77 protein-coding genes and 2 riboswitches (1 of these 79 cut by a window edge) are annotated in these 82,156 nt (G+C 72.8%); of the genes, 39 read left to right on the forward strand and 38 right to left on the reverse strand.

Translation table 11 applies throughout. The annotated features are described in order from the left end of the window. Nucleotides 1–819: the end of an AMP-dependent synthetase/ligase gene (locus tag ACIGG8_RS13060; protein WP_396547657.1), read on the forward strand. It extends 975 nt beyond the left edge of the window; 819 of the gene's 1,794 nt are visible here — the last part of the coding sequence; its start codon lies off the left edge, out of view; the stop codon is at nucleotides 817–819. A 55-nt stretch (nucleotides 820–874) separates the two neighbouring features. Here the strand turns inward: ACIGG8_RS13060 and ACIGG8_RS13065 are convergent, their stop codons facing one another. Further along, nucleotides 875–2,011, reverse strand: coding sequence for a glycosyltransferase family 4 protein (locus ACIGG8_RS13065; protein WP_396547659.1), 1,137 nt, complete (start codon nucleotides 2,009–2,011; stop codon nucleotides 875–877). Nucleotides 2,012–2,225: 214 nt separating this feature from the next. Here ACIGG8_RS13065 and ACIGG8_RS13070 point away from each other — a divergent pair, with 214 nt between their 5' ends. Further along, nucleotides 2,226–3,596, forward strand: coding sequence for a glycosyltransferase 87 family protein (locus ACIGG8_RS13070; RefSeq protein WP_396547661.1), 1,371 nt, complete (start codon nucleotides 2,226–2,228; stop codon nucleotides 3,594–3,596). Nucleotides 3,597–3,617: 21 nt separating this feature from the next. Here the strand turns inward: ACIGG8_RS13070 and ACIGG8_RS13075 are convergent, their stop codons facing one another. From ACIGG8_RS13075 to ACIGG8_RS13100, 6 genes are all read right to left on the reverse strand, one after another. Next, nucleotides 3,618–4,640, reverse strand: coding sequence for a hypothetical protein (locus ACIGG8_RS13075; protein ID WP_396547662.1), 1,023 nt, complete (start codon nucleotides 4,638–4,640; stop codon nucleotides 3,618–3,620). 179 nt (nucleotides 4,641–4,819) lie between these two features. After that, entirely contained in the window at nucleotides 4,820–5,866 is a 1,047-nt protein-coding gene (locus ACIGG8_RS13080; protein ID WP_396547664.1) for an NlpC/P60 family protein, read from the reverse strand. A gap of 222 nt (nucleotides 5,867–6,088) precedes the next feature. Continuing rightward, nucleotides 6,089–7,210: an NlpC/P60 family protein gene (locus ACIGG8_RS13085; protein WP_350522537.1), complete on the reverse strand. Its 1,122-nt coding sequence runs from the start codon at nucleotides 7,208–7,210 to the stop codon at nucleotides 6,089–6,091. A gap of 10 nt (nucleotides 7,211–7,220) precedes the next feature. Then, nucleotides 7,221–7,374, reverse strand: a riboswitch (cyclic di-AMP (ydaO/yuaA leader). A 337-nt stretch (nucleotides 7,375–7,711) separates the two neighbouring features. Further along, entirely contained in the window at nucleotides 7,712–8,749 is a 1,038-nt protein-coding gene (locus tag ACIGG8_RS13090) for an NlpC/P60 family protein (protein ID WP_396547665.1), read from the reverse strand. Nucleotides 8,750–8,949: 200 nt separating this feature from the next. Then, nucleotides 8,950–10,332 carry an NYN domain-containing protein gene (locus tag ACIGG8_RS13095; RefSeq protein WP_396547760.1) on the reverse strand — a complete coding sequence of 461 codons (1,383 nt, stop codon included), beginning with the start codon at nucleotides 10,330–10,332 and terminating at the stop codon, nucleotides 8,950–8,952. Between the two features lie 310 nt (nucleotides 10,333–10,642). Beyond that, nucleotides 10,643–10,906 carry a hypothetical protein gene (locus ACIGG8_RS13100; RefSeq protein WP_350522539.1) on the reverse strand — a complete coding sequence of 88 codons (264 nt, stop codon included), beginning with the start codon at nucleotides 10,904–10,906 and terminating at the stop codon, nucleotides 10,643–10,645. 201 nt (nucleotides 10,907–11,107) lie between these two features. Here ACIGG8_RS13100 and ACIGG8_RS13105 point away from each other — a divergent pair, with 201 nt between their 5' ends. Both ACIGG8_RS13105 and ACIGG8_RS13110 read left to right on the forward strand, forming a co-directional pair. Beyond that, entirely contained in the window at nucleotides 11,108–11,890 is a 783-nt protein-coding gene (locus tag ACIGG8_RS13105) for a rhomboid family intramembrane serine protease (RefSeq protein ID WP_396547667.1), read from the forward strand. A gap of 41 nt (nucleotides 11,891–11,931) precedes the next feature. After that, nucleotides 11,932–12,213 carry an Lrp/AsnC family transcriptional regulator gene (locus tag ACIGG8_RS13110; RefSeq protein ID WP_189915153.1) on the forward strand — a complete coding sequence of 94 codons (282 nt, stop codon included), beginning with the start codon at nucleotides 11,932–11,934 and terminating at the stop codon, nucleotides 12,211–12,213. A gap of 36 nt (nucleotides 12,214–12,249) precedes the next feature. Here ACIGG8_RS13110 and ACIGG8_RS13115 read toward each other — a convergent pair whose 3' ends face one another. The 3 genes from ACIGG8_RS13115 to ACIGG8_RS13125 all read right to left on the reverse strand — a co-directional run bounded on the left by ACIGG8_RS13115 (nucleotide 12,250) and on the right by ACIGG8_RS13125 (nucleotide 15,521). Beyond that, nucleotides 12,250–13,620 carry an aminotransferase class V-fold PLP-dependent enzyme gene (locus ACIGG8_RS13115; RefSeq protein WP_396547669.1) on the reverse strand — a complete coding sequence of 457 codons (1,371 nt, stop codon included), beginning with the start codon at nucleotides 13,618–13,620 and terminating at the stop codon, nucleotides 12,250–12,252. A 51-nt stretch (nucleotides 13,621–13,671) separates the two neighbouring features. Continuing rightward, nucleotides 13,672–13,790: riboswitch (SAM riboswitch) on the reverse strand. A 109-nt stretch (nucleotides 13,791–13,899) separates the two neighbouring features. Next, a complete protein-coding gene (gene trpD / locus ACIGG8_RS13120) occupies nucleotides 13,900–14,976 on the reverse strand; it encodes an anthranilate phosphoribosyltransferase (protein WP_350522542.1) in 1,077 nt (358 codons plus the stop codon). A gap of 119 nt (nucleotides 14,977–15,095) precedes the next feature. Beyond that, a complete protein-coding gene (locus ACIGG8_RS13125; protein WP_396547671.1) occupies nucleotides 15,096–15,521 on the reverse strand; it encodes a hypothetical protein in 426 nt (141 codons plus the stop codon). A gap of 396 nt (nucleotides 15,522–15,917) precedes the next feature. On the opposite strand from ACIGG8_RS13125, the gene ACIGG8_RS13130 reads away from it, so the two are divergent. From ACIGG8_RS13130 to ACIGG8_RS13150, 5 genes are all read left to right on the forward strand, one after another. Further along, nucleotides 15,918–16,538, forward strand: coding sequence for a heme-copper oxidase subunit III (locus tag ACIGG8_RS13130; protein ID WP_350522544.1), 621 nt, complete (start codon nucleotides 15,918–15,920; stop codon nucleotides 16,536–16,538). A 187-nt stretch (nucleotides 16,539–16,725) separates the two neighbouring features. Beyond that, nucleotides 16,726–17,535, forward strand: a complete 810-nt coding sequence (locus tag ACIGG8_RS13135) for a c-type cytochrome (RefSeq protein ID WP_396547673.1) — start codon at nucleotides 16,726–16,728, stop codon at nucleotides 17,533–17,535. Between the two features lie 8 nt (nucleotides 17,536–17,543). Continuing rightward, complete coding sequence (locus tag ACIGG8_RS13140; RefSeq protein WP_396547675.1) at nucleotides 17,544–18,596, forward strand: Rieske 2Fe-2S domain-containing protein; 1,053 nt, start codon at nucleotides 17,544–17,546, stop codon at nucleotides 18,594–18,596. Continuing rightward, complete coding sequence (locus ACIGG8_RS13145) at nucleotides 18,593–20,251, forward strand: cytochrome bc complex cytochrome b subunit (protein WP_396547677.1); 1,659 nt, start codon at nucleotides 18,593–18,595, stop codon at nucleotides 20,249–20,251. Before ACIGG8_RS13140 ends, ACIGG8_RS13145 begins: the two co-directional genes overlap by 4 nt. Nucleotides 20,252–20,361: 110 nt before the next feature. Continuing rightward, a complete protein-coding gene (locus tag ACIGG8_RS13150; RefSeq protein WP_350522548.1) occupies nucleotides 20,362–20,733 on the forward strand; it encodes a GntR family transcriptional regulator in 372 nt (123 codons plus the stop codon). 50 nt (nucleotides 20,734–20,783) lie between these two features. On the opposite strand, the gene ACIGG8_RS13155 is transcribed toward ACIGG8_RS13150, so the two are convergent. The 4 genes from ACIGG8_RS13155 to coxB form a co-directional block, all read right to left on the reverse strand. After that, on the reverse strand, nucleotides 20,784–22,040 hold the full coding sequence (locus tag ACIGG8_RS13155) for an Ig-like domain-containing protein (protein WP_396547679.1): 1,257 nt from the start codon (nucleotides 22,038–22,040) through the stop codon (nucleotides 20,784–20,786). 169 nt (nucleotides 22,041–22,209) lie between these two features. Next, complete coding sequence (locus ACIGG8_RS13160) at nucleotides 22,210–22,629, reverse strand: cytochrome c oxidase subunit 4 (RefSeq protein ID WP_350522550.1); 420 nt, start codon at nucleotides 22,627–22,629, stop codon at nucleotides 22,210–22,212. Then, on the reverse strand, nucleotides 22,629–24,404 hold the full coding sequence (gene ctaD, locus ACIGG8_RS13165; RefSeq protein ID WP_350522551.1) for a cytochrome c oxidase subunit I: 1,776 nt from the start codon (nucleotides 24,402–24,404) through the stop codon (nucleotides 22,629–22,631). The genes ACIGG8_RS13160 and ctaD overlap by 1 nt, the downstream gene beginning before the upstream one ends. Continuing rightward, entirely contained in the window at nucleotides 24,401–25,255 is an 855-nt protein-coding gene (gene coxB, locus ACIGG8_RS13170) for a cytochrome c oxidase subunit II (RefSeq protein ID WP_350522552.1), read from the reverse strand. The genes ctaD and coxB overlap by 4 nt, the downstream gene beginning before the upstream one ends. A 369-nt stretch (nucleotides 25,256–25,624) precedes the next feature. Here coxB and ACIGG8_RS13175 point away from each other — a divergent pair, with 369 nt between their 5' ends. Continuing rightward, a complete protein-coding gene (locus ACIGG8_RS13175) occupies nucleotides 25,625–27,031 on the forward strand; it encodes a cysteine desulfurase/sulfurtransferase TusA family protein (protein ID WP_396547682.1) in 1,407 nt (468 codons plus the stop codon). On the opposite strand, the gene ACIGG8_RS13180 is transcribed toward ACIGG8_RS13175, so the two are convergent. After that, a complete protein-coding gene (locus ACIGG8_RS13180) occupies nucleotides 27,024–28,001 on the reverse strand; it encodes a carbohydrate kinase family protein (RefSeq protein WP_396547684.1) in 978 nt (325 codons plus the stop codon). The genes ACIGG8_RS13175 and ACIGG8_RS13180 overlap by 8 nt on opposite strands. Nucleotides 28,002–28,281: 280 nt before the next feature. On the opposite strand from ACIGG8_RS13180, the gene ACIGG8_RS13185 reads away from it, so the two are divergent. Then, nucleotides 28,282–28,488 carry a hypothetical protein gene (locus ACIGG8_RS13185; RefSeq protein WP_396547686.1) on the forward strand — a complete coding sequence of 69 codons (207 nt, stop codon included), beginning with the start codon at nucleotides 28,282–28,284 and terminating at the stop codon, nucleotides 28,486–28,488. 103 nt (nucleotides 28,489–28,591) lie between these two features. Beyond that, nucleotides 28,592–29,275 carry a hypothetical protein gene (locus ACIGG8_RS13190; protein WP_350522556.1) on the forward strand — a complete coding sequence of 228 codons (684 nt, stop codon included), beginning with the start codon at nucleotides 28,592–28,594 and terminating at the stop codon, nucleotides 29,273–29,275. A gap of 128 nt (nucleotides 29,276–29,403) precedes the next feature. Here ACIGG8_RS13190 and erpA read toward each other — a convergent pair whose 3' ends face one another. Beyond that, nucleotides 29,404–29,757 (reverse strand): iron-sulfur cluster insertion protein ErpA, encoded by a 354-nt coding sequence (gene erpA, locus ACIGG8_RS13195; protein ID WP_316520866.1) that lies wholly within the window; start codon nucleotides 29,755–29,757, stop codon nucleotides 29,404–29,406. A gap of 243 nt (nucleotides 29,758–30,000) precedes the next feature. Here erpA and ACIGG8_RS13200 point away from each other — a divergent pair, with 243 nt between their 5' ends. Beyond that, nucleotides 30,001–30,849, forward strand: coding sequence for a GNAT family N-acetyltransferase (locus ACIGG8_RS13200; protein ID WP_396547688.1), 849 nt, complete (start codon nucleotides 30,001–30,003; stop codon nucleotides 30,847–30,849). 70 nt (nucleotides 30,850–30,919) lie between these two features. On the opposite strand, the gene ACIGG8_RS13205 is transcribed toward ACIGG8_RS13200, so the two are convergent. The 3 genes from ACIGG8_RS13205 to ACIGG8_RS13215 all read right to left on the reverse strand — a co-directional run bounded on the left by ACIGG8_RS13205 (nucleotide 30,920) and on the right by ACIGG8_RS13215 (nucleotide 34,029). Continuing rightward, nucleotides 30,920–32,302, reverse strand: a complete 1,383-nt coding sequence (locus ACIGG8_RS13205) for a pyridoxal phosphate-dependent decarboxylase family protein (protein WP_396547690.1) — start codon at nucleotides 32,300–32,302, stop codon at nucleotides 30,920–30,922. Between the two features lie 198 nt (nucleotides 32,303–32,500). Further along, nucleotides 32,501–32,965 (reverse strand): Lrp/AsnC family transcriptional regulator, encoded by a 465-nt coding sequence (locus ACIGG8_RS13210; RefSeq protein WP_045692189.1) that lies wholly within the window; start codon nucleotides 32,963–32,965, stop codon nucleotides 32,501–32,503. 140 nt (nucleotides 32,966–33,105) lie between these two features. Then, a complete protein-coding gene (locus tag ACIGG8_RS13215) occupies nucleotides 33,106–34,029 on the reverse strand; it encodes an NADP-dependent oxidoreductase (protein WP_396547691.1) in 924 nt (307 codons plus the stop codon). Nucleotides 34,030–34,249: 220 nt separating this feature from the next. On the opposite strand from ACIGG8_RS13215, the gene nadA reads away from it, so the two are divergent. Beyond that, nucleotides 34,250–35,434 (forward strand): quinolinate synthase NadA, encoded by a 1,185-nt coding sequence (gene nadA, locus ACIGG8_RS13220; protein ID WP_350522561.1) that lies wholly within the window; start codon nucleotides 34,250–34,252, stop codon nucleotides 35,432–35,434. A 112-nt stretch (nucleotides 35,435–35,546) separates the two neighbouring features. Here the strand turns inward: nadA and ACIGG8_RS13225 are convergent, their stop codons facing one another. Next, the gene (locus ACIGG8_RS13225; RefSeq protein ID WP_350522562.1) at nucleotides 35,547–35,840 is read right to left on the reverse strand and encodes a hypothetical protein; all 294 of its coding nucleotides are present in this window, start codon (nucleotides 35,838–35,840) and stop codon (nucleotides 35,547–35,549) included. Between the two features lie 37 nt (nucleotides 35,841–35,877). Continuing rightward, the gene (locus tag ACIGG8_RS13230; protein WP_350522563.1) at nucleotides 35,878–36,681 is read right to left on the reverse strand and encodes a PspA/IM30 family protein; all 804 of its coding nucleotides are present in this window, start codon (nucleotides 36,679–36,681) and stop codon (nucleotides 35,878–35,880) included. Between the two features lie 300 nt (nucleotides 36,682–36,981). On the opposite strand from ACIGG8_RS13230, the gene ACIGG8_RS13235 reads away from it, so the two are divergent. After that, nucleotides 36,982–37,581, forward strand: a complete 600-nt coding sequence (locus ACIGG8_RS13235; RefSeq protein WP_396547693.1) for a DUF3043 domain-containing protein — start codon at nucleotides 36,982–36,984, stop codon at nucleotides 37,579–37,581. 188 nt (nucleotides 37,582–37,769) lie between these two features. Beyond that, nucleotides 37,770–38,480, forward strand: a complete 711-nt coding sequence (locus ACIGG8_RS13240) for a class I SAM-dependent methyltransferase (RefSeq protein ID WP_396547695.1) — start codon at nucleotides 37,770–37,772, stop codon at nucleotides 38,478–38,480. Nucleotides 38,481–38,493: 13 nt separating this feature from the next. On the opposite strand, the gene ACIGG8_RS13245 is transcribed toward ACIGG8_RS13240, so the two are convergent. Beyond that, nucleotides 38,494–38,694: a hypothetical protein gene (locus ACIGG8_RS13245; RefSeq protein ID WP_350522566.1), complete on the reverse strand. Its 201-nt coding sequence runs from the start codon at nucleotides 38,692–38,694 to the stop codon at nucleotides 38,494–38,496. A gap of 109 nt (nucleotides 38,695–38,803) precedes the next feature. On the opposite strand from ACIGG8_RS13245, the gene cobU reads away from it, so the two are divergent. From cobU to ACIGG8_RS13280, 7 genes are all read left to right on the forward strand, one after another. Continuing rightward, nucleotides 38,804–39,376 (forward strand): bifunctional adenosylcobinamide kinase/adenosylcobinamide-phosphate guanylyltransferase, encoded by a 573-nt coding sequence (gene cobU, locus ACIGG8_RS13250; protein WP_396547697.1) that lies wholly within the window; start codon nucleotides 38,804–38,806, stop codon nucleotides 39,374–39,376. Nucleotides 39,377–39,404: 28 nt separating this feature from the next. After that, the gene (locus tag ACIGG8_RS13255; RefSeq protein ID WP_396547699.1) at nucleotides 39,405–40,529 is read left to right on the forward strand and encodes a nicotinate-nucleotide--dimethylbenzimidazole phosphoribosyltransferase; all 1,125 of its coding nucleotides are present in this window, start codon (nucleotides 39,405–39,407) and stop codon (nucleotides 40,527–40,529) included. 140 nt (nucleotides 40,530–40,669) lie between these two features. Next, nucleotides 40,670–41,461: an adenosylcobinamide-GDP ribazoletransferase gene (locus tag ACIGG8_RS13260; protein ID WP_396547700.1), complete on the forward strand. Its 792-nt coding sequence runs from the start codon at nucleotides 40,670–40,672 to the stop codon at nucleotides 41,459–41,461. Nucleotides 41,462–41,719: 258 nt separating this feature from the next. Beyond that, a complete protein-coding gene (locus tag ACIGG8_RS13265) occupies nucleotides 41,720–43,222 on the forward strand; it encodes a leucyl aminopeptidase (protein ID WP_350522569.1) in 1,503 nt (500 codons plus the stop codon). A gap of 440 nt (nucleotides 43,223–43,662) precedes the next feature. After that, nucleotides 43,663–45,051: a dihydrolipoyl dehydrogenase gene (gene lpdA, locus ACIGG8_RS13270; protein WP_030061083.1), complete on the forward strand. Its 1,389-nt coding sequence runs from the start codon at nucleotides 43,663–43,665 to the stop codon at nucleotides 45,049–45,051. Between the two features lie 78 nt (nucleotides 45,052–45,129). Next, nucleotides 45,130–46,920, forward strand: a complete 1,791-nt coding sequence (gene sucB / locus ACIGG8_RS13275; protein WP_396547703.1) for a 2-oxoglutarate dehydrogenase, E2 component, dihydrolipoamide succinyltransferase — start codon at nucleotides 45,130–45,132, stop codon at nucleotides 46,918–46,920. 178 nt (nucleotides 46,921–47,098) lie between these two features. Then, nucleotides 47,099–47,614, forward strand: a complete 516-nt coding sequence (locus tag ACIGG8_RS13280; protein ID WP_396547762.1) for a DUF4240 domain-containing protein — start codon at nucleotides 47,099–47,101, stop codon at nucleotides 47,612–47,614. A gap of 62 nt (nucleotides 47,615–47,676) precedes the next feature. Here ACIGG8_RS13280 and ACIGG8_RS13285 read toward each other — a convergent pair whose 3' ends face one another. Together ACIGG8_RS13285 and ACIGG8_RS13290 are read right to left on the reverse strand one after the other, a co-directional pair. Next, nucleotides 47,677–48,789: a DUF2510 domain-containing protein gene (locus ACIGG8_RS13285; protein ID WP_396547705.1), complete on the reverse strand. Its 1,113-nt coding sequence runs from the start codon at nucleotides 48,787–48,789 to the stop codon at nucleotides 47,677–47,679. Between the two features lie 131 nt (nucleotides 48,790–48,920). Next, entirely contained in the window at nucleotides 48,921–49,418 is a 498-nt protein-coding gene (locus ACIGG8_RS13290) for a GNAT family N-acetyltransferase (RefSeq protein WP_396547707.1), read from the reverse strand. A 127-nt stretch (nucleotides 49,419–49,545) separates the two neighbouring features. On the opposite strand from ACIGG8_RS13290, the gene ACIGG8_RS13295 reads away from it, so the two are divergent. Together ACIGG8_RS13295 and ACIGG8_RS13300 are read left to right on the forward strand one after the other, a co-directional pair. After that, nucleotides 49,546–50,451 carry a TIGR01777 family oxidoreductase gene (locus tag ACIGG8_RS13295; protein WP_350522573.1) on the forward strand — a complete coding sequence of 302 codons (906 nt, stop codon included), beginning with the start codon at nucleotides 49,546–49,548 and terminating at the stop codon, nucleotides 50,449–50,451. A gap of 357 nt (nucleotides 50,452–50,808) precedes the next feature. After that, nucleotides 50,809–52,140: an NAD(P)/FAD-dependent oxidoreductase gene (locus tag ACIGG8_RS13300; protein ID WP_396547709.1), complete on the forward strand. Its 1,332-nt coding sequence runs from the start codon at nucleotides 50,809–50,811 to the stop codon at nucleotides 52,138–52,140. A 212-nt stretch (nucleotides 52,141–52,352) separates the two neighbouring features. Here ACIGG8_RS13300 and ACIGG8_RS13305 read toward each other — a convergent pair whose 3' ends face one another. Beyond that, nucleotides 52,353–54,221 carry a regulator gene (locus ACIGG8_RS13305; protein WP_396547710.1) on the reverse strand — a complete coding sequence of 623 codons (1,869 nt, stop codon included), beginning with the start codon at nucleotides 54,219–54,221 and terminating at the stop codon, nucleotides 52,353–52,355. A gap of 309 nt (nucleotides 54,222–54,530) precedes the next feature. Here ACIGG8_RS13305 and ACIGG8_RS13310 point away from each other — a divergent pair, with 309 nt between their 5' ends. From ACIGG8_RS13310 to ACIGG8_RS13340, 7 genes are all read left to right on the forward strand, one after another. Next, nucleotides 54,531–55,292 carry a 3-hydroxybutyrate dehydrogenase gene (locus ACIGG8_RS13310; RefSeq protein ID WP_396547712.1) on the forward strand — a complete coding sequence of 254 codons (762 nt, stop codon included), beginning with the start codon at nucleotides 54,531–54,533 and terminating at the stop codon, nucleotides 55,290–55,292. A 121-nt stretch (nucleotides 55,293–55,413) separates the two neighbouring features. After that, nucleotides 55,414–56,781: an MFS transporter gene (locus ACIGG8_RS13315; protein WP_350522577.1), complete on the forward strand. Its 1,368-nt coding sequence runs from the start codon at nucleotides 55,414–55,416 to the stop codon at nucleotides 56,779–56,781. Between the two features lie 66 nt (nucleotides 56,782–56,847). Beyond that, nucleotides 56,848–58,758, forward strand: a complete 1,911-nt coding sequence (locus ACIGG8_RS13320; RefSeq protein WP_396547714.1) for a helix-turn-helix domain-containing protein — start codon at nucleotides 56,848–56,850, stop codon at nucleotides 58,756–58,758. A 257-nt stretch (nucleotides 58,759–59,015) separates the two neighbouring features. Next, a complete protein-coding gene (lipB, locus tag ACIGG8_RS13325; protein ID WP_396547763.1) occupies nucleotides 59,016–59,786 on the forward strand; it encodes a lipoyl(octanoyl) transferase LipB in 771 nt (256 codons plus the stop codon). Between the two features lie 177 nt (nucleotides 59,787–59,963). Continuing rightward, entirely contained in the window at nucleotides 59,964–60,917 is a 954-nt protein-coding gene (gene lipA / locus ACIGG8_RS13330; RefSeq protein ID WP_350522580.1) for a lipoyl synthase, read from the forward strand. Between the two features lie 176 nt (nucleotides 60,918–61,093). After that, on the forward strand, nucleotides 61,094–61,282 hold the full coding sequence (locus ACIGG8_RS13335; protein WP_396547716.1) for a hypothetical protein: 189 nt from the start codon (nucleotides 61,094–61,096) through the stop codon (nucleotides 61,280–61,282). Nucleotides 61,283–61,489: 207 nt separating this feature from the next. After that, a complete protein-coding gene (locus ACIGG8_RS13340; RefSeq protein WP_396547717.1) occupies nucleotides 61,490–62,188 on the forward strand; it encodes a DUF4191 domain-containing protein in 699 nt (232 codons plus the stop codon). Between the two features lie 149 nt (nucleotides 62,189–62,337). Here the strand turns inward: ACIGG8_RS13340 and ACIGG8_RS13345 are convergent, their stop codons facing one another. Continuing rightward, the gene (locus tag ACIGG8_RS13345; RefSeq protein WP_350522583.1) at nucleotides 62,338–62,805 is read right to left on the reverse strand and encodes an RDD family protein; all 468 of its coding nucleotides are present in this window, start codon (nucleotides 62,803–62,805) and stop codon (nucleotides 62,338–62,340) included. Nucleotides 62,806–63,092: 287 nt separating this feature from the next. On the opposite strand from ACIGG8_RS13345, the gene glnA reads away from it, so the two are divergent. Then, entirely contained in the window at nucleotides 63,093–64,505 is a 1,413-nt protein-coding gene (gene glnA, locus ACIGG8_RS13350) for a type I glutamate--ammonia ligase (protein ID WP_350522584.1), read from the forward strand. A 97-nt stretch (nucleotides 64,506–64,602) separates the two neighbouring features. On the opposite strand, the gene ACIGG8_RS13355 is transcribed toward glnA, so the two are convergent. The 6 genes from ACIGG8_RS13355 to ACIGG8_RS13380 all read right to left on the reverse strand — a co-directional run bounded on the left by ACIGG8_RS13355 (nucleotide 64,603) and on the right by ACIGG8_RS13380 (nucleotide 70,637). Next, complete coding sequence (locus tag ACIGG8_RS13355; RefSeq protein WP_396547718.1) at nucleotides 64,603–65,289, reverse strand: response regulator; 687 nt, start codon at nucleotides 65,287–65,289, stop codon at nucleotides 64,603–64,605. 4 nt (nucleotides 65,290–65,293) lie between these two features. Next, nucleotides 65,294–66,493, reverse strand: a complete 1,200-nt coding sequence (locus ACIGG8_RS13360) for a sensor histidine kinase (RefSeq protein WP_396547720.1) — start codon at nucleotides 66,491–66,493, stop codon at nucleotides 65,294–65,296. A 56-nt stretch (nucleotides 66,494–66,549) separates the two neighbouring features. Then, complete coding sequence (locus ACIGG8_RS13365) at nucleotides 66,550–67,443, reverse strand: lysostaphin resistance A-like protein (RefSeq protein ID WP_396547722.1); 894 nt, start codon at nucleotides 67,441–67,443, stop codon at nucleotides 66,550–66,552. Nucleotides 67,444–67,622: 179 nt separating this feature from the next. Then, nucleotides 67,623–68,033: a hypothetical protein gene (locus ACIGG8_RS13370; protein ID WP_396547724.1), complete on the reverse strand. Its 411-nt coding sequence runs from the start codon at nucleotides 68,031–68,033 to the stop codon at nucleotides 67,623–67,625. Between the two features lie 85 nt (nucleotides 68,034–68,118). After that, nucleotides 68,119–69,216 carry a PP2C family protein-serine/threonine phosphatase gene (locus ACIGG8_RS13375; RefSeq protein ID WP_396547726.1) on the reverse strand — a complete coding sequence of 366 codons (1,098 nt, stop codon included), beginning with the start codon at nucleotides 69,214–69,216 and terminating at the stop codon, nucleotides 68,119–68,121. 203 nt (nucleotides 69,217–69,419) lie between these two features. After that, complete coding sequence (locus ACIGG8_RS13380) at nucleotides 69,420–70,637, reverse strand: cytochrome P450 (protein WP_396547728.1); 1,218 nt, start codon at nucleotides 70,635–70,637, stop codon at nucleotides 69,420–69,422. Nucleotides 70,638–70,821: 184 nt separating this feature from the next. On the opposite strand from ACIGG8_RS13380, the gene ACIGG8_RS13385 reads away from it, so the two are divergent. Next, nucleotides 70,822–71,178 (forward strand): arsenate reductase family protein, encoded by a 357-nt coding sequence (locus ACIGG8_RS13385; protein WP_396547730.1) that lies wholly within the window; start codon nucleotides 70,822–70,824, stop codon nucleotides 71,176–71,178. Nucleotides 71,179–71,220: 42 nt separating this feature from the next. Here the strand turns inward: ACIGG8_RS13385 and ACIGG8_RS13390 are convergent, their stop codons facing one another. After that, nucleotides 71,221–71,691 (reverse strand): pyridoxamine 5'-phosphate oxidase family protein, encoded by a 471-nt coding sequence (locus tag ACIGG8_RS13390; RefSeq protein ID WP_396547732.1) that lies wholly within the window; start codon nucleotides 71,689–71,691, stop codon nucleotides 71,221–71,223. A 159-nt stretch (nucleotides 71,692–71,850) separates the two neighbouring features. Here ACIGG8_RS13390 and ACIGG8_RS13395 point away from each other — a divergent pair, with 159 nt between their 5' ends. Together ACIGG8_RS13395 and ACIGG8_RS13400 are read left to right on the forward strand one after the other, a co-directional pair. Beyond that, complete coding sequence (locus ACIGG8_RS13395; RefSeq protein ID WP_396547734.1) at nucleotides 71,851–72,411, forward strand: DUF1697 domain-containing protein; 561 nt, start codon at nucleotides 71,851–71,853, stop codon at nucleotides 72,409–72,411. 136 nt (nucleotides 72,412–72,547) lie between these two features. After that, on the forward strand, nucleotides 72,548–73,093 hold the full coding sequence (locus ACIGG8_RS13400; RefSeq protein ID WP_396547736.1) for an FHA domain-containing protein: 546 nt from the start codon (nucleotides 72,548–72,550) through the stop codon (nucleotides 73,091–73,093). 39 nt (nucleotides 73,094–73,132) lie between these two features. On the opposite strand, the gene ACIGG8_RS13405 is transcribed toward ACIGG8_RS13400, so the two are convergent. The 3 genes from ACIGG8_RS13405 to ACIGG8_RS13415 form a co-directional block, all read right to left on the reverse strand. Then, nucleotides 73,133–74,095 (reverse strand): DUF1152 domain-containing protein, encoded by a 963-nt coding sequence (locus tag ACIGG8_RS13405; protein ID WP_396547738.1) that lies wholly within the window; start codon nucleotides 74,093–74,095, stop codon nucleotides 73,133–73,135. 144 nt (nucleotides 74,096–74,239) lie between these two features. Further along, nucleotides 74,240–74,641, reverse strand: coding sequence for a hypothetical protein (locus ACIGG8_RS13410; RefSeq protein WP_396547740.1), 402 nt, complete (start codon nucleotides 74,639–74,641; stop codon nucleotides 74,240–74,242). Nucleotides 74,642–74,868: 227 nt separating this feature from the next. Continuing rightward, nucleotides 74,869–75,660 carry a hemerythrin domain-containing protein gene (locus ACIGG8_RS13415; protein WP_396547742.1) on the reverse strand — a complete coding sequence of 264 codons (792 nt, stop codon included), beginning with the start codon at nucleotides 75,658–75,660 and terminating at the stop codon, nucleotides 74,869–74,871. A 222-nt stretch (nucleotides 75,661–75,882) separates the two neighbouring features. Here ACIGG8_RS13415 and ACIGG8_RS13420 point away from each other — a divergent pair, with 222 nt between their 5' ends. Then, a complete protein-coding gene (locus ACIGG8_RS13420) occupies nucleotides 75,883–76,401 on the forward strand; it encodes a SigE family RNA polymerase sigma factor (protein WP_396547744.1) in 519 nt (172 codons plus the stop codon). Between the two features lie 124 nt (nucleotides 76,402–76,525). Beyond that, on the forward strand, nucleotides 76,526–77,527 hold the full coding sequence (locus ACIGG8_RS13425; protein WP_396547746.1) for a hypothetical protein: 1,002 nt from the start codon (nucleotides 76,526–76,528) through the stop codon (nucleotides 77,525–77,527). Between the two features lie 93 nt (nucleotides 77,528–77,620). Here the strand turns inward: ACIGG8_RS13425 and ACIGG8_RS13430 are convergent, their stop codons facing one another. Beyond that, nucleotides 77,621–78,673 (reverse strand): alpha/beta hydrolase, encoded by a 1,053-nt coding sequence (locus ACIGG8_RS13430; protein ID WP_396547747.1) that lies wholly within the window; start codon nucleotides 78,671–78,673, stop codon nucleotides 77,621–77,623. A 458-nt stretch (nucleotides 78,674–79,131) separates the two neighbouring features. On the opposite strand from ACIGG8_RS13430, the gene ACIGG8_RS13435 reads away from it, so the two are divergent. Then, nucleotides 79,132–79,875 (forward strand): SDR family oxidoreductase, encoded by a 744-nt coding sequence (locus ACIGG8_RS13435; protein WP_396547749.1) that lies wholly within the window; start codon nucleotides 79,132–79,134, stop codon nucleotides 79,873–79,875. Nucleotides 79,876–80,021: 146 nt separating this feature from the next. Here ACIGG8_RS13435 and ACIGG8_RS13440 read toward each other — a convergent pair whose 3' ends face one another. Beyond that, nucleotides 80,022–81,758 (reverse strand): carbohydrate-binding module family 20 domain-containing protein, encoded by a 1,737-nt coding sequence (locus ACIGG8_RS13440; protein ID WP_396547751.1) that lies wholly within the window; start codon nucleotides 81,756–81,758, stop codon nucleotides 80,022–80,024. Nucleotides 81,759–82,156 lie beyond the last annotated feature (398 nt).

An 82,156-nucleotide genomic window follows, 5' to 3' on the forward strand; every position in this document is an offset into this window, starting at 1 on the left:
GCGGTCTTCGACAAGCTGGTCTACAGCAAGCTGCGCGCCGCCCTCGGCGGCCGGGCCACCCACGCCATCTCCGGCGGCGCCCCGCTCGGCGAGCGCCTGGGCCACTTCTACCGGGGCATCGGCTTCACCGTCCTGGAGGGCTACGGCCTGACGGAGACCTGCGCGGCCACCACCTTCAACCCGTGGGACAAGCCGAAGATCGGTACGGTCGGCCAGCCGGTGCCCGGCGCCTCGGTCAGGATCGCCGAGGACGGCGAGGTGTTCTTCAAGGGCCCGCACGTCTTCACCGGCTACTGGAACAACCCGCAGGCCACCGCCGACACCCTCAAGGACGGCTGGATCGCCACCGGCGACATCGGCTCGCTGGACTCCGAGGGCTACCTGACCATCACCGGCCGCAAGAAGGAGATCATCGTCACGGCCGGCGGCAAGAACGTCGCCCCCGCCGTGATCGAGGACCGGATCCGGGCCCACGCCCTGGTCGGCGAGGTCATGGTGGTCGGCGACCGGAAGCCCTTCATCGCCTGCCTGATCACCATCGACCAGGACTTCTTCCCGAAGTGGAAGGAGCTCAACGGCAAGCCCGCCGACGCCACCGCCGCCGATCTCGCCCAGGACCCCGAGCTGCTGGCCGCCCTGCAGGCCGCGGTGGACGACGGCAACGCGGCGGTCTCGCACGCCGAGGCGGTCAAGAAGTTCCGCGTGCTGGACACCGAGTTCTCCGAGGAGAGCGGCTACCTGACGCCCTCGCTGAAGCTCAAGCGCAACGTCGTCCTCAAGGACTTCGCGGCCGACATCGAGGCCATCTACCGGAAGTGACCGGGTACCACGACGGGCCCCGCCTCCCGGGAAGGAGGCGGGGCCCGTCGTCGTGTCAGGCCGCCAGCAGCGAGGTCAGCCGCCCGGCCAGCAGGTCCCAGCGCCAGGAGCGCTCGACCCATCGCCGCCCGGCCTCGCCCATCCGCCGGCGCAGCTCCTCGTCACGCAGCAGCCGCACGATCCGCTCGGCCGACGCCGAGGCCGAGCCGCCCGGGACGACGTACCCGGTCTCGCCCTCCAGCACCGCGTCCGGGGCGCCCCCGGAGTCCCCCGCGACCACCGGCAGGCCGGTCGCCGAGGCCTCCAGGTAGACGATGCCCAGACCCTCGACGTCCAGCCCCCCGCGCCTGGTCCGGCAGGGCATCGCGAAGACGTCCCCGGCCCCGTAGTGGGCGGGCAGCTCCTCCCACGGCACCGAGCCGGTGAAGCGCACCGAGTCACGGACGCCCGTGGCGTCGGCCAGCTTCTCCAGGTCCGCCCGGTACGGGCCGCCGCCGACGATCAGCAGCACCGCGTCCGGCACGTCGGCCAGGATCTGCGGCATCGCCTCGATCAGGGTGTCCTGGCCCTTGCGCGGCACCAGCCGGGAGACGCAGACCACGACCGGCCGGTCCGCCAGCCCGAGCCGGCGGCGGACCTCGGCGCCCCCGGAGCCCGGGTGGAAGGTGGACTCGTCCACGCCCGGCGGCAACTGCACCATCCGGGCCGCGGCCTGCGGTCCGACCGCGGCGGCGATCCGGGCGCGGGTGTACTCGCCCAGGTAGGTCAGCACGTCGGTGCCCGCGCCGATCCGGCGCAGCAACTGCCGGGAGACCGGCAGCTGGGCCCAGGCCGCCTCGTGCCCGTGCGTCATGCCGAGCAGCCGTCCGGCCCCGGCCCGGCGCAGCGTGGGCGCCATCAGGCCGAGCGGGGCGGCGGCGCCGAACCAGACCGAGTCGCACCGCTCGGCGCGCAGGATCTCGGCGGCCCGCCGGGTGACCCGGGGTGTGGGAACCATCACCTTCGTCCGGTCCCGGATCACCGGGAACGGCTGCTCGGCGTCGAAGCGCCGCACCTCGCTGCCGTCGCGCCAGGTCGAGGCGTAGACCACGATGCTTCCTGCGGGCTGACGGACGGCCATGTTGTGCACGAAGGCCTGGATGCCCCCCGGTCGGGGCGGGAAGTCATTGGTGACGATCAAGGTTCTGTGCATCAGGCCACGGCTCGCTCGGTCGGGGGGTGCTCGGTGTACCGCTGGGTGATCCGTACGATAGGTCAACACCATGACCCGCCGGGAACGGAACCGCGCACGGCAACCGTTTGACCCCCGGGTCAGTCCTAGTACCTAGGCCGTTGTGCGACGCGGCCCGGGCGTCCGTCAGTACGACGCCTCCGGTGAGGACGTCCGAGACGAACGAGGGAGCGCAGTGGAATTGGCCCCGGCCACCGAGCCCGGTTCTTCGCGCGGCCGCCTCGGCCGCCCGCTCGGGGCGCCGGCCGCGCTCTGCGCGACCTGGGTGGCCACCCGCACCCTTCTGGTGCTGCTGATCACTGGCGTGCTGAAGTCGCCGGGCGGCGACGTCACCGCCGACGTGTGGATGATCTACCACGCCTGGTACGGCGTGCTGCAGACCGGCACCTTCCCGTTCGACGACGTGACCTGGCAGTACCCGCCGGGCGCCGCCCTGGTGATCCTGCTGCCGGGTCTGCTGCCCTGGTCGTACCTGGTCTCGTTCTGGGTGATCTGCGGGATCGCCGACGCCGCCGCGGCCGCGCTGCTGATCCGCACCGGCCTGCGCCGCGGCCGGGCGCTGACCGGCGCCTGGATGTGGGTGGTGGGCGTCCCGCTGCTCGGCCCGATGATCTACAACCGCTTCGACATGATCGTCACCGCGGTCGCCCTGGCCGGCCTGCTGGCGCTGATCCGTCGCCCGGCGGTCGGCGGGCTGCTGCTGGGCCTGGGCGGCATCGTGAAGGTCTGGCCGCTGCTCGGCCTGATCGGCACCCCCTCCGGCCGCCGGACCCGCCGGTCCTGGACGCTGGCGGGGGCCACCGCCGTCTCCATCGGCTTCCTGCTCGCGGCCGGCATGAACGGCGCCTTCGACTTCCTGGCCTTCCAGAAGGACCGCGGCATCGAGGTCGAGTCGGTCGGCGCGCTGCCGCTGCACTTCGCCCGGATCGCCGGGGGCTGGGACGGCCGGGTCACCATGAACTACGGCTCCCCCGAGATGCTCGGGCCGTGGGTCGGCGTCATCAGCAAGGTCATGATGGCCGGCACCGTGCTGGGCTTCCTCTGGCTGCTGCTGTGGCGCTTCACCTCCAAGCGCCGCAACGCGGCCACCATGTACGACGCGGCGCTGTGCGCGCTGCTGGTCTTCGTGGTGACCAGCCGGGTGATCAGCCCGCAGTACCTGGTCTGGCTGGTCGGCGTCGCGGCGGTCTGCCTGACGGTGCGCGGCACCAGCCAGCGGCCGGTGGCGCTGCTGATCCTGCTCGCCTGCCCGCTCACGCTGGTCGAGTTCCCGACGATGTTCACCCAGATCCTGGCCAGCGACCCGGGCGCCATCACGGTGCTGGCGCTGCGCAACCTGCTGCTGCTGGCCGCCACCGTGCTCTCCTGCGTCCGGCTCTGGCGCTCCACCCGGGGCGAGGCGCCGCTGCCCGCGACCGTGGTGCTGGACCGCGAGCCGGCCGCGCTGTCGGCCGCCGGGTACCCGGTGCGCCCGGGCATCGCGTACGAGCAGGACCTGCTGGACGGCATCGACCACCTGGGCACGCCGGCCGAGCCGCGGCGCTGACGCTGCTGCGGCCCGCCGGCCTCAGTCCTTCAGCGCCGCCACCTCGTCCAGCCAGAGCCGGGTGAAGTCGGCCAGGCCGACGCCCAGTTCGGCGCGCATCAGCCGGTCCGTACGGCGCTCGCGGTCCTCGCCCTGCCCGTCGTCCGCGCCGACCGCCCGGTAGAAGGCGACCAGCCCCTGCGGCCCGTTGCGGCGGGCGATCAGCTCGCAGGCGAGCCAGGACTGCTCGTAGGCCTGGGCGATGCCGGTGGCGCCGGCGGCGAAGTCCCGGTCGGCGGGCAGTTCGGCGGGCAGCCTCCCGGCGGCGACGTCCCGGGCCAGTTCGGGGGCGATCTGCTGCGGGCTGCGGCCGCTGTCGCGGTAGGCGGTCCAGTCGGCGACGCCCTCGGAGAGCCACATCGGGGTCCAGGCGCGGGTGTCGGCCCTGGTCGCGACATGGGTGGCCTCGTGCGTGACGACCACCTGGCGGCCGAAGCCGCTGAGCCGGCCGTACGCCTCCGGGTTGACCAGCACCCGGTCCGCCGGGGTGTTCCGGGGTGCGCCGGGGGCGGCCACGGTGACCGCCGCCATGTCCGCCCAGCCCGCCGGGTCGCCCTCCAGCAGCCGGGCGAACTGCTCCTCGGTGGCGGGCAGTTCGAGCAGCAGCCGGCCGGGCCAGGCGTCGCCCCAGACCTCCTCGACGGCGGGCACCGCGCGGTCGCCCACCACGACCAGCCCGGCCGGGTCGGGGCCGTCGGCCGAAGCGAGCACCAGGCTGTGCGTGCCCGGCGCCGGCCGGACGGCGCCGAAGTCCCAGAGCGCCGGCGGCCCGTCGGCGCTCTCCTCGCGCTCGACCCGCCAGCCGTCCGCGGCCGCGGCCAGTTCGATCCGGCGCGGGTACACCACGGGGTGGTCGTCGTACCCGGCGATCCGCACCGCCAGGTCGGCCACGGCGGTCAGCCGGTCGGGCCCGCCGCCCGCGGCGAGCACCAGGTTGCGGTACGCCGCCTCGGCCACCGGCAGCCCCGACCGGGCCTCCAGCGTGCGCGCCCGCTCCGCCAGCACCGCCGCCACCGCGGCGCGCCGGTCGGCGACCGCCCCGACCGGTGCCGCCGCCGGGGCGAGCGGCGGCAGCGACAGCTGGGCCAGCCCGCCGACCGCGAGCAGCAGCGCACCCCGCCGGGACAGCGCGCGGCGGGGTACGTGCGCCGGATCGGGTCCGGCGGGGTGGGAAGGGGACGCGCTCAGAGCCGGACCACCCCCGAGACCGGCATGGCGTTGACGCTCTCGTAGCGGACCTTGGCGCCCGGGTAGGGGGCGTGCACGATCACGCCGCCGCCGGCGTACATGCCGACGTGGTGCATGTCCCGGTAGAAGATCACCAGGTCTCCCGGTCGCGCCTCGGAAAGGTCGATCCGCCGGCCGGCGTACGCCTGGGCCTGCGAGGTTCGCGGCAGGGTCACTCCGGCCTGCCGCCAGCTGTAGTACATCAGACCGGAGCAGTCGAACGCGCGGGGCCCGGTGGCTCCGTAGACGTACGGCGAGCCGATCATGCGCACCGCGGCGGCCAGCGCGGCCGCCCCGCGCTCGGAGGCGGGCGGGGCGGTGCCGAGGTCCAGCCGGTCGGTGCCGCGGGTGGCGCGCTGCTCGGCGTCCCGGGCGTCCTGGGCGGTCATCCTGGCCCGTTCGGCGGCGTCGAGGCCGTTGAGCAGCTTCTGCGCCCTGGCCAGCCGCTGCTGGATCTGCTGCTTGCCGTCGGCGAGCGAGCGGCGGGCCTGGTCGAGCTCGGCGAGCTTTCCGGTGGCCTCCGTCCGCCGCTGGTCGAGCCACCGCTGGCGGGTGACCAGCTCGTGCAGCGTCTCCTGCTGCCGCTGCGACGCCTGGCCCATGGTGCGGGCGCGGGCGAGGTAGCCCTCCGGGTCGGGGGACAGCATCAGCTGGGCGGTCTGGGTCATCCCGCCGCCGCGGTACTCGGCCCCGGCGACGGTCGCCAGGTCGCCGCGCAGCTCGTTGAGCTGGTCCTGGGCGACGGCGATCTCGCCCTGCAGGATCGTGGTCTCCCCCTGGAGCCGGCGCTGGGCCTCCTGCGCGGCGTTGTACTGCTCGGACGCCTGCTCGGCCTCGTCGTAGAGCTGCTCGACCTGCGCCTGGACGTCCTTGCGGTCGGCCGGGTCCGGGCTGCCGGGGGCGGCGTGGGCGCCGCCGCCGGTCGCCACGCCCAGCGCGGTGGTGGCGGCCGCCGTCAGCACCAGTGCACGGGCGAGCAGTTGGGAACGGCGGTGCACAAGCACGGCAGCGGCTCCAATCCTGCGGCGCGGCCCCGCGGCCGCCCGTGGCGGGCGGCCGTCGAGCGGGAGTCCGGTGGCAGACGTTAGCGAGTCCGGGCAAGCGAGTCCAAACCCCTACGGACCCGAATATTTGACCCCCAATCGGACATCAGCCCGAGCAGCCGCCAACGCCGCAGGCCCGGCCTTCCGCGGTGGAAGACCGGGCCTGCGAGGAGCCGAACGGGGTCAGACCCGCACGATGCCGCTCAGCGGCATGTTGGTGACGGCCTCGTAGCGGACCGACGCACCCGGCTTGGGGGCGTGCAGCACCTGGCCGTTGCCGGCGTAGATGCCGACGTGGTGGGCGTCCCCGTAGAAGATCAGCAGGTCGCCGGGCTGGGCCTGGGACAGGTCGGTGCCGATCCGGGTGCCGGCGTGGGCCTGCTCCTGCGAGGTGCGCGGCAGCGACACGCCGACCTGGTTGAACGCCCAGACCATCAGGCCGGAGCAGTCGAAGGAGCTCGGGCCGGTGGCGCCCCACACGTACGGGCTGCCGACCTTGGAGGCGGCGGCGGAGAGCGCGGCGGCACCGCGCGAGCTGCCCGGGGCCGGGAGCTTGCCGGCCGGCGTGGACGACGGCGTGGAGAGGTCGGTGCGGCTGTTGTCGCGCGAGGCGCGGTCGGCGTTCTGCTGCGCCTTCGCGGCGGCGTCGGCCTGGGCCTTGGCGTCGGCGGCGGCCTTCTCCTCGGCCGCGCGCAGCGCCTGGCGCTCCTGCTCGGTCAGGGTGTTGAGCAGGTCCTGGGCGGCCTTCAGCTTGGCCTGGACCTCGTCCTTGGAGGCCTTCAGCTGCTGGGTGGTCGACTCCAGCTCGGCGAGCTTGCCCTGGGCCTCGGTGCGGTCCTGGTCGAGCTTGCGCTGCTGCTCCTGGAGCTGCTTCAGCTGGTTCTTCTGGGTGTCACCGGCCTGGTTCAGCGCACCGGCCTGGTTGAGGAAGTTGTCCGGGCTGGACGAGAACATCAGCTGGACGGTCGGGGATATGCCGCCGTTGCGGTACTGCTCCCCGGCGATCTCGGCGAGTCCGCCCTGCAGCTCGGTCACCTGGGCCTGCTGACGGGCCACCTGGTCCTGCAGGCCGGAGACCTGCTTCTCCAGGGTCTGCTGCTTCTCCTGGGCGGCGTTGTACTGCTCGGTCGCCACCTCGGCCTGCTCGTTGAGCTGGTCGACCTGCTCCTTGACCTGGTCCTTGGTCGGCTGCGGGTCGGCGTGGGCGCCGGACTGCGCGGAGAGGGCGACGGCAGCGGCGGCGACACCGGTCAGGATCGAGACCCGGGCGCGACTTGCTGGCTTGGGACGACGATGGGACGCCACGAAGGCGGGCTCCTTCTTCCTACGTCCGCCTACCGGGTGAGCTGACGGGTTCGGGCCGGAAGCATGCCCTACGACGCCTCACGGCCGTTCCAGCGGCCGACCTGGCGCCGATTCACCCCGGAGGAACGTGGTTCCCCGGCTCCGCTCCGCAGCGCCCCCGACCACTGGGCTCCCCTGTCGGGCAGTCGCTTCGACCTGCCCCGCTGCCTCGCGAACTCGGCGGTAACCACCGCCGCCACCCTGGCTGGGTGATCGACAGTGCGGTGGTTCGAAGCACGACCCTAGTAACTGAACCGTGATCGGTTCAAATCCTTGTCAGAAAAAAGACGGAAGATTGCCCAAGTTCTTTTGTGAAAATGACCGATGGTGATCACGACCGTACGCAAGGCTGATCAGGCCTCACCCGCCGCTCGCGAAACGGTCGAAAACCCGAACGCCACCCCGTCGGAGGTGGCGCGGATCACAGGGGCCCGCACGGGGCCCCCGGAGGGTGTCGGGCCGTCAGACCCGGCGGATGGTGTTGATCGGCATCGCGTCGGCCTTCATCACCTTCACCACGTCACCGGTGTGCGGCGCGTGGACCACCATGCCGTTGCCGATGTACATCCCGACGTGGTGCATGTCACCGCCGTAGATGACCAGGTCGCCGGGCTGGGCCGCGGCCAGTCCGGGCACCGCGGTGCCGTAGTGGCCCTGCTCCTGCGAGGTGCGCGGCAGCGAGACGCCGGCCTGGCCGTACGCCCAGAGCATCAGGCCGGAGCAGTCGAAGGTGCTCGGACCGGTGGCGCCCCACACGTACGGCGAGCCCTGCTTGCTCATCGCCTTGGCGACGGCCACCGCGGCGTACCCGCTGGCCGGCGGCAGGTTGCTCAGGTCGACCCGGTCGCTGCCGCGCGAGGCCCGGTCGTCCTGCGCCTGCTGGGCCTTCAGCGCGGTGCGCTCGGCGGCGCTGAGCGAGTTCAGCAGGTCCTGGGCGGCCTGCAGCTTGGTGTTGACGTCCGCCTTGGCCTGGTTCAGGTCCTTGGTGGTGCTGTCCAGCGAGGCCAGCACGGCGGCCGCCTCGGCCTTCTCCTGGTCCAGCCGGCGCTGCTCGTCCAGCAGCGACTTGAGCGCCTCGGCCTGGGTGGTGCTGGCCTGCTGGACCGTCGAGGCCTTCTCCAGGTAGCCCGACGGGTCGGAGGAGAGCATCAGCTGGACGGACGGGTCGATGCCGCCGCTGCGGTACTGGTCGCCGGCCACCTCGGCCAGGCCGCCCTGCAGCTGGGTCATCTGCTCCTGGCCGCGGGCCACCTGGTCCTGCAGCTGGTCGGCCTGCTTGCGCAGCTGGTCGGCCCGCTCCTTGGCGCCGTTGTACTTCTCGGCCGCCTGCTCCTGCTCCTCCTGGAGCTGGTCGATCTGCGCCTTGACGTCCGTTTTGTTCGGCTGCGGCGCGGCGTGCGCGGCCACCTGGGCGGAGAGGGCGACCGCGGTCGCAGCGGCAGCGGTGAGCACGGAGATCCGCGCGCGGCTCGGCTGCTTGGGACGGCGGTGGGAGGCCAAGGGACCGGCTCCTTCTTCCAACGGACTCACCCGATCGGATGAGGAACCGGAAAATAGGTTTGACGCCAGACCCTAGTGCGGATCTATCCGCTTTGCCACTCCCCCGAAGGCGTGAACCCCGTTCACCACACCGGCTTCACCGCACCCGCACACGGTCGTGGACGCGGCGCTGACCAGGTGTCATCCTAGCGGGCCGACGCTCAGGGCCGCGCCAGCCGGTTCAGCAGCAGCACCGACGCCACCGGGCGCGCGCCCGCCTTCCGCACGCCCTCCGCGACCTCCCGGTCGGCGGAGACCACCACCACCGGACGGCCCTGCGGCTCGGCCCGCACCAGACGGCGGATCAGCTCGTCCGCGGTCTCCCCGGTCCGGCTGAACCGCACCCGGACCCCGCGCGGCGGCGCCATGATCACCGGAACGTCCAGGTCCTGGCCGTCGAACACACAGGTGACCTCCGCCTGGGTGCGCTGGGCCAGCATCGCCAGCCCGCCCAGCAGCCGGATCCGCTGCTGCTCCAGCGGCAGCGTCGGATAGCCGGTCTTGGTCACGTTGTAGCCGTCCACCACCAGGTGCACCTGCGGGATCGCCAGCAGCTGGTCCAGCAGCGCCGGGTCGTCCTCGGCCAGCCCGCGCCGCGCCACGTCGTGCGGCGAGGCCGCGCCCGGCACCACCGCCTCCACCAGGTCCGCCGGGCGGATCTGGGCGACCGGCAGCGCCAGCTCCCGCTGCAGGCCCTGGGCCGACTGCAGCACGGTGTCCAGCAGCAGCCGCAGCCGCATGTCCTCGACGCTGCGCCCCTCGCGGGCCGACCGGCGGCCCTGCTCGGCGGCGTTCTCCAGCTCCGAGAGCCGGTGCTTGAGCCGCCGCGCCTCGGTCTCGGCCGCACTGCGCTCGGCGGCGCCCTGGGCCCTCACCGCCTCCAGCTCCCCGGCCACCCGACGCGTCTCGGCCTGCGCCCGGCGGGTGTCGCTCTCCAGCGACCGCACCTTCTTGCGCAGCGACTCGGCCTCCCGCCGGACGCCCTCGAACTCCACGCGCTGCCGGTCCAGGTCCGCCCGCGCGGTGGCCCGCACCTCGGCCAGCTCGGCCTGCAGCTTCTCCACCAGCCGGGTCGCCTCCGCGGCCGCGTCCTCGGCGCCGGCCCGCTCGGCCTCCTCGCCGGCCTCGGCGACCAGTCGGCTCCAGCCCGCCGAGCGCACCAGGTAGGCGGCGGCCGCGACGTCCATCGGATCGGCGGCGCCGGGGACGCTGCCCGACTCCAGCGCCCTCACCAGGTCCGGCTGTCCCAGCCGCAGCCGCTCCGCTATCCGCACCCGGAAGGCCGGCTCCGCCTCCAGCGCGGCCGCCAGCGCGGTGGCCGCGTACTTGGCGCGCCGCGCGGGGGTGAACTTCACGTACTGACGCAGGCTCTGCGGGAGCTCGCCCGGCGGCAGTCCGCCCAGCGCGTCCGAGGCCAGCCCGACCACCCGTCGGCGCACTCCCTCGGGCAGCGGCCGGTCCAGCTTCTCGGCGCCGCGCTCCGACGCTGCCCCGGAGGCGTCGGAGGACTCGGCCGGGTCTGCCGGGTCTGCCGGGTCTGCCAGGTCTGCCGGGTCGGACGAAGCGGTCTGCGCCCCGACGGCATCGGGTCCGACGGCCGCCGCGTCGACGGCTCCGGACGCAGCGCCCTCCGCCGGTCCCGTCCCGGCGTCCGGCACCTGCGCCTGCGCAGCGGGCCGAAGCCCCTGCGCTTCGCCGGGCTCCTTCGCTGCGTCCACCACGTCCTCGGCTCCGATCCTGTTCTCCGGCGGGGTACGGCCGCGACCCCCCGTCGTCACGCCCCGTGCGTCTTGTTCCGTATTGTCCGGTGTGGCGGACGGGCGCGCCGCGCGCCGCCCGCCGCACCCGCGGGCGTCAGCCCTGCTCGGCCGGGGCCTCCGCGCCCTCGGCACCCGGACGGGCCACCAGCTCGACCTGGTCGACGGCGTTGCACCAGCGGCAGCGCACCGACTCGACGGTCTCGCTCAGCACCTCGGTCTCCTCGACCTTGGAGTCGCCGGCCAGGTCGAAGTGCAGGAACTCGGTCACCCGCGCGGTGCGGGTCACGTCGAACCGGGTGAGGTTGCCGCACAGGGTGCAGCGCCAGCGCGTCTCGGCAGTCAGGGCGGGGACGGTCATCGGGGGTCCTCTCGGGTGGTCCCTGCGTGGGCTAGGCGCTCCCCCCGGAGCCCCGGCGTCGGCGGCGGGAGGCGGGAATGCCCGCCCCAAGCCTATTGCCTGGGGCAACCATCGCGACCACCGGTCAGCGGAATAGCGGGGCTGGTCCACCTGCCGTAAACCGCCGTGTCACCTGCGGCGCCCGGAGGGATGCTTGGCCGCATGGCGCTCGCGGCCCCCGACCACACCGCCGCGCGGGGCGGCCGGCCGGAGGTGGCCGCCCCGGCGGTCACCTACGCGCTGATCGCGGTCAACACCCTGGTCTTCCTCCTCGGCCCGGCCGCCGGGCTCAATCCGCTGTACGGCACCGGCCCGGCCCGGGTCTGCGCGGAGCAACGGTACGAGCAGCGCTGGGGCGCCGTTCCGGCCGAACTGCTGACCGGGCGGCCGCTCACCGCCGAACAGCTGACCGAGGCCCCCGACCCGGTCCCCGGCTGCCCGGCCGCCCCGACCCCGGGCAAGCACCCGGCCCTGTCCGCCCTCACCGGCCTCTTCCTGCACGCCGGCTGGCTGCACCTGCTGGGCAACCTGCTCTTCCTGCACGTCTTCGGCCCCACCGTCGAGCGGCGGCTGGGCCGGGCCCGGTACGCCGTCTTCTACCTGGCCGCCGGCAGCCTGGCCACGTACGGCTTCGCGCTCGCGGAGGCGCACTCGCCGGACTGCACGCGGGTGCTCATCGGAGCCTCCGGCGCGATCTCCGCCGTCCTGGGCGCCTACCTGCGCTTCCACCCGCGCGCCCGGGTGACCACCCTCGTCCCGCTGCTGTTCTTCCTGCCGCTGCGCTTCCCGGCCTGGCTGGTGCTCGGCCTCTGGTTCGCGCTGCAGTGGTGGTCGGTGCACTCGGCGGGCCCGGGGGTGGCCTACCTGGTCCACGTGATCGGTTTCTCGGCCGGCTTCCTCTACACCTGCACGGTGGTCCGCCACCCCCCGAGACGGCCCGGCTGACGCCCGATACGCTGGCGGCACCCCACAAAGGAGCGCGAACAGTGATCACCGCCATCGTCCTGATCAAGACCAGTGTCGACCGCATCCCGGAGATCGCCGAGGCCATCGCTTCCATCGAGGGCGTCAGCGAGGTGTACTCGGTGACCGGTGGATACGACCTGGTGGCGATGGTCCGGGTGCGCCGCCACGACGACCTGGCCGAGGTCATCCCGGGCCGGCTCAACAAGGTCCCCGGCGTGGCCCACACCGAGACCCAGATCGCCTTCCGCACCTACTCCCAGCACGACCTGGAGGCGGCCTTCGCCCTCGGCCTGGACGAGTAGCGGCGCCCGGACTCAGCCCTCCCGACGCGCCCGGGCTCAGCCCTTCCGGCGGGTGTCCGCGACGCAACGCCCGCCCTCGTTGCGGTAGTTCCACGCCGCGCCGTCCGTGACCAGCTCGCGGACGGCGGTGAGGAAGCGGTCGATGTGCTCGTCCGGGGTCCCGGCGCCGAAGCTGACCCGGATGGCGTTCAGGCTGCGCTCGCCCGGCAGCGAGGGGTCCGGAGCGCCGCAGCTGGACTCCACGGCGGTGGCCTCGTCGTCCAACAGGGTGCGCACCAGCGGGTGGGCGCAGAAGAGGCCGTCGCGTACCCCGATGCCGTACTCGGCGGACAGTGCGGCCGAGAAGTGCGAGCTGTTCCAGCCCCGGACGACGAAGGACAGCACGCCCACCCGGGCCGAGCCGGCGCCGAACAGGTTCAGCACCTTGACCTGCGGGACCTCCGCCAGCCCGGCGGTCAGCCGGTCGACCAGCTGCCGCTCACGGGCCTCCAGGGCGTCGAAGCCGGCCTCGCCCAGGGCGCGGCAGGCCGAGGCGATCGCGTAGGCGCCGATGACGTTCGGCGAGCCGGCCTCGTGCCGGGCCGGGCCGGTCTGCCACTGCACGGCCACCGAGCCGTCCGTCTCCCGGGCCACCGTGCGGGTCGCCCCGCCGCCGGCCAGGTACGGCTCGGCCGCGTCCAGCCAGTCCGCCCGGCCGGCCAGCACCCCGGCGCCGAACGGCGCGTAGATCTTGTGGCCGGAGAAGGCGATCCAGTCGACGTCCAGCTCGCGCACCGAGACCCGGTGGTGCGGGGCCAGCTGGGCGGCGTCCAGCACCACCCGGGCGCCGTGCCGGTGCGCCGTCCCGGTCAGCTCGGCGACCGGCCACAGCTCGCCGGTCACGTTGGAGGCGCCGGTGACGCAGAGCAGCTTGGGGCCCTCGGGCGCCTCGGCGAGCGCGGCGTCCAGGGCGGCCACCGCCTCGGCCCGGGAGCGCGGCGCGCGCAGGTAGGTCACGTCCAGTCCGGCGTGCGCCCAGGGCAGCAGCGAGGCGTGGTGCTCGGTCTCGAAGGCGAACACCCGGGTGCCGGCCGGCACGGCGGCGGCCAGCAGGTTGAGCGAGTCGGTGGTGGCCCGGGTGAAGACGACCTGGTCGCCCTCGCGCAGGTCGAGGAACTCGGCGACGGTGCGTCGGCTCTGCTCGAAGAGGTCGGTGGACAGCTGCGAGAGGTACCCGGCGCCGCGGTGCACGCTGCCGTAGTACGGCGCGTAGGCGGCGACGTCGTCCCAGACCCGCTGCAGTGCCGGCGCGCTGGCCGCGTAGTCGAGCGCCGCGTAGCCGACCTTCTCACCGCTGGCGAGCGGGACCTGGACGTCGGAGCCGAGCACGGCGAGCGGGGCGGTGGTCTCGGTGGCGAGAGAGGACATGAGGATGCACTCCTTCAGGGGCCTGGGACCCCGGGAGTGCCACTCGTCGGGTGTCCGCGCTTGTCGCACGGACGGTTTGCCGTGGCGACCCGGTCCTCACCCAGGGCACCCCGCCACGGACGGAGGGTTGCCGGACAGCAAGCTGGGGCTTGACGCTGTCACTCATGACCTGGCGCCGACTCTAGGGTCGCGTCCGGCGGGCGGTCAAACGGGCATCCACCATCCGGACAGCCGGGGAGCCCGCGCCGGAGTTTCCGGCACGGGCTCCCAACCACCGCTTCAGCTACGGCTGGTGGCCTCCGACCAGCGCCGCAGCAGCTCCTGTGCGACGCCGGAGTCGATGGCCTCCGCCGCCCGCGCCATGCCCGCCGCGAGCTGCTCGGCCAGCGGCGCGTCGCCCAGGTCGAGCGCGACCAGCGCCGCCGCCGTGTTCAGCAGGACGGCGTCCCGCACCGGCCCGCGCTCGCCCGCCAGCAGACGGCGCGCGACCTCCGCGTTGTACGCCGGGTCCCCGCCGCGCAGCGACTCGATGCCGACCAGCTCGATGCCGACCTCCCGCGGGTCGAAGGAGGTCTCGGTGACCACCCCGTCGCGCACCACCCACACCCGTGAGGTGGTGGTGATGGTCAGTTCGTCCAGCCCGTCGTCGCCGCGGAAGACCAGCGCCGTCGAGCCGCGCCGGGCGAGCACCCCGGCGATCAGCCCGGACAGCCGGGTGTCGAAGCAGCCGATGGCGTGGGAGGTGACCTTGGCCGGGTTGGTCAGCGGGCCGAGGATGTTGAAGGCGGTCGGCACCCCGAGGTCGCGCCGCGCGGTGGCGGCGTGCCGCATCGAGGGGTGGAACTTCGCGGCGAAGCAGAAGGTGAGGCCGACCTCCTCGGCCACCTCGGCGACCCGCCGGGCGGAGAGGTCCAGCGCCACCCCGAGCTTCTCCAGCACGTCCGAGGACCCGGTGGAGGAGGAGGCGGCCCGGTTGCCGTGCTTGACCACCTTGGCACCGGCCGCCGCCGCGACGATCGCCGACATCGTGGAGATGTTGACGGTCTTCGCCCGGTCGCCGCCGGTGCCGACGATGTCCACCGCCGGGCCGGCGATGTCCAGCGGCTCGGCGTGCGCGTACATCGCGTCCACCAGACCGGTGACCTCGTCGACCGTCTCGCCCTTGGACCGCAGCGCGATCATGAAGCCGGCCACCTGGGCGGGGGAGGCCTCGCCGCTCATGATCCGGTCCATCGCCCACGCGGTGGACGAGCGGTCGAGGTCCTCCCCCTTCAACAGGGCCGTCAGGAGATCCGGCCAGGAGCGGACCACCTGCGCGGGGTCGCTACCGCCGTTCGCAGGGTTCACGTTCACCATGGCTGACTCCAGCTGTCGTCTGTCCCCCCGCTCCGGGGGGCGTCCGTACGGATGGAGCCAGCCTATCGAGCGGCGGGGCCCCCAGGGCCCCGTCTTCTCCAGTACTGAGACGCCGCCGCTCAGCGGGCGGCCGGCGCCCGCCTGGCCAGCCGGGCCCGCAGCAGGGTGGCGACCGCCTCGGCCAGCGCCACCGGGTCCACCGGGTGGGAGATCGCGGCGTCGGCCCGGCTCCAGGCGGCGAGCCAGGAGTCCTGCGGCCGGCCGATCAGCACCAGCACCGGCGGGCAGCCGTAGATCTCGTCCTTCAGCTGGCGCCCGAGCCCCAGCCCGCCGGCCGGGACCGCCTCGCCGTCCAGCACGCAGAGGTCCACGCCGCCCTTCTCCAGCGCCTTGAGCACCGCCGGGGTGGTCGCGCACTCCAGGTAGGACAGCTCCGGAAGATCCTCGGCGGGCCGACGGCCGAGTGCCGTCAGCACCTGCTCGCGGGTGTTGCGGTCGTCGCTGTAGACGAGGACGGTGAGCGTCTCATCGGTCGTGTACGCCATGGACCCTGCTCCCTCAAGTGTGATCCGGACCACGTTCGCCTGATCCGGATGCTACTCCCGATCACCCTCCGCCGAGTGCCCCTCGCGCACGTTCCTCCTCAAGCCGCCGCGCCCCTGTCTCACCCTCCTGGAGGACTGCCCGTCACCCGGACCCGCCCGGTCCACCCGTACGGCCGACCCCCGGCCCGCTCCCCTACCTCCGGCCGCTGCTCCGACCGTGCATCGACGCGCCGGGCAACGGGGTCGTAGAGTGCCCCGAGGAACCGTCAGAAAAGGGACACGCCGCTGCTCAGTCCCCGTACACCCACCCCGTCGGCCCCCAAGCGGGCATACCGCACGCACCGGACACTCCGAGGGACACCCCCCGGCGTGAAGACGGAATAAGGGACCGACATAATGTCCGTCGTGGCGACAGCAACAGCAGTAGAAACCGGGCACGCGCACGGATCGGTCAACCGGCCGAACATGGTCAGCGTCGGAACGATCGTCTGGCTCAGTTCCGAGTTGATGTTCTTCGCGGCCCTCTTCGCGATGTACTTCACGCTCCGCTCCGTCAAGGGAGCCGAGTTCTGGACCGAGAAGGCCCACGCCCTCAACGTGGCGTTCTCCTCGGTCAACACCACGGTCCTGGTGCTCTCCTCGCTCACCTGCCAGCTCGGCGTGTTCGCCGCCGAGCGCGGTGACGTGAAGAAGCTCCGCATGTGGTTCATCATCACGTTCGTCATGGGCGCGGTCTTCATCGGCGGCCAGGTCTACGAGTACACCGAGCTGGTCAAGAAGGATGGTCTGTCGCTGTCCTCCGACCCGTACGGCACGGTGTTCTACCTGACCACCGGCTTCCACGGCCTGCACGTGACGGGTGGTCTGATCGCCTTCCTGCTGGTCCTGGGACGGACGTACGCAGCCAAGCGCTTCACGCACGAGCAGGCCACCGCCGCGATCGTCGTGTCGTACTACTGGCACTTCGTCGACGTCGTGTGGATCGGCCTGTTCGCGACCATCTACCTGATCAAGTAACCAGCTGATCAGGTCGCTGGCCACCGGCTGCGGCCCCCGCCCTCACCGGCGACGGGCCGCTTCTGCCGGTGCCGACGCTCCCACCGACCGACCGCGCGCGCAGCCCTAGACAGGCAGCCTCGTGCCGGCCAGACCGGCCGCCGGGTGCACCCACCAGTCGACCAGATCCTGACACCGGGGTTATTCCGTGAAAAAGCTCTCCGCACGACGGCGCCACCCATTGGCGGCGCTGGTCGTCCTACTTCTCGCCCTGGCGGCAACCGGGGGGCTGTACGCCGCGTTCGCGCCCGCCGACAAGGCGCAGGCCGACGTCGCCGCGCAGTCGCTCGCGATCGATGAGGGCAAGAAGCTCTTCGCCGTCGGTTGCTCCTCCTGCCACGGCCTGAACGGCCAGGGCAGCAGTGACGGTCCGAGCCTGGTCGGCGTCGGTTCCGCCGCCGTCGACTTCCAGGTCGGCACCGGCCGCATGCCGGCCCAGCAGCCCGGCGCCCAGGTGCCGCGCAAGAAGGCCATCTACACCCAGGCCGAGATCGACCAGCTCGCCGCCTTCGTCGCCTCCCTCGGTCCCGGCCCGGTGACCCCGACGGAGGAGCAGTACACCTCGACCAACCCGGAGGACATCTCCAAGGGTGGCGAGCTGTTCCGCACCAACTGCGCCCAGTGCCACAACTTCGCCGGCCAGGGTGGTGCCCTGACCAAGGGCAAGTACGCCCCGTCGCTGGAGGGCGTGGACTCCAAGCACATCTACGAGGCCATGCAGACCGGCCCGCAGAACATGCCGTCGTTCCCGGACACCACCATGCCCGAGGAGCAGAAGAAGCAGATCGTGGCCTTCGTCCGCCACACCACCAGCGACGAGCCCAACCCCGGCGGTCTCACGCTCGGCAGCCTCGGTCCGGTGACCGAGGGCCTGTTCGGCTGGATCTTCGGTCTTGGCACGCTCATCGCGGTCGCGATCTGGGTCGCCGCCCACACCACCAAGGCCAAGAAGTCATGAGCCACGACATGTCAGAAGAGAAGCTCCCGGAGTCCCACGGCTCCGCCGGCGAGGTGGCCGAGCACGGCAACCCGTTCGCCGACCCGGGCCTGCCGGCCCACGAGCCCCGTCGCACCGACATCGACGAGAAGGCCGCCCGGCGCGCCGAGCGCCAGGTCTCGCTGATGTTCGTGATCTCGATGCTCGCCACCGTCGGCTTCATCGCCTCGTACGTGGCCATCGACCCGGACAAGATCGTCTACATCTTCCCGCTGGGTCACGTCAGCGCGCTGAACTTCGCGCTGGGTCTGACCCTGGGCGTCGCGCTCTTCATGATCGGCGCGGGCGCGGTCCACTGGGCCCGCACCCTGATGTCGGACGTCGAGCTGCCGGCCGAGCGTCACCCGATCGAGGCCGACGACGAGGTCCGCGCGGACGTCATCGAGCAGTTCAAGACCGGCGCCGCCGAGTCCGGCTTCGGCCGCCGCAAGATGATCCGCAACACCCTCATCGGTTCGATGGCGCTGGTCCCGCTCTCCGGCGTGGTCCTGCTCCGCGACCTCGGCCCGCTCCCGGAGAAGAAGCTCCAGGAGACCGGCTGGAAGGAGGCGACTCCGGCCAAGCCGCTGCAGCTGGTCAACATGAACACCATGCTGCCGCTGAAGCCGCAGGACGTCGCCATCGGCTCGCTGACCTTCGCCATGCCCGAGGGCCTGAGCACCCACGACGAGGACTTCCAGCAGCGGATCGCCAAGGACGCCCTGATGCTGGTGCGCATCGCACCGGAGGACATCAAGGACGACAACTCCAAGGAGCTGGGCTTCGAGGGCATCCTGGCCTACTCGAAGATCTGCACCCACGTCGGCTGCCCGATCAGCCTGTACGAGCAGCAGACCCACCACGCGCTCTGCCCCTGCCACCAGTCGACCTTCGACCTGGCGGACGGCGCGCGCGTCATCTTCGGCCCGGCCGGCCACCCGCTGCCGCAGCTGAAGATCACCACTGACGACAAGGGCAACCTGGTCGCCACCGGCGACTTCGCGGAGCCCGTCGGCCCGAGCTTCTGGGAGCGTGCTCGATGAGTAGCGCGAGCAGCACCACGACCGGTGCCGCCAAGCCGTCCAGCACGCGTGCCAAGCCCGCCAACAAGTGGGAGGCCGCGGCTGACTGGACGGACGGCCGGCTGGGGATCTACTCCCTCGCCAAGGCCAACCTGCGGAAGATCTTCCCGGACCACTGGTCCTTCATGCTGGGCGAGATCTGCCTCTACTCGTTCGTCATCATCATCCTGACCGGTGTCTACCTGACGCTGTTCTTCAAGCCCTCCATGGGCGAGGTGATCTACAACGGGTCGTACGTCCCGCTCAAGGGCATCGGCATGTCCGAGGCCTACGCGTCGACGCTCGACATCAGCTTCGAGGTCCGCGGTGGCCTGCTGATCCGTCAGATCCACCACTGGGCCGCGCTGGTCTTCGTGGCCGCGATGCTCGTGCACATGATGCGCGTGTTCTTCACCGGCGCGTTCCGCAAGCCCCGCGAGATCAACTGGGTCTTCGGCTTCCTGCTGCTGGTCCTGGGCATGTTCGACGGCTTCTTCGGCTACTCGCTGCCGGACGACCTGCTGTCGGGTACCGGTATCCGCTTCATGGAAGGCGCGATCCTCGCCGTCCCGCTGGTCGGCACCTACCTGCAGATGTTCCTGTACGGCGGCGAGTTCCCCGGGCACGACATCATCCCGCGGTTCTTCACCATCCACGTGCTGCTGATCCCGGGCATCATGCTCGGCCTGCTGGTGGCGCACCTGATCCTGGTCTTCTACCACAAGCACACCCAGTGGGCGGGCCCGGGCAAGACCGAGAAGAACGTCGTCGGCATGCCGCTGATGCCGGTCTACATGGCCAAGGCCGGTGGCTTCTTCTTCCTGGTGTTCGGTCTGCTCGCCGCCATCTCGGCGATCGCCTCGATCAACCCGATCTGGGCCTACGGCCCGTACCGCCCGGACCAGGTGTCCACGGACGCCCAGCCCGACTGGTACATGGGCTTCTCCGAGGGTCTGATCCGCGTCATGCCGGGCTGGGAGATCAGCCTGTGGGGCCACACCCTGAACCTGGGTGTCTTCGTCCCGCTGATGATCTTCCCGCTGGTCCTGGTCGCGATCGCGGTCTACCCGTTCATCGAGGGCTGGATCACCGGCGACAAGCGCGAGCACCACATCCTGGACCGCCCGCGCAACGCCCCGGTCCGCACCGCCCTGGGTGCCGCCTGGATCAGCCTGTACCTGGTGCTGCTGATCGGTGGTGGCAACGACCTGTTCGCCACCCACCTGCACCTGTCGATCAACTCGATCACCTACTTCGTCCGCGTCGGCTTCTTCGTCGTCCCGGTCATCACCTTCATCGTCACCAAGCGCTGGTGCCTCGGCCTCCAGCGCCGTGACAAGGAGAAGGTGCTGCACGGCCGCGAGACGGGCGTCATCAAGCGCCTGCCGCACGGCGAGTTCGTCGAGGTTCACGCGCAGCTGCCGCAGAAGGACCTGTTCAAGCTCACCGCGCACGAGCAGAACCAGCCGGTCGAGCTGCCGGCCCAGGCGGACGAGAACGGCGTGGCCCGCAAGGCCGGCGTCCTCACCCGCACCCGGGCCAAGCTGTCCCGCGGCTACTACGGCGAGGGCGGCCAGATCCCCAAGCCGACCGCCGAGGAGCACCACGAGATCACCAGCGGCCACGGCCACCACTGATCCCGTACCCGCGTCACCCGAGGGCCGCCGACCAGAGTTCGTCTGGTCGGCGGCCCTCGGCCTTTCCGCATCCGCCGGCCCGTCCCCGACCGCGTCTCCAGGAGCCTCCCGTGCAGCTCTCCGTCGACACCGCCTCCGCCACGCCGCCGTACGAGCAGATCCGCGCCCAGATCGCGGAGCGGGCCCGCACCGGGGAGCTGCCCACCGGGCTGAAGCTGCCCACCGTACGGGCCCTGGCCGAGGAGCTGGGGCTGGCCGCCGGCACCGTCGCCCGGGCGTACCGGGAGCTGGAGACGGACGGCGTGGTGGAGACCCACGGCCGGCGCGGCACCCTGATCGCCGCCACCGGGGACAGCGCGCACCGGCTGGCCGCCGCGGCCGCCGCCGAGTACGCCGAGCGCGCGAGCCGCCTCGGGCTCTCCCACGCGGACGCCGTGGCCGCGGTGGTCACCGCGCTGGGGCTGGCCTACCCGGAGGCCTGACGGCCCGTGCGGGGCCCGGACGGCCCCGCACGGGTCCGGCACTCCCCCGGTCAGACCTCGGGGCGGATCATCCCCGCGGCGGGGGCCTGACCGGCCGGAACCGTGGTGCTGAGGGGCTGTCCGACGGCGCTGTGCTTGACCCAGTCCGTCCAGGCGACGTTCCAGTCCCCGAAGCCGTTGCCGAACGGCTCCATCGCGGCGCCCTGGCTGTTCACCACCGTCACCAGGTCCCCCACCCGGGTGTTCTCGTAGAACCACTTGGCGTTGTCGGTGCTCATGCCGGTACAGCCGTGGCTGACGTTCGCGACGCCCTGCGAGCCGACCGACCAGGGCGCCGCGTGCACGTACTCGCCGCTCCAGGTCACCCGGGTGGCCCACTTCACGTCGAGGTCGTACGACTCCGAGCTGCCGGCGGCTATGCCGATGGTCTCGCCGCTCATCCGGACGGACTGTTCCTGGCCGAGCACCACCTTGATGCCGTTGCGGGTGTCGAAGCCGGGCTTGCCGGTGGTGACCGGGATGGTCCGCACGACCTCGCCGTCACGCTTCAGGGTGAGCTCGTGGGCGGCCGCGTCGACCACCGACTCGACCCGCGCCCCGATCCGCAGCTTCAGCGCGCTGCGGTCGCCGCCGTAGAGGCCGTCCGAGATCCGGCTGCCGGTGGCGTCGAAGGCCAGCGCGACGGTCGTGCCGGCCGGCCAGTAGTCCTCCGGCCGGAAGTGCAGGTTCTTGTCGTCCACCCAGTACCAGGCGCCCGTGACGGCGGGCTGGGAGGTCACGGTCAGGCTCTGCTCGACCTCCTGGCGGGCCTGCGGGTCCTTCACCGCCTCGGAGAGCTGCACGGTGAGCGGCTGGCCGACCCCGTAGACGCCGCTGCCGGAGGAGTCCGGGCCGAGCTTGGCGGTGAGCAGGCGCTGGGCCGCGACGGTGCTGAAGCCGGCGGTGGTGTCGCCGCGGCCGCCCTTGCCGTCGTCGGCGGAGATGCGGACGGAGTACGTGGTGGCGGCCTTCAGCCGGCCGGTGGTCTGCCAGCTGCGCTGGTCGTCGGCGAGCTTGCCGGCGACCACCCGGCCGTCCGGGCCGACCACGGTGACGTCGGTGAGCCGGCTGCCCTGCACGGCCGTCACGGTGATCGGCTGGGAGGGATCGACCTGGCCGTCCGCCGAGAGGTGGACCAGCGGGGCCGCGTCGATCCGGTGCGGCCCGGCGGACTCGTCGTCACCGGACGAGCAGGCGGCCAGCGGCGCCAGTACTGCGAGGGCGAGCGAGATGCTGCCTATGCCTGCGATTCCGTGCCTGTCGGCCATGACCGCCTCCGGGGGTTCGCACGATTGATCAGATCGTAGGAACGCCTGCTGGCAGAGCGACATCCGAGGGACCCCTCGTTCACCCGGCTGAGTGAGGCCGTCACCCCGGAGACGCACCAGAGCCGGTCCTCCCGTGCGGGAGGACCGGCCCTGGTGTCGGATGCGGAACCTACTGGTTCTGGTTCTCGCCCCGGTAGAACTCGAAGACCCATCCGAAGATGCCGATCAGGATGATCGGAGCGGCCCAGAACATCAGCCACCAGCCGAAGATCACGCCCAGGAAGGCGAGCGCGCCACCGAGCGCCAGCGAGAGCGGCTGCCAGCTGTGCGGGGCGAAGAAGCCCAGCTCGCCGGCGTCGTCCGCGACCTCGGCCTCGGGGTTGTCACCCGCGCCGCTGTCCACCCGGCGGGCGGTGAAGGCGAGGTAGTACCCGATGAAGGCGCAGAGCGCGAAGGCCAGGAACAGCGCGGTGGTACCGGCGGCCTCCAGACCCGGGCCCTCGGCGTTGTTGGTCCACAGGCCGTACGTGATGGCCATCGCCAGCACGAAGACCGACAGGCCCAGGAAGATCTTTCCCTGTTCCTTCATCAGGCGTCACCCTCCTGCTTGCCCTTGCCCAGCTTCGGGGCGTCGTACTTCGCCGGGGTCACACCGGCGAGGTGCTTGGCCGGCTCACCGTGGTTCTCCAGGTAGTCCAGCGCGGCGATCTCCGGGTGGTGGAGGTCGAAGGCCGGGGATTCGGAGCGGATCCGCGGCAGGGTGAGGAAGTTGTGCCGCGGCGGCGGGCAGGAGGTCGCCCACTCCAGCGAGCGGCCGAAGCCCCACGGGTCGTCCACGGTGACCTTCTCGCCGTACTTGGCGGTCTTCCAGACGTTGTAGAGGAACGGCAGGATCGACAGGCCGAGCACGAAGGAGCCGATGGTCGAGACGGTGTTCAACGTGGTGAAGCCGTCCGCGGCCAGGTAGTCGGCGTAGCGGCGGGGCATGCCCTCCGCGCCGAGCCAGTGCTGCACCAGGAAGGTGGCGTGGAAGCCGAAGAACAGCGTCCAGAAGGTCATCTTGCCGAGGCGCTCGTCCAGCATCTTGCCGGTCATCTTCGGCCACCAGAAGTGGAAGCCGGCGAACATCGCGAACACGACGGTGCCGAAGACCACGTAGTGGAAGTGGGCGACGACGAAGTACGAGTCCGAGACGTGGAAGTCGATCGGCGGGGAGGCCAGCAGGACACCGGTCAGACCACCGAAGAGGAAGGTGACCAGGAAGCCGACCGTCCAGAGCATCGGGGTCTCGAAGCTCAGCGAGCCCTTCCACATGGTGCCGACCCAGTTGAAGAACTTCACACCGGTCGGGACCGCGATCAGGAAGGTCATGAACGAGAAGAACGGCAGCAGTACCTGCCCGGTGACGTACATGTGGTGCGCCCACACCGTCACGGACAGACCGGCGATCGCGATGGTGGCCGCGATCAGACCGGAGTAACCGAACATCGGCTTACGGCTGAAGACCGGGATGATCTCCGACACGATGCCGAAGAACGGCAGCGCGATGATGTACACCTCGGGGTGACCGAAGAACCAGAACAGGTGCTGCCAGAGCAGCGCCCCGCCGTTGGCCGGGTCGAAGACGTGGGCGCCGAACTTGCGGTCGGCCTCCAGGGCGAACAGCGCGGCGGCCAGGACCGGGAAGGCCAGCAGGACCAGCACCGAGGTCAGCAGGACGTTCCAGACGAAGATCGACATCCGGAACATCGTCATGCCCGGGGCGCGCATGCAGATGATCGTGGTGATGAAGTTGACCGCACCGAGGATCGTGCCGAAGCCGGAGAAGGCCAGACCCATGATCCACATGTCGCCGCCGACGCCGGGCGAGTGCACCGCGTCCGACAGCGGGGAGTAGGCGAACCAACCGAAGTCGGCGGCGCCGTTCGGGGTCACGAAGCCCGCCACCGCGATGGTCGAACCGAAGAGGTACAGCCAGTACGCGAACATGTTCAGACGCGGGAAGGCCACGTCCGGGGCGCCGATCTGCAGCGGCATGATCCAGTTCGCGAAGCCCGCGAACAGCGGCGTCGCGAACATCAGCAGCATGATCGTGCCGTGCATCGTGAACGCCTGGTTGAACTGCTCGTTCGACAGGATCTGGGTCCCGGGACGAGCCAGCTCGGCGCGCATGACCAGGGCGAGGATGCCACCGATCAGGAAGAAGGCGAACGACGTGCCCAGGTACAGCGTGCCGATCGTCTTGTGGTCAGTGGTGGTCAGCCACTTGATGATGGTCGAACCCGGCTTCCGGGTCCGCTGCGCCCCGACCGTGACGGCATCGGCGCCCCCGCCTGCTGCGGCGGGCTCGTTGAGGATGGTCACTTCTCTTCACTTCCCATGCCGATGAGGCCGGAGGGCACCGCACCGTTCTGGCCCTTGGCGCGAAGCTCGGCCAGGTGCTTGTCGTAGTCGGCGCGGTCGACGACCTTGACGTTGAACAGCATGCGCGAGTGGTCGGTGCCGCAGAGCTCGGCGCACTTGCCCATGTACTCACCCTTGACGTTCGGGGTGACCTCGAACTTGTTCACCACGCCCGGCACGACGTCCATCTTCATCAGGAAGTTGACGGGCCAGAAGTCGTGGATGACATCACGCGAGGTGAGCCGGAACTGCACCGACTCGTTGACCGGCAGCCAGAGCGTCGGAACGCTCCCGGGGGTACCGACCTCGAACGCGGCGTCCTTGTTGGCCGGGTCGGGGTTCTCGGTGTTCTCGTAGTTGAACGCCCAGCTCCACTGGAAGCCCACCACGTTGACGTAGTGCTGCGGCTTCTCGGAGGTGGAGGTCAACTTGGCCTCGTCGCGGGCGACGAAGTAGAAGAGCACCGAGACGATGATGATGGGGACCGCGGTGTAGAGCGCCTCGATGGGCACGTTGTACCGGGTCTGCGGAGGTACCTCCACACCGGTGCGCTTGCGCCGGTGGAAGATCACGCTCCAGATGATCAGACCCCACATCAGTCCGCCGACCACCAGCGCCGCGATCCAGGACCCCTGCCACATGCGGAGGACCAGCGGCCCTTCCTCGGTGACGGGGCTCGGGAGGCCAAGCCTGGGGAGGTCGTTGGCCGAGCAGCCGGTGGCGGTCGCGATGACGAGGCCCAGTGCCAGCGCCTGAGGCAGCTTCCGCCGCATCGTGCGCCGCGGCGAGCGGTCGGAGCCGTTGGGACTCACGTAGCGCCTTCCCGAAGTCTCGCCCGCCTTCGCGTCGCCCCGGGGAGGAGTGTGAGCCTCCCCGGCGACCCGTCCACGGGCACGGTTTGAATGCTTATGCGGGCCAAACCCTACTCCAGCCTTATGCGCTCCTGACGGGCAGCCCCCGGTAACGCGCCGCCCGGTCGCCCGATCAGGCCCGGCAAGGGCTGCGCCGCAGGTCATCGTAGGCATTCGAGGTCCGTACGCCCGATCGGGGGATGACCTCGGACAACGTCCGTGACGACCCGTCGGACACGGATGAAGCGGACATTCGGCGTGATCGACTGACGGCGGGTGAGCCGTGCGATCGGGCCGGAACGCGCGTCGGGTGTGTCGTTAAATGTGACCGTGTACTTCGACGCGGCCTCGACGGCCCCCCTGCACCCCGTCGCGCGGCAGGCACTGACCGCCGCCCTGGACGAGGGCTGGGCCGATCCGGCCCGGCTGTACCGCTCCGGCCGACAGGCCCGGATGCTGCTGGACGCCGCCCGCGAGACCGTCGCCGAGGTCCTGGGCGCGCGGGCCGACGAGATCGCCTTCACCGCGAGCGGGACGCAGGCCGTCCAGCTCGGCCTGCTCGGCGCCCTGGCCGGCAACCGCCGGCGCGGCGGCCACCTGGTGCACTCCGCGGTGGAGCACTCCAGCGTGCTGCACGTCGCCGAGCGCCACACGGCGGCCGGGGGCGAGGCCTCGGTCGTACCGGTGGACCGGGGCGGCCGGGTCGACCCGGCGGCCTTCGGCGCGCTGCTGCGCCCGGACACCGCGCTGGCCGCGCTGCAGAGCGCCAACCACGAGGTGGGAACGGTCCAGCCGGTCGGCGGGGTCGCGGAACTGTGCGCCGCGGCCGGCGTCCCGCTGCTGGTGGACGCCGCGCAGAGCGCCGGGCGGGTGGACGTCCCCGCGGGCTGGTCGCTGCTGACCGCGAGCGCGCACAAGTGGGGCGGCCCGCCCGGGGTCGGGGTGCTGGCGGTGCGCAAGGGCGTGCGCTACTCCTCGCCGCTGCCGGCCGACGAGCGCGAGGGCGGCCGGGTGCCCGGTTACGTCAACGTCCCGGCGATCGTGGCCGCGGCCGCCTCGCTGCGCGCCGTCCGGGCCGGAGCCGAGCAGGAGAACGCCCGGCTGCACGCACTGGTGGAGCGGATCCGGGCCCGGGTGCCGCAGCTGGTGCCCGAGGTCGAGGTGGTCGGCGACCCGGTGCGACGGCTGCCGCACATCGTCACCTTCTCCTGCCTGTACGTGGACGGCGAGGTCCTGCTCACCGAGCTCGACCGGGCGGGCTTCGCGGTCTCCTCCGGCTCCTCCTGCACCTCCTCCACACTGACGCCCAGCCACGTGCTGGCGGCGATGGGGGTGCTCACCGAGGGGAACGTCCGGGTCTCGCTGCCGTACGGGACGGCCGAGGCGGACGTGGAGCGCTTCCTCGCGGTGCTGCCGGAGCTGGTGGCCGGTGTCCGGGCACCGCTCGGGCTGGACCTCCCGGCGCCGGCGGCGGCCGCCGCGCAGGAGGGTTCCGCCCTGCTCGTCATCGACGCCCTCGGCAAGCGGTGCCCGCTGCCGGTGATCGAGCTGGCGAAGCGGATCGGCGAGGTGCCGCAGGGCGGCACGGTCGCCGTGCTGGCCGACGACGAGGCGGCCCGGCTGGACATCCCGGCCTGGTGCGGGATGCGCGGGCACGAGTACGCGGGCGAGGCCCCGGCCGCCGACTACGGCGGCGACCGGGGCTCGGCCTACCTCGTCGTGCGGCGGACTACTTGACCAGGTTCGCGCGGACCTCGGCGGCCGCCTCGGCGCCGTAGCTCTCCTCGAAGCGCTTCAGGAAGCCGGCCGGGCGCAGCTCGTACTCCTGGGTGCCGACGGTCTCGATGACCAGGGTGGCGAGCATGCAGCCGAGCTGGGCGGAGCGCTCCAGGTCGAGGTCCCAGGACAGGCCGGTGAGGAAGCCGGCCCGGAAGGCGTCGCCGACACCGGTCGGGTCGACCTTGGCCTCCTCCTGGGCGCAGCCGACCACGATCGGGGCCTCACCCTTGCGCTCGATCCGGACACCCTTGCTGCCGAGGGTGGTGATCCGGGTGCCGACGCGGGTGAGCAGCTCCTCGGCGTCCCAGCCGGTCTTGGTCTCGATCAGCGCGGCCTCGTACTCGTTGGTGAAGAGGTACGCGGCGCCGTCCACGATCTCGCGGATGTCGTCGCCCTCCAGGCGGGCCAGCTGCTGGGAGGGGTCGGCGGCGAAGGCGTAGCCGCGGGTGCGGCACTCTTGGGTGTGGCGGACCATGCCCTGCGGGTCGTCGGCTCCGATCAGGACGAGGTCCAGGCCGCCGACGCGGTCGGCGATCGGCTTCAGCTCGATGTTGCGGGCCTCGGCCATGGCGCCGGTGTAGAACGAGGCGATCTGGTTGTGGTCCTCGTCCGTGGTGCACATGAAGCGGGCCGTGTGCCGGGTCTCGGAGATGTGGACGGACTCGCAGTCCACGTTGTTGCGCTCCAGCCAGCTGCGGTACTCGGCGAAGTCCGCGCCGGCGGCGCCGACCAGGATCGGGCGCAGTCCGAGCACACCCATGCCGAAGGCGATGTTCGGGGCGACCCCGCCGCGGCGGATGTCCAGGGTGTCGACCAGGAAGGACAGCGACACCGTGTGCAGCTGCTCGGCGACGAGCTGGTCGGCGAACCGGCCGGGGAACGTCATCAGGTGGTCGGTGGCGATCGAGCCGGCGACGGCGATACGCACGGAAGGTCTCCTCAGGGTGGCTTCAGGGCCAGCGGACAGGCGCGGACGAACCCACCCACGGTACCGGGCTCCGGGCCGCGAACCGGCAAGAGTCCCGCAAGTTGCCGCCCCGCACGGCCATGGTGGCACCCCTTGCCGTCGAACGTGTACTACCTCCGGGTAGCACTGGTGGGCGGTGCGAGGCCCGGCCTAGGGTCGGCCTCAGGAGGCCCGCCGTGCGGGTGGGCCCCGACGTCGACCGTGGCAGCGCGGCCACGGCACTCGATCGGAGCGATGCCCGATGATGACCGACCACTCCCCGTTGCCCGGCCTGCGGGCCGAGGACGGCGAGACCCTCGACGCCCTGCTGGACTCCTCCCGACGGCTGCGCCGGTTCTGGCCGCTGCTGACGCCCGGCCCGGAGACCAGCGCCCCTACACCCGTCGGCTTCCGGGTCCCGTCCGGGGCGCAGCGGGTGGTCGCCGGGATGGCCGAGTACGGCTTCTGAGCCGTTCCCGGAGCGACGCGGAACCGGATCCGCCCGGGGCACGTCACATCCGCGCGGAGCGGCCGAGGAGGCGGCACCGCTGAGCTCTCGGGAGGATGTGCAGATGGATCTGGAGACGATGCCGCGGCGGGGTCGGCGGACGGCGGCCCTGGCGGCCCTCGCGCTGGCGGCGGTGGTGACGGTGGCCGGGTGCAACGGGGACGGCAAGCCCGCCTCGGACTCGGCGAGTGCCACGGCCGGCGGCTCGGCCTCGGCGAGCGCCTCCCCGCAGGCCCCGACGCCCTCCGGCGGCGCGTCCGCCACCGCGACGGGGAGCCCCGCGGACACCGGCAAGCCGCAGACGCCGCCGACCGACTTCTCCCCCACCCTGGCCTCGCCCGCCCCGGGGCAGCCGACGCCGGGCACTCCCCCGGTGAACGGGATCGCGCCGGGCGAACCGAACCCGAACGGCTCGGGCTCGCCCGCGCATCCGCCGGTGGCCTACCGGGTGGACGGCACCACCAAGCTGACCGTCTACTTCTTCGGCGGGGTCTGCACGAAGTACGCGCTGAAGGCGGACGAGTCGCAGCCGGGCCGGGTGGACGTCCTGGTCGTGACGGGACCGCCCACCGTGGGCCCGGGGCAGGTCTGCAACGCGCTGGCCAAGCGGCAGTCGGTGTCGGCCGATCTGCGCTCGCCGCTGGCCGGGCGGACGGTGGTCGACAAGACCAGCGGCCAGGAGGTGCCGCTGGACGCCGACCCGCACGCCGGGCCGGACCCGGTGACCCCGGACGTGGCCGGCCAGTAGCAGCCGGTGGGAGTCGGCCGCCGGGGCCCGCAGGCCCCGGCCGCGCTCGGCACACGCGAGCAGCGCGGGAACGCGGGCAACGAAAAGGCGGCCCCGGGAGCACCCGGGGCCGCCTCCTCGCAGCAGGCTTAGCTGAACGAGTCGCCGCAGGCGCAGGAGCCCGTGGCGTTCGGGTTGTCGATCGTGAAGCCCTGCTTCTCGATGGTGTCGACGAAGTCGACGGTGGCGCCACCCAGGTACGGGGCGCTCATCCGGTCGGTGACGACCTTGACGCCGTTGAAGTCCTTGATCACGTCGCCGTCGAGCGAGCGCTCGTCGAAGAACAGCTGGTAACGCAGGCCGGAGCAGCCACCGGGCTGGACGGCGACGCGCAGCGCGAGGTCCTCGCGGCCTTCCTGCTCCAGCAGGGCCTTGACCTTGGCCGCGGCGGCATCGGTGAGGAGGATGCCACTCTCGACGGTGGTCTCGTCCTGGACGGTCATCTGCTTTCTCCCGGTCTTGACGACGGTCTACCGCCAGTGCCAACCAACGGCCGTCCGGTTTCATTTCCCGGGCGGCGACGAATTTGCCGGCCTGATGTGCGGCTGATTTCCGTGGGCCGGGTGTGCCACCCGCGTCCCCTACGCTCCCCATGCTCGCACAACCCGGGAGGACCGGGCACCGCCCGAGCCCCGGATCCGGGTGAACCGGCCCCGCTGCGGACCGTCGGACGCCAGGATGGTGCCATGATCCTTCGCCCGGTCAAGGACACCGCCGCGGACGCGGAGGCCGTCCGGGAACTGGCCGCCGCAGCGTTCGACGACCCCGCCGTGGCCGGTGCCTCACCGCTGGGGACGGCCGCGGCGAGGCACCTGGCGCGCACCGATCCCGGCGGCTGCTGGCTGGCGTCGATCGGCGGGGAGCCGGTCGGGGCGGTGCTGTCGATGCGCCGGGAGGGCCTGTGGACGCCCTCCCTGTACGCCGTCCGGCCGTCCGCGCAGGGCAAGGGCGTCGGGCGGCTGCTGCTGGAGCGGGCGGCGACGCACGCGCGGGGCTGCCTGCGCGGAATGGTCTGCGCCCCGGACTCCCCCGCGGCGGCGCGGCGCTACCGGCTGGCCGGGTTCACCCTGCACCCGACGATGCGGCTGTCCGGGCGGGTGGACCGGAACGGGCTGATCGACCCCGGGGACATCCCGGTGCACCCCGGCAACGCCACCCACCTGCACCTGCTGGACTCAGTGGACCGACGGCTGCGCGGGTCCGCGCACGGGCCCGACCACGAGCTGATGCTGAGCCACTTCGAGGAGCTGCTGATCGCCGACGCGCTGGCCGGCAGCGGCTACTGCTACCGGGACGGCGGCGCGGTGCGGCTGCTGGCCGCCACCAGCAAGCGGATCGCCGCCCGGCTGCTGCGCGAGGCGCTGGCCCGGGTGCCGGACAGCATCGAGGCGCGGGTGGAGCACCTGACCGCGGAGCAGGAGTGGGCGCTGGACGTCGGGCTGGAGGTCGGGCTGACCCCGCGGGCCGGCGGGTTCGTCGGGGTGCGCGGGATGCGACCGCCGATGCCGTACCTGCCGAGCGGCGCGTTCCTGTAGCGGCCGCCCCCGGCGCGACGGCGTGCGGCCCCACCGGGAGCCGGTGGGGCCGTAACGACGGGAGCCTCGATCAGGCCATGGTGTCCAGGATCTCCCGGACCATCTCCATGGTCGTGCCCGGGTGCAGGAAGGCGAAGCGGGCGACCGTCTCGCCGTCCCAGCCGGTGGGGGTGACGAAGCCGATCTGGTCCGCGAGCAGCTGCTGCGACCAGCGGTAGTAGTCGTCGTTGGTCCAGCCCTTGCGCTTGAAGCAGACCGCCGAGAGCTGCGGGTCGAACAGCAGCTCCAGGTGGTCGCTCTCGCGGATCAGCTGCGCCGTCTCCCGGGCGAGCGTGAGGCCGGCCTCGATGGCGTCGGTGTAGGCCTGGACGCCGTGCACGGCCAGCGAGAACCAGAGCGGCAGGCCGCGGGCTCGCCGGGTCAGGTGGTAGGCGTAGTCGGTGGGGTTCCACTCGTCGCCCTCGGTGTGCAGGACGTCCAGGTACGAGGCGTCCTGGGTGTGCACGGCGCGGGCGAGCTGCGGGTTGCGGTAGATCAGCGCGGCGCAGTCGAAGGGGGCGAACAGCCACTTGTGCGGGTCGACCACGAAGGAGTCGGCGTGCTCGATGCCGTTGTAGCGCTCGCGCACCGACGGGGCGAAGAGGCCCGCGCCGCCGTAGGCGCCGTCCACGTGGAACCACATCTCGCGCTCGCGGGCGACCTCGGCCAGGCCGGCCAGGTCGTCGACGATGCCCTCGTTGGTGGTGCCGCCGGTGCCGACGACCGCGATCACGGTCTCCGGGTTCGGGTCGGCGGCCAGCGCGGCGCGCAGCGCCTCGCCGGTGAACCGCCGGTTCACGGTCGGGACCTTGAAGGCCTCGACGCCGATGATGTTGAAGGTGTTCTTGACCGAGGAGTGCACCTGGTCGGCGACGGCTATCCGCAGCCGCGCCTCCGGGCCACTGGGACGACCTTCCTCGGCCAGGCGGCGGCGGGCGGTGTCGCGGGCGACCACGAGGGCGGAGAGGTTGCCCGCCGAGCCGCCGGAGACGAAGGTGCCACCGGCCGTCCCGGGCATGCCCGCGCGGTCGGCGATGAGGCGCAGCACCTGGTTCTCGGCGGCGATCGCGCCGGCCGCCTCCAGCCAGGAGATGCCCTGCAGCGAGGCGCAGGAGACCACCATGTCGAACAGCAGCGCGGCCTTGGTGGGGGCGCACGGGATGAAGGACAGGTAGCGCGGGCTGTCGGCGGAGATGACCGCGCGGGACAGCTCGTGGTCGTAGAGCTTGAGCACGTCGGCCGGGTTGTTGCCGTCCTGGTTGAGCAGGCCGGCCAGCTGGGCGCGCAGGTGCTCGCCGTCACCGGGGTGGTCGAGCGGGACGGGGTCGTACTGCAGCCGCTCCCGCATGTAGTCGAAAACCAGGTCGACCAGTTCGTTGTCGGGCCGGTGCATGCGGTCGGGGGCTGCGGACACGGCGGGTCCCTCTCGGCTGTGGGGTGTCGGGGGGTGAGGATCCGGCCCGGTCGGCGGGGGGGCGTCACCGCGACGACCGGACGTGATCAGCGTAGGCAGCCGGAGTGCTCCGCCGCGCGTCGGAACGCGGCTGGTCAGGCAGGTTTCGAGCGTCTTCGGGCCGGTCCGCGCAGGATTCCTGCGTACCGCCCCGGGGCGTCAGCCGATCAGCTGGGAGAGGACCACCGACGAGCGGCTGCGCTGGACTCCGGGCTCGCGCCGGATCCGTTCGATGACGGCCTCCAGGTGGCGCATGTCGGCCGCCCGCAGGTGCACCAGGGCGTCCGGGTCGCCGGTGACCGTCCAGGCGGCGACGACCTCGGGGAACTGGCGGAGGCTGGCGAGGATCTCCTCGGGGGCGGTGCGTTCGCGGCAGTAGACCTCGACGAAGGCCTCGGTCTGCCACCCGAGGACGGCGGGGTCGAGCACCACGGTGAAGCCCCGCACCACGCCGCGCGCCCGCAGCCGGTCGATCCGGCGGCGCACGGCGGTGGCGGAGAGGTTCACCTGCAGGCCGATCTCGGCGTACGAGGCGCGACCGTCGCTGCCGAGCCGGGCGAGCAGGAGCCGGTCGGTCTCGTCCAGGTCGGCCCCGACCACCTCGTGCGCTCGGCTGCTGGTCATCGGTGCGGGGCTCCACGGATCGTGCGAGGGTTCGGCGGCCCGTCGCGGCGGCGGCTGGCATTGCCGAAACGGTTCGCCACCCATTCTGGCGGATGACCCCAACGAGTTCACCGCCGAGGAATGACGGGTACCGCGGACCGTCAGTCCACCAGGAGGACGATCTTCCCCCGGGTGCGGCCCTCCGCACTGAGCGCCTGGGCGGAGGCGGCCTGGGCCAGCGGGAAGGTGGAGGCGACGGTCACGGTGAGCCGGCCGTCGTCGGCGAGCGCGGCCAGCTCGGCGAGGCCGTCGGCGTCCGGGCGGACCCAGACGTACCGGCCGCCGAGGGCCTTGACCCCGAAGTCGGCGATCGAGGCGATCCGGCCCGGGTCGGCGACCAGGCCCGCGGAGACCTGGACGGCGCCGCGGCCGACCAGGTCGAGGGCCGCGTCCACGCCGCCGGGGGCCAGTGCGCGCACCCGGTCGGCCAGCCCCTCGCCGTAGCCGACCGGCTCGGCGCCGAGGCCGCGCAGGTAGTCGTGGTTGCGCTCGGCCGCGGTGCCGATCACCCGGGCGCCGGCGGCCCGGGCCAGCTGCACCGCCAGGTGGCCGACCCCGCCCGCCGCGGCGTGCACCAGGACGGTCTCCCCCTCCGCGAGCCGCAGCGCCTTGAGGCTCTGCAGCGCGGTGAGCCCGGCCAGCGGCAGCCCGCCGGCCTGCGCCCAGTCCAGCACGGCCGGTTTGCGGGCCAGGGTGCGGACCGGGGCGGAGACCAGCTCGGCGTAGGTGCCGTGCTCGACGGTGTCCTTGCGGACGTAGCCGTACACCTCGTCGCCGGGGGCGAACTCGGTGACGCCGCCGCCGACCGCGCGCACCACGCCGGCCGCGTCCCAGCCCATGACCAGCGGGAAGTGCGCGTCGAGCAGGCCGTCCAGGGCGCCGTCCCGGACCTTCCAGTCCACCGGGTTCACTCCGGCCGCCCGGACCTCCACCAGGACCGAGTCCGGGCCGACCTTGGGGTCGGGCAGGTCGGTGTACTCGACCACCTCGGGGCCGCCGTAGCGGTTGATCGCGATAGCTTTCATGGCCCAGCCATACCCAGGAGCTTCGAAGTATCGATTCGGACACGCCCGGACTCCCCCAAACCGGGCATCCGGCTGCTCCGGGGGTCCGATCCGGCGAGCGGTTCTCGTCACATCGACAGGATGGCCATCGTCACTCCGACACCAACCGGTTATCATAGATAGCGTCAGTTAGACGAAAAGGCTTCACCGCTTGATCGGCCGCACAGAAGGGCACCCGCCCGTGACCACCACCATCACCGAGACCTCCGGCGTCGACCCCACTCCGACGCCGCTCGCTCTGCTGCTGCTCGGCCGCGAGGCCGACCCGAACAGCGAGCGCGGCGTCGAGTGCCCCGGTGACCTCCCCCCGGCCTCGGACCCGAACCTCGTCGAGCGCGCCCGGGCGGCCAAGGCCGCGCTCGGCGACCGCGTCTTCATCCTCGGCCACCACTACCAGCGCGACGAGGTGATCGAGTTCGCCGACGTCACCGGCGACTCCTTCAAGCTCGCCCGCGACGCGGCGGCCCGCCCCGAAGCCGAGTACATCGTCTTCTGCGGCGTGCACTTCATGGCCGAGTCCGCGGACATCCTCACCACCGAGGCCCAGCAGGTCGTCCTGCCGGACCTCGCGGCCGGCTGTTCGATGGCCGACATGGCCACCGCCGAGCAGGTCGCCGAGTGCTGGGACGTACTGACCGACGCCGGCATAGCCGACGTGACCGTCCCGGTCTCGTACATGAACTCCTCCGCCGACATCAAGGCCTTCACCGGCAAGCACGGCGGCACCATCTGCACCTCCTCCAACGCCAAGCGCGCGCTGGAGTGGGCGTTCGAGCAGGGCCAGAAGGTGCTCTTCCTGCCCGACCAGCACCTCGGCCGCAACACCGCGGTGCGCGAGATGGGCTTCTCGCTGGACGACTGCGTCCTGTACAACCCGCACAAGCCGAACGGCGGGCTGACCGCCGAGCAGCTGCGGGACGCGAAGATGATCCTCTGGCGCGGCCACTGCTCGGTGCACGGCCGGTTCAGCCTGGACTCGGTGAACGACGTCCGCGAGCGGATCCCCGGCGTCACCGTCCTGGTGCACCCGGAGTGCAAGCACGAGGTCGTCGCGGCCGCCGACATGGTGGGCTCGACCGAGTACATCATCAAGGCGCTGGACGCCGCCGAGCCGGGCTCCAAGTGGGCCATCGGCACCGAGCTGAACCTGGTCCGCCGCCTGGCCAAGGCGCACCCGGACAAGGAGATCGTCTTCCTGGACCGCACGGTCTGCTTCTGCTCGACCATGAACCGGATCGACCTGCCGCACCTGGTCTGGGCGCTGGAGTCGCTGGTCGAGGGCCGGGTGCCGAACGTGATCACCGTCGACCCGGAGACCGAGAAGCACGCCAAGGCGGCGCTGGACCGGATGCTGGCCCTGCCGTAGCCGGGCCGCCGCCCGCCCGCCCCGTGCGGGCGGGCGGACGGACGGACGGCAGAAGGGCGGGCCCCCTCCCACCGGAGGGGGCCCGCCCTTCTGTCTGGCAGCAGCCGCAGGGTTACTCGGGGAAGCCCGGGATCACACCTTCGCCGTCGGCCATCAGCAGCTCGCGGACCTCGTTGATCGTCGCGTCGGCACTCGGCAGGATCAGCTCGGACGGCTCCAGCGAATCCAGCGGCACCGGGGTGCCGTACTGCTTCACCGCGTCCAGCAGCTTGCCGTACGCCCGGCGGAAGAGCTCCTCGTCCCCCGAGTCCACTGCGGTGACGAGCTCCGCGTCGAGCTCGTTGAGCAGGTTCAGGTGAGCCTCGCCCACCTCGAACTGCCCCTCACCCATGACCCTCATGATCATGCCGTGCGTCTCCCTGGTTCGTGGGGTCGAGCTCAGATCACTTGTTGTAGTTGATGCGCGGAGTGTCCTGCTGCTGCTGCGGCTGGGCCTCCGGCTTGCCCTGCTCGATCGCGGCCGGGCCCGCGGCGGGACCGCCGGTGAGCTCGGCCTTCATCCGGGCCAGCTCCAGCTCGACGTCGGACCCGCCGGCGACGCGCTCCAGCTCGGCCTCGATGTCGTCCTTGCGGCCGAGACCGCTGGCGTCGTCGAGCGCGCCGGAGGCGAGCAGCTCGTCGATGGCGCCGGCCCGGGCCTGCATCTGGGCGGTCTTGTCCTCGGCCCGCTGGATCGCCAGGCCGACGTCGCCCATCTCCTCCGAGATCCCGGAGAAGGACTCGGCGATGCGGGTCTGCGCCTGGGCGGCGGTGTAGGTCGCCTTGATGGTCTCCTTCTTGGTGCGGAAGGCGTCCACCTTGGCCTGCAGCCGCTGGGAGGCGAGGGTGAGCTTCTCCTCCTCGGCCTGGAGCTGCTGGTACTGCGTCTCCAGATCGGTGATCTGCGACTGCATGTTGGCCTTGCGGGTCAGCGCCTCGCGGGCGAGGTCCTCGCGGCCGAGGGACAGCGCCTTGCGACCCTGGTCCTCGTACTTGGCCGACTGCTGCTGGAGCTGGGTCAGCTGGAGTTCGAGGCGCTTGCGCGAGGTCGCGACGTCCGCGACACCACGACGCACCTTCTGCAGCAGTTCGAGCTGCTTCTGGTACGAATAATCGAGCGTCTCACGCGGATCCTCCGCCCGGTCCAAGGCCTTGTTCGCCTTGGAGCGGAAGATCAGCCCCATACGCTTCATGATTCCGTCGCTCATGGGCCTCGGGTGCCCCCTTCTCCGGCCTGCGGTCTCTATCTCGTTACCAGACACGACGAGTGTATGTGCAGCGAGCCCGTCGCCGCAGTGCACCTGCCTGCAACAAGACTGCTACAGCGACCAGTGGCGTTTCCTCCTCCCCCGGGTGGATCCGCCTCTCATCCCCCCATAGTCCATCCGACTGATCCCCTACGGGAAGTCCCCGGGAAACCCGGTTCGGGCCGCTGCCTCGCGGTATCGATATGCGTTCGGTTCCGAGGGCACCCGTGGAACCGGCTCCGCACCCCGTACGCTGGTGGTGTGTTCCGACGCCGTTCAGATGATGCCGCCGCCTCCGCCACCGTGCTGGAGAAGCAGGACGAGACAGCCCAGGCCCGCCACCCCGAGGCCAAGAAGGGCCGCCCCACCCCCAAGCGCAACGAGGCCGAGGCCAACCGGCGCGGCCGGGTGACGGTGCCCAAGGACCGCAAGGAGGCCAGCCGCCAGGCCCGCGACCGCATGCGGACCGAGCGCGAGAAGCAGCGCCAGGCGCTGATGAACGGCGACGAGCGGCACCTGCCGCAGCGCGACAAGCTCCCCGGGCGCAAGTTCGCCCGCGACTACGTCGACGCCCGCTGGTCGCTCGCCGAGTTCTTCCTCCCGGCCGCCGTGGTCATCCTGGTGCTCAGCATCATCAAGGTCTCGCAGATCCAGCTGCTCTCCACGCTGCTGTTCCTGATGTTCTTCGTCTTCGTGATCCTGGACTTCGTCCGCCTCGGTCTCGGCCTGCGCAAGCAGCTCGCCGAGCGCTTCCCGAACGAGAACACCCGCGGCGCGGTCACCTACGGCATCATGCGCACCCTGCAGATGCGCCGCCTGCGACTGCCCAAGCCGCAGGTGCGGCGCGGGGAGAAGCCCTGACCGCCGAGCCGGTCGACTCGGGCTGGGCCCCGCCTTCCTGGGAGGGGCCCGGCCTGTACGCGCTCCCGGGGCAGGGCCACGGCGGCCACGACCGGCTGGCCCAGGAGCGGCGGCTGCCCTCGCGCAGCGGGTCCTTCGCCGGCGGCACCGCCGCCTGGCTGGAGCGGCTCGGCGGACTGCGCAACTACGTGCGTCAGGAACTCGTCTCCCGCCAGCTCGCCGAGCAGCTGACCGGCCGCAGCGAACAGCGCGTCCTGGACATCGGCTGCGGGCAGGGCACCCAGGCCCTGCGGCTGGCCCGGGCCGGCCACTACGTCACCGGGATCGACTCGGACCCGGTCGCGCTCGGCGTCGCCCAGGGGGCGCTCGCCGAGGAGCCCGCCGAGGTCCGCGGCCGGATGCAGCTGCTCAGCGGTGACGGCCACCAGTGCGGGCGCTGGTTCGGCCCGCGCAGCTTCGACGTCGTGCTCTGCCACGGCGTCCTGATGTACCTGCCCGACCCGGACCCGATGATCGCCTCGCTGGCCCGGCTGCTCGCGCCCGGCGGACTGCTCTCACTGCTGGTCCGCAACCGCGACGCGCTCGCCCTGCGGCCCGCCGCCGCCGGCGACTGGCGGGCCGCGCTGCACGCCTTCGAGAGCGACCGGTACTACAACCGGCTCGGGCTGGCCGCCCGCGCCGACCGGCTCGCCGACCTCTCCGTCACCCTCTCCGAGGTGTCGGTACCCGTCCGGCGCTGGTACGGCGTGCGGGTCTTCACCGACAACGCCCCCGACGACGCGGCTCCGCCGGTGGACGGCCGGCAGCTGGCCCAGCTTCTGGAAGCCGAGGACCGGGCCGGCCGCACCGACCCCTACCGGCAGGTCGCCGCGCTGCTGCACGTGATCGGGGCGAAGTAGCGCCCCGCGGGACTCACTCCGCGTGCAGGCTCATCGCGTAGACGACCCGGTCGTCCTCCAGGAGCACCGCGGTGTCGACGCCGTCCTCCGCCAGCTGCTTCCAGGACTCCCCGATCCAGGTCTCGGCGTCCCCCTGGCCGGCGAACTCCTCCTGGCCACCGCCGGGCGTCACCGCACTGCCGTCCGCCTTCTCGTACCGCCACGTCCACGCCATGCCAGGCTCCTCCCACTGACGACACTGCCCGTGCCGGCTGCTGTGTTGCTGCGCACCTTAGCCTGCCCGGCCCGATCTTCCGTATGCCTCGTCCGGCAGGATGAGCGGCATGGCGACCCTCCCCCCGCTCCCCCGCACCCTGCTGCTCGGCGGCGCCCGCTCCGGCAAGTCCACCCGCGCCGAGCAGCTGCTCGCCGACCGGCCGGACGTCCTGTACGTGGCCACCGGCGGCACCCGGGACGGCGACGCCGAGTGGGCCCAGCGGGTCGCGCTGCACCGCGAGCGCCGGCCCGCGAGCTGGCGCACCGCCGAGACCTGCGACCTGGAGGCCGTGCTCGCCGACACCGCCGACCCGGCGCCGGTGCTGATCGACTGCCTGGCGCTGTGGCTGACCTCCGTGATGGACGAGTGCGACGCCTGGGACGACGAGGCCTGGGCGGCCCGGGGCGAGGCCGCGGTGCAGCGGCGCTGCGAGGCCCTGGCGCGGGCCTGGGAGGCCACCGGACGCACGGTCGTCGCGGTGAGCAACGAGGTCGGCATGGGCGTCGTCCCCGCCACCGCCGCCGGACGGCGCTTCCGCGACACCCTGGGCCGGCTCAACATGGCCGTGGCCGACGCCTCGGAGCGGGTCCTGCTGGTCGTGGCCGGGCAGGTGCTGACGGTCAAGCCAGCCACGGGCTGAACATCTGCGGCGTGTAGCCTTCCGGACGATGGACACGACCGTGGATCTCGATACGTTCTCCTCGCTCGTCGAGCGCCCCGACGAGAGCGCCCGGCGGGCCGCCGACGAACGCTGGCAGGCGGCCGACCGCCCGCGCGGCGGACTCGGCAAGCTGGAGGAGTTGGGCAGCTGGCTCGCCTCCGTCCAGGGACGCTCCCCGGTACGGCCGGTCTCCGCGCCCAAGGTGCTGCTGTTCGCCGCCGACCACGGAGTGGCCGCGCTCGGCGTCTCCCGGATGCCCGCCGAGGGCGGCACCGCGGCCCGGGTGCGTGCCGTCCTGGACGGCACCGCGCCGGTGGCCCGGCTGGCCGCGCGCTACGGCGCCGGGGTGCGGGTCGTCGACGTCGCGGTGGACACCGACCCGGCCGACTTCCCCGACGACGTGGTCGCCCACCGCATCCGCCGCGGCTCCGGACGGATCGACGTCGAGGACGCGCTCAGCCCGGAGGAGACCACCCGGGCCTTCCGGGCCGGCATGGCCGTCGCCGACGAGGAGGCCGACGCCGGCACCGACCTGGTGCTGCTCGGCGACCTCGGCGTCGGCTCCACCACGGTGGCCGGCGTCCTGGTCGGCGCGCTGTGCGGAACGGACGCGGCGGCGGTGACCGGGCGCGGCTCGGGGATCGACGACCGGGTGTGGATGGTCAAGTGCGCCACCATCCGGGACTCGCTGCGGCGGGCCCGGCCGGTGCTCGGCGACCAGCTGGCACTGCTCGGCGCCACCGGCGGGGCCGACTTCGCGGCGATCACCGGCTTCCTGCTGCAGGCGGCCGTGCGGCGGCTGCCCGTGGTCCTGGACGGTGTGGTCACAGCGGCCTGCGCGCTGGTCGCACAGCGGATCGCCTTCCGGGCGCCCGAGTGGTGGCGGGCCGGACAGTCCAGCGGCGAGCCCGCGCAGGCGAAGGCGTACGACCGACTGACCCTCACGCCGCTGCAGGACCAGGGGATCACCCTGGGCGAGGGCGTCGGCGCACTGCTGGCGCTACCGCTGCTGCAGGCCGCGGGGGACGCGCTCGCGGACGAGGCACCGAAGCCGTACGTGCCGGCGGCACCGAGGGAGCCCCAGGAGCCGCCGAAGCTGCCCTCGGCGGCGGACCTGCTGCGGCGGCTCTAGACACGGGAAGCACGTGCGGCCGGCCGTCAGTGCTCGGGTGACGACCCTTCCGCTTCGCACAAGTCCTCCGCGCCCCCTCGGGGCGCGGAGGCGCCCCCGTTTTCGAGCGGGGGCTTTCTTCACGTTCAAGGAGTCGGGCGATGACGGACCACGCCGGTCGGGCCAGCTGGGGGGACGGACTGCGGTTCGGGTTCGGGACCCTGTCCGTGCTGCGGGTCCGGGTCGAGCGGTGGGACCGGGCCGCGGGCGCGCGGGCGATGGTGACGGCCCCGGTGGTGGGGCTGGTGCTGGGGACCCTGGCGGCCGCGGCCGGAGCGCCGGTGGCCTGGCGCGCGGGCGGGCCGCTCGGCGCGGTCGCGGCGGTGGGGGTGCTCGCCGCCCTGACCCGGGGGCTCCACCTGGACGGTCTCGCGGACGTCGCCGACGGCCTGGGCAGCGGCAAACCGGCCGAGGACGCGCTGCGGATCATGAAGCAGTCCGACATCGGCCCGTTCGGCGTGCTGACCCTCGTCCTGGTGCTGCTGGGCCAGGTCGCCGCGCTGGCCGGAGAATTCGGGCACTCGCCCCTGCGCGGCGCCCTCGCGGTGCTCGCCTCGGCGACGGCCGCCCGGTGCGCGCTCGCCTGGGGCTGCCTGCGGTCGGTGCCGGCCGCCCGGCCGGGTGGACTGGGCGCGATGGTGGCGAGCACGGTGACACCCGCCGCGGCCGCCGCCGCGACGGCCGGCGCGGCACTCGTACTGGCCGCACTCGGACTGTTCGACGGATGGTCAACCCTTCGCCTGCCGCTGGCCCTTGTGCTCGGGGTGGGCTGCGCCCGGCTGCTGCTGGGGCGGTGCGTGCGGCGGTTCGGCGGGATCACCGGGGACGTGCTCGGGGCGATGGCGGAGACCGCCGCGACCGGCACGCTGTTCGCCCTGGCGTTGCTCGGCTGACACCGGACGGCGCGTGATCCCACCATGCGGACTACCATGCGTGGAGCACCGCAGCCCTGCACCGTGGCAGGTCCTGCCCGCCCGGCGCGTACCGAGGAGCCGGGGCCTCTGGTGTGCGCGGCCGCTCCGGCGGGTGCGCGCAGCCAGGGGGCCCGGACCCGCAGGCCCCGCCGGCGGACGGCCTGCGACGGCGGGCTGCGCCGGTGCGGCAGTCTCGCCGTGACCGGCCGTGGACCGCGAAAGAACAGGACGCATTACGTGACTGCATTGTCTGTGAGCACCTCCTCCGCCGCCTCGCTGCGCGCGGACGCCCTGGTGGTCGGTGTCGCCAAGGGCCCGAAGGGCATCGTGCCGGCCCCCGGTGCCGAGGCCGTGAACGAGGCGTTCGAGGGCAAGCTGGCCGAGGTCCTCACCACCCTGGGCGCGACCGGCGCCGAGGGCGAGGCCGTGAAGGTCCCCTCCCCCGCCGGCCTGAAGGCCGCGCTCGTGCTCGCGGTCGGCCTCGGCGAGGCCGTCGAGGAGGGCTACGAGCTGGAGGCGCTGCGCCGCGCCGCCGGTGTCGCCGCCCGCACCCTGGCCGGTGCCAAGAAGGTCGCGCTGGCCCTGCCGGCCGAGTCCCCGGCGGAGGTCGAGGCGGTCGCGCTGGGCGGCCTGCTCGGCTCGTACGCCTTCGGCACGTACAAGGGCAACGGCAACGGCAAGGAGCCGGTCGGCGAGCTGATCGTGCTGGCCGCCCGCAAGGGCAGCAAGGACGCCAAGGCCGCCGTGGAGCGGGCCGCCGCGATCGGCGAGGAGATGAACCGCGCCCGCGACCTGGTCAACACCGCGCCGAACGACCTGAACCCGAAGAGCTTCGCCGCGATCGCCCAGGCCGCCGGCAAGGAGCACGGCCTCAAGGTCGAGGTGCTGGACGAGAAGGCGCTGACCAAGGGCGGCTTCGGCGGCCTGCTGGGCGTCGGCAACGGCTCGGCGAACCCGCCCCGCCTGGTGAAGGTGGCCTACACCCACCCGAAGGCCAAGGCCACCCTGGCGTTCGTCGGCAAGGGCATCACCTACGACTCGGGCGGCATCTCGCTGAAGCCGGCCGGCCACAACGAGACCATGAAGTGCGACATGGCCGGCGCCGCCGCCGTGTTCGCCGCCGTGGTGGCCGCCAAGCGCCTGGGCCTGGTCGTCAACGTGACCGCCTGGCTGGCGCTGGCCGAGAACATGCCGTCCGGCACCGCGACCCGCCCGGGCGACGTGCTGCGGATGTACGGCGGCAAGACCGTCGAGGTGCTGAACACCGACGCCGAGGGCCGTCTGGTGCTGGCCGACGCCATCGTGCGGGCCGGCGAGGAGAACCCGGACGTCATCGTCGACGTGGCCACCCTGACCGGCGCCATGGTGCTGGCCCTGGGCAACCGCACCTTCGGCGTGATGTCCAACAGCGACGAGCTGCGCGACGACCTGCACGCCCTCGCGGGCGAGGCGGGCGAGCAGTCCTGGCCGATGCCGCTGCCCGCCGACCTGCGCAAGGGCATGACCGAGTCGACCATCGCCGACCTGGCCAACATGGGCGAGCGGATGGGCGGCGGCCTGGTGGCCGGTCTGTTCCTGAAGGAGTTCGTGGCCGAGGGCATCGACTGGGCGCACCTGGACATCGCCGGCCCGGCGTTCCACGAGGGCGCTCCGTTCGGCTACACCCCGAAGGGCGGCACCGCGAGCGCGGTGCGCACCCTGGTCCGCTTCGCCGAGCGGACGGCGAACGGCAAGGCCTGATCAGGCACCCGCTCCGACGGGGCCCGGCGCGTGTGCGCCGGGCCCCGTCGGCGTTCCGGTCGGTCCCCGTCGGAGTTCCGGTCGGTCCTGTCGGCGTTCCCGCCGGGTTACCTGCGAGTAGGCCGGAACGGCGCGGCGCACACCTGTTCGCTGCGGGCGAAACTTTGTTCCACAGTGCGGAAGAGACCGCGGCGAACACCGCGGAAGGCGCCCTTCCGGCGGCTGTCAATACCGCGCTGAGCTGCGATGATGCCCATCCGTGGGGGGTATTCCCGCCCCGGTGACCACTCCGTGGGACACCCCTGGGGCGGACCCGGACATCAGCCACCGCGAACAAGTGCGAAGATGTATTTCCGGCACGACTGGGCGCCCCACAAAGGCTTCCGACCCACCGGACCGTACCGGCCCGGCGACCCACCCCATTGCATGGAGGACGTGACGTGGCGAACGACGCCAGCACCGTTTTCGACGTAGTCATTCTCGGAGGCGGAAGCGGCGGTTACGCCGCGGCGCTCCGCGCCGCTCAGCTGGGCCTGAGCGTTGCCCTGGTCGAGAAGGGTGAGCTGGGCGGCACCTGCCTGCACCGCGGCTGCATCCCGACCAAGGCGCTGCTGCACGCCGCGGAGATCGCGGACGAGACGAAGGAGGCCGCCGAGTTCGGCGTTCTGGCCACCTTCCAGGGCATCGACATCAACGGCGTCCACAAGTACAAGGACGACGTCATCGCCGGCCTGTACAAGGGGCTGCAGGGCCTGGTGGCGTCCCGCAAGGTCACCTTCATCCAGGGCGAGGGCAAGCTCTCCTCGCAGACCTCGGTTGACGTCAACGGCCAGCGCATCGAAGGCCGCCACATCGTCCTGGCCACCGGTTCCGTGCCGCGCTCGATCCCGGGCCTGGAGATCGACGGCAACCGCGTGATCTCCTCGGACCACGCCCTCAAGCTCGACCGCATTCCGAAGTCGGCCGTCATCCTCGGCGGCGGCGTGATCGGCGTCGAGTTCGCCTCCGTCTGGAAGTCCTTCGGCGTCGAGGTCACCATCGTCGAGGCGCTGCCGCACCTCGTCCCGCTGGAGGACGAGAACTCCTCCAAGCTGCTGGAGCGCGCCTTCCGCAAGCGCGGCATCAAGTTCGAGCTGAAGGCCCGCTTCTCGGGCGTCGAGTACACCGAGACCGGTGTCCGCGTCTCCACCGAGAACGGCAAGCAGATCGACGCCGACCTGCTGCTCGTCGCCATCGGCCGCGGCCCGGTCTCGGCCGGCCTCGGCTACGAGGAGAACGGCGTCGCGATGGACCGCGGCTACGTCCTGGTCGACGAGTACATGCGCACCAACGTGCCCACCATCTCCGCCGTCGGTGACCTCGCCCCGACCCTGCAGCTGGCCCACGTCGGCTTCGCCGAGGGCATCCTGGTCGCCGAGCGCCTGGCCGGCCTCAAGCCGGTGCCGATCGACTACGACGGCGTCCCGCGCGTGACCTACTCCAACCCCGAGGTCGCCTCCGTCGGCATCTCCGAGGCCAAGGCCGTCGAGCTGTACGGCAAGGAGAAGGTCGTCACCCTCAAGTACAACCTGGCCGGCAACGGCAAGAGCAAGATCCTGAAGACCGCCGGCGAGATCAAGCTCGTCCAGGTCAAGGACGGCGCCGTGGTCGGCGTCCACATGGTCGGCGCCCGCATGGGCGAGCAGGTCGGCGAAGCCCAGCTGATCTACAACTGGGAGGCCCTGCCGGCCGAGGTCGCGCAGCTCATCCACGCGCACCCGACCCAGTCCGAGGCCCTGGGCGAGGCGCACCTGGCGCTGGCCGGCAAGCCGCTGCACGCGCACGACTGATCGCGCCCCACCCCCCTTTTCCGGTACTTGCCCGCAAGTACTTCCCGTACGCAAGACTTGATAGGAGTCGCTGAAACCATGGCGGTCTCAGTAACACTGCCCGCGCTGGGCGAGAGCGTTTCCGAGGGCACCGTCACCCGTTGGCTGAAGGCCGAGGGTGAGCGTGTCGAGGTCGACGAGCCGCTGCTCGAAGTCTCCACCGACAAGGTCGACACCGAGATCCCGGCCCCGGCTTCCGGCATCCTCTCCTCGATCAAGGTCGGCGAGGACGAGACCGTCGAGGTCGGCGCCGAGCTGGCGATCATCGACGACGGTTCCGGCGCCCCGGCTGCCGCTCCGGCCCCGGCCGCCGAGGCCGCGCCCGCCGCCGCCCCGGCTCCGGCCGCCGCTGCTCCGGCCCCGGTCGCCGCTCCGGCTCCGGCTGCCCCGGCCGCCGCTCCGGCTGCCCCGGCCGCCGCTCCGGCCGCTCCGGCCGCTCCGGCCGCCGACGCCACCCCGGTGCTGCTGCCCGCGCTCGGCGAGTCCGTCACCGAGGGCACCGTCACCCGCTGGCTGAAGGCCGAGGGTGAGACGGTCGAGGTCGACGAGCCGCTGCTTGAGGTCTCCACCGACAAGGTCGACACCGAGATCCCGTCGCCGGTCGCCGGCACCCTGGTGAAGATCCTGGTCGGCGAGGACGAGACCGCCGAGGTCGGCGCCCAGCTGGCGCTGATCGGTGCCGCGGGTGCCGTCGCCGCCGCTCCGGCTCCGGTCGCCGCGCCGGCCCCGGCTGCCCCGGTTGCCGCTCCGGCCCCGGCTGCCCCGGTCGCCGCCCCGGCTCCGGTCGCCGCTGCTCCGGCCCCGGTCGCCGCCCCGGCTCCGGTCGCCGCTGCCCCGGCCCCGGCCCCGGTTGCCGCTCCGGCTCCGGTCGCCCCGGCTGCTCCGGCCGCTCCGGCTGCCGACAACGGTGACGCCTACGTCACGCCGCTGGTGCGCAAGCTCGCCGCCGAGCACGGTGTCGCGCTCTCCTCCGTCGCCGGCACCGGCGTCGGCGGCCGCATCCGCAAGCAGGACGTCATCGCCGCCGCGGAGGCCGCCAAGGCCGCTCCGGCCCCCGTCGCCGCTGCCGCCCCGGCCGCCGCGCCGAAGGCCGCCGCCGCGCCGTCCGCCCTGCGCGGCCAGACGGTCAAGATGACCCGCATGCGCAAGGTCATCGGCGACAACATGATGAAGGCCCTGCACGAGCAGGCCCAGCTGACCAGCGTGGTCGAGGTGGACGTCACCAAGATCATGTCGCTGCGCGGCAAGGCCAAGGACTCCTTCCTCGCCCGCGAGGGCGTGAAGCTGTCCCCGATGCCGTTCTTCGTCAAGGCCGCTGCCCAGGCGCTGAAGGCCCACGCGGTCGTCAACGCCCGGATCAACGAGGCCGAGGGCACCATCACCTACTTCGACACCGAGAACATCGGTATCGCGGTGGACTCCGAGAAGGGTCTGATGACCCCGGTCATCAAGGGTGCGGGCGACCTCAACATCGCCGGCATCTCGAAGAAGACCGCCGAGCTGGCCGCCAAGGTCCGCGACAGCAAGATCACCCCGGACGAGCTGTCCGGCGCCACCTTCACGATCAGCAACACCGGCTCGCGCGGTGCGCTGTTCGACACCGTGATCGTGCCGCCGAACCAGGCCGCCATCCTGGGCATCGGCGCGACCGTCAAGCGCCCGGTGGTCATCGAGGCCGACGGTGGCACCGCCATCGGCATCCGCGACATGACCTACCTGTCGCTCTCCTACGACCACCGCCTGGTGGACGGCGCCGACGCCGCCCGCTACCTGGTTGCGGTCAAGGAGATCCTGGAGGCCGGCGAGTTCGAGGTCGAGCTCGGCCTCTGACCTTCCACGGTCCCCGCGGAACCCCGCCCCGTCCCCGGACGGCGCGGGGTTCCGCCGTTCCCGGCCCCCGGTCACCGTTCCTCGCGGCCCCGATCCGCCGTTCCCGGTTCGGCCCGAGCCGCGCCGGGCCGGGTCGTGGCATGCGCGGAAGCGGGCGAACGGGGATGCTTGAGCGGTGATGGACGAGACGGACTTCTGGCAGATCATCGACGAGACCCGGGACGACGCCGACGGCGACCCCGACGAGCAGGCCGACCGGCTGGTGGAGCGGCTCGTCCGCCTGACCCCGGACGACGTGATCGACTTCGCCCGGCTCTTCGAGGCCCGGTTCCAGCGCGCCTACCAAAACGACCTGTGGGGCGCGGCCTACCTGCTGCTGGACGGCGCCTCCGAGGACACCTTCGACTACTTCCGCTGCTGGCTGATCGCCCAGGGCCGGGACGTCTTCGAGGGCGGCCTGGCCGATCCGGACGACCTGGCGGACCTGCTGCCCGAGTTCGACGAGGAGGAGGACGGCGAGGCCGAGGACATCGGCTACGCCGCCGACGAGGCGTACGAGCGGCTGACCGGGCTGCCGCTCCCCGAGGTGGGCGGGCGGCAGCCCGGACGGCCGTCCGGTGCGGCGCTGGACTTCGACGACCCGGACGTCATGGCGAAGCGCTTCCCCAAGTTGTGGGAGCGGTACGGGGATTGAGCCGGCCCGGCGGACGGGGCCGGGCCGGCCCGGGTGCACGTCGTGCAGGGCCGGCCCGGTGCTCAGGTGGAGCTGCCGGAGGAGGTGTCCTGCTTGACGCCGTCGAGGATCCGGTCCAGCACCGAGGGGTCCGGCGCGGACGGGTCGTCGTCCACGCCGCCCTCGAAGATCACGTAGCCGCCGCCCTTGGCCGGGACGGCGGCCAGCAGGACGTAGCCCTGGGTGCCGTCCGAGGTGCGGACGTGCCAGCGCGTGGCGTAGCCGAGCACGCCGGCCACGGTGACGTAGCCGGAGCCGGCGTCGGTGTGCGTGGTGATCCCGGTGAAGATCTGCCCGGCGTAGGTGGGCATCGTGGCGTCGGCGGCGGCCTTGGGGGTCGCGCCCTGGACGGTGTCCTTCTCGACCGAGAACTGACCGCGGATGCAGGAGTTGCCGTCCGGGCAGGTGTAGCGGCCGCTGCCGAGGAAGACCGTCGAGTGGGCGGAGTTCGTCCCCGCGTCCCAGCCGTCGAAGACCGGGACGGTGATCGCGTGCTGCGGGTCCGGCACGGTGGTCTTGAGGACCGGCGCGGGCTTGGGCGCCGGCACGGTGGGGCTGGTGGTGGGCCGGGTCGGCGTCGGGCTCGGCGAGGGGCTGTTGTTCTGGGTGACGGTGACGGTGGGGTTCGGGGTCGGGTCCGCCTTCGGGTCGCCGCCGCTGAGCATGATCCCGGCGATGATTCCGCCGACGACCAGCACGGTGAGCGAGATGCCGATGATCATGCCGGACTTGTTCTTGACCGGCGGCGGGTAGCCCGGCCCGGGGTAGCCGTAGCCCGCGCCCGGGGCGGCGGGGTAGCCGGCCTGGCCCGGGTAGCCGCCCTGGCCCCCGTAGGCGTCCTGCCCGTGGGCCGCGGGGTGGCCGCCGTGGTCCGGGTAGCCGTAACCGGGCGTCGGGGCGCCGTCCTGGCCCGGGTAGCCGTAGGCCGGGGCCGGGGCGCCGACGGGATAGCCGTAGCCGGGCTTGCGGTCGGAGGGCGGCCAGGTCTGCGTCGGGGCGTCGGCGAGCTGTCCGGTGCCGCCCTGGAGCGGCCTGACCTCACTGGTCCAGGCGTTGCCGTCCCACCAGCGCTCGTGACCGGGGGTGCCGTCCGCACCCGGAACCGGGTACCACCCGGGAGGCGTCGAGTTGCTCACGGGCGTACGGTACCCGGCGTGGCGGCGGTCCAGACAGGGCGGGAGTGTCACGACTCTGCACCGCGCCCGCACGGCGTGGCCGCCGCCTCCGCGGGCTGCTCGGGCCCCTGGCGATCTGCGGGATTCCGGGCTCAGTCGGCCAGGCGGCGGGCCATCCAGATGTCGTCCACGTAGGAGCCGTCGATCAGGAACTCCTCGGCCAGCGAGCCCTCGACGACGAAGCCGCAGCTCTCGTAGAGGCGGCGGGCCGGGGCGTTCCAGCCGAGCACCCGCAGGGTCATCCTCCGGGCGCCCGCGGCCCGGGCCGCGTCGCAGGCCGCCTCGACCAGCCGGCGGCCGATGCCCCGGCCGCGGACCGTGCCGTCGACACCGAGGCCCTGGATCTGGCGGACGTGGCGGTTGCCGGCCAGCGGTGTCGGCGGGACCTGGCGGACGTACCCGACGATCCGGCCGTCCAGGACGGCCAGCAGGAACTGCTCGGGCGTGTGGCGCTCGTCGAACACCGTGTCCGCGGCGGGCGGTTCCGGGGAGACGTCGGACAGGGTGGACCAGGCGGCGCGGTTGAGAACGGCGAGTTCGCGCTCGTCCTCGGGCTGCGCCGGACGGATGATCAGATCGTCTTCGGGCATGCGCGTCATGCTAGTGAGCCGCATGCGAACGTGACAGGCCTTCGGGACGGCAGGGGCGGTCGGGGCCGTCGGGGCGGTCGGGGCGGCCCGGGCGGCCCGGGCGGTCGGGAACTGCGAGGATGGGCGCATGCGCATCGCTGTCACAGGCTCCACGGGTTTGATCGGTTCGGCGCTCGTCCGCTCCCTGCTGGCGGACGGCCACGAGGTGGTCCGGCTGGTCCGGCACCGGTCCAGGACGGGCCCGCAGCCCGACGGCAGCACGGCCATCGGCTGGAACCCGCTGCTCGGCGAGGTCCAGCAGGACGGGCTGGACGGCGTCCAGGCGGTGGTGCACCTGGCCGGAGCCGGGGTCGGCGACCACCGCTGGACGGACGCCTACAAGCGGGAGATCCGGGAGAGCCGCGTCTACGGCACCGAGACGCTGGCCACCGCGCTGGCCGGGATGAAGGAGCCGCCCCGGGTCCTCGTGAGTGCCTCCGCGGTCGGCTGGTACGGGCAGACCGGCGACCGGGTGATCGACGAGGACTCCCCCGCCGGCGACGACTTCCTGGCCGAGGTCTGCCTGGAGTGGGAGGCCGCCGCCAGGCCCGCCGAGCGGGCCGGGATCCGGGTCGTCCACCCGCGCACCGGAATGGTGCTCTCCTCGACCGGCGGGGCGGGCGGACGGCTGTTCCCGCTGTTCAAGCTGGGCCTGGGCGGGCGGCTCGGCGACGGGCAGCAGTACTGGAGCTTCATCTCGCTGCACGACGAGGTGGCCGCGCTGCGCTTCCTGATCGACCACGACGACCTGTCCGGCGCCTTCAACCTGACGGCACCGAACCCGGCGACCAACGCCGAACTGACCGCCGCGATCGGGCGGGCGCTGCGGCGACCTACGCCGTTCCCGGTGCCGGAGGCGGTGCTCAAGGTCGTGCTGGGCGAGCTGGCGGTCGAGGTGGTCGGCAGCCACCGGGTGGTGCCGCGGCGGCTCTCGGACGCGGGCTTCCGCTTCACGCACCCGGACGTCTACTCGGCGGTGCTCGCGGCGCTGTGACGTACGCGCGCCGGGCTCGATGCGTACCCCCGGCTACGGCATCCACCCTGGCCAGGGGCATATGCCGAGCGGGGGTCGGACGGGGCTCCGGGAGGGGGCGCACGGGAGCACACGGCGGGCGCGTCGCACGCCCCCGGTGACCGTGCGCGCCCGCCAACCCCTGAACCCGGCCACCACGGCGCACTGTCCGTGACCGCGCCCCCGCCCGGCGCCGCACAACCCCGACCCGCCCTCGAATCCGGCTCGATGCGCTTGTCTGATGCTCACACTGACTGGGCATCACCCTCCTCGGACCGTGTCCCGGCACCCCGCTGCCTGCGTCGGCCGGAGCCCCGGGACCAGGGAGGGAGCACGCCAGTGCCCACGTACGACTTCACCCGCCGCGCCCGTCGGCCGTCCGACCCGGACGTCGTCGTGGTCGGCGCCGGCCTCGCGGGCCTGGCCGCCGCCCGCGAACTCACCGGCCGCGGCCTCACCGTTCGGCTCCTGGAGAGCAGCGACCGGATCGGCGGCCGGATGGCCACCCGCGAGCTGGACGGATTCCGGCTCGACGACGGCAGCCACCTGCTGAACACGGCCTTCCCCGAGCTGCGCCGCGCGCTCGACCTCGACCGCCTCGACCTGCGCCCGCTCGCGCCCGGCGTACTCGTGCACAGCGGCGGCCGCCGGTACCGCGCCGGGGACCCGCAGCTCACCGCCGCCCGCCAGGCCGCCACCCGGGGCCCGCTCGGCAGCCCGCTGGACAAGGCCCGGCTGGGCAGTTGGCTCGGCCGGCTCGCCACCACCCCGATCAGCCGGCTGCAGGCCCGGCCGGAGACCACCGCCGCCCGCGCGCTGGCCGGCCACGGGCTCGCCCCGCGCACCGTCGACGGCTTCCTGCGCCCGCTGCTCAGCGCCCTGCTCAGCGATCCGGCGCTCGGCACCAGCAGCCGGGTCGCCGACCTGGTGCTGCGCTCGTACGCGCGCGGGCGGCTCTGTCTGCCCGCCGGCGGGATCGCGGCGGTACCGGCCCAACTGGCCGCCGCCCTGCCCGCCGGCACCGTCCGCACCGGGGTGCAGGTCACCTCGATCGCCGCGGACGGCGTGGAGACCGCCGGCCACGGCCGGATCGGCGCCCAGGCCGTCGTCGTCGCCACCGACGCCCGCTGCGCCGCCGAACTGCTGCCCGGTCTACGGCTACCGGCCTTCCACCCCGTCACGACCTTCTACCACGCGGCCGACCGCGCCCCGGTGGGCGAAGCCGTGCTGCTGCTCGACGGCGACCGGCCGAACGGACACCCGCCGCTGGTCTCGCACTCACTGGTGCTCAGCGAGCTGCACCCGTCCTACGCCCCGGCCGGCCAGGCGCTGGTCGCCACCACCGTGCTCGGGCGGCGCGCCTTCGACGCGGGCGGCCCGGCCGGACTGGAACCGGCCGTCCGGGCCCGGCTCGCCGAGCTGTACGGCACCGCCACGACGGGCTGGCAGTTCCTCAGCGTGCGGCACGTCCCGGACGCGCTGCCCGCGATGCCGCCGCCGCACAACACCCGGCGCCCGGTGCGCCTGCTGGCCGGGCTGTACGTCGCGGGGGACCACCGGGACACCAGCACCGTGCAGGGCGCGCTGGTCTCCGGACAGCGGGTGGCGCAGGCGGTGCTGCGCGACCTCGGCGTCCCGGCCGACGTGCGGGAGGCGGAGGCGGCGGCCTGAGGGAGCCCGTTCGGTTCCGGGGCCCGGCGGCGGTCGGCGGACGGCTGTTGCCACCGTTCGGCGGCGTCGGTTGCCGGCGGTCGGCAGACGGCTGTTGTCTTCCCGGGGTGAGCAGGGCACGTCGGCGGTCCGCCGGGTGAGGGACGGACCGGCGGCGTGCCGGGAAGCCGAGGGCCCGGGCTTCGGCCCGGGCCCCTCGTCGGCCCGGACGGTCAGATCACCCCCGCGTGGCGGGCCGTCTCCTCGAAGGCGCGGGCGACCGGGCTGCCGCGGTACGGGGTGAGGCGGCGGTGGAAGTCCCGGACGTACTCCAGGGAGCGGGCCGAGCGCATCTCGCCCGCCGCCCGCAGCGCGTCGGTCGCCATGGTGCAGGCCTCGTCGAGGTCCCCCATGCCGAGCCGGGCGGTGGCCAGCACCAGTCGGCAGAAGATCCGGCTGCGCGCGTAGGCGGGCGAGCGCAGCCGCAGTGACTTCTCGGCGTGCTGCGCGGCGGTGCGCCACTGCTGCAGGTCGCGGTAGCAGTGGGCGAACTCGTCGGAGAGCTGCGCTTCGTCGAAGTACCGTGCCCAGGCGGGCAGTTCGTCGCCGGTACGGGCCGCTGCGAGGGCCCGCTCGGCGCGCACCAGGGCGGTGGTGCAGGAGCGGACGTCGCCCAGCAGGCCGTGCCCGCGGGCCTCGGCGGCGTGCATCAGCGACTGGACCACCGGCGGGACGGAGGTGCCCACGCCCTGCTGCGCGACGCGGGCGAGCTGGACCGCCTCCCGTCCGTGGCCGAGGTGGACGGCCTGCTGGCTCATCGTCACCAGCACGTAGCCGCCGAGCGCGCGGTCCCCCGCGGCCTGGGACAGCCGCAGCGCCTGGACGAAGTAGCGCTGGGCGAGGCCGTGTGCGGCGATGTCGAAGGACGTCCAGCCGGCCAGCCGGGTCAGGTCGGCGACGGCACCGAACAGGGCCCGGCCGATCTGCTCGCCGTAGCGGCCGCGCAGCATCGGCTCGGCCTCGCTCTCCAGGTAGCGGACCAGCGCCTGGCGGGCGTGCCCGCCCCCGTAGGCGTGGTCGAGCGCGCGGAAGAGGTCGCCGACGGCGCGGATGGCGGCGATGTCGCCGCGGCCGACCCGCAGGGCGGGGCGGGACTCGCGGGCCGGGTCGGTGTACGGCGGCTCGACGGCGACCGGCGGGCGGCGGCTCTGGGTGGGCACCCGGCCGATGGTGGGGGCGGTGCCGGTCGTGCCGGCCGTGCTGCGCGCGGTGGGCGCACCGGCGAGCCCGGCGGCGGAGCCGCGTGCCGGGCCCACCGGGGACGAGCCGGGCGCGCTCTGCGGGGCGCCGGTGATGGCGGCGGAGGCGCTGCCGGCGGCCGGTGGTCCGGTGGCGGTGTCCGGGCGGGCCAGCGTGGAGCCGTCCCGGGCGACGCGCTCGTCGGTGCGGCCGATCAGCCAGTCGCGGCTGGGCACGACCAGGCCGGCCGGGGTGAAGGCGATCCGGCGCAGCTCGGACTGCGGGCCGTTGTCCTTGCGCCACATGCTCGCCACGATGTCCACCGCCTCCTGCGGCGTCTCGGCGAACTCCAGGCCGGCGTAGACCGGGGCGCAGGCGTCCAGACCGAGGTCCTGGGCGGTGAGGCGGCGGCCGAGGCGTCGGGTGAAGACCTCGGCGATCAGGGCCGGGGTGGCGCCGCGGGGTTGCTGCCCGCGCAGCCAGCGGGTGACCGAGGTCTTGTCGTAGCGCAGGTCGAGGCCGTGTTCCAGGCCGAGCTGGTCGACCCGGCGGGCCAGGCCGGCGTGCGAGAAGCCGGCCTCCTCGATCAGTGCGGCGAGCTGGCCGTTCTGCGGGGCTGGGCCGGAGTGGCCGGAGCCCCGCGCGGGGGTGCCGGGGGTCTCGTGCCGTTCGGGTGTGGCCTGCGCGGGCAGCCGCAGCTCGTCGGCGGTCGAGGCGTCGGCGGTCAGCGTGTCGCCCGTGAGGGCGTTCGGGGCCAGGGCGTCGGGGGCGTCCGGAAGGCTCCGACCGACCGGCCCTCGGTGGTGGCCGAGCGGGTCGAGCGGTCCGTACGCCGGGCTGTCGGTTGCAGGCCGTTGGGGCATGTCTGTCAACACCTCTCGGACGTCGCACCGGGCTCTACCAGCACTTCGGCGGCCTGGGGCGGCGCCCCCTGTCGGGAATCGGCGTGAATGTAGCGAGCATTCGGGCGCTATGGGTGGATCTGACCGAGCAATCCTCCGAACGGGTGAAGCAACCGCGCCCATTGTGGGGAAGCGGGGTCACCATGGGTTTGGCTTTCCGGGGTCGAACCGTCGATCGAGGGTCGTAGTGGTTGCCGCCACAGCCCGGCGGGATGCTGTAGCGGCCCGCCACATGGGAGCCGGGGCAACCGATTCCTACCGTTCTCGGCCATGGACACCACTACAGCCCGCCCGCTCGACGGCCGTACGGCCCTGGTCACCGGGGCCGCCTCGGGCATCGGCCGGGCCTGCGCCGAGGCCTTCGCCGGGGCCGGCGCCCGGGTCTACGTCGTCGACCTCTCGGCCGCTCCGGCCGCGGAGCTCGCCGAGCGGATCGGCGGGCGCGCGATCGTCACCGACCTCGCCGACCCCGAGGCCGTGGACGCCCTGCCGGACGACGCCGACATCGTGGTCAACAACGCCGGGCTCCAGCACGTCGCCCCGGTGCACGAGTTCCCGCCCGAGCGCTTCACCCTCATCCAGCGGGTGATGGTCGAGGCCCCGTTCCGCATCCTGCGCCGGACCCTGCCGCACATGTACGGGCGCGGGTGGGGACGCATCGTCAACATCTCCTCCGTCCACGGCCTGCGCGCCAGCGCCTTCAAGTCCGCGTACGTCACCGCGAAGCACGCCCTGGAGGGCCTGAGCAAGACGGTCGCCCTGGAGGGCGCCCCGCACGGCGTCACCAGCAACTGCGTCAACCCCGGCTACGTCCGGACCCCCCTGGTGGAGAAGCAGATCGCCGCCCAGGCGCTCGCGCACGGCATCCGCGAGGACGAGGTCGTCGAGCGGATCATGCTCGACCGCACCGCCGTGAAGCGCCTCATCGAACCCGACGAGGTCGCCCAACTCGCCCTCTGGCTCTGCTCGCCCACCGCCTCCTACATCACCGGCGCCAGCCTCCCCGTCGACGGCGGCTGGACGGCCCACTGAGGTCATGGGGCTTGAACCCGTATCAACCCCCAGGACTATGTGGGTCGGGCACATAGTCCCCGGAGCAGGGGGTTCCTACCTTGTGGCGACATCGTCTCCCCCGGCCTGGAAGTGGTGACCCATGACCGCAGCAGCCCCCAGCCGCTCACTCCCTCGGGTAGTGGCGGCGAGTCTGATCGGGACCACCATCGAGTGGTACGACTACTTCTTGTACGGAACGGCGGCGGCGCTGGTGTTCGGGAAGGTGTTCTTCCCGCACAGCGATCCGCTGACGGGGACGCTGCTGTCGTTCCTCACGTACGCGATCGGGTTCGCGGCGCGGCCGATCGGCGCCCTGGTGTTCGGGCACTTCGGGGACCGGGTGGGGCGCAAGCGGCTGCTGGTGGTGAGCCTGCTGCTGATGGGCGGGTCGACGACGGCGATCGGGCTGCTGCCGACGTACGACTCGATCGGGGTCACGGCGCCGGTGCTGCTGACGACGTTGCGGCTGGTGCAGGGGTTCGCGCTCGGCGGTGAGTGGGGCGGGGCCGTGCTGCTGGTGTCGGAGCACGGGGACCAGCGGCGCCGCGGCTTCTGGGCGTCCTGGCCGCAGGGCGGGGCGCCGGCCGGGAACCTGCTGGCGGCGGGGGTGCTGTCACTGATGACCTCGCTGCAGTCGGACGCGGCGTTCCTTTCGTGGGGCTGGCGGGTGCCGTTCCTGCTGTCGGCGGTGCTGGTCGCGGTCGGGATGTGGATCCGGCTCGCGGTGGACGAGTCGCCGCTGTTCAAGGCCGCGCTGGCGGCGCAGCAGAACCGGGAGACCGCCGAACAGCCGCCGCTGGTCAGCGTGTTGAGGAACCACTGGCGGGAGGTGCTGGTGGCCATGGGGGCGCGGATGGCGGAGAACATCTCGTACTACGTGATGACGACGTTCGTGCTGACCTACGCGGTCACCCACGCGCACTTCGGCAAGCAGAGCGCGCTGAACGCCGTACTGATCGGCTCCGCGGTCCAGTTCGCGCTGATCCCGCTGTTCGGCGCGCTGTCCGACCGGGTCGGGCGCAAGCCGGTGTACCTGGTGGGCGCGGTCGGGGTCGGGATCTGGGCGTTCGTGTTCTTCGGGATGGTGGACACCCGGTCGTTCGGTTCGCTGGTGCTCGCGGTGACCGTCGGGCTGGTCTTCCACAGCGCGATGTACGCGCCCCAGGCGGCCTTCTTCTCCGAAATGTTCGCCACCCGGATGCGCTACTCGGGCGCCTCGATCGGGGCCCAGTTCGCCTCCGTGGCGGCCGGCGCCCCGGCGCCGCTGATCGCCACCGCGCTGCTGAAGGACTACGGCAGCTCGACCCCGATCTCGGTGTACGTCGCCATCGCGGCGGCGGTCACGGTGCTGGCGGTGCTCTGCGGGCGGGAGACCAGGGGACGGGACCTCGCCGCGATCGACGAACAGGCGGGCCAGGAAGCGCAGTCGGCGGACGCCGGTGCGGTCGGGAAGCCCGCCGTGGCCTGAGGACCGAGCCGCTACCATCGCGATTTCCCGGAATCGACGAACCGACGCCGATTGGCGGCACGCACCATGAACCACCCTCACGAAAGCGCCGCCCCCGCGCTGCGGCGGCTGCTCGACCTGCTCGCCTCGGGCGCCGCCACCGAGGACTTCGCCGACGTGTTGGCCGACGCCCGCCGCCGCGGGGCGTCGGCCGGCACCCTCGCCGAGATCGACGACGCCACCTGGCAGGCCCTGCGCGTCCACCGCACCCTGCGTCAACACCGGCGCCGCGAAGCGGAGTTGACCGCACTGTTCGACACCGCCGGGGACCTCGCCGCCTCCCGGGAGCTGGACACCGTGCTCCAGGCGATCGTCCGCCGGGCCCGGATGCTGCTCGGCACCGACACCGCGTACCTGACCCTGCCGGACGAGGCCGCCGGTGACACCTACATGAGGGTCACCGACGGCTCCGTCTCCGTCCTGTTCCAGACCCTGCGGCTCAGCCTCGGCGACGGCCTGGGCGGGCTGGTCGCGCAGACCGCCCGCCCGTACGCGACCCCGGACTACCGCACCGACGAGCGCTTCCACCACACCGGCACGATCGACGCGGGCGTCCTGGACGAGGGCCTGGTGGCGATCATCGGGGTGCCGCTGCTGCTCGGCGGCCAGGTCATCGGGGTGCTGTTCGCCGCCGACCGCTCGCCCCGCGCCTTCTCCCCCGACGAGGTCGCGCTGCTCTGCACGCTCGCCGCGCACGCCGCGATCGCCCTGGACACCGCCAAGTCGCTGGCCGACACCCGGGCCGCGCTCGCCGAGCTGAACGCCGCCAACGAGCTGGTCCGGGCGCACTCCGCCGCCGTCCAGCGCGCCGAGCAGGCGCACGACCGGCTCACCGACCTGGTGCTGCGCGGCGCCGAGGTGCCGGACGTCGCCGCCGCCGTCGCGGCCCTGCTGGGCGGGGAGATAGCGGTCCTCGACGCCGAGGGCGAGCCGCTGGCCGGACGCGCCGCACCCGCCGCCGAGCTGGCCGCGGCGGCCGCCGCCTCCCGCACCGAGGGACGGTCCGTACGGCACGGCGAGCAGTGGGTCTGCGCGGTGCTGGCCGGGCACGACGCGCTCGGCACCATGGTGCTGCGCGGGCGGCCCGACCTCGACGACGCCGACCGGCGCCTCTTCGAACGGGCCAGCGTGGTGACCGCGCTGCTCCTGCTGCTGCGCCGCTCGGTGGCCGAGACCGAGAACCGGGTCCGCGGCGAACTGCTCACCGACCTGCTCACCTCCCCCGAACGCGACCCGGCCGGACTCACCGCGCGCGGCCGCCGGCTCGGCGTCGACCTCGCCCGGCCGCACCTGGTGCTGGTGGCGGAGCCCGCCGAGCCGACCGGCACCGACCGCGGACGGCTGGCGGGCGCGGCCCGCCGCTACCTGTTCGGCTCCCGGGGCGTCAGCGCCGAGCACGGCGAGGCGGTGGTGCTGCTGGCCCCGATCGAGGCCGGCACCGACGGGGATCCCGAGGACACCGCCCGGCAGGCCGCCGAACGGCTGGCCCGACTGGCCGGGTTCCCCGTCACCGTCGGCGCGGGCCGCCCGTCCGCCGGTCCGACCGCGCTGGCGGCCGCGTACGCCGAGGGCCTGCGCTGCGTACGGGCGCTGCGGGTGCTCGGCCGCGCCGGGGAGGGCGCCTCGGCCCGTGCGCTCGGCTTCCTCGGGGTGCTGCTCGGCGACGGCCACGACGTGGACGGCTTCGTCGGCGCGGCTCTCGGCCCGCTGCTCGCGTACGACTCCCGGCGCGGCACCGAGCTGGTCCGCACCCTGCGCGCCTACTTCGACTGCGGCGGCAGCCTCACCCGGGCCAAGGACGAGCTGCACGTCCACGTCAACACGGTGGTGCAGCGGCTGGACCGGGTCGAGGCGCTGCTCGGGCGGGACTGGAACCACCCGGAGCGGTCGCTGGAACTCCAGCTCGCGCTGCGCCTGCAGCTGCTCGCGGGGGCCTGAGCGGGCCACCGGGAGGGGGCCTGAGCGGGCGACCGGGAGGGGGTCTGAGCGGGCCGACCGGGAGGGGGTCTGAGCGGGCCGACCGGGCGACGCCGGGCAGATGGGCGGGCGGGGCACCGGGCGGGCGCGGGGCGGGGCGCCGGGCCGGGACAAGGCGGCTGGTCGACCCCGGTCGGGCTGGGCGTACAGTGGCGAGGTTGGTCTCGAACGCCTGGCAAGGAGCGGCAGCGGTGAGCGAGAACGTGCGTTTTGTTCACATGGGCATAGGTGAGCGCACCGTGCCCTACCAGGAAGCGTGGGAGGAGCAGCAGCGGCTGCACGCCCTGCGGGTCGCGGACGAGATCCCCGACACCGTCCTGCTCCTGGAGCACCAGTCCGTCTACACGATGGGCAAGCGCACCAACCCCGCCGACCTGCCGCTCGACGGCACCCCGGTGGTCGAGGTCAACCGGGGCGGCGAGATCACCTGGCACGGCCCCGGCCAGCTGGTCGGCTACCCGATCGTCAAGCTGCCCGACCCGATCGACGTCATCGCCTACGTCCGCCGACTGGAGGAGGCGCTGATCCGCGCCGCCGCCGACTTCGGCGTCGGAACCACCCGGGTCGAGGGCCGCAGCGGGGTCTGGGTGCTGGGCGAGTCCCTCCCGGACGCCGTGGTCGACCCGGCCCAGGTGGTGGACCTCGGCAGGCTGACCCTGCGGATGGGCCTGCCGCTGGGCATCGACCCGCGACTGGCCGGCCCCGAGTACGCGCCCTCCAACGCCGGACAGCGCGGTGACGACCGCAAGCTCGCCGCCATCGGCGTGCGGGTCGCCCGCGGGGTGACGATGCACGGCTTCGCGCTCAACTGCGCCCCGGACATGACCTGGTTCGACAAGATCGTGCCGTGCGGCATCCGCGACGCGGGTGTGGCCTCGCTCACCGGCGAGCTGAAGCGCGAACTCACCGTCGCCGAGGCGGCGCCGGTGGTCGAGCGGCACCTGACGGAGCTCTTCGCCGAGCTGCCGGAGCCCGCACTCAGCCGCTGACCCGGCCCCGGCCGGGCCGGTCTGCCCGTGCCCGGCGGCCGGAAAACCGCCGAGCGCACTGGGAATCTACTCACCGGTAGTCGTGTTGCCCTGCGATTGCAGGGCGGCAGGCCCGGCGAAGGCCGTACAACCACAGGCGTACCCTGGGGGTACCCCGTCTAGTTCTAGGAGTCGCACGTGTCCGCTGTCGCGCCCGACGGCAGGAAGCTTCTCCGCCTGGAGGTCCGCAACAGCGAGACCCCCATCGAGCGGAAGCCCGAGTGGATCAAGACCCGCGCGAAGATGGGCCCGGAGTACAACGCCCTGCAGTCGCTGGTGAAGAAGGAGGGGCTGCACACGGTCTGCCAGGAGGCCGGCTGCCCCAACATCTTCGAGTGCTGGGAGGACCGCGAGGCGACCTTCCTCATCGGCGGTGACCAGTGCACCCGCCGCTGCGACTTCTGCCAGATCGACACCGGCAAGCCCGCCGAGTTCGACCGCGACGAGCCGCGCCGGGTCGCCGAGTCCATCGTCACCATGGACCTCAACTACGCCACCATCACCGGCGTCGCCCGCGACGACCTGGAGGACGGCGGCGCCTGGCTGTATGCCGAGACCGTGCGCCAGGTGCACGCGATGACCGCCGGCCGCGAGGCCGGCCGCACCGGCGTCGAGCTGCTCATCCCCGACTTCAACGCGGTGCCCGAGCAGCTGGCCGAGGTCTTCTCCTCCCGCCCCGAGGTGCTCGCGCACAACGTCGAGACGGTGCCGCGGATCTTCAAGCGGATCCGCCCGGCGTTCCGCTACGAGCGCTCCCTGGACGTCATCACCCAGGCGCGCGCGGCCGGACTGGTGACCAAGTCCAACCTGATCCTGGGCATGGGCGAGACCCGCGAGGAGGTCAGCCAGGCGCTCGCCGACCTGGTCGGCGCCGGCTGCGAGCTCATCACCATCACCCAGTACCTGCGCCCCTCGCTGCGCCACCACCCGGTGGAGCGCTGGGTGAAGCCGCACGAGTTCGTCGAGCTCCAGCAGGAGGCCGAGGAGCTGGGCTTCGCCGGCGTCATGTCGGGCCCGCTGGTGCGGTCGTCGTACCGGGCCGGCCGGCTGTACCGGCAGGCGCTGGAGCGGCGCGAGCAGGCCGCGGTCTGACCGGTTCCCGGCGGGTTTGAGCCATTGGAAGGGCGGAGCTGCGGCTCCGCCCTTTCTGGGTTCACCACGCTTTGACTGCCTGGTCACGGACTGGTAACACGGGGTGGGGACGATGGACGCTCAGCAAGCGTTCGATTCTTCTCAGCCACGATCAGCCACGAGAGGAGCTGTTCGGCATGGAGATGCGGATCCGGTCGGTGAGGACGGCGCTGCGGTTCGCCGAGAGCGTCCTGCTGGCGCCCGGCCAGCAACACGCGCGCCAGAACGCCTGGGCGGCGGTCTGCGAGAACCGCCGGTACGCGGCGGACCGCCACCACGACGCGGTCGCGGTGGAAACGGCGGGGGCCCGGGCCGCACGGCGGTGACGCCCGCGGCGGTGAGCCCGCGGCGGTGACGCCCATGGCAGCACGCCCCCCGACGACGCCTCCCCCGACGGTGCGCCCGCGGCGGTGACGCCCCGGCGCCGTTCGGGGCTTCCGGCGTCGCTGTGCGCGACGGTGTACGGGCACTCGGGTCACGGTTCGGGCGAACGGGTACCCGGGCTTGGATATCCCGCACAGGTGCCACGTACCATGAGCGTTATGGCGAGGGAAACATCCGAGAACCCCGGGCGGCTGAAGCAGATCCGTCTGGCGTACACCATGACCAAGAAGGTCGACACCAAGATCGGCCTGATCATCGCCGGCGTCGGCCTGCTGACCTTCGGCGTGTTCCTCGCCATCGGCTTCGCGATCGACCACCCCGTCTACCTGGGCATCCTGGGCTTCATCGTGGCCGTGCTGGCCATGGCGATCGTCTTCGGGCGCCGGGCCGAGCGCGCCGCGTTCGGACAGATGGAGGGGCAGCCGGGCGCGGTCGCTGCGGTGCTGAACAACATCCGGCGCGGCTGGAGCTCCAGCACCACCCCGGTCGCGGTCACCCGCAACCAGGACGCGGTCTACCGCGCCGTGGGCCGGGCCGGCATCGCGCTGATCGGTGAGGGCAACCCGAACCGGGTGCGCCAGCTGCTGGCCTCCGAGAAGAAGAAGATGGCCCGTGTGGTCGGCGACGTGCCGGTGCACGACATCGTGGTGGGCAACGGCGAGGGCGAGATCCCGCTGAAGAAGCTGCAGGTGCACCTCATGCGCCTGCCCCGCGCGATCACCGCCGCCCAGGTCACCGAGACCAACGACCGGCTGCGCGCGCTGGGCGACCTGCTCTCCAAGGCGCCGATCCCCAAGGGCCCGATGCCCAAGGGCGCCCGGATGCCCAAGGGCGGCCAGGCCCGCTGACCCCCTCCCTCCCTTACGACACGAGAACGGCCCCGCCGCGGAACCTCCGCGGCGGGGCCGTTTCGACGTCCCGCCGTTTTCGACGTCCCGCCGTTCCGGCGGGCAGATCGTTCCGGCGGGCAGACGGGCAGACGGGCGGACGGGCCGCGCTAGATCCGGACCTCGACGGTGCCGACCGCCTTGTCGTGCAGGCCCCGGGTGTCACGGTCCCAGACCAGCGGGGGCACCACCAGGCAGAGCAGCAGGGTGCGCAGCAGGACCTGCGGGATGGTCGCGCGACCGCCGTCCAGGCGGACCACCCGGAGGCCGAACAGCCGCTTGCCGACCGTCGTACCGGTGGTGGACAGCAGCAGGGCCACCACGACGAAGTACAGCGGGCTGGTCCACAGGTTGGCCTCGGTGAGGTCGCCGCGGGCGATCAACCCGTACGAGATCAGGGAGATCAGCCAGGCGTCCACGAACAGGGCGCCGATGCGCCGACCGGGGCCGGCGAGCGAGCCGGAGCCCTCCTCCGGCAGCCCGAGGCGCTCGCCGCGGTAGCCGAAGTCGGCGCCCATCTTCTCGGCGGCCGCCTTGGGGCCGTCGATCCACGATCCCAACGCTTCTCTGGTGTCCACGAATCCACACTAACCGGGCTGACGGCGCGCACTGCCACCGGCACCCCTCCGGGCGGGGAGCAGCCCCCGACCGGGTGAATCCGGCGCATGGGGCGTTTCCGGACGGGCTTCCAAGTGGTCCAGACCACTTCTGGAGGGGCGTCCAGGTCGGCGGGGTGATTTGCCCTGCCCCGTACGCCTTTGCCGCCCATCCGGGGGGTGTGGTTAACATCGAGGAAACGAGCGGGTCACCGGCTGGAAACGACCCATTCCTAGGGTGAGCCCAATTCGCACGCCGAGGAGGATGGATGTTCAACAACGCCGCCGAAGTGAAGCAGTTCATCCAGGACAACGACGTGAAGTTCGTCGATGTCCGATTCTGCGACCTGCCGGGCGTCTTGCAGCACTTCTCCGTACCTGCGGCGACCTTCGATCCGTCCGAGATCCTGATGTTCGACGGCTCGTCGATCCGCGGCTTCCAGGCCATCCACGAGTCCGACATGGCCCTGGTCCCGGACCTCGCCACAGCCCGGCTCGACCCCTTCCGGGCCGAGAAGCACCTCAACATCAACTTCTTCATCCAGGACCCGGTCACGGGCGAGGCCTACAGCCGCGACCCGCGCAACGTCGCCAAGAAGGCCGAGGCCTACCTCGCCTCCTCCGGCATCGCCGACACCGCGTTCTTCGGGCCCGAGGCCGAGTTCTACGTGTTCGACTCGGTCCGCTTCGAGACCAGCGCCAACGCGTCCTTCTACCACATCGACTCGGAGGCCGGCGCCTGGAACAGCGGCGCCGCCGAGGGCGACGCACGCGGCTACAAGGTCAAGTACAAGGGCGGGTACTTCCCCGTCCCGCCGGTCGACCACTTCGCCGACCTGCGCGCCGAGATGTCGCTGGAACTGGCCAGGGCCGGACTGGAGGTCGAGCGCCAGCACCACGAGGTCGGCACGGCCGGCCAGGCGGAGATCAACTACAAGTTCAACACCCTGCTGCACGCCGCCGACGACCTGATGCTGTTCAAGTACATCATCAAGAACGTCGCCTGGCGGAACGGCAAGACCGCCACCTTCATGCCGAAGCCGATCTTCGGCGACAACGGCTCGGGCATGCACGTCCACCAGTCGCTGTGGACCGACGGCACGCCGCTGTTCTACGACGAGCAGGGCTACGCCGGGCTCTCCGACACCGCCCGCTACTACATCGGCGGCCTGCTCCGGCACGCCCCCTCGCTGCTGGCGTTCACCAACCCCTCGGTGAACTCCTACCACCGCCTGGTGCCGGGCTTCGAGGCCCCGGTCAACCTGGTCTACTCGCAGCGCAACCGCTCGGCCGCGATCCGCATCCCGATCACCGGCTCCAACGCCAAGGCCAAGCGCATCGAGTTCCGCGCGCCGGACCCGTCCTCCAACCCGTACCTGGCCTTCTCCGCCATGCTGATGGCCGGCCTCGACGGCATCCGCAACAAGATCGAGCCGCTGGAGCCGGTCGACAAGGACCTCTACGAGCTGGCCCCCGAGGAGCACGCCAACGTCCCGCAGGTGCCCTCCTCCCTCCCGGCCGTCCTGGAGGCGCTGGAGGCCGACCACGAGTACCTGCTCGCGGGCAACGTCTTCACCCCGGACCTGATCGAGACCTGGATCGACTTCAAGCGCACCAACGAGATCGCCCCGATCGCGCTCCGGCCGCACCCGCACGAGTTCGAGCTGTACTACGACCTGTAGGACCCCCTCCGACCTGCAGAAACGCAGGTCGGTCCGTCATGGACGACTGCCCGGCACACTTCCGGTGTGCCGGGCAGTCGTGCGTGTCGGGGGCGGTTCAGTCGGCGGCGGTCACCAGCCCCACCCGGTAGGCGAGGACGACGGCCTGGACGCGGTCGCGCAGGCCGAGTTTGGTGAGGATCCGCGAGACGTAGGTCTTGACCGTCTCGGGGGAGATGAAGAGCGCGGCGGCGATCTCCGCGTTCGACAGGCCCTCCGCGATCAGTTCGAGCACCTCCAGTTCACGGGCGGTCAGCGCCCTGACCAGGTCCTCCCTGCCCGGCCGGGCGGTGTCGGCCGGGCGCAGCCGTTCGGCGAACCGGCCGATGAGGTGGCGGGTGACGGTGGGGGCGAGGAGGGCCTCGCCGCGGGCGACGGTGCGGATGCCGGCGACGAGTTCGGCGGGCGGCGAGTCCTTGAGGAGGAAGCCGCTGGCGCCGGCGCGGAACGCGTCGTAGACGTAGGCATCCACGTTGAAGGTGGTGACGACCAGGACCTTCGGCGGTTCGACCACGTCGGGGCCGGCCAGCTTCCGGGTGGCCTCGATGCCGTCGAGCAGGGGCATCCGGATGTCCATCACGACGACGTCGGGGTGCAGGCGCTGTGCGGCCGACACCGCCTCGTGCCCGTTCCCGGCCTCGCCGACGACCTCCATGTCGGGCTGCGCGGAGAAGATGGTGACGTACCCGGTACGGACGAGTGCCTGGTCGTCGCAGACCAGCACCCGGATCGGCGCATCGCTCATGGTGTCATTCCTGAACAGGCTTGGACGGGATCAGGGCACGGACCGCGAAGGTGCCGTCGGGTCCGGGGCCGGTCACCAGTTCACCATCGAGCATGCGCAGCCGTTCGCGCAGGCCCGCCAGTCCGCGTCCGCCCGCCGGAACCGGGGGCGGCGTGGCCGGGGCCGACGGCTCGGGGGCGACGGTGGTCACCTCGATCTCGACCCCCTCCGCTCCGTGCCTGACCAGGACGACCGTCCGTCGACCGGACGCGTACTTCAGCGCGTTGGTCAGGGCCTCCTGCACCACGCGGTAACAGGCCAGCTCCACGTCGACGGCCTGCGGTCGCCGCTCGCCGTGCTCGGCGAACTCGACGGGCTGCCCCGCCATCCGGGCCTGTTCGACCAGGTCCGTCACCCGGCCCAACGCGGGCCCCCGGTCCGCGGTCGCGGACTCGCCGGTCGCCTCCAGCACGCCGAGCAACTGCCGCAGCTCCGACAACGCCCGGCGGCCCGTGCCGCTGACCGCCGTCAATCCCTCGGCGACCCGCTCGGGCGCGGAGGCCAGGACGAACTGCGCGGCGTCGGCCTGGACCACCATCGCGGTGACGTGGTGGGTCACCACGTCGTGCAGCTCGCGGGCGATCCGGGCCCGCTCGGCGGCCGTTGCCGCCTCGGCCGCCAGCCGCTGCCGCTCCTCCTCCGCCATCCGTCGCCTCCTCATCGAGTTCCCCACCAGCCAGAGGGCCACCAGACTCGCGTAGAACGCCAGGTAGTCCGAGACGCCCTGAGGCGAGCCGCGGCCGTGCAGCACCACCGCCAGCACCACGTAACCCGCACTGGCCGCGCCCGCCACCGCCCGGCGGAAGCGGGTTCGTCCAGCCCCGGCCGAGTACAGGGCGACATAGAGCCCCAGACTGCCGAACGTCGTCGGGTAGCCCAGTGCCTGGTCCACCGCGAACGCTGCGCCGACGACCGCGAGACACAGGGCCGGCGACCGGCGGCGCAGCACGAGCGGCAGGGTCTGCGCCGAAGCCAGCACGACGGCCAGCGCGTCGGCCCGACGCCCGGGCAGGTCACCGATCTGCGCACCGATCTTCGACAGCGTCGGCACGAACGCCAGCCCGGTGAGCACCAGCGCGAGCACCGCGTCCTCGACGACACCGTCGCGCGACTTCCACCAGCCGAGCGGCCCCCGCACCAGCGGCCTCCAGAGGGTCTTCCCCACCGACACCCGTCCCTCGCCTTCGTCCGGCCGCTTCGTTCCGTCGCCGCGCCCGGCACTCAGTGTGCGGCAGCCGCCACCGGCGCGAGGCCCGTGCCCTTGCGGGCCATGGTCAGCATCCCGACGCTGAGCCCGAAACTGATCAGCACCGGGACCACCGAAGCCTCCAGCCCGAAGACGCCACCCGTCAGCCAGGCCGGACCGTGCGCGTGCGTGACCAGCAGACCCTGCACCACGTGCCCGGACACCGCGATCCCGAACAGCTGCTGGACGAGGTTCCACGCGAAGTGCAGTCCGAACACGAACCAGAGGTTGCGCCGCCACAGGAAAGCCACGCCGAGCAGCACGCCCGCCTCCAGGGCGATCGCCAGGGCGCTCCAGACGGTCGCGCCCGGGTTGAAGAAGTGGGCGAAGCCGAAGAACAGCGAGGTGATCGCGACGGCCGCGCGCCCGCCCCACCGCTGCTCCAGCGCCTGCAGCGCCAGACCGCGGAACGTCAGCTCCTCGGTCAGCGCCCCACCGGCGATGGTGATCACCGCGGACACCACCACGGAGACGCCGTTCCCGGCCCAGGAGAACGAGAAGCCCCCGAACAGCGTGATCAGGAGGATCGAGGAGAGCAGGAAGCCCAGGCCGATCCCCGCGCCCAGCAGCCACTCCCGTACCGCACCACGCCGCGCGATCTCCGGCGTCGCACGGCGGGCCTGGCGGCGCATGACCACCCGGTACACGCCCAGCGCCAGGGCCGCGCCCACCGCCGGCAGCGGGCCCGGGGCGGTCGCGGTCGCCCCCGCGACCAGGGTGACGCCGACGAAGCCGGTGACCGCCCAGGCGAGCGGTGAACGGGCGATCCGGCCGAACCGGCCCCCGCCGGTCGAACGGCGGTCGGTCCGTGCGGTCTCTGCGGTCCCTGCGGTCCCTGCGTCATGGACCTCGGTGGATGTCGAGCTCATGGCGGCCTCCCCTGGCCAGTCGTCCCGGCCGCACCCGTGGCGGCCACCGACAACGCTAGGAAGACGGCGTGCACCGCGAATCACCCGTCGGCGGACGGTGCCGGTAGCTCGCACGGGGGATGCGGCGAAGCGGTACAGGACGCAGAGTGAGGCATGCCGAACGGTGTGGGCCGTTCGGATCAGTGGTGACCGAGATGTTGTCCGTCGGGCCAGATTCCGTCCGCGGGCATGTCCAACCGGTCGGTCAACGGCCGACGCCACTTCGGGGTGGTGGTCGGCTCGCCCCAGTAGTCGGTGACGCGGACCGCCTCGCCGTCCCGCAGCTCCGCGATGCTGACGTTGCGGTAGAGCCGGCCGTCACCGTAGTCGCAGGTCCATTCGACGACGATCACGTCCTCGCTCAGGCGCAGGCGGCGGCCCACGGCGAGGGTCAGTCCGGGGAAGTTCCCTTCGACTTCGCCGACGAGCCTGCTGGTGCGGACCACCTCGCCCATCTGCGGCCACTGACGTTCGACGTCGTCGGCGAGCGGGACGCCGAGGATGTAGGCCAGTCGGGTGCGGCCGTTCGACTCTGCGGTCGGCTCGTTCATGGCGCTGGTTCCCTTCCGGACTACCGAGGGTGTTGACCATGGTGCGGCCCCGGTGGTCGGGCCGCCACAGGGCCGGGCACCGGGGCTACGGGCCGTCCGGGGTGAGGGCGAGGACGGCGAGGTCGTCGGCGAGCAGGCCCGCGTACCGGTGGACGTCCTCGGCCAGGAAGGAGACCACCCGGTCGGGCGCGGTGGTGCCGAGCGCGGCGAGGCGGGGGGCCAGCGGGTAGAAGACGCCGCCGGCGTCCCGGGCCTCGCTGACCCCGTCGGTGTACAGCAGCACGGTGTGGCCCGCGGGCAGGGCGACCGCGGTCGGTTTGCCCCGTTCCTCGGCGGGCCCGAGGTGGCCGAGGCCCAGCGGGAGCTCGTCCGCGCAGGGCACCGGGCGGATCGGGCCGCCGGTGAGCAGCAGCGGGATGGTGTGGCCGCGGTTGACGATCTCCACGCAGTCGGAGCCCGGACGGTACTGCAGCAGGACGGCCGTGGCGAAGAGCTCGTCGTCCCCGCGGTCGGCGGCATCACGCAGGACGGCGCGGTCCAGCTGGTCGGCGAGCTCGACCAGCCCCGGGGTGTCGTACGCCGCCGCCCGGAAGGCGCCCAGGACGTCGGCGACCGTCCGGACCGCGCCGAGGCCCTTGCCCCGGACGTCGCCGAGCAGCACCCGGACCCCGAATTGGGTGTCGCACACCTCGTACAGGTCGCCGCCGACCAGCACGTCCGCCTGGGCCGGGCGGTAGAGACCGGCCACCCGCAGCCCGCCGGCCCGCTCGGGCACCGGCCGCAGCACGGTGCGCTGCAGGGTCTCGGCGACCGTACGGGCCTGCAGCAGGTTGCGGTTCTGCCGGGTGCGCTGCCACGACAGGGCGGTGCCCATCACGCCGGAGAGCAGGGTGGCGATGTAGACCCAGACGTGGTGCTGCTCGTTGATGTGGCCGGCGCGCAGGGCCAGGACCAACTGGAGCGCCAGGGAGCCGACGGTGGCGGTGGCGGTCAGCACCGGGCCGTAACTGAACGCGGCCACCACGGGCAGCGCGGTCAGCAGGAAGCCGGCCGCGACGGCGTCCGGGACGACGGCCTCGGCGATCAGGTCCAGCACCAGCAGGACGACCGGGAGCCACGGCACCCACCTCGGCACCCGGGGCTCCAGCGCGGCAGGGCGCGACGGGCGGGGTGCTGTGGGCACGGCGGGACCTCCAGGCCGGTGGCCACTCCCGGAGGATCGGAGATCGGTCCGGAATGGCCGGTTTCGTCCCTCCATGCTCTCCCACGAACGGCCCAGTCACGAACGGCCGAACGTCCCGTCCTCCCGGGCCGGGGGGAAGCGGGGCGGGATCGGGCGAGACCGGATGAAACCGGACGAAACCGGGCCGGGCACCGGCCGCCCGGTCAGCGCACGGTCACCGGCAGGGCCTCGTAGCCCCGCAGGACCAGGCGGTCCCGCCGGGTGGCGACGCCGCCCGGGGCGAGCCGCGGGAAGCGGTCGAGCAGCGCCGGCACCGCGACCTCCGCCTCCAGCCGGGCCAGCAGGGAGCCGAGGCAGAAGTGCTGACCGCCGCCGAAGCTGAGCGGCTGGCTGTCGGTGCGGGTCGGGTCGAACACCTCGGGGCGCTCGTAGCGGGCCGGGTCCCGGTTGGCGGCGCCGATCAGCAGGGTCACCTCGCTGCCGACCGGAGTGGGCAGTCCCTCGACGCTCAGGCCCTCCTCCAGGGCGACCCGGCCGGTGGCCTGCACCGGGGAGTCGAAGCGCAGCACCTCGTCGGTGAAGCCGGCCGGGGTGACCGCACCGCTGCGCAGCCCGGCGGCCGCACCGGGGTGGCGGAACAGCAGGGACAGGCCGTTGCCGAGCAGGTTGGTGGTGGTCTCGAAGCCGGCCACCAGCAGCAGGACCAGGTTGGCCAGCAGTTCCTCGGCGGAGAGCGGCCCGCCGTCCTCGGCGGCGATCCGGGCCAGGTCGCTGACCAGGTCGTCCTGCGGGCGGGCCAGCCGCTCGGCGGCCAGCTCGGTGAAGTACCCGGACAGCTCGTCCGCGGCCCGGTCGGCCTCGGCCAGTTCGCCGAGGTCCCCGCTGAGCTCCAGGACGGCGGTGAGGTCGGAGGCGAGGTCGCGGAAGCGGTAGCGGTCCCGCTCCGGGACGCCGAGCAGCTCGCAGATCACCCCGACCGGCAGCCGGAAGGCGAAGGCCTCCATGAAGTCCACCGGCGACCCGTCGGCGCCCTGCTCGGCCATCCCGTCGAGCAGCCGGGCCACCGCGGCCTCCACCGCGGGGCGCAGCGCCGCGACCCGGCGGGCGGTGAACACCGAGGCGATCAGCGAGCGGACCCGCGGCTGGTCGGGGGCGTTGCGCTGGAGGATCGAACGGCCGAAGAGGGCGAGCGAGGAGTGCGCGAGGAAGTCCGGGGCCACCCCCGCCATCATGTCGGCGGTGGCGACGCCGAAGGCGGGTGCGCGCAGCACCTTGTTGACCGCCGCGTAGCCGGTCACCACGAAGCGCCCGTCCCCGGCCGGGACCACCGGTCCCACCTCCCGCGCCCTCGCGTACAGCGGGTACGGGTCGGACTTGACCCCGGTCTCCGCCAGCAGATCGATGATCGTCGCACCGTCCATGCGGTCGTCCCCTCCCGAGCTCCCGGGATCCCGGGCTCCCGCGATGCCGGGGCTCCGAGATCAACCGTCCTGGTCCGTGAACCACCGGTGGGCACGCGGGAGTTCCCGCCCGGGACGGTCCGCTGCCCGCAGGCGTGCTGCGGCGGGTCCCGGGCCGGGCGCGGCGGCTCGGTAGGCTGGCGGCATGGAGATCTGGATCAACCCGCGCTGCGGCAAGTGCCGGACGGCGCTCGGCGAGCTGTCCGACGCCGGCGTCGAGTACACGGTGCGGCGCTACCTGGAGGAGCCGCCGACCGTGGCCGAGCTGGAGGAGGTGCTGGAGCGCCTGGGCCTGGAGCCGTGGGACATCACCCGCACCGACGAGCAGGCCGCGAAGGACCTGGGCATGAAGGACTGGCCCCGGGAGGCGGGTGACCGGGCCCGCTGGATCGCGGCGATGGCCGAGCACCCGATCCTGATCCAGCGCCCGATCATCACCGCGGACGACGGGCACGCCGTGGTGGCCCGCACCCCCGAGGCCCTCAAGTCCGTCCTGCCCTGAGCCCTCAAGTCCGTCCTGCCCTGAGGCCCGTCGGCCGGCCGGTCAGTGGAGCTGGATCGTCTCCACCGGCCGGCCCGGGTGCCAGTTGCGGACGAACAGGTGCTCGCCCTCGACGGCGGTGTGCACCACCTGGTCGAGCTCCAGCCGGAAGGCGTGGAACGGGGTGGGCGGCGGCTCGGGCAGATCGGCGGCGAACGCGGCGAGTTCCGTCTCGTCGGTGATCTCGACCGCCCGGCCGGAGACCTTGGAGTCCCCGCCGGCCATGGTCTCGTCCCCCGGGTGCGCGTGCAGCGCGAAGCGGGCGTCGCGCTGGAGGTCGCGCGCCTTGACCGCCCCGTACATCGACCCGATCCACAGGTCGTCGCCGACGAAGTCGACCTCCGTCCCGCTGACCCGGGGCGAACCGTCCTTGCGCAGCGTCGCCAGGACGTGGTGCTTGTTGGCCTCGAACCGGGCCCTCACCAGGGGTGCGAGGTCCGGGGCCTGCTCCTCGAAATCCTGCCAGGTAGCCATGCCGCCAGTCTGGCACCCGGCACTGACAACCGCCGTCCGCGCGGGGCCGGGGTCCCGGGCCGCCGCCGGCCCCGGACCGCCGTCGGGCCCGGGGCGCCACCGCTCACGGACCGTCGTCGCTCACGGGTCGCTGTCACAGGCCGGTGCCACACTGGCGGGGTGACCACCACGACCACGTACATCGCGTTCCTGCGGGCCATCAACGTCGGCGGCCGGACGGTGACGATGGAGCGGCTGCGGGCGCTCTTCGCCGAGCTGGGCCTGGGGAACGTCCGCTCGTACATCCAGAGCGGCAACGTCTTCTTCACCACCGAAGGCCCCGCCGGCCGGTCCGACCGCGCCGCGCTGACCGGGCGGATCGAGGAGCACCTGGAGCAGTCGCTCGGCTACCCGGTGCCGGTGATGCTGCGAACGGTGGAGGAGGTCGCCGAACTGCTCGCCGCCGAACCGTTCCGGGGCGTCGAGGCGACACCGGACGTCCGGCTGGTCGTCGCCTTCCTCTCCGAGCCGCTGCCCGCGGAGCTCGCCCGTCCGCACCGCTCGCCGAAGGGCGACTTCGAGGTGCTCGGCGCCGACCCCGGGGTCGCGTACATCGTGATCCACCTGCAGAACGGCAAGTGGGTCACCAAGGAGATGTTCGGCAAGGCGTACCGGGGCTCGGTCACCTCCCGGTTCCTGCACACCACCGAGAAGATCCTGGCGGCCGCCCGCAAGGCCTGACGGCCCGTGCGGCCTGCGCGGAGGGCACGGAACCGCGTGGCCGGGCGGGGCGTCTGGACTCCCGTGACGTACGAACCACGTGCCCGGGCAGGGCTCGATCTGGACAGCCCGAGTCGGCCGCGCCGACAATTCGGCCATGACGCCTCCTGAGCTCCCCACCGGCCGGGTCCGGCCCTCCGACGCCGAGCGGGAGCTGGCGCTCGGGGCCCTGAAGGACGGCGCCGGCAGCGGTCGGCTCTCGCACGACACCTTCCTCGGCCGGATGGACATCGTCCTGCAGGCCACCAGCCGGGGCGAGTTGGACGCGGCGGTGGACGGGCTGCCGACCGGCGGGCCGGTCGAGCGCTTCGTGCTGCGCACGGTCGGCCGGGTCTCCGGCTTCGGCGACCGGATCAACCGGGCCTGGCGCACCGAGCGGCTGCCCGGGCTGAGCCTGCCGCAGGCCGGCGCCGGGCTGCTGACCATCGGCCGGATCCCCGGCTCGGGGCTGCGGCTGCACGACGCCTCGGTCTCCCGGAACCACGCCGAACTCCGGCACGAGGACGGCGGCTGGGTGCTGTACGACCTCGGCTCGACCAACGGCACGCACGTCAACGGGCGCCGGATCGCGGGCGGCGTCCGGGTCCAGCCGGGCGACCAGGTGCGGTTCGGGAACCTGGAGTTCCGGCTCGCCGCGCTCTGAGGACCCCGCCCGCCCGGGCCCCGGGGGCGGGCGGCCCGGTCAGTGCGGGAACTGCCGGGGCGGCCGCTGCCGCGGCAGCTCGTCCTGGAACTCCGCGATGACGGTCGCGATCTGACGCATCACCACCGTGCGCTCCAACCGGTCCAGGTAGCGGTTCTCCGCGGCGAGCGCCTCGACCGTGACGCCGAAGTACATCGCCATCAGCGGATTGACGAACAGCTCGCTGCCCTTGGTCCGCTCGGTGAACCGGACGTCGCCGAACTCGCCGCGCAGGGCCGCCGCCACCGAGCCGTTGACGATGCTGGGGTGCTCGGGGAAGGCGGCCCGGGCGTGCTCGACGGCGTCCAGGTAGAGCACCGCCTCCCGGCTGTCGCGCGGGATGGAGAAGGCGCCGAGGTAGCCGCCGGCCCGGCCCAGCGCGGCGAGGTTCTCCAGCACCAACGTGTGGTTGACGCCGTGGTGGGCGTCGATGCCGAAGCCCAGGCAGGCGACCAGCCGCTCGGGCACCTCCTGCAGCCCGGCCACCGCCGCCAGGCTGGCCATGTCCTCCTCAGGGGTGCCGAGTCCGACCTCGTCGCCGCGCATCAGGATGTCGGTGCCGCCGTCCACCAGCAGGACGGCGTCGATGCCCAGTCGGGCCACGAGCGCGCGGTAGCCGTCGCGCAGCGGCTGCACGCCCACCGACGGGAAGGCCCACACGGTGTCGGGCATGCCGTGGAGGTTCAGCCAGCGGGCCAGCGTGCGCTCCGGGAAGTAGCCCTCGGGTGCCGGGGTGTCCGGCCGGATCATGGCCACGTCGGGCTCCGCCCAGACGTCGAGGGGCAGGCCGTAGAGGTGGGTGAAGGAGAGGTTGGCCAGGTGCACCTCCTTGCCCGCGGCGCGCAGGGCGAGGGCGATCGGCAGCCCGGCGTACACGTCGAACCCGCCGCCGGCGCCGGCGACCAGGATGCGTTCGGCGGCCAGCAGCCGGGTGATCAGCGGGGGTTGCAGCAGAGAGGTCACCGGCGGAAGGTAGCACCGGGCGGGCGCGGTGACCCCGGCGGCCCTGGCGGCGACTCCGGCGCCGCGACGGCCTCGGCGGCCCCGACGACGGCAGGGAACCGGGTGGCGGGTGGCGGGTGCGGACGGGTGGGCGCCGGGGAGGGGTCAGTCGCGCTCGACGTGGACCTCGGCGAAGTGGTCGCCCTTGTCCGCCTTGCGGATGGTGACCCGGACGGTGCCGACGTCGGTCTCGGCGTCCTTGTCGACGGTCTTCTTGTTGTCGCCGATCGTCACCTCGGCCGAGTTGTCGGTGATGTGGCCGACCGTCATCTTCATCGGGTTGTCGCCGCCGAAGACCTTCACGGTCTTGGAGGCGTCCGCGCCGTCGGTCTTGATGCCGACGGTGCACTTGTGGTCGTCGAGGCAGAGGGCCACTCCGCCCTCACAGGCGGTCAGTCCGGCGCCGAGGGTCAGGACGGCGCCCGCGGCGAGGATCGCCGAACCGAACCGGAAGCGGGTCCGGAGGCTGGTGCGGTGGGCCTTGGCGGTGCTGCTCGCTGTGGTCATGTCCTCGACGGTAGCGGGCCGGACACGGTCCGCCATCAGCCGTCGGCGGGAGGCCCGCCCTGGTGCAGCCCGGATCGGCCGGACGGCCCAACCCCGAGAGCGGTGGGTCGAATCCCCTAGGGGTCAGGGGCAGTTGCGCACTCGACGGGGTTTCCGGCGCCCCGTCAGCATATGCCACCAGCCCATGCCACGCGCGTAGATCGACGGCCCGCAAAAACGGCCGACGGTCAGTCGGCAATGATCCCCAGGCCGGTCTCCGGCCCTTCGCCCGGCCCCCACAGCGGCGCGGTGCAGCGCTGGTAGGTGGCCTGCCAGTGCGGCCAGTTGCGGGCCACGTCGTCGTCGCACTCGGCCAGCAGCCGCTCCACCGCGGCCGGCTCCACTCCCTCCAGCAGCCAGGCCAGCGCGTCCGCCGTGCCCGGACCGTCCGCCGCGCGCAGCAGGTCCAGCAGTTCGCCCAGCCCGCCGAGCCGGGAGCCGTCGGCCACCACCCGCTCCATCCGGGGCAGCAACTGGCGCTCCTCGATCCGCAGGTGGGTCTCCAGCCGGGCCGCCAGGTCCTCCATCGCGTACGCCACCGGCCAGGCGCTGCCGGTGTCCCGGCTGGCGATCCGGACCAGGGTGGTGACCCGGGTGAACGAGTGGTCCAGGTTGTGGTGGTCGGCCTCCAGCCAGTTGAGCAGCAGCCGCAGCTCCGGCGCGAAGCGGCGAACGATCGGCCAGAGCCGGGTGTCCTGCTGCTCGTGGTGGCAGGTCAGCATCGCGGTCATGAAGGTCCAGTGCCGCAGCAGCGCCTCGCCCTTGTCCTCCTCGTCGGGCTGGAGCAGGCGCAGCGCGTTGGGCAGCCGGGCGAGGTCCCGGCGCAGCGCGGCGTGCACCAAGCGCAGTCCGGCGAACCGCACGGTGGCCGGGTCGTCGTCCGCGGTCCGCCCGCGCGCGTCGGCGCTCCGGGGATCGGCGCCGGGCTGACCCTGCGCGGGAACGGCGGGGGCGGGCTGGGGCAGCAGGTGGATCGGCATGGCACTCTCTTCACGGCTTGGGGCAGGACGGGTGGTGGCGGCCGGTGAGGACCACCCCAGCCAAGGTGCCCGCAGTCGATCAGAAGCGAATCAATGTCCGATTGACGCGCAGGTCAGCGCGTTTACGGGGGCGGACGCAACGCGCGGCGGCACCCCACCCGTGTACCCGGGTGAGGGTGCGCACACCGCGTGCCGGGGGGTCCAGGGGAACAGCGAGGCCGCATGTCACCGGAGCAGGAGCAGTCGTTCGACGAGTTCGTGGCGAGCCGCTACGCCGCGCTGCGCCGCACCGGCTACCTGCTCTGCGGCGACTGGCACCTCGCCGAGGACCTCGCGCAGACCACGCTGGTGAAGCTGTACTCGCGCTGGAACCGGCTGCGCGATCCGGAGGCCGCGGCCGGGTACGCCCGGACGACACTGGTCCGCACCTACATCGACCTCCGGCGGCTGCGCCGCTCGCACGAGGTGCCGGCGTCGGAGCTGCCGGAGCCGGCGTTCGGACCGCGGGCCGATGCCCCGGCCGACCCGGAGCGGCGGCTGGCCCTGCTGGCCGCGCTCGCGCAGGTCTCCCCCGCCTACCGGGCGACGCTGGTGCTGCGGTTCTGGGAGGACCAGTCGGTCGAGGCGACGGCGGAGGCCCTGCGGCAGAGCACCGGCACCGTGAAGTCCAACACCAGCCGGGGACTGGCCCAACTGCGGGTGATCCTCGGCGACTCGCTGCGGGAGATCGCGGCGAGCTGAGCGCGGCCCGGCCCGCGGGCCGGGCCGGGCGGCCCCGGTCGTGCGCGCGGGCCGGGCCGCCGGAACCGGTCACCCGGGCGGAACGGGCCGCCCGGGACGAGCGAGAGACGAGAGGAGAGCGGTTTTGAACCGGGACGATCCGGCGTTCGACGCCGACGACATGGGCGCGCTGTTCCGAGAGGTCCTGGACCAGCCGGAGCCGGCGGTTCCCCAGGGCCTGCTGCCGGAGGTCCGCCGCTCGGGCACGCGGATGCGCCGCCGACGTCACCTGCTGGCGACGGTCGCCACCGCGCTCGCGGTGGGACTGCTGGCCACGGCGGGCTGGGCGGTGCACGGCAGGGCCCCGGTGGAGCGGGCCGGCCGAGGGCTGGCCCCGGCGGCGAGCGGGCCCGTCCTGCCGTCGACGGCGTCGGGCCGGCCCGACGCACAGCCCCCGGCGGCCACCGGGACGGACGGCACGGCCGCACCGGGAACCGTCCAGGACACCGCGGCCGCGCCGGGCACCGCCTCGGCGGTCACGGCCACCGGCGGCACTGCCTCGCCGGGCGCGTCCGCGGTCGGCAGCGCACGCCTGCTCGCCCTGCTGCGCGACCACCCGCCCGAGGACATCGGCGGGGTCGCCGGGGGCGCCACGCCGGACGCCTTCGTGCTGACCAGGAAGGACGGCGGCACGGTCACGATGAGCCGGAGCCTGGACGGGCCCGCCCAACAGCGCGGCGGCACCAGCTCGCCGTGCGAGTCCCGCACCACCGCCTGGGGTCCGATGAGCCCGGAGGGCCGGGACTGCCTCGGCACGAAGCTGGCGGACGGCTCGGTGGTCTGGCTGCTGCACCCGCTGACGGTCGTCCCGCGCGGACAGGAGGCCGAGGTCCGGGTCGTGACGACGAGCGGCCTGGTGTACGTCCTGCTGTTCGCCCGGGCCGAAGCGCGGTCGCAGCCCGAGGACGTGACGGTGCCGCTGCTGGAGCTGATGCAACTGGCCGAGGCACCGGGGTTCCTGGAAGCGGTCCGGGACGGCTGGGCGGACCCTTCCCTCGGGTCCAAGCCCCCCGGGCCGTCGACGAGTCCGCGGCCTCCCTCGCCCTCGTCGGCGTCCAAGCCCTCCCGGACGCCGACGGCGCGCTGACCGCCCACGGCCGCCGGACAGCGGGGACGCCGGTGACGCCGGTGACGCCGGGGACGCCGGGGCCCGGCAACCGTGGTGGGTGACGGAGCGGCGTCAGTCGGCCGCCGGCCCCGCCAGGTTCTTGGTCAGCCACTCCAGGGTGTCCGGGATCATCTTCTTGAAGTCCGAGGTGAGGTGCTTGCCCCCGGGCTGCTCGTAGTAGTCGATGCCCACCGGCGGGGCGGCCTTGGCGACCCAGGACTTGACCACCTTGGTCTCGTACGGGTTGGCGCCGCCCGCGGTGACCAGCATCTTCACGTCGGCCTTGCCCTGGGCGACCAGCACGTCGGGGTTGTTGGCCGCGCGCTCGGCGTCGTGGCCCTTCCACAGGAGCGAGTCCGGGATGAAGTAGCCGTCGATCGGCACTGCGGCCTTGTAGACGTCCGGGTACTGCAGGGCGAGCTTGGCGCTGCAGAAGCCGCCGGTGGAGGCGCCCATCACGCCCCAGCCGTCGCGGCCCTGCACGGTGCGGAAGTTGGCGCGGACGAAGTCCGGGATGTCCTGGGCCATCCAGGTGCCCATCTTGGGCTGGCCCGGGATGTCGGAGCAGTCCAGCGCGTTCTTCTCGTCGCCGTTGAAGTTCTGCACCGGCATGATCATGATGAACGGGTGGGACTTGCCGGCCTTGACCAGCCGCTCGTTCTCCTCCTGGATCGGCAGCTGGTTGTCGGTCCAGGTGTTGTAGCCGTTGCTCTGGCCGCCCGCGAAGAGGGTCAGCACCGGGAAGCCGGTCTTGGCGAACTTGGGGTCGTTGTACTCGGGCGGCAGCCATACCCAGACCTTGCCGGAGACACCGGACTTCGCGCCGGTCACGGTGGTCAGGAAGATCGGTCCGGCGGCGGTGTCCCGGGACTTGGCGAGGCTGGCGTTCGGGCCGGTCGGCATCAGCACCTTGCCGTTGCCGACCGCGGGCGCCGGGGTGCCCGAGCCGGTGCCGCCCGCGGTCGGGGTGCCCGCCGCGCTGCCGGTCGCGGCCGGGGTGCCGTCCGACTTGGCGCTGTCGCCCTTCCCACCACCGGAACTCCCGCAGGCCGCGAGCGAGGCGGCCAGGGCGAGCACGGCGGCGCCGGACAGGACGGCACGGGAACGGGACGACTGCCTAAGCACGGTGAGGACTCTCCGACCGATGTCGCGCCCGGTCCGTCTGACCGGGCGGCGGCCCCCCGGTGGGGCCGGACAGACCCGGGAACACCATGCTGGTACGGCCCCCGGGTGATGGCGCGCCGTCCCTCGCGGGGGCGCGTCTTCCTGCGATCTTATGACGTGGCCCGGGGCGGCCCGGTTGCGCGTCGGCCACCGGAAATCCAATGTTTGTTCGCGATCAGGTAAAACCCTTCACCACCCCCGTCGGACGACGGGGGCCGGACGACGGGATTCACCGATCGCAAACCGGTCCTGGCGCCGGTTTTTGGGCGCTTTCGACCAGTGACAGCCGCCCGGGGCAGCCGCAACGATCGCTCCGGGGGACCGACCGGGACCGGCCGGAACACCGCCACCACCGCCACCACCACCGCCACCACCACCGCCACCGCCACACCGCCGCCGCCACCACCGAGGAGAGCGCCATGCCCCAGCAGATCGCCGTCGTCACCGGAGCCGGGAGCGGCGTCGGCCGGGCCGTGGCGGTGGAGCTGGCCGCGGCCGGCTGGCTGCCGGTGCTGGCCGGCCGGCGGGCCGAGCCGCTGCACGGAACCGCCCGGCTCTGCGGCGCCCCGGCCGACGTGGTGCCGACCGACGTCACCGACCCGGCCGCCGTGGACGCGCTGTTCGCCACGACCTCCGAGCGGCACGGCCGGGTGGACCTGCTGTTCAACAACGCCGGCAGCTTCGGCCCGGCCGTCCCGGTGGAGGAGCTGGAGGTCGAGGCCTGGAGGGCGGTGGTCGACCTCAACCTGACCGGCGCCTTCCTCTGCGCCCGGGCGGCGTTCCGGCAGATGAAGGTCCAGGACCCGCAGGGCGGCCGGATCATCAACAACGGCTCGATCTCGGCGCACGTCCCGCGCCCGCACTCGATCGCCTACACCGCGACCAAGCACGCGATCACCGGCCTGACCAAGTCGCTGTCCCTGGACGGGCGCTCCCACCGGATCGCCTGCGGGCAGATCGACATCGGCAACGCGGCAACCGACATGACGGCGGCGATGAGCGCGGGTGTCCGGCAGGCCGACGGCCGGATCGCGCCCGAGCCGACCATGGACGTGGCCGACGTCGCACGGACCGTACGGCACATGGCCGCGCTGCCGCTGGAGGCCAATGTGCAGTTCGCCACGGTGATGGCGACCGCGATGCCGTACATCGGGCGCGGCTGAGACCGGCGCCCCGGCCCCGGAGCCCCGGCCCCGGCCCCGGCCCCCCCCCCCCCCCCCCGGGGGGCCCCCCCCCCCCCCCCCCCCCCGTACGGCGGGAACCCCGTCGGACGGCACCGACGGGGTTCCCGAGGAGGGGCGGTGCGGTCCTACGGCCGCCAGGTGTCGTTCAGCGTGACGGTCCCGCCGGCGGGCACGGTCGCCGTCCGGTTGGCGCCGGACTCCCAGGTCACCGCACCGTTCGCGTCCTTGCGGACGTACTTGTACTGGACGGAGGTGCCGGCCGGCAGCGAGAGCGCGAGCGACCAGACCGGGTAGCCGGCGGACGAGAGCGGCAGTGCCTTCGCCGGGTCCCAGCCGCCGAGCGCCGCGGCGTCGCCGACCACGTAGACGTTCTGCCCGTACGCGGTGGTCGCGTTGACGTTGAACGAGGCGCCGGAAGCGGTCGCGCCCGGCTGGACGTACAGCGCGACCGCGTCGCCCGCGCCGACCGTCGCGGTGAACTGCCCGTTGGTGCCGACCTGGTAGGTCGGGCCGGTGCAGCCGCCGCCCGGCTGCGGGTCGCCGTGCTGGACGTCGCAGTAGGTGCCGGCCGGCAGCCCGGTCTGGAAGGTCCGGGTGATCGCGCCGCTCTCGTGGTTGATCGCGACGTAACCCTTGTTGCCGCGGCCGAAGGCGATCGCGTTGTTGCCGTTGGACCACCAGTCGGTCACCCCGGTGCCCGCGACGGCGTTGCGGAAGCCGACCATGTTGGCGACCTGCCGCCAGGCGTGGGTGCAGTTCCAGCCGTCCTGGTAGCAGGCGTTGACGGTGCCGCCGTTCGGCGGGCCGTCGTCCTTGTTGGTGAAGGCGTAGCCGGAGTAGATGTTGGGCGAGCCGTAGGTCGAGGCCAGCAGGAAGACGTTGGCCAGCGTGTAGGTGTTGCCGTAGGTGTAGTTGAGGGTCGAGCCGTTGCGCTCGGTGTCCCAGTTGTCGAGGAAGCTGCGCGCCTGGTTGCTCGGCAGGTAGCCCCAGGAGGCGCCCCAGCCGCTGAGGTTGGCGAGCTTGTCGGTGGTGAAGATGCGCTTGAGGTCGGTGCCGACCCGGAACTCGTCCACGTCGCCGTTGCCGGTGTACTCGGTCGGCTGGATCGGCTCGCCCGCGCCGTAGATGACCTCCTGGACCCAGTAGGCGCCGGGGTTGGCCGTCTTGGCCTTGATCGCGGCGAGGTCGCCGGCGGCGATGTGCTTGGCCGCGTCGATCCGGTAGCCGTCCACGCCGAGCGAGCCGAGGTCGTCCAGGTAGTGCGCGATGGTGGTCTGGACGTAGGAGCTGCCGGTGTCCAGGTCGGCGAGGTTCACCAGCTCGCAGTTCTGGACGTTGGAGCGGTCCTGGTAGTTGCTGATCGCCTGGCGGCAGGAGTGGAAGTCCTGGTCCTGGTAGGTGCCGGGGTAGGTGTACTTGGTGTACGCGGTGCCGCCGGTGCCGGTGCCGGAGCCGGCCGACATGTGGTTGACCACCGCGTCGGCGATCACCTTGACCCCGGCCGCGTGGCAGGTGTCGACCATGTTCTTGAACGACGTGCGGTCGCCGAGCCGGCCGGCGATCTTGTAGCTGACCGGCTGGTAGGAGGTCCACCACTGCGGGCCCTGGATGTGCTCCTGCGGCGGGGAGACCTCGACGAAGCCGTAGCCCTTAGGGCCGAGCGTCGAGGTGCAGGCCTGGGCGACCGAGTCGAAGCGCCACTCGAAGAGGGTGGCGGTGACGTCCTTGCCGTTGTTCGCGGGCGGGGAGGCCTGGGCGGCGGGCGCGCCGAGCGCGGTGCCCAGCGAGAGCGCGAGTGCGGCCGAGGCGGCGAGCGCGACGGCTGCGCGGGCGGGTCTGCGGGTGGGGGCGGTGGTGACCACGTCGTCTCCTGGGGGTGGCTGGGGTGGGACAGCCGGAGGTGAAGCCTGCAGGAAGTTTCTGTAACTTGCCGGAAACTTGCAGCGCTGAACCTAGGATGACCGGGAGACACCGTCAAGACGTAGGACAGTAACGTTTCTGCAGGCCGCGGACGGTTCGGGCTGGTTCGGGCACGGCAAGGGCCCGGCAGCCGTGGCCGCCGGGCCCCTCACCTGTCCTGGTTCACCGGCCCCTCAGGAGCCGGTCCGGGTTCAGCCGGTCTGGACGGAGGTGTCGTCGATCACGAAGCTCGTCTGCAGCGAGGAGTCCTCGACGCCGTTGAACTTCACGGTGACCGTCTGGCCCGCGTAGGCCGAGAGGTCGAAGGTGCGCTGCTGGTAGCCGGCCGCGGCGTCCACGT

It is taken from the genome of Kitasatospora sp. NPDC085464 (genome assembly GCF_044541955.1).
Classification (GTDB): Bacteria; Actinomycetota; Actinomycetes; order Streptomycetales; family Streptomycetaceae; genus Kitasatospora.

Bases quoted from the DNA above. Each gene is read 5' to 3' on its own strand.
- ACIGG8_RS13065 (WP_396547659.1), bottom strand. From the start codon at position 2,011: ATGCACAGAACCTTGATCGTCACCAATGACTTCCCGCCCCGACCGGGG.
- ACIGG8_RS13100 (WP_350522539.1), bottom strand. From the start codon at position 10,906: ATGACCGTCCCCGCCCTGACTGCCGAGACGCGCTGGCGCTGCACCCTG.
- ACIGG8_RS13105 (WP_396547667.1), top strand. From the start codon at position 11,108: ATGGCGCTCGCGGCCCCCGACCACACCGCCGCGCGGGGCGGCCGGCCG.
- ACIGG8_RS13115 (WP_396547669.1), bottom strand. From the start codon at position 13,620: ATGTCCTCTCTCGCCACCGAGACCACCGCCCCGCTCGCCGTGCTCGGC.
- trpD (WP_350522542.1), bottom strand. From the start codon at position 14,976: ATGGTGAACGTGAACCCTGCGAACGGCGGTAGCGACCCCGCGCAGGTG.
- ACIGG8_RS13125 (WP_396547671.1), bottom strand. From the start codon at position 15,521: ATGGCGTACACGACCGATGAGACGCTCACCGTCCTCGTCTACAGCGAC.
- ACIGG8_RS13130 (WP_350522544.1), top strand. From the start codon at position 15,918: ATGTCCGTCGTGGCGACAGCAACAGCAGTAGAAACCGGGCACGCGCAC.
- ACIGG8_RS13140 (WP_396547675.1), top strand. From the start codon at position 17,544: ATGTCAGAAGAGAAGCTCCCGGAGTCCCACGGCTCCGCCGGCGAGGTG.
- ACIGG8_RS13145 (WP_396547677.1), top strand. From the start codon at position 18,593: ATGAGTAGCGCGAGCAGCACCACGACCGGTGCCGCCAAGCCGTCCAGC.
- ACIGG8_RS13155 (WP_396547679.1), bottom strand. From the start codon at position 22,040: ATGGCCGACAGGCACGGAATCGCAGGCATAGGCAGCATCTCGCTCGCC.
- ACIGG8_RS13160 (WP_350522550.1), bottom strand. From the start codon at position 22,629: ATGAAGGAACAGGGAAAGATCTTCCTGGGCCTGTCGGTCTTCGTGCTG.
- ACIGG8_RS13185 (WP_396547686.1), top strand. From the start codon at position 28,282: ATGATGACCGACCACTCCCCGTTGCCCGGCCTGCGGGCCGAGGACGGC.
- ACIGG8_RS13190 (WP_350522556.1), top strand. From the start codon at position 28,592: ATGGATCTGGAGACGATGCCGCGGCGGGGTCGGCGGACGGCGGCCCTG.
- erpA (WP_316520866.1), bottom strand. From the start codon at position 29,757: ATGACCGTCCAGGACGAGACCACCGTCGAGAGTGGCATCCTCCTCACC.
- ACIGG8_RS13200 (WP_396547688.1), top strand. From the start codon at position 30,001: ATGATCCTTCGCCCGGTCAAGGACACCGCCGCGGACGCGGAGGCCGTC.
- ACIGG8_RS13210 (WP_045692189.1), bottom strand. From the start codon at position 32,965: ATGACCAGCAGCCGAGCGCACGAGGTGGTCGGGGCCGACCTGGACGAG.
- ACIGG8_RS13215 (WP_396547691.1), bottom strand. From the start codon at position 34,029: ATGAAAGCTATCGCGATCAACCGCTACGGCGGCCCCGAGGTGGTCGAG.
- ACIGG8_RS13225 (WP_350522562.1), bottom strand. From the start codon at position 35,840: ATGATCATGAGGGTCATGGGTGAGGGGCAGTTCGAGGTGGGCGAGGCT.
- ACIGG8_RS13230 (WP_350522563.1), bottom strand. From the start codon at position 36,681: ATGAGCGACGGAATCATGAAGCGTATGGGGCTGATCTTCCGCTCCAAG.
- ACIGG8_RS13245 (WP_350522566.1), bottom strand. From the start codon at position 38,694: ATGGCGTGGACGTGGCGGTACGAGAAGGCGGACGGCAGTGCGGTGACG.
- cobU (WP_396547697.1), top strand. From the start codon at position 38,804: ATGGCGACCCTCCCCCCGCTCCCCCGCACCCTGCTGCTCGGCGGCGCC.
- ACIGG8_RS13255 (WP_396547699.1), top strand. From the start codon at position 39,405: ATGGACACGACCGTGGATCTCGATACGTTCTCCTCGCTCGTCGAGCGC.
- ACIGG8_RS13260 (WP_396547700.1), top strand. From the start codon at position 40,670: ATGACGGACCACGCCGGTCGGGCCAGCTGGGGGGACGGACTGCGGTTC.
- sucB (WP_396547703.1), top strand. From the start codon at position 45,130: ATGGCGGTCTCAGTAACACTGCCCGCGCTGGGCGAGAGCGTTTCCGAG.
- ACIGG8_RS13280 (WP_396547762.1), top strand. From the start codon at position 47,099: ATGGACGAGACGGACTTCTGGCAGATCATCGACGAGACCCGGGACGAC.
- ACIGG8_RS13290 (WP_396547707.1), bottom strand. From the start codon at position 49,418: ATGCCCGAAGACGATCTGATCATCCGTCCGGCGCAGCCCGAGGACGAG.
- ACIGG8_RS13295 (WP_350522573.1), top strand. From the start codon at position 49,546: ATGCGCATCGCTGTCACAGGCTCCACGGGTTTGATCGGTTCGGCGCTC.
- ACIGG8_RS13305 (WP_396547710.1), bottom strand. From the start codon at position 54,221: ATGCCCCAACGGCCTGCAACCGACAGCCCGGCGTACGGACCGCTCGAC.
- ACIGG8_RS13310 (WP_396547712.1), top strand. From the start codon at position 54,531: ATGGACACCACTACAGCCCGCCCGCTCGACGGCCGTACGGCCCTGGTC.
- ACIGG8_RS13315 (WP_350522577.1), top strand. From the start codon at position 55,414: ATGACCGCAGCAGCCCCCAGCCGCTCACTCCCTCGGGTAGTGGCGGCG.
- ACIGG8_RS13320 (WP_396547714.1), top strand. From the start codon at position 56,848: ATGAACCACCCTCACGAAAGCGCCGCCCCCGCGCTGCGGCGGCTGCTC.
- lipB (WP_396547763.1), top strand. From the start codon at position 59,016: ATGGGCATAGGTGAGCGCACCGTGCCCTACCAGGAAGCGTGGGAGGAG.
- ACIGG8_RS13335 (WP_396547716.1), top strand. From the start codon at position 61,094: ATGGAGATGCGGATCCGGTCGGTGAGGACGGCGCTGCGGTTCGCCGAG.
- ACIGG8_RS13340 (WP_396547717.1), top strand. From the start codon at position 61,490: ATGAGCGTTATGGCGAGGGAAACATCCGAGAACCCCGGGCGGCTGAAG.
- glnA (WP_350522584.1), top strand. From the start codon at position 63,093: ATGTTCAACAACGCCGCCGAAGTGAAGCAGTTCATCCAGGACAACGAC.
- ACIGG8_RS13355 (WP_396547718.1), bottom strand. From the start codon at position 65,289: ATGAGCGATGCGCCGATCCGGGTGCTGGTCTGCGACGACCAGGCACTC.
- ACIGG8_RS13365 (WP_396547722.1), bottom strand. From the start codon at position 67,443: ATGAGCTCGACATCCACCGAGGTCCATGACGCAGGGACCGCAGGGACC.
- ACIGG8_RS13370 (WP_396547724.1), bottom strand. From the start codon at position 68,033: ATGAACGAGCCGACCGCAGAGTCGAACGGCCGCACCCGACTGGCCTAC.
- ACIGG8_RS13380 (WP_396547728.1), bottom strand. From the start codon at position 70,637: ATGGACGGTGCGACGATCATCGATCTGCTGGCGGAGACCGGGGTCAAG.
- ACIGG8_RS13385 (WP_396547730.1), top strand. From the start codon at position 70,822: ATGGAGATCTGGATCAACCCGCGCTGCGGCAAGTGCCGGACGGCGCTC.
- ACIGG8_RS13390 (WP_396547732.1), bottom strand. From the start codon at position 71,691: ATGGCTACCTGGCAGGATTTCGAGGAGCAGGCCCCGGACCTCGCACCC.
- ACIGG8_RS13400 (WP_396547736.1), top strand. From the start codon at position 72,548: ATGACGCCTCCTGAGCTCCCCACCGGCCGGGTCCGGCCCTCCGACGCC.
- ACIGG8_RS13410 (WP_396547740.1), bottom strand. From the start codon at position 74,641: ATGACCACAGCGAGCAGCACCGCCAAGGCCCACCGCACCAGCCTCCGG.
- ACIGG8_RS13415 (WP_396547742.1), bottom strand. From the start codon at position 75,660: ATGCCGATCCACCTGCTGCCCCAGCCCGCCCCCGCCGTTCCCGCGCAG.
- ACIGG8_RS13420 (WP_396547744.1), top strand. From the start codon at position 75,883: ATGTCACCGGAGCAGGAGCAGTCGTTCGACGAGTTCGTGGCGAGCCGC.
- ACIGG8_RS13435 (WP_396547749.1), top strand. From the start codon at position 79,132: ATGCCCCAGCAGATCGCCGTCGTCACCGGAGCCGGGAGCGGCGTCGGC.